Annotated in this window: 96 protein-coding genes and 26 pseudogenes (1 of these 122 only partly in view); 32 read left to right on the plus strand and 90 right to left on the minus strand. The window is 31.2% G+C overall.

Annotation, left to right across the window (positions count from 1 at the left end):
* The 5 genes from DYE57_RS09585 to DYE57_RS09610 all read right to left on the minus strand — a co-directional run.
* Positions 1 to 704: the 5' portion of a 5-oxoprolinase subunit C family protein gene (locus tag DYE57_RS09585; protein WP_115313830.1), read on the minus strand. It extends 301 nt beyond the left edge of the window; 704 of the gene's 1,005 nt are visible here — the first part of the coding sequence; the start codon lies at positions 702 to 704; its stop codon lies beyond the left edge, outside the window.
* Positions 692 to 1,399, minus strand: coding sequence for a 5-oxoprolinase subunit B family protein (locus tag DYE57_RS09590; RefSeq protein ID WP_115313831.1), 708 nt, complete (start codon positions 1,397 to 1,399; stop codon positions 692 to 694). The genes DYE57_RS09585 and DYE57_RS09590 overlap by 13 nt, the downstream gene beginning before the upstream one ends.
* A gap of 275 nt (positions 1,400 to 1,674) precedes the next feature.
* Positions 1,675 to 2,283, minus strand: coding sequence for an aminotransferase class IV (locus tag DYE57_RS09600; protein ID WP_115313833.1), 609 nt, complete (start codon positions 2,281 to 2,283; stop codon positions 1,675 to 1,677).
* 2 nt (positions 2,284 to 2,285) lie between these two features.
* Entirely contained in the window at positions 2,286 to 3,437 is a 1,152-nt protein-coding gene (locus DYE57_RS09605) for a chorismate-binding protein (protein WP_115313834.1), read from the minus strand.
* On the minus strand, positions 3,427 to 4,014 hold the full coding sequence (locus DYE57_RS09610) for an anthranilate synthase component II (RefSeq protein ID WP_115313835.1): 588 nt from the start codon (positions 4,012 to 4,014) through the stop codon (positions 3,427 to 3,429). The genes DYE57_RS09605 and DYE57_RS09610 overlap by 11 nt, the downstream gene beginning before the upstream one ends.
* 303 nt (positions 4,015 to 4,317) lie before the next feature.
* Between DYE57_RS09610 and queC the strand changes: the two genes are divergently transcribed.
* From queC to DYE57_RS09650, 8 genes and pseudogenes are all read left to right on the plus strand, one after another.
* Positions 4,318 to 4,989, plus strand: a complete 672-nt coding sequence (gene queC / locus DYE57_RS09615; protein ID WP_115313836.1) for a 7-cyano-7-deazaguanine synthase QueC — start codon at positions 4,318 to 4,320, stop codon at positions 4,987 to 4,989.
* Between the two features lie 4 nt (positions 4,990 to 4,993).
* Positions 4,994 to 5,410, plus strand: a complete 417-nt coding sequence (gene queD / locus DYE57_RS09620) for a 6-carboxytetrahydropterin synthase QueD (protein WP_115314139.1) — start codon at positions 4,994 to 4,996, stop codon at positions 5,408 to 5,410.
* A 3-nt stretch (positions 5,411 to 5,413) separates the two neighbouring features.
* Positions 5,414 to 6,127 (plus strand): 7-carboxy-7-deazaguanine synthase QueE, encoded by a 714-nt coding sequence (queE, locus tag DYE57_RS09625; protein WP_115313837.1) that lies wholly within the window; start codon positions 5,414 to 5,416, stop codon positions 6,125 to 6,127.
* Between the two features lie 99 nt (positions 6,128 to 6,226).
* Entirely contained in the window at positions 6,227 to 6,823 is a 597-nt protein-coding gene (locus DYE57_RS09630) for a hypothetical protein (protein WP_115313838.1), read from the plus strand.
* A 486-nt stretch (positions 6,824 to 7,309) separates the two neighbouring features.
* Positions 7,310 to 7,747, plus strand: coding sequence for a DM13 domain-containing protein (locus DYE57_RS09635; RefSeq protein ID WP_115313839.1), 438 nt, complete (start codon positions 7,310 to 7,312; stop codon positions 7,745 to 7,747).
* Positions 7,748 to 7,793: 46 nt separating this feature from the next.
* Positions 7,794 to 8,267, plus strand: a complete 474-nt coding sequence (locus tag DYE57_RS09640; RefSeq protein ID WP_115314140.1) for a DoxX family membrane protein — start codon at positions 7,794 to 7,796, stop codon at positions 8,265 to 8,267.
* Positions 8,242 to 8,932 (plus strand): annotated as a pseudogene (gene saeR / locus DYE57_RS09645) (response regulator transcription factor SaeR). The gene DYE57_RS09640 and the pseudogene saeR overlap by 26 nt, the downstream one beginning before the upstream one ends.
* A gap of 2 nt (positions 8,933 to 8,934) precedes the next feature.
* Positions 8,935 to 9,882: a sensor histidine kinase gene (locus tag DYE57_RS09650; RefSeq protein WP_185802538.1), complete on the plus strand. Its 948-nt coding sequence runs from the start codon at positions 8,935 to 8,937 to the stop codon at positions 9,880 to 9,882.
* Between the two features lie 315 nt (positions 9,883 to 10,197).
* On the opposite strand, the gene DYE57_RS09655 is transcribed toward DYE57_RS09650, so the two are convergent.
* The 10 genes and pseudogenes from DYE57_RS09655 to norA form a co-directional block, all read right to left on the minus strand.
* Positions 10,198 to 11,277 (minus strand): glycosyltransferase family 2 protein, encoded by a 1,080-nt coding sequence (locus tag DYE57_RS09655; RefSeq protein WP_115313841.1) that lies wholly within the window; start codon positions 11,275 to 11,277, stop codon positions 10,198 to 10,200.
* 215 nt (positions 11,278 to 11,492) lie between these two features.
* A pseudogene (locus DYE57_RS09660) lies at positions 11,493 to 12,334 on the minus strand (aldo/keto reductase).
* A gap of 272 nt (positions 12,335 to 12,606) precedes the next feature.
* The gene (locus tag DYE57_RS09665; protein WP_115313842.1) at positions 12,607 to 13,956 is read right to left on the minus strand and encodes a hemolysin family protein; all 1,350 of its coding nucleotides are present in this window, start codon (positions 13,954 to 13,956) and stop codon (positions 12,607 to 12,609) included.
* 239 nt (positions 13,957 to 14,195) lie between these two features.
* Positions 14,196 to 15,368 (minus strand): N-acetylglucosamine-6-phosphate deacetylase, encoded by a 1,173-nt coding sequence (gene nagA, locus DYE57_RS09670; protein WP_115313843.1) that lies wholly within the window; start codon positions 15,366 to 15,368, stop codon positions 14,196 to 14,198.
* 321 nt (positions 15,369 to 15,689) lie between these two features.
* Complete coding sequence (locus DYE57_RS09675; protein WP_115313844.1) at positions 15,690 to 17,639, minus strand: PTS fructose transporter subunit IIABC; 1,950 nt, start codon at positions 17,637 to 17,639, stop codon at positions 15,690 to 15,692.
* 5 nt (positions 17,640 to 17,644) lie between these two features.
* Positions 17,645 to 18,565 carry a 1-phosphofructokinase gene (pfkB, locus tag DYE57_RS09680; protein WP_115313845.1) on the minus strand — a complete coding sequence of 307 codons (921 nt, stop codon included), beginning with the start codon at positions 18,563 to 18,565 and terminating at the stop codon, positions 17,645 to 17,647.
* Positions 18,562 to 19,320, minus strand: coding sequence for a DeoR/GlpR family DNA-binding transcription regulator (locus DYE57_RS09685; protein WP_115313846.1), 759 nt, complete (start codon positions 19,318 to 19,320; stop codon positions 18,562 to 18,564). Before DYE57_RS09685 ends, pfkB begins: the two co-directional genes overlap by 4 nt.
* A gap of 214 nt (positions 19,321 to 19,534) precedes the next feature.
* Positions 19,535 to 20,013, minus strand: a pseudogene (ybaK, locus tag DYE57_RS09690) (Cys-tRNA(Pro) deacylase).
* Between the two features lie 134 nt (positions 20,014 to 20,147).
* Positions 20,148 to 20,628, minus strand: a pseudogene (locus DYE57_RS09695) (hypothetical protein).
* Positions 20,629 to 20,838: 210 nt separating this feature from the next.
* Positions 20,839 to 21,999: a multidrug efflux MFS transporter NorA gene (gene norA, locus DYE57_RS09700; RefSeq protein WP_115313847.1), complete on the minus strand. Its 1,161-nt coding sequence runs from the start codon at positions 21,997 to 21,999 to the stop codon at positions 20,839 to 20,841.
* Between the two features lie 425 nt (positions 22,000 to 22,424).
* Here norA and DYE57_RS09705 point away from each other — a divergent pair.
* Both DYE57_RS09705 and DYE57_RS09710 read left to right on the plus strand, forming a co-directional pair.
* Positions 22,425 to 23,042: pseudogene (locus DYE57_RS09705) on the plus strand (DUF1361 domain-containing protein).
* On the plus strand, positions 23,039 to 23,314 hold the full coding sequence (locus DYE57_RS09710) for a hypothetical protein (protein WP_115313848.1): 276 nt from the start codon (positions 23,039 to 23,041) through the stop codon (positions 23,312 to 23,314). The pseudogene DYE57_RS09705 and the gene DYE57_RS09710 overlap by 4 nt, the downstream one beginning before the upstream one ends.
* 48 nt (positions 23,315 to 23,362) lie before the next feature.
* Here the strand turns inward: DYE57_RS09710 and DYE57_RS09715 are convergent, their stop codons facing one another.
* From DYE57_RS09715 to DYE57_RS12620, 3 genes and pseudogenes are all read right to left on the minus strand, one after another.
* Positions 23,363 to 24,736, minus strand: coding sequence for a cryptochrome/photolyase family protein (locus tag DYE57_RS09715; RefSeq protein WP_115313849.1), 1,374 nt, complete (start codon positions 24,734 to 24,736; stop codon positions 23,363 to 23,365).
* Between the two features lie 189 nt (positions 24,737 to 24,925).
* Positions 24,926 to 25,970: pseudogene (locus tag DYE57_RS12910) on the minus strand (SLC13 family permease).
* 53 nt (positions 25,971 to 26,023) lie between these two features.
* Entirely contained in the window at positions 26,024 to 26,467 is a 444-nt protein-coding gene (locus DYE57_RS12620; RefSeq protein ID WP_256728392.1) for an anion permease, read from the minus strand.
* Between the two features lie 217 nt (positions 26,468 to 26,684).
* Here DYE57_RS12620 and mgrA point away from each other — a divergent pair, with 217 nt between their 5' ends.
* Positions 26,685 to 27,098 (plus strand): global transcriptional regulator MgrA, encoded by a 414-nt coding sequence (mgrA, locus tag DYE57_RS09725; RefSeq protein ID WP_115313850.1) that lies wholly within the window; start codon positions 26,685 to 26,687, stop codon positions 27,096 to 27,098.
* A 103-nt stretch (positions 27,099 to 27,201) separates the two neighbouring features.
* Here the strand turns inward: mgrA and DYE57_RS09730 are convergent.
* Both DYE57_RS09730 and DYE57_RS09735 read right to left on the minus strand, forming a co-directional pair.
* A pseudogene (locus DYE57_RS09730) lies at positions 27,202 to 28,777 on the minus strand (amino acid ABC transporter ATP-binding/permease protein).
* A pseudogene (locus tag DYE57_RS09735) lies at positions 28,777 to 30,409 on the minus strand (ABC transporter ATP-binding protein/permease). Before DYE57_RS09735 ends, DYE57_RS09730 begins: the two co-directional pseudogenes overlap by 1 nt.
* Positions 30,410 to 30,630: 221 nt before the next feature.
* Here DYE57_RS09735 and DYE57_RS09740 point away from each other — a divergent pair.
* From DYE57_RS09740 to DYE57_RS09755, 4 genes and pseudogenes are all read left to right on the plus strand, one after another.
* A complete protein-coding gene (locus tag DYE57_RS09740; RefSeq protein WP_115313851.1) occupies positions 30,631 to 31,503 on the plus strand; it encodes an undecaprenyl-diphosphate phosphatase in 873 nt (290 codons plus the stop codon).
* A gap of 310 nt (positions 31,504 to 31,813) precedes the next feature.
* Positions 31,814 to 32,268, plus strand: a pseudogene (locus tag DYE57_RS09745) (hypothetical protein); the annotation flags it as partial.
* A gap of 26 nt (positions 32,269 to 32,294) precedes the next feature.
* Positions 32,295 to 32,744: a YaiI/YqxD family protein gene (locus DYE57_RS09750; RefSeq protein WP_115314141.1), complete on the plus strand. Its 450-nt coding sequence runs from the start codon at positions 32,295 to 32,297 to the stop codon at positions 32,742 to 32,744.
* Positions 32,745 to 32,754: 10 nt separating this feature from the next.
* Positions 32,755 to 33,321 (plus strand): LOG family protein, encoded by a 567-nt coding sequence (locus DYE57_RS09755; protein WP_115313852.1) that lies wholly within the window; start codon positions 32,755 to 32,757, stop codon positions 33,319 to 33,321.
* A 157-nt stretch (positions 33,322 to 33,478) separates the two neighbouring features.
* Here DYE57_RS09755 and DYE57_RS12625 read toward each other — a convergent pair whose 3' ends face one another.
* The 6 genes from DYE57_RS12625 to DYE57_RS12445 all read right to left on the minus strand — a co-directional run bounded on the left by DYE57_RS12625 (position 33,479) and on the right by DYE57_RS12445 (position 36,319).
* Positions 33,479 to 33,601 (minus strand): hypothetical protein, encoded by a 123-nt coding sequence (locus DYE57_RS12625; RefSeq protein ID WP_256728391.1) that lies wholly within the window; start codon positions 33,599 to 33,601, stop codon positions 33,479 to 33,481.
* Between the two features lie 677 nt (positions 33,602 to 34,278).
* A complete protein-coding gene (locus tag DYE57_RS09760; RefSeq protein WP_115313853.1) occupies positions 34,279 to 34,842 on the minus strand; it encodes a GNAT family N-acetyltransferase in 564 nt (187 codons plus the stop codon).
* Positions 34,843 to 34,967: 125 nt separating this feature from the next.
* On the minus strand, positions 34,968 to 35,264 hold the full coding sequence (locus tag DYE57_RS09765; RefSeq protein ID WP_115313854.1) for a hypothetical protein: 297 nt from the start codon (positions 35,262 to 35,264) through the stop codon (positions 34,968 to 34,970).
* 200 nt (positions 35,265 to 35,464) lie between these two features.
* Positions 35,465 to 35,806 (minus strand): SA0632 family lipoprotein, encoded by a 342-nt coding sequence (locus DYE57_RS09770; RefSeq protein WP_115313855.1) that lies wholly within the window; start codon positions 35,804 to 35,806, stop codon positions 35,465 to 35,467.
* Positions 35,807 to 35,878: 72 nt separating this feature from the next.
* The gene (locus DYE57_RS12440; protein ID WP_256728393.1) at positions 35,879 to 36,118 is read right to left on the minus strand and encodes a GNAT family N-acetyltransferase; all 240 of its coding nucleotides are present in this window, start codon (positions 36,116 to 36,118) and stop codon (positions 35,879 to 35,881) included.
* Positions 36,119 to 36,130: 12 nt separating this feature from the next.
* On the minus strand, positions 36,131 to 36,319 hold the full coding sequence (locus DYE57_RS12445; RefSeq protein WP_232619652.1) for a hypothetical protein: 189 nt from the start codon (positions 36,317 to 36,319) through the stop codon (positions 36,131 to 36,133).
* Between the two features lie 141 nt (positions 36,320 to 36,460).
* Here DYE57_RS12445 and DYE57_RS09780 point away from each other — a divergent pair, with 141 nt between their 5' ends.
* A complete protein-coding gene (locus DYE57_RS09780) occupies positions 36,461 to 37,141 on the plus strand; it encodes a DUF1129 family protein (RefSeq protein WP_115313856.1) in 681 nt (226 codons plus the stop codon).
* Between the two features lie 60 nt (positions 37,142 to 37,201).
* Here the strand turns inward: DYE57_RS09780 and DYE57_RS09785 are convergent, their stop codons facing one another.
* The 6 genes from DYE57_RS09785 to DYE57_RS09810 form a co-directional block, all read right to left on the minus strand.
* Entirely contained in the window at positions 37,202 to 37,690 is a 489-nt protein-coding gene (locus DYE57_RS09785; RefSeq protein ID WP_115313857.1) for a DUF456 domain-containing protein, read from the minus strand.
* A 6-nt stretch (positions 37,691 to 37,696) separates the two neighbouring features.
* Positions 37,697 to 38,905: a sugar efflux transporter gene (locus DYE57_RS09790; RefSeq protein ID WP_115313858.1), complete on the minus strand. Its 1,209-nt coding sequence runs from the start codon at positions 38,903 to 38,905 to the stop codon at positions 37,697 to 37,699.
* Between the two features lie 88 nt (positions 38,906 to 38,993).
* Entirely contained in the window at positions 38,994 to 39,845 is an 852-nt protein-coding gene (locus DYE57_RS09795) for a LysR family transcriptional regulator (RefSeq protein ID WP_115313859.1), read from the minus strand.
* A 106-nt stretch (positions 39,846 to 39,951) separates the two neighbouring features.
* Positions 39,952 to 40,536: a ribonuclease FAU-1 family protein gene (locus tag DYE57_RS09800; protein ID WP_165417909.1), complete on the minus strand. Its 585-nt coding sequence runs from the start codon at positions 40,534 to 40,536 to the stop codon at positions 39,952 to 39,954.
* Between the two features lie 299 nt (positions 40,537 to 40,835).
* On the minus strand, positions 40,836 to 41,021 hold the full coding sequence (locus tag DYE57_RS09805) for a hypothetical protein (RefSeq protein WP_115313861.1): 186 nt from the start codon (positions 41,019 to 41,021) through the stop codon (positions 40,836 to 40,838).
* Between the two features lie 19 nt (positions 41,022 to 41,040).
* Positions 41,041 to 42,186, minus strand: coding sequence for a globin domain-containing protein (locus DYE57_RS09810; protein WP_115313862.1), 1,146 nt, complete (start codon positions 42,184 to 42,186; stop codon positions 41,041 to 41,043).
* A 170-nt stretch (positions 42,187 to 42,356) separates the two neighbouring features.
* Here DYE57_RS09810 and scdA point away from each other — a divergent pair.
* Positions 42,357 to 43,031: pseudogene (scdA, locus tag DYE57_RS09815) on the plus strand (iron-sulfur cluster repair di-iron protein ScdA).
* Positions 43,032 to 43,111: 80 nt separating this feature from the next.
* Here scdA and DYE57_RS09825 read toward each other — a convergent pair.
* The 5 genes and pseudogenes from DYE57_RS09825 to DYE57_RS09845 all read right to left on the minus strand — a co-directional run bounded on the left by DYE57_RS09825 (position 43,112) and on the right by DYE57_RS09845 (position 48,163).
* On the minus strand, positions 43,112 to 43,588 hold the full coding sequence (locus tag DYE57_RS09825) for a cupin domain-containing protein (RefSeq protein WP_115313865.1): 477 nt from the start codon (positions 43,586 to 43,588) through the stop codon (positions 43,112 to 43,114).
* A complete protein-coding gene (locus DYE57_RS09830; protein WP_115313866.1) occupies positions 43,588 to 44,304 on the minus strand; it encodes a YebC/PmpR family DNA-binding transcriptional regulator in 717 nt (238 codons plus the stop codon). Before DYE57_RS09830 ends, DYE57_RS09825 begins: the two co-directional genes overlap by 1 nt.
* A gap of 264 nt (positions 44,305 to 44,568) precedes the next feature.
* Positions 44,569 to 44,928, minus strand: a complete 360-nt coding sequence (locus tag DYE57_RS09835) for a transcriptional regulator, SarA/Rot family (protein WP_115313867.1) — start codon at positions 44,926 to 44,928, stop codon at positions 44,569 to 44,571.
* A gap of 115 nt (positions 44,929 to 45,043) precedes the next feature.
* Positions 45,044 to 47,218 carry a helix-turn-helix transcriptional regulator gene (locus DYE57_RS09840; protein ID WP_115313868.1) on the minus strand — a complete coding sequence of 725 codons (2,175 nt, stop codon included), beginning with the start codon at positions 47,216 to 47,218 and terminating at the stop codon, positions 45,044 to 45,046.
* A 277-nt stretch (positions 47,219 to 47,495) separates the two neighbouring features.
* Positions 47,496 to 48,163, minus strand: a pseudogene (locus DYE57_RS09845) (Bax inhibitor-1/YccA family protein).
* Positions 48,164 to 48,574: 411 nt separating this feature from the next.
* Between DYE57_RS09845 and DYE57_RS09850 the strand changes: the two are divergent.
* Positions 48,575 to 49,375 (plus strand): LysM peptidoglycan-binding domain-containing protein, encoded by an 801-nt coding sequence (locus DYE57_RS09850; RefSeq protein WP_115313869.1) that lies wholly within the window; start codon positions 48,575 to 48,577, stop codon positions 49,373 to 49,375.
* A 227-nt stretch (positions 49,376 to 49,602) separates the two neighbouring features.
* Here DYE57_RS09850 and DYE57_RS09855 read toward each other — a convergent pair whose 3' ends face one another.
* From DYE57_RS09855 to graX, 7 genes are all read right to left on the minus strand, one after another.
* The gene (locus DYE57_RS09855; protein WP_115313870.1) at positions 49,603 to 50,613 is read right to left on the minus strand and encodes an inorganic phosphate transporter; all 1,011 of its coding nucleotides are present in this window, start codon (positions 50,611 to 50,613) and stop codon (positions 49,603 to 49,605) included.
* Between the two features lie 14 nt (positions 50,614 to 50,627).
* The gene (locus DYE57_RS09860) at positions 50,628 to 51,245 is read right to left on the minus strand and encodes a DUF47 domain-containing protein (RefSeq protein WP_115313871.1); all 618 of its coding nucleotides are present in this window, start codon (positions 51,243 to 51,245) and stop codon (positions 50,628 to 50,630) included.
* A gap of 526 nt (positions 51,246 to 51,771) precedes the next feature.
* A complete protein-coding gene (locus DYE57_RS09865) occupies positions 51,772 to 53,661 on the minus strand; it encodes an FtsX-like permease family protein (RefSeq protein WP_115313872.1) in 1,890 nt (629 codons plus the stop codon).
* Complete coding sequence (gene vraF / locus DYE57_RS09870; RefSeq protein WP_115313873.1) at positions 53,651 to 54,412, minus strand: ABC transporter ATP-binding protein VraF; 762 nt, start codon at positions 54,410 to 54,412, stop codon at positions 53,651 to 53,653. Before vraF ends, DYE57_RS09865 begins: the two co-directional genes overlap by 11 nt.
* Before the next feature lie 155 nt (positions 54,413 to 54,567).
* Positions 54,568 to 55,608: a histidine kinase GraS/ApsS gene (graS, locus tag DYE57_RS09875; RefSeq protein WP_115313874.1), complete on the minus strand. Its 1,041-nt coding sequence runs from the start codon at positions 55,606 to 55,608 to the stop codon at positions 54,568 to 54,570.
* Positions 55,601 to 56,275, minus strand: a complete 675-nt coding sequence (graR, locus tag DYE57_RS09880; RefSeq protein ID WP_115313875.1) for a response regulator transcription factor GraR/ApsR — start codon at positions 56,273 to 56,275, stop codon at positions 55,601 to 55,603. Before graR ends, graS begins: the two co-directional genes overlap by 8 nt.
* Before the next feature lie 17 nt (positions 56,276 to 56,292).
* Positions 56,293 to 57,216 (minus strand): auxiliary protein GraX/ApsX, encoded by a 924-nt coding sequence (graX, locus tag DYE57_RS09885; RefSeq protein ID WP_115313876.1) that lies wholly within the window; start codon positions 57,214 to 57,216, stop codon positions 56,293 to 56,295.
* Between the two features lie 120 nt (positions 57,217 to 57,336).
* Between graX and DYE57_RS09890 the strand changes: the two genes are divergently transcribed.
* A complete protein-coding gene (locus tag DYE57_RS09890) occupies positions 57,337 to 57,843 on the plus strand; it encodes a GNAT family N-acetyltransferase (protein WP_115313877.1) in 507 nt (168 codons plus the stop codon).
* Between the two features lie 288 nt (positions 57,844 to 58,131).
* On the opposite strand, the gene DYE57_RS09895 is transcribed toward DYE57_RS09890, so the two are convergent.
* The 11 genes and pseudogenes from DYE57_RS09895 to DYE57_RS09945 form a co-directional block, all read right to left on the minus strand.
* Positions 58,132 to 59,145 carry an alpha/beta hydrolase gene (locus DYE57_RS09895; protein WP_115314142.1) on the minus strand — a complete coding sequence of 338 codons (1,014 nt, stop codon included), beginning with the start codon at positions 59,143 to 59,145 and terminating at the stop codon, positions 58,132 to 58,134.
* 171 nt (positions 59,146 to 59,316) lie between these two features.
* Complete coding sequence (locus tag DYE57_RS09900) at positions 59,317 to 60,384, minus strand: YkvI family membrane protein (RefSeq protein WP_115313878.1); 1,068 nt, start codon at positions 60,382 to 60,384, stop codon at positions 59,317 to 59,319.
* Positions 60,385 to 60,611: 227 nt separating this feature from the next.
* Positions 60,612 to 61,112: a hypothetical protein gene (locus tag DYE57_RS09905; RefSeq protein WP_115313879.1), complete on the minus strand. Its 501-nt coding sequence runs from the start codon at positions 61,110 to 61,112 to the stop codon at positions 60,612 to 60,614.
* A 351-nt stretch (positions 61,113 to 61,463) separates the two neighbouring features.
* Positions 61,464 to 62,261 carry an ABC transporter ATP-binding protein gene (locus DYE57_RS09910; RefSeq protein ID WP_115313880.1) on the minus strand — a complete coding sequence of 266 codons (798 nt, stop codon included), beginning with the start codon at positions 62,259 to 62,261 and terminating at the stop codon, positions 61,464 to 61,466.
* Between the two features lie 320 nt (positions 62,262 to 62,581).
* Positions 62,582 to 63,405, minus strand: a pseudogene (locus tag DYE57_RS09915) (YitT family protein).
* A 498-nt stretch (positions 63,406 to 63,903) separates the two neighbouring features.
* Positions 63,904 to 65,133 (minus strand): NupC/NupG family nucleoside CNT transporter, encoded by a 1,230-nt coding sequence (locus DYE57_RS09920; protein ID WP_115313881.1) that lies wholly within the window; start codon positions 65,131 to 65,133, stop codon positions 63,904 to 63,906.
* Positions 65,134 to 65,431: 298 nt separating this feature from the next.
* Complete coding sequence (locus DYE57_RS09925) at positions 65,432 to 67,159, minus strand: ABC transporter ATP-binding protein (protein WP_115313882.1); 1,728 nt, start codon at positions 67,157 to 67,159, stop codon at positions 65,432 to 65,434.
* A gap of 519 nt (positions 67,160 to 67,678) precedes the next feature.
* Positions 67,679 to 68,077 carry a glycerol-3-phosphate cytidylyltransferase gene (gene tagD, locus DYE57_RS09930; protein ID WP_115313883.1) on the minus strand — a complete coding sequence of 133 codons (399 nt, stop codon included), beginning with the start codon at positions 68,075 to 68,077 and terminating at the stop codon, positions 67,679 to 67,681.
* A gap of 121 nt (positions 68,078 to 68,198) precedes the next feature.
* Positions 68,199 to 69,263 carry a glycosyltransferase family 2 protein gene (locus DYE57_RS09935; protein WP_115313884.1) on the minus strand — a complete coding sequence of 355 codons (1,065 nt, stop codon included), beginning with the start codon at positions 69,261 to 69,263 and terminating at the stop codon, positions 68,199 to 68,201.
* Positions 69,260 to 70,351 (minus strand): teichoic acid glycerol-phosphate primase TarB, encoded by a 1,092-nt coding sequence (tarB, locus tag DYE57_RS09940; RefSeq protein ID WP_115313885.1) that lies wholly within the window; start codon positions 70,349 to 70,351, stop codon positions 69,260 to 69,262. Before tarB ends, DYE57_RS09935 begins: the two co-directional genes overlap by 4 nt.
* A 178-nt stretch (positions 70,352 to 70,529) precedes the next feature.
* Positions 70,530 to 71,342 (minus strand): ABC transporter permease, encoded by an 813-nt coding sequence (locus tag DYE57_RS09945; RefSeq protein WP_115313886.1) that lies wholly within the window; start codon positions 71,340 to 71,342, stop codon positions 70,530 to 70,532.
* 316 nt (positions 71,343 to 71,658) lie between these two features.
* On the opposite strand from DYE57_RS09945, the gene tagH reads away from it, so the two are divergent.
* On the plus strand, positions 71,659 to 72,453 hold the full coding sequence (tagH, locus tag DYE57_RS09950) for a teichoic acids export ABC transporter ATP-binding subunit TagH (RefSeq protein WP_115313887.1): 795 nt from the start codon (positions 71,659 to 71,661) through the stop codon (positions 72,451 to 72,453).
* 168 nt (positions 72,454 to 72,621) lie between these two features.
* On the opposite strand, the gene tarA is transcribed toward tagH, so the two are convergent.
* Positions 72,622 to 73,383: an N-acetylglucosaminyldiphosphoundecaprenol N-acetyl-beta-D-mannosaminyltransferase TarA gene (gene tarA, locus DYE57_RS09955; RefSeq protein WP_115313888.1), complete on the minus strand. Its 762-nt coding sequence runs from the start codon at positions 73,381 to 73,383 to the stop codon at positions 72,622 to 72,624.
* Between the two features lie 221 nt (positions 73,384 to 73,604).
* Between tarA and DYE57_RS09960 the strand changes: the two genes are divergently transcribed.
* Positions 73,605 to 74,351 carry a M50 family metallopeptidase gene (locus DYE57_RS09960; RefSeq protein ID WP_115313889.1) on the plus strand — a complete coding sequence of 249 codons (747 nt, stop codon included), beginning with the start codon at positions 73,605 to 73,607 and terminating at the stop codon, positions 74,349 to 74,351.
* Between the two features lie 55 nt (positions 74,352 to 74,406).
* Here DYE57_RS09960 and DYE57_RS09965 read toward each other — a convergent pair whose 3' ends face one another.
* Positions 74,407 to 75,051 (minus strand): metal-dependent transcriptional regulator, encoded by a 645-nt coding sequence (locus tag DYE57_RS09965; RefSeq protein WP_115313890.1) that lies wholly within the window; start codon positions 75,049 to 75,051, stop codon positions 74,407 to 74,409.
* Between the two features lie 121 nt (positions 75,052 to 75,172).
* Here DYE57_RS09965 and DYE57_RS09970 point away from each other — a divergent pair.
* The 3 pseudogenes from DYE57_RS09970 to mntC all read left to right on the plus strand — a co-directional run bounded on the left by DYE57_RS09970 (position 75,173) and on the right by mntC (position 77,696).
* A pseudogene (locus DYE57_RS09970) lies at positions 75,173 to 75,932 on the plus strand (metal ABC transporter ATP-binding protein).
* Positions 75,933 to 75,986: 54 nt separating this feature from the next.
* Positions 75,987 to 76,770: pseudogene (locus DYE57_RS09975) on the plus strand (metal ABC transporter permease).
* A pseudogene (gene mntC, locus DYE57_RS09980) lies at positions 76,767 to 77,696 on the plus strand (manganese ABC transporter substrate-binding lipoprotein MntC). Before DYE57_RS09975 ends, mntC begins: the two co-directional pseudogenes overlap by 4 nt.
* A 568-nt stretch (positions 77,697 to 78,264) precedes the next feature.
* On the opposite strand, the gene DYE57_RS09985 reads toward mntC, so the two are convergent.
* The 9 genes and pseudogenes from DYE57_RS09985 to DYE57_RS10025 all read right to left on the minus strand — a co-directional run bounded on the left by DYE57_RS09985 (position 78,265) and on the right by DYE57_RS10025 (position 87,183).
* Positions 78,265 to 80,304: a cation:proton antiporter gene (locus DYE57_RS09985; protein WP_115313891.1), complete on the minus strand. Its 2,040-nt coding sequence runs from the start codon at positions 80,302 to 80,304 to the stop codon at positions 78,265 to 78,267.
* Positions 80,305 to 80,759: 455 nt separating this feature from the next.
* On the minus strand, positions 80,760 to 81,221 hold the full coding sequence (mnhG2, locus tag DYE57_RS09990) for a Na+/H+ antiporter Mnh2 subunit G (protein ID WP_115313892.1): 462 nt from the start codon (positions 81,219 to 81,221) through the stop codon (positions 80,760 to 80,762).
* Positions 81,196 to 81,498, minus strand: coding sequence for a Na+/H+ antiporter Mnh2 subunit F (gene mnhF2 / locus DYE57_RS09995; RefSeq protein WP_115313893.1), 303 nt, complete (start codon positions 81,496 to 81,498; stop codon positions 81,196 to 81,198). The genes mnhG2 and mnhF2 overlap by 26 nt, the downstream gene beginning before the upstream one ends.
* Entirely contained in the window at positions 81,495 to 81,977 is a 483-nt protein-coding gene (gene mnhE2, locus DYE57_RS10000) for a Na+/H+ antiporter Mnh2 subunit E (RefSeq protein ID WP_115313894.1), read from the minus strand. Before mnhE2 ends, mnhF2 begins: the two co-directional genes overlap by 4 nt.
* Complete coding sequence (gene mnhD2 / locus DYE57_RS10005; RefSeq protein WP_115313895.1) at positions 81,977 to 83,476, minus strand: Na+/H+ antiporter Mnh2 subunit D; 1,500 nt, start codon at positions 83,474 to 83,476, stop codon at positions 81,977 to 81,979. Before mnhD2 ends, mnhE2 begins: the two co-directional genes overlap by 1 nt.
* Complete coding sequence (gene mnhC2 / locus DYE57_RS10010; protein ID WP_115313896.1) at positions 83,466 to 83,810, minus strand: Na+/H+ antiporter Mnh2 subunit C; 345 nt, start codon at positions 83,808 to 83,810, stop codon at positions 83,466 to 83,468. The genes mnhD2 and mnhC2 overlap by 11 nt, the downstream gene beginning before the upstream one ends.
* The gene (gene mnhB2 / locus DYE57_RS10015) at positions 83,807 to 84,232 is read right to left on the minus strand and encodes a Na+/H+ antiporter Mnh2 subunit B (RefSeq protein WP_115313897.1); all 426 of its coding nucleotides are present in this window, start codon (positions 84,230 to 84,232) and stop codon (positions 83,807 to 83,809) included. The genes mnhC2 and mnhB2 overlap by 4 nt, the downstream gene beginning before the upstream one ends.
* Positions 84,219 to 86,595: pseudogene (locus DYE57_RS10020) on the minus strand (DUF4040 family protein). The gene mnhB2 and the pseudogene DYE57_RS10020 overlap by 14 nt, the downstream one beginning before the upstream one ends.
* Positions 86,596 to 86,625: 30 nt before the next feature.
* Complete coding sequence (locus DYE57_RS10025; protein ID WP_115313898.1) at positions 86,626 to 87,183, minus strand: tyrosine-type recombinase/integrase; 558 nt, start codon at positions 87,181 to 87,183, stop codon at positions 86,626 to 86,628.
* A 138-nt stretch (positions 87,184 to 87,321) separates the two neighbouring features.
* On the opposite strand from DYE57_RS10025, the gene sroA reads away from it, so the two are divergent.
* From sroA to sarA, 6 genes and pseudogenes are all read left to right on the plus strand, one after another.
* Complete coding sequence (sroA, locus tag DYE57_RS10030) at positions 87,322 to 87,528, plus strand: sigS mRNA-stabilizing protein SroA (protein ID WP_115313899.1); 207 nt, start codon at positions 87,322 to 87,324, stop codon at positions 87,526 to 87,528.
* Positions 87,529 to 87,560: 32 nt separating this feature from the next.
* Positions 87,561 to 87,761: pseudogene (locus DYE57_RS10035) on the plus strand (DUF2922 domain-containing protein); the annotation flags it as partial.
* Positions 87,762 to 87,953: 192 nt separating this feature from the next.
* Positions 87,954 to 88,885 (plus strand): annotated as a pseudogene (locus DYE57_RS10040) (DMT family transporter).
* Between the two features lie 378 nt (positions 88,886 to 89,263).
* Positions 89,264 to 90,043, plus strand: coding sequence for an HlyD family secretion protein (locus DYE57_RS10045; RefSeq protein WP_232619651.1), 780 nt, complete (start codon positions 89,264 to 89,266; stop codon positions 90,041 to 90,043).
* On the plus strand, positions 90,031 to 90,186 hold the full coding sequence (locus tag DYE57_RS12450; protein WP_232619650.1) for a hypothetical protein: 156 nt from the start codon (positions 90,031 to 90,033) through the stop codon (positions 90,184 to 90,186). The genes DYE57_RS10045 and DYE57_RS12450 overlap by 13 nt, the downstream gene beginning before the upstream one ends.
* Before the next feature lie 411 nt (positions 90,187 to 90,597).
* Complete coding sequence (sarA, locus tag DYE57_RS10050; protein WP_115313900.1) at positions 90,598 to 90,972, plus strand: global transcriptional regulator SarA; 375 nt, start codon at positions 90,598 to 90,600, stop codon at positions 90,970 to 90,972.
* A gap of 214 nt (positions 90,973 to 91,186) precedes the next feature.
* Here the strand turns inward: sarA and DYE57_RS10055 are convergent.
* From DYE57_RS10055 to DYE57_RS10145, 20 genes and pseudogenes are all read right to left on the minus strand, one after another.
* Positions 91,187 to 91,974 (minus strand): annotated as a pseudogene (locus DYE57_RS10055) (alpha/beta fold hydrolase).
* A gap of 278 nt (positions 91,975 to 92,252) precedes the next feature.
* On the minus strand, positions 92,253 to 92,969 hold the full coding sequence (locus DYE57_RS10060) for a hypothetical protein (RefSeq protein WP_115313901.1): 717 nt from the start codon (positions 92,967 to 92,969) through the stop codon (positions 92,253 to 92,255).
* A 436-nt stretch (positions 92,970 to 93,405) separates the two neighbouring features.
* The gene (locus tag DYE57_RS10065) at positions 93,406 to 93,915 is read right to left on the minus strand and encodes an SA0570 family protein (RefSeq protein ID WP_115313902.1); all 510 of its coding nucleotides are present in this window, start codon (positions 93,913 to 93,915) and stop codon (positions 93,406 to 93,408) included.
* Positions 93,916 to 94,186: 271 nt separating this feature from the next.
* Entirely contained in the window at positions 94,187 to 94,993 is an 807-nt protein-coding gene (locus tag DYE57_RS10070; RefSeq protein WP_165417898.1) for an alpha/beta fold hydrolase, read from the minus strand.
* Positions 94,971 to 95,702: an HAD family hydrolase gene (locus tag DYE57_RS10075; protein WP_115313903.1), complete on the minus strand. Its 732-nt coding sequence runs from the start codon at positions 95,700 to 95,702 to the stop codon at positions 94,971 to 94,973. Before DYE57_RS10075 ends, DYE57_RS10070 begins: the two co-directional genes overlap by 23 nt.
* A gap of 59 nt (positions 95,703 to 95,761) precedes the next feature.
* Positions 95,762 to 96,711, minus strand: a pseudogene (locus tag DYE57_RS10080) (FecCD family ABC transporter permease).
* A 189-nt stretch (positions 96,712 to 96,900) separates the two neighbouring features.
* A complete protein-coding gene (locus DYE57_RS10085) occupies positions 96,901 to 97,800 on the minus strand; it encodes an ABC transporter substrate-binding protein (RefSeq protein ID WP_115313904.1) in 900 nt (299 codons plus the stop codon).
* 220 nt (positions 97,801 to 98,020) lie between these two features.
* A complete protein-coding gene (locus DYE57_RS12455; RefSeq protein WP_238394154.1) occupies positions 98,021 to 98,263 on the minus strand; it encodes a hypothetical protein in 243 nt (80 codons plus the stop codon).
* 27 nt (positions 98,264 to 98,290) lie between these two features.
* Entirely contained in the window at positions 98,291 to 98,560 is a 270-nt protein-coding gene (locus DYE57_RS12460) for a DUF805 domain-containing protein (protein ID WP_338014867.1), read from the minus strand.
* Between the two features lie 121 nt (positions 98,561 to 98,681).
* Positions 98,682 to 99,437 (minus strand): annotated as a pseudogene (locus DYE57_RS12750) (MerR family transcriptional regulator).
* 54 nt (positions 99,438 to 99,491) lie between these two features.
* Positions 99,492 to 100,127, minus strand: coding sequence for an endonuclease III domain-containing protein (locus DYE57_RS10100; protein WP_115313905.1), 636 nt, complete (start codon positions 100,125 to 100,127; stop codon positions 99,492 to 99,494).
* A 260-nt stretch (positions 100,128 to 100,387) separates the two neighbouring features.
* On the minus strand, positions 100,388 to 102,049 hold the full coding sequence (argS, locus tag DYE57_RS10105) for an arginine--tRNA ligase (RefSeq protein ID WP_115313906.1): 1,662 nt from the start codon (positions 102,047 to 102,049) through the stop codon (positions 100,388 to 100,390).
* Complete coding sequence (locus DYE57_RS10110; protein WP_165417897.1) at positions 102,046 to 102,462, minus strand: YwiB family protein; 417 nt, start codon at positions 102,460 to 102,462, stop codon at positions 102,046 to 102,048. Before DYE57_RS10110 ends, argS begins: the two co-directional genes overlap by 4 nt.
* Before the next feature lie 343 nt (positions 102,463 to 102,805).
* Positions 102,806 to 103,198, minus strand: coding sequence for a hypothetical protein (locus DYE57_RS10115; protein WP_115313908.1), 393 nt, complete (start codon positions 103,196 to 103,198; stop codon positions 102,806 to 102,808).
* Positions 103,199 to 103,302: 104 nt separating this feature from the next.
* On the minus strand, positions 103,303 to 104,319 hold the full coding sequence (gene adhP / locus DYE57_RS10120; protein WP_115313909.1) for an alcohol dehydrogenase AdhP: 1,017 nt from the start codon (positions 104,317 to 104,319) through the stop codon (positions 103,303 to 103,305).
* A gap of 356 nt (positions 104,320 to 104,675) precedes the next feature.
* Positions 104,676 to 105,183: pseudogene (locus tag DYE57_RS10125) on the minus strand (YwhD family protein).
* An 82-nt stretch (positions 105,184 to 105,265) separates the two neighbouring features.
* Complete coding sequence (locus DYE57_RS10130; RefSeq protein ID WP_115313910.1) at positions 105,266 to 106,564, minus strand: HD domain-containing protein; 1,299 nt, start codon at positions 106,562 to 106,564, stop codon at positions 105,266 to 105,268.
* Between the two features lie 98 nt (positions 106,565 to 106,662).
* Positions 106,663 to 107,139: a GNAT family N-acetyltransferase gene (locus tag DYE57_RS10135; RefSeq protein ID WP_115313911.1), complete on the minus strand. Its 477-nt coding sequence runs from the start codon at positions 107,137 to 107,139 to the stop codon at positions 106,663 to 106,665.
* Between the two features lie 234 nt (positions 107,140 to 107,373).
* Positions 107,374 to 107,769: pseudogene (locus DYE57_RS10140) on the minus strand (NAD(P)H-dependent oxidoreductase); the annotation flags it as partial.
* A 364-nt stretch (positions 107,770 to 108,133) separates the two neighbouring features.
* Positions 108,134 to 109,064: pseudogene (locus tag DYE57_RS10145) on the minus strand (aldo/keto reductase).
* A gap of 176 nt (positions 109,065 to 109,240) precedes the next feature.
* On the opposite strand from DYE57_RS10145, the pseudogene hypR reads away from it, so the two are divergent.
* Together hypR and DYE57_RS10160 are read left to right on the plus strand one after the other, a co-directional pair.
* Positions 109,241 to 109,663: pseudogene (gene hypR, locus DYE57_RS10150) on the plus strand (redox-sensitive transcriptional regulator HypR); the annotation flags it as partial.
* Positions 109,660 to 110,887, plus strand: a pseudogene (locus tag DYE57_RS10160) (FAD-dependent oxidoreductase); the annotation flags it as partial. The pseudogenes hypR and DYE57_RS10160, both read left to right, overlap by 4 nt.
* 106 nt (positions 110,888 to 110,993) lie before the next feature.
* Here DYE57_RS10160 and DYE57_RS10165 read toward each other — a convergent pair.
* The 4 genes from DYE57_RS10165 to mvk form a co-directional block, all read right to left on the minus strand.
* Positions 110,994 to 111,335 (minus strand): YuzB family protein, encoded by a 342-nt coding sequence (locus DYE57_RS10165; protein WP_115313916.1) that lies wholly within the window; start codon positions 111,333 to 111,335, stop codon positions 110,994 to 110,996.
* A 169-nt stretch (positions 111,336 to 111,504) separates the two neighbouring features.
* A complete protein-coding gene (locus DYE57_RS10170) occupies positions 111,505 to 112,581 on the minus strand; it encodes a phosphomevalonate kinase (RefSeq protein WP_115313917.1) in 1,077 nt (358 codons plus the stop codon).
* 12 nt (positions 112,582 to 112,593) lie between these two features.
* Positions 112,594 to 113,577 carry a diphosphomevalonate decarboxylase gene (gene mvaD, locus DYE57_RS10175; RefSeq protein ID WP_115313918.1) on the minus strand — a complete coding sequence of 328 codons (984 nt, stop codon included), beginning with the start codon at positions 113,575 to 113,577 and terminating at the stop codon, positions 112,594 to 112,596.
* A gap of 4 nt (positions 113,578 to 113,581) precedes the next feature.
* Positions 113,582 to 114,502 (minus strand): mevalonate kinase, encoded by a 921-nt coding sequence (mvk, locus tag DYE57_RS10180; RefSeq protein ID WP_115313919.1) that lies wholly within the window; start codon positions 114,500 to 114,502, stop codon positions 113,582 to 113,584.
* Between the last annotated feature and the right edge of the window lie 841 nt (positions 114,503 to 115,343).

Here is a 115,343-nt window from a genome sequence, read left to right on the forward strand (position 1 = left end):
TTAATTTTTTGGCCATCTAATATCATGCCAACTCGATTAGTTTTACTAGAAACCTTATAATCTGCCATTGTAAAACGTCGTATTGCATTCTTTTTAAAATCTTTTGTACCTTTATTTTTTATAACATGGAAGACATCTGAAATATAATTGAAGGATAACGCATAGCTGTTAATTCCCCAATCAGTTGTACGGCTTTCAGTTAAGTTATTAAACAATTTATAGTGTCTTTTAGAATAATCACGTTTAAAATCTATCTCATCACCTTTTTTAAGCTTCCTACCTTTAAAACCACCAATTTTCACATTGAAATCTGTCGAAGTAGAGTTTAACCATTCATCTAATTTAAAGCCTCCACCAACTGCAAGATAAACGCGTGAAGTGCGACTCGTTTCATTAAATTTTAACACTTCACCTTTATTAATAAGATAAAGTTTATTAGGATAAATCTTCATATTTTGAGTTTCAGCTTTGAAATTACCACCTGTTAAAGCAATTAATGCTGGCTCCGTAAAGCGTATTGACGCCATTTTATGAGTCATTTCAAGAGTGGCCTCATTCTTATCATTAGCAACAAGTCGATTTGCTATTTCATGGGCTAATTCGTCTAGTGCCCCTCCTGGAATAACACCATCATGCTCATAACCTTTTCTCCCAAAATCTTGAAAGCTACTAAAAAGACCACTATGTTCTATTATGATTGACATTTTTTAAAATCTCCTAGTTCAATTTCATTTTGCTCTTTAGCCGAAAACGTGACACTGTCCCCTAATTTTAATAAAGTAAAGTCATTTTGCTCTGGGAAGAATAATTGTAATGGCGTATAACCAATGATCAACCAATCGTTATAAGTGTCAGTAGTAACAATCCCACATTTTTTCCCTTCAATAATTACCGAACCACTTGGAATAAATTTTTTCTTTTTACTTGTATGATTAACATGTAATATTTTGTTCATTCCCGTAAGATAAGGGAACCCTGGAGAGTAGCCCATCATAGAAACAAAATAAGTTTCTTTAGTGTGTAGTTTAATAAAATCTTCGAGTTTAAGTTTTAGATGTGTTAATAAGTCTGTTAAGTCTGGACCAAATTTACCCCCATAAATAATAGGTACTTTAACAGGTCGTTGATGATTATAGTTATGCTTAATCTCTAAACGAATTGAATCGATAAGCACTTTCATGTATAAAAATGGTGATTGAATTCGATGATGTTTAATCATATCTCTAGCGTCATAACATATCATTAAATCAGATTCAGTTGGCATTATTTCAGTAATAAATGGATATTCTCTATCAATTAAACATGCTCTCAAAGCTAACAAATCTTTAGTAAGATTTTGAGATACATCTTTTTCTATAGCTACTACAATTGCTTGGTCGCCTTGACTATATATTTTCATATATTCACCCCATAAAATTTAATGATGATAAAACACATTCATGATCATAATCAGTGGTGGTATTAAAGCTTTAATGAACAAATACACTAAAATAAACGCACAAAGACTAGTTAGAGTTGTGGAAACTCTCGCAAAAAACATCTTATTGTGTTGCATCATTTTCTTAACAATAGCTTTATTTATCATAACAAGCAGTATCAATATAACTAACCATAATATTGTCATAGGCTACCTCATTAAAATTTTTATCATTACTATCCTTCTCAATTGTAATTTTATATATAAATTTTGACATCGGCAACCTCTCGCAAACTGTTGATTAAATACACACTAATTTGATTAGATTCCACTTTTTCTTTAAATGCATCGATATAAATATCTTTCTCTTCAAGTTTGTCTTGATCAATGAGTGATTGGCGCATACATCCCAGAAGAAAATCTTCATTATAACTCGGTGTATATAACTCTTCATCTTCTTGAATTACAACATTTCCAATATCAAACTCTAATATCTTGCCTTTGACATCATAAAATAATATTAAATCTGTAACATGGTTGTGTTCTAAATATGCACGTTCTGTAGTTTTGTTAGTAACATACTTGTTATCAATTTCACTATTTTGTTCAACAAGACGCGCTGTAAAAATAGTTTTATATGGTAGCGATTGAATGTCATAACTTATTCGACCATCTTTATTTAACGTTATTTTCAAACGATACTTCCCTTTGGAATAATTGACTAAAATAGTTTGAATACATTGATGCCAAAGCTGATGATTAAAAATGAATTCCAATCGTTCACTCGATTTTGAAATCCTTTTAAAATGATAATCTAATCGAGGAATATGCCCATTATCAAGTTTCATTGTTTCAAATAACTTCATTATTATAATCGCTCCAAAATTTTGGTTTTATCGTAAAATTCTTGAACTTCATTTTCGGGAATTGAGTCAATTGTAATACCAGCACCCACACCATAAATTGCCTCACCATTTATGTATTCAATCGTACGAATAGGTATATTAAAAATCATACGTTGATGAGGAAGCAATAAACCAATTGTTCCACAATAGATGGAGCGTGGTGTATCCTCTAGCTTCTCTATATACTGCATCGTACTTATTTTAGGTGCACCTGTAATCGATCCACATGGGAAAAGTGCACTCATAATATCTACAAGATTAATTTCGTTGCGTAATTGCCCGCTTACAGTACTTGTCATTTGGAAAACCGTCTCATATTGTTCAATTAAAAAAGGTTGATGTACTTGAATTGAACCGCTTTTAGAAATTCTAGTTATATCATTTCGTAATAAATCTACAATCATGACATTCTCAGCTTTATCTTTGGCAGAATGATTTAAAGCATACAATAGCCTTTTGTCCTCTTCTATTGATTGACCTCTCGGCATAGTTCCTTTCATTGGTTTACTCACAACGACATTTTTATCACCATTAAAGTCACCTTTTTGAAAAAAAAGTTCCGGTGAAATTGAGGCAACTTGAATATCAGGTGTATCTATTAATGCGGTATAATTACCATTGCTTGAACCAGTAAGCTTGTCATACAATTCTTTAATAGGGCAAATTATACTACTTTTTAATCGAGTAGTGTAATTGACTTGATATGTATAACCTTCCACGATAGCTTGTTGAATCAACTTAATTTTATTTATCATACTTTCATTACTTTCATTGAACTGAAAAGTATGTGTTTTTAAATATGGCTTTTCATATAAAAAACATTGATTATTATTTAATTTCTTTGCATTTTTAAATGAATAAGCTGCAGCAAAAATATGTGTTTCGTTAAAATGTTTAACACTCATGTTTTGATTAAAAAAAGGTGCTGCTTCATAAGTAAGATAGAGCGCTACATAACACCCTCTGTGCTGTTCCTTTTCAGCAAAGTTAATAACGTCGCCAACATCTTTTAAGCGATAAGCAATAATTTTATCAAGATGATGTTCCATCGTTAACTCATAATCAGTGAAGTCATTGTCGTTTTCATAGTAACGATATTTGAATTCAATATGCACATCTAACACCTGCCTCAGTTAAAAATAAATTCACTTGTGCATGACCATACTCGCTTAATATCGATTCAGGATGATATTGCACGCCATAAACCGTATAATCACAATGTTCTACAGCCATTATAATTTCTTCGTCGTTTTTAGCAGTTATCTTTAATTCAGAGGGAATACTAGAGTTAACCGCCATTAGAGAATGATAACACATCACGTTAAAACTTGATGGTAATCCTTTAAAAATTCCTTCATTATAATGATGAATTTTTGTGGTATGCCCATGAATAGGTTTATCATTGTGTGTGATTTGTCCTCCGTAGAATTCAACAATGAGTTGAAACCCTAAGCATACACCTAATATAGGTATGTAACTATGAAATTTCTCAAGAAGCGTTGATAAAATTGGATAATCACTAGGACGTCCTGGGCCAGGAGAGATAATTATTGCTCGTGGATTTAAGTATTCGATAAATTTAACCGATACATGATCGATAGATATTACTTTAATCTCTTCATGCGTTTGCACTTTGATATAATCTATTAAATTGTATGTAAAGGAATCATGGTTATCAATCATTATAATCATACTATGTACTCCAAATTTTAAATTGTTCTTATTTTCTTTATTTTGTCACGCTATTATCACAGAACGTGACTTGATTTTATATAGTATATCGTTTATTCTATGTTGCGTACAAAATTAATAAAAGAGGTTCCTAGCAGAAACCCTCTATAAAAAACTAGACATGCAATGGGTATAATAACGCAAGTATTCATATACTGTTCATCATATAATAAAACTATATGTGTCCATTCATCTTCTTGTCTATCTTTTTTATAGAGATAGACTTTTTTTATGCAAATTTTACAATAATGAGGAGTAATGACTATGTCTCAAAATGATTTAAACAAAGATAAAGCCATTGTTGTATTTAGCGGTGGTCAAGATAGCACAACCTGTTTATTTTATGCAAAAAAGCATTTTAAAGAAGTTGAACTTGTCACATTTAACTATGGTCAAAGGCATGAAGCTGAAATTGAGGTGGCAAAACGTATCTCTAAAAAACAAAATCTAAAACATCATATTTTAGATTTGTCTTTATTATCTCAGCTTACTCCTAATGCGTTAACTCAACATGATTTAAAAATTCAAGAAAATGAAGACGGTATCCCAAATACGTTTGTACCAGCTCGTAATTTATTATTTCTGTCCTTTGCTGGAGCATTAGCATACCAAATCAAAGCAAAACACATTATAACTGGTGTTTGTGAAACTGACTTCTCAGGATACCCGGATTGTAGAGATAGTTTCATAAAATCTATGAATGTTACTCTCAATCTCTCAATAGACAAAGACTTTGTAATCCACACCCCTTTAATGTGGCTCGACAAAGCACAAACGTGGGAACTTAGTGACAAATTAGGTGTTCTAAATTATATTCGTCATAATACTCTGACGTGCTACAACGGTATTATTGGTGATGGCTGTGGAACATGTCCAGCATGTGATTTACGAGCACGCGGTTTAAAACATTATCTAGAAAATAAAGGAGAAAAATAATATGATGCAACAAATTTATCCAAGTGTCACTCACCCTTATCAATTCGAACTTAATAAAGATTTTAATTTTTCAGCTGCCCACTATATTCCCTGTGAAGATGCAGGAATATGTATACGTACACATGGTCATACTTATTTTGTTAATTTAACAATTGCTGGTGATTCATTAGATCATAATGGTTTCTTAGTGAACTTTAGTGATTTAAAAAAATTAGTCCACGATCAATTCGATCATTATTTATTAAATGACTTAGCACTATTTAAAGACAAACGACCTTCTACAGAAGTCGTTGCACAAACGATATATCAAATTGTTCAAAATAACTTAAATAATAAAGCGAATCAACCTCAATGCGTTCAAGTTTACTTAAGAGAAACACCTACAAGTTACGTTGTGTTTCGACCAAAGGACAAGCAGTAATCAATGACTAAAATACCTGTGTTAGAAATTTTTGGTCCTACAATACAAGGTGAAGGTCGTGTAATAGGTAGAAAAACTATGTTTGTGCGGACTGCTGGTTGTGATTATCGTTGTAGTTGGTGTGATTCTGCTTTTACTTGGAACGGTAGCGCTAAAGAAGAAATAAGGCTATTAACAGCTAAAGAGATTTATAAAGAATTACGACAAGTTGGTGGAGATAACTTTGATCATGTAACCATATCAGGAGGGAACCCAGCATTAATCAAAGGGATTCAAAATTTAGTTAATTTATTTGAAGAAAAAGATATTTATACTGCTTTAGAAACTCAGGGTAGTAAATTCCAACCTTGGATGACTCAAATTAATGATTTAACAATAAGTCCAAAACCACCAAGTTCAAATATGATCCCTGATTTAGATATATTGGATTCTGTGATAGAAAAATGTGTTCACGAAACGCTGAATTTAAAGGTAGTTGTATTCAATGAAGAAGACTATAAATTTGCAAAGGTAATTCATCATCGCTATCCATCGATTCCATTCTACTTGCAAGTAGGCAACCCGTATTTAGATGACGACGTTGAACATCATACAGATAAATTACTCAGCAAATATGAAGAACTAGTTCATCGTGTAATTAAAAGTAGTGATATGAACCATGTCTATGTACTACCACAATTACATACATTATTGTGGAGTAATAAAAAAGGAGTTTAAAATAAATAATAAGTTAAGATTTCTTGAGTGTTTTGTAATGATTAAGTTTATGTTAATTGATATAATGTTTAGATGAAGTATTATGGATAGGAGTTCAACATGATTATATTTATATTAATTAATATAGCCGTGGTCATGCTTATCATCGGCCTTGATCTTTACCGGCATCATTTCAAGCAACTTAAGTTCAGCTCCATATTATTAGCTATATCGATTAACAGTGTGATTGATATCTTCGTTATTGACAAATTTAATTTTATTACTTTGTTCACTATTATTTTATTTACAGTGTGGGCAATTTTACAAATATATTTAGATATAAAATTATATCCTTTTATAATTACTGAACAAAAATTTATTGGAGCTATATTCGCGATACTTATCAGCATATCTCAATTTATTACTGATAGTTCAAGTACTCAATCTGTCTATATGTCAATCCCATACTTATCACCTGCAATTTTTATATTAGGAGCTATTTTAGTATTTATTGGCACGTTTAATATAGCTGAAGTAGAACGTCTGTCTTTATTACGTAAAATTAAAAGACCCATTACTACTGGATCTATCATCATCATATTATCATTAATATTAATGATGATTTTAACGCCATTTTGGTACGTTTTTGTCATTATATACTTCCTATTCATAGCATTTATTTTATGGCAAGGTATTTTTTTCGTGAAAAATAAATAAAATAGTTTGATATCATCATGGGTAGTCATTAACTTGTTTGATATCATTAAGTTTCAATTAGCGAGAAACATCAATCGCTATCATTAGCCCATCAATAAAGTTGATACAATTTCATAGATGGGCTTTTTTATGTTTCTCACTTCATCATAAATTTCTACTACCTTTACTATTAACTCTCTACTTTACTCCAATCATTATTAAAATGCTTACTTAACAATCTGATTCGTTGTTCAATTAATTTATATACTAAATAGTATCCAAACAGACAGCTTGATGAAAAATAATGATTTCTTCTTTTACCATAAATTTTCAATGACATTTTATTTATACGATTACATACTAATGACACACATTCATTTTTATAAATATAAATAAAAATGATTTTTATTTAATTCTTTTTAAATGTAGTTAAGAAATAGTTAATGGTTTATAGATGTTATTCCGATTAAACTTATCTTAAATAAAAATAGAAAAGAGAAAATCACTATGAACACTAAATATTTATTAGCAGTAGGAGCAATTGTTACATCACTTACTTTAGGCGCATGCGGAAATTCTAACTCTGACAATGAACATACTGAAAACAAAGACAAACAACAAGAAGAAAGTAACGTAAAAACAGATAAAACTAAAAAATTATCAGGTACTTTTGAGTCAAAAAATGGTGAAAAAGTTGAAGGAAAAGCAAAAATCGAAAATGGTAAATTAATGTTAGAAAATTATAAATCATCTAAAGGACCAGATTTATATGTTTACTTAACTAAAAATGGAGATATTAAATCTGGTAAAAAGATTTCAACTGTTGACTACAACAAATCTAAACAAACCTTCGATTTAAAAAAAGTTGATTTAGAAAAATATAATGAAGTAACAATTTACTGCGAAAAAGCGCACGTTACTTTTGGCGGAGCTAAGTTAAAATAATTTAAATGATGCTGACGTTTACATCAAGAGAATGAGAGTGTTAACAATGAAAAAAGTAAGTTTGTTCTTAATATTTATAATTCGTGTTATTTCTGGTATTGTCATTTTCAGACAAGGATTGGAGAAATTCACTGGCGATTTTACACTAAACGGTTTAGTCCCTGTAATTAGAGATAATACCGATTCACCTGGCTGGTATAAATGGTTTTTTGAACATATCGTTGCTCATACAACAGGAATCTTTAACATTATCGTTCCTTTGGGAGAAATGGCAATTGGTTTAGGTTTAATATTAGGCATATTCGCCTATGCTGCGAGTTTCTTTGGAGCCTTTGTTATGATAAATTACATTTTAGCAAATATGATTTTTACGTACCCTCTACAATTAGCATTCTTTATAATTTTATTAATAAGCCACTCTTTACTAGTACAAATTTCACTTAAAGAAATCATAGCTTATTTTAGAGATCGTAATAACCGAGGTGAAGATAAGCATGACCCACTTACTAATCGTGGATGATGAGCAAGATATTGTAGATATTTGCCAGACATATTTCGAGTATGGAGGATATCAAGTTACAACCACAACATGTGGTAAAGAAGCGCTAAATCTACTTTCATCAGATATTGATTTGATGATTTTAGATATCATGATGCCAGAAGTTAACGATTACGATATCGTTAAAAAGATGAAAGATATGCAACTTGATATCCCTTTTATATACTTAACGGCTAAAACTCAAGAACATGATACAATTTATGCACTTACTCTAGGGTGCAGATGACTATATAAAAAAACCATTCAGCCCCAGAGAACTCGTATTGCGCACTAACAACCTTCTCGCACGAATGAGTAAATATCATCATTCTAACAAAATCGAACAACTTGAATTTGAAGGACTAGTTTTAAAAAATTTAAGTAAAACACTGACTATCAATTACCAAGAGATTCCTATGCGTATTAAAGAGTTTGAACTACTTTGGTATCTTGCCTCTAGGGAAGGTGAAGTTATTTCTAAATCTGAACTTTTAGAAAAAGTATGGGGATATGATTATTACGAGGATGCCAATACCGTTAACGTCCACATACACAGAATTCGTGAAAAGTTAGAAAAACATGATTTCTCACCCTACACAATTACTACTGTATGGGGACTAGGCTATAAGTTTGAAAGGAACCGATAACTATTTTTTCAATACGAAGTCAAATAACAATCGGTGTCATTTCAAGCGTTATTTTAACTACTATTATACTTGTTATAGCATATAAACTCATGTGGTTTAACGGCCACATGACACTTACTTTAGCTATCAATACCTTGATAACTAGCTGTTTAACACTTTCGATTTGTAGTATTTTTATTAATCCTTTACTTAGGAAAATTAAGCAATTTAATATTAAAACTAAACAATTTGTTAACAATGAAAAGTTAATCGACGATAAAACATTCCAATCTCCAAAAGAAATTAAAGAGCTCAATGATTCATTTAATAAAATGTCATATGAAATTACTAAACAAATGAATATGATTGAAAGTGAACAACAAGAAAAAACAGAAATCCTACAAAACCTTGCACATGACTTAAAAACACCTCTCGCTGGGATTAGATCTTATACTGAAGGTTTAAGGGATGATATCATTAGTGACCCCCAAGAAGTGCACAAAGCGTGTGAAACATTGATTAAACAAGACAATCGCTCACTTGAAGTTAATTTCTGTGATTGTATTGATGCATTCTACCAATATAGACCTCCAATAGAACGTATTTTGATAAATTTATTAGTTAATGCTTTAAAATTTTCTAATTATGGTAGCCGTATTGATATTATTATTTCAGAAAATAAAGACAATGATTCAATTAATATTGCAATAAAGGACGAAGGAATAGGGATAATTCCAAAACTTCAATCTCATATCTTCGAGAGAACTTTTAGAGTTGAAGATTCTAGAAACACTAAGACAGGCGGTTCAGGATTGGGTTTATATATAGCGAATGAACTTGCTCAACAAATTGATGCTTCCATCACAGTTCAAAGTGATTTAGACATTGGTACCACTATGACACTCACTTTTAAAAATTTCACCTCCAATAGTACCAAGCTGGGTCATAAGTCAAAAAAAAGCCCAAAATGAATTCTTATTTTGAAATTCAATTTGGGCTTATTCTTATTTTATTCATACTTCATATGATGTGACTTCAACTCCATTTAGTACCCACACAAGCGCAATCTCAAATCAACATTACTTTCTCCAACTTTTGACTCAGTTTTACATTATACATTTAATTCCAGATTAAAAAACTGAACAAAAACTTTTGTAATTAAAAAGTCTATCTTAGAACAAAAGTTGTACTAAAATATATACCTAACAATCAAAAGCCGAGTACCTCAGAAACAGTCAGCTATCAGAGATAGTCATTTTTTAATGAACGCGTTCTTTATATTCCTCTTATTGTTGATTTAAAGAACGTAATTCAGCATGTATCTTTGCCTTCTGTAGAGCACTGAATTTATAAAATTCATTCTTATTTTTAAATCGTGGTACTTTTGGATCGTCATGAACTTCATTATGACGCATTTCATTTTCAGAAGGTTGTAGATTAGTAGCTTCAACAATATATTTAGGTCTGTGTTTTACTTCGTAATAAATACGTCCTATATACTCGCCAACTACCCCTATTGACATGAGTTGAATACCACCAAGTAATAGAATAGCAGCTATTGTAGTGAAATAACCAGGAATGTTTATTCCTGAAATCAAAATATTAATAAGTAAATAAATGAGATATAGAATACTTATTGAAAAAGTAAACATACCTAAATAAATCATCATACGTAATGGCTTATTATTAAATGATATAAGCCCATCAATACCATAGTTCAAAAGCTTTCCAAATGTCCACTTGGATTCACCTGCTTCTCGAGTAACATTTTCATAAGTGAACACTTTAGTATTATAGCCAATCCATTCAAAAAGTCCCTTTGAAAAGCGATTATATTCATCCAATGAAGTCATTGCTTGAACTGCACGTTGACTTAATAACCTAAAATCACCCACGCCGTCCTCAAATTGGATATCTTCTACAAACGTATTGATCAATTTATAATAAAAACGTGATAGATTCTTCCGAACAAAACTCTCGCCTTCTCGATTTCTCTTAGCAATCACTTGGTCATATCCCTCAATAAAACCTTCAACCATTTGAGGAATATACTCAGGAGGATGTTGTAAATCACCATCAATCATAATCACTGCATCGTGAGCGGTACTATTTTGATAACCAGCAATCATCGCAGCTTCTTTACCGAAGTTTCTACTAAATGAAAGATATTTGACGTGACAATCGTAAGCAGCAAGATTTTGTAAATGATCGATTGTTGTATCTTTACTGCCATCGTTGACAAACAGTAAATCGTATTCATAATTTTTGACTAAACTATCTTCTTGCATAGTCTCAGTCAATCTGTCATATGTCTTTAATACGACTTCGCCTTCGTTATAACAGGGAACGATGACTCTGATTTTCATTTAATTACATCCTTTTCTCCATAATTGTTTAATAATATTTTATCAATTTCTTAATAGAATATTCTATCCAAAGATATCCTATTTACATAATCTTAAAGTTAAGTTAATAATACTTAATACCCCATTTTATCAATTATTAAATATGCTCTCATGAAAAATAATGTAATAAATCAATTTTTAAAAATGTTTAATTATAGGGGAGACTTACTCATTTACTATTTTAAATCACCAATACTCACATCATCTGGGTTCTTTTCCTTGACGCGTATTTTTATTTAAATTACCAATCTCTGCCACATCAGTAAGTTCTAAATTAAAATCAAGAATATCTAAATTTTCTCTAATACGTTCTGGTGTCTTAGATTTGGGTATAATAATACGATTATGAGCTAAATGCCAACGCAATACGATTTGAGCTGGTGTCTTATCATAACGTTTTGCGATACCACTTATTGTTGGATTGTCTAATAGGCCTCTATTTCTCATTAATGGCATCCATGCCGTCACTTTAATATCGTGTTCATCACAAAATGACTGAACTTCATGTTGATTAAAGTAAGGATGTAGTTCAATTTGATTAACTTGAGGCATTACTTCAGTTGCATTCATTAATTTCTTTAAATGATGAACTTTGAAGTTACAAACGCCAATGGCTTTAACTTTTCCTTCTTTATATAATTGTTCTAATGCTTTATATGACTCAATATATAATTGATTCTTTTCACAAGGCCAATGAATTAAAAATAAATCGATATAATCTATTCCTAAATTTTCTAAAGACTGATTAAAATATTCAATTGTACTGTCATACCCTTGATAATCATTCCATAAATTGGATGTTATAAACAATTCATCTCTATCAATATCTGATTGATTTAAAGCTTTACCCAAAGCCTTCTCATTCCCATAAAAATATGCTGTATCAAAAGCACGATACCCAGCTTCTAGAGCAGTATTCACAACATTATCCATTTCTTCATCAGTAATTTTATAAACGCCCAATCCCTATTGAAGGCATTGGATAACCATTATTTAAAACTTGTGTATCATTTAACATATACCATATCTCTCCTTAATTTCATCTGAAGTTTTTATTGAATATTTTTTTATCCCTTTTTATTAAAACCTTTATTTGTATTATAAATAATGATAACTTAATTAAGCATAACGTTATCGATGGAATTCACTCAACTAATAGCTATCGAAATAAAAACAACAACTACAGCATTTTATTCACTGACCGTTAAAAGTTTACATCTAAAAAAATTGAGATTCCTATTATATCTAAATAGAAATCTCAATTTATGAGTAACATATGATCACTTGATATCATTCACTGTCGTCGTCTTCAATACTTTCATCTATAGATGGTCTTGAATTATTGAATTCATAATCTAGGTTAACCCAAATAATTTGGTGATTATCAATTTCTGTAACAGTCCAGCGATCATATCCAGTGTCAACATAATCATCTTTTTGTAAATTTGTATTGAGTGATTGTAACCATCCGCCGATTGTATCAATATCTTCAGAGTCATCAAATTCAATTCCAAATTTTTCATTTAAATCATCAAGTAATACACGACCGTTAATTTGATAAGTACGGTCATCAAGCTTCACAATATCATTCACTTCATCATCATCAAATTCGTCTCTAATTTCACCAACAATCTCCTCTAAAATGTCTTCCATTGTTAAAATGCCAGCAGTACCACCATATTCATCAATAATCAAACTAATATGCACATGTTCTCTTTGCATGCGTACAAGTGCATCACTAATTCTTGTAGTTTCTGAAATCATCGGTAACTCATGGATATAATTTGCAATTTTAATTGGCTTACCAGACGCATATTCTGTCAGAAATTCTTTAACATTGATAAAACCTTTAACATGGTCCTTATCACCATCTTCTGTAATTGGGTATCTCGTAAATTGATGTTCTTTTATTGTTTCAAGTAACTCATCCACATTAAAAGGTTCATTAAGCGTAACCATCTGTGTACGTGGCACCATAATGTCTTTAGCATGACGTTCATCAAATGAAAAAATATTCTGCATATATGCAAGTTCTGTTTGGTTGATTTCTCCGCCGTTATAACTATTATTTATAATAATTTTAATTTCTTCTTCTGACATAGCATCTGTTTGCGCATCTGGGTCAAAACCGAACATTCTAACAATGACACGAGAAGATCCATTCATTAACCAAATTAAAGGTTTCATAATATTTCCGAAGTAAAATAACGGTCTTGAATATAATAAAACAAGTTGTTCAGTATGTTGAATCGCGAAAGACTTAGGCGCTAGTTCACCTAATACAACATGTAAATAAGTCACGACAATAAATGATACAACAAATGAAATGGTTGTAGTTAGTGCACCAGGTAGATTCAATAAATCGAATAATGGATGCATGAGTTTTTCAAATGTTGGTTCTCCTAGCCAACCTAAACCTAAAGATGTAACTGTAATACCTAGTTGACATGCAGATAAGTAATAATCTAAGTTGTCTATCATTTTCTTAACGATTTTTGCACTTCTATTGCCTTCTTCAACTAATTGTTCAATTCGCGTTGATCTCACTTTAACAAGTGCAAATTCTGATCCAACGAATACCGTTGTTAATGCAATCAAAAGAAAAAATGTGATTAAACTAATTATGGTCGAAGTTTCCAATTAATTCCCTATTTCTAGGGATTCACCTCCATATGATATGTGTCACGCATGGGTAACACGTATTTAAATCATCGTACATTAATAAGTGATAACTACATGTTAAGACCTTCCCATCATGACGCCCCCTAAAAAATGTGATTTGTTCCATTTTATCATAAAAGGTTTCTTATATGTTAAACATAAAACCAATACTACATTATAATTAAAATTTTGTAATGATTCAACTTTATCAGTTATCATTAAAAATGATGTATTTCTCCTTTTTTAATGGTAGTTGTTACTCGACATTCATCATCTAACATAGCAATATCTGCATCTTTTCCAATTTTAATACTACCTTTAACATCATCAATACCAATCGCTATCGCTTGATTTAAACTTGTGACTCTCCATAAATGGTCTAAACTATCACCAGTAAATTCCATTAAATTATGTAGTCCCTCATTCATTTTCAGAATACTTCCAGCCAGTGCTCCATTAGTTAAGCGCGCTTCTTTTCCTTTAACAATAACATCTTGACCACCTAAGTCATAGCGCCCATCTGGCATACCTTTAGCTCTCATGGCATCAGTAATCAAATAACAATGTTGGTTTCCTTTCAATCTATAAGCAATAGCTACTGACGCTGGATGTGAATGAACACCATCTACAATCATCTCAGTGTTCAATCCATTATTAATCCACGCAGCACCAAACACCCCTGGTTCACGATGTTGGAATCCAGTTGCGGCATTATATAAATGAGTAATGTGCTTTGCACCATTACTTATCGCTTCATTGGCTTGTTCAAATGTTGCGACAGTGTGACCAATTGAAAAAATGATGTCGTCTTTCATAGCCATTAATGTTTCCTTTGACCCTTCAACTTCTGGCGCGAATGTCATTATTTTAATTAACCCATTTGCTATCTTTTGAAATTTATTAATTTTATCTACTGATGGTCTTTGAACATATTTTGGATGTTGTGCACCTACTTTATGTTCTGAAATAAATGGCCCTTCTAGATGTACACCAACAATTTCAGCTGCACGTGTCTCATCTTGTTGTTGTTGATAGGTAGCAATCGTCTTAAGCGCACGTTCTATATTATCAGTGGATTGCGTCATTGTCGTTGCTAAGAAAGACGTTGCCCCTTCAGATAACAATGATTCAGCTAAATGCTGTAATCCCTCGCTAGACGCATCCATTGCATCTTCACCATAACCTCCATGAATATGAATATCTATAAAGCCAGGTAAAACGTGTTGACCACAGGCATCAACAAGTTTAATCTCTCGCTTTGTTACTGTATGATTTTGAAGAGCACGCTCACCTACGTCTACGATTTTGTCATCTTTGATATGAACGAACCCATTTTCAATAGTTCCATCTTCTGTATAAACTTTTCCATTCGAAATTACATATTCTGACATCGTTGAAACCTTCTTTTCTGTTTATTATCACATGACTCATTGGCTATTTTATTATATATTTCTTAACGTTTCATATCATTTATTTCTATCTATACCCACTGATTTTAGTTTGAAAATTAAATATTAAAAATAAATTGATTATGGTGCAATCTAAATAAAATCATCTCACAAATAATATTAAAGACTGATCATTACACATAAGACAGTTAAAATACTTTTAAAATTATAAGTGAAGTAAAAAATACCCATTAACAACTTCATTTGATAATGAAAGTGTTAATGAGTCAAAATTGAAATGAAAATTATCTCAATAAATATTACTTATTCGTCCATTGCCTCAGATGCTTTAATTTCATTTTCAGTGACTTTAGGTTTTAAGAAGCCATATAAAAATGCTGAAATTAAAGTGCCAACGACTAAGGCAATTAATGTTTGTAAGACGTGAGCTCCATCTGTCCCAAGTATAACGAAAATACCACCATGAGGTGCTTTAATATCTGACCCTAAACCTAAAGCAATCGCACCAGCAACACCTGAACCAACCATCATTGAAGGAATAACACGTAATGGATCGGCTGCTGCAAATGGAATCGCGCCTTCAGTAATAAATGATAAGCCCATTACATAGTTAGGAACAATAGAACCTCTTTGTTCTTTAGTAAATTTTCTTCTAAATATTAACATCGTTGTAGCAATCGCTAATGGTGGAATCATACCACCTATCATAGCTGCTGTAATTGGTGCTGCATTACCTTCAGTTAAAGCAGCTGTAGCAAATACATATGCTGCTTTGTTGAATGGTCCACCCATATCGATAGCCATCATCGCACCAATTACAAAACCAAGTAACATAATGTTCGAACCAGATAAACTATTTAAACCATTTAACAATAAGTAATTTAACCAAGCTGCTGGCGGATTAAAGACGTATATCATTAGCAATCCAGTAATTACCACTGATAACAATGGATAGATTAATGTCGGTTTTAAACCTTCAAGTGCTTGTGGTAATTTACGTGTAATGTATTTAATTCCTTGAGTTAAATAACCTGCTAAGAAACCAGCAATAATACCTCCAATGAATCCTGAGTCACCAGAAACGGCTAACATACCACCAACTAAGCCAGCTGCGAAACCTGGTTTATCTGCAATACTACGGGCAATGAAACCAGCTAAAATCGGAATGATTAAAGCAAAGGCACTATTTTTACCAATATTCCATAATTGTTCAGCAAATGCATTGTATTGAGAACTTTCTGGTTTAAATGAGTTAAGTCCGAATAAGAACACAATTGCCATTATAATACCACCAGAAATAACAAGTGGTAACATATTAGATACACCATTCATTAAGTGTTTGTAGAAAGCTTTACCTGGACTTAACTTTTCCTCACTATCATCATGTTGTTTAGAGCCACCTTGTGCTACGAATGGTTTGCGACTAGTATCTAAAGCTGTGTTAATTAATTCTTCTGGTTGTTTAATACCATCAGCAACAGGTACCTCAACTACATTTTTTCCATTAAAACGATCAGTTTCTACATGAACATCTGCAGCAACAATAATTCCAGTTGCGCGTTCTATATCTTGTTCAGTTAAATGGTTTTTAACCCCACTAGAACCATTTGTTTCAACTTTAATTTTTACATTCATTTTTTCAGCTTGTTTTTTTAATGCATCACGTGCCATGTAAGTATGCGCTATACCAGTTGGACAAGCTGTAACAGCTAAGACATAAGACTCATTACTATCTTGTGCCTGATTTGCTCCAGCAGCTTCATTTTTTTTAGCTTCCGCTTCTTCCTCTTTAGTCGCTTCATCATCCGCTTCATTGATAATTTGTAATACTTGTTCCGGTGATTCAGCATGAATTAATTTTTCACGTACATTTTCATCCATTAGAATACCAGAAAGTTTTGCTAATGCGTCTAAGTGCGTTTGAGCGCCACCTTCAGGTGCAGCAATCATAAAGAATAAGTGTGCAGGTTGCATATCTAAACTTTGATAATCGACACCTTCTTTAGATTTACCAAATGCGATAGCAGGAGCTTTTACTGCAGCAACTTTTGCATGTGGAATAGCAATTCCTTCCCCAATGCCAGTTGTACTTTGTGACTCACGATTATGAATAGCCTCTTTGAAAGATGTAACATCATTTAATTTACCTGCTTTATCTAGTTGATTGACTAATTTATCAATCACACCATTTTTATCTTTAGATGACAAATCCATTGCGATTGTATCTTTAGTTAATAATTCTGTAATTCTCATTCATTTCACTCCCCTTCAAGTACTTTAATCGTAACTTGAGATTTAATTTTTTCTATAGCATCTCTAGTTGCTAAATCTTCTTCGAAAGCAGTCGCTGTTCCAGAGGCTACGGCTTGCTTAAATGCATTTTGAACCGATAAGCCAGATGCTAAGCCTGCCACCATACCTGCAACTGTACTATCACCAGAGCCCACTGTATTAACTACTTTTCCATGTGGGTTAACAACTTTTATACTTTGTTGTTGATCAACATAAATCGCTCCGTCTCCACCTAATGAGATGATGACTGATTGTGCACCCTTTTTAAGAATTTCTTTACCGTATTTAACAACATCCTCATCACTATTGACTGAAGTATTAAACATTACTTCAAGTTCATCTTTATTAGGTTTAATGAAAAGTGGTTGATAAGGTAGGACTGTTTCAACTAAATTCTTCTCTGCATCAACAACAAGTTGTGCTCCAGTTTCTTTAGTGATTTCAGCAATTTGAGCATAGGCATCGTTTGAAATACTATTTGGAACGCTTCCTGCTACTATTACGATGTCTTCACTCGTTGTGTGTTGTATTTGAGTTAATAACGTTTGAAACTGTTCCTTACTAATCTTAGGACCGGGAGCATTGATTTCAGTTTCTTGCCCAGATTTCAATTTCACATTGATACGCGTATCTTCATCAACCTGAACAAAATTAGAATTAATATGACTCTCTTCTAAAATTTTAGTAATGAATTCACCTGGGAAACCGCCTACAAAACCTAACGCAGTTGAATTAACATCTAAAGTTTTTAACACTCTAGATACATTAATCCCTTTTCCACCTGCAAATTTATATGTTTCTGTCGCTCTATTCAATCCTGTTAATTTAAATCCGTTTGTAAACATAATGTAATCGATTGAAGGATTAAATGTTACTGTATAAATCATGACTTTCCTCCTAAAAAATAAAATTGTGTTTTGTATGCATCAGTGACTTTATTCTTTAGTGCCTTTTGAGATGTAATTAATATAGTGCTATCTAATAATGGCACTCTTGCAAAATAAACCTGATTAAATTTAGACTGATCGACTAGTATGTACTTTTCATTAGATAATTTCATAGCTGTTTCTTTAATCAAAGCTTCTTGTTCATCCGGTGTTGTTAAACCATATTTCAAATCAATACCATTCATCCCAATAAATGCACGATCAAAACAGTAACGTCTTAAAGTTTCTAATGCATTTGCGCCTACTGTAGCCATTGTTGTAGCTTTCACTTGACCACCAATCATTAGCATTTTGATTCCATGTTTTAAAAGTTCCTCAACATGCGTCATACCATTTGTTACTACTATAATATCTTTAGCATCGATATATTGAATCATCTCAAATGTTGAAGAACCAGCGTCTAAAAATATACATTCCTTATCTTGTATTTCTTGAGCTGCTTGTTTTGCAATTTCTTGTTTTTCACGTAAGTTCTTAGTTAGTTTTTCCGATAAACCAGGTTCAACCACACGATTTTGGTTCAAGGTTGCACCACCGTGAACACGTTGTAATTTACCAATCTTTTGTAACTTAGATAAGTCTCTTCTAATCGTCGAAGCACTACACCCTGTTCGATCAATTAACTCTTGGAGTGTTAAAAAATCTTTTTGTGCTAATTCCTGTAATATTAAAGTTTGTCGTTTTTCCGATATCATTTTAATCACCCCATCTCAATCACCATTATAATGAGCGCACTTACATTTTTAAATCATAAACTATCAAAAACAATCAAAACAATTCATTTTTGTGACAAAAATAAAAACACCTCATTTTTAAGTTGTTTGATAAAATGCTCTTCAAAACGTCACCCATTAGGTTACTGAGCAAATGAATTAACTTTCAATAATTATAACCTTACCATACAATAAATTAATCTTGTGTGATAGCTTCAATTTGAGCTTGGGTCATCCTAATTAAATCTTCAACTTTAATAATAATTTGCATGCCTCGTTGTCCACCGCTTACATAGACTTTATCTAAATGTAGAGCAGATCTATAGTTGTTTGAAATTGATGTTTCATTCCAATTGGCGAACAACCACCTCTAATGTAGCCCGTAACCTGTTTTAGTTGATCTAATGGCATTAAATTAAGTTTTTTCTCATTAACAACATGCGCTGCTTGTTTCATATCTAAAGTAGCGTTGACTGAGATTACAAATACATAGTGATCATGATTAGCATTTTCTAACAAGAGTGTTTTAAACACTTCTTCAACCTTTGCACCAACTCGTCGAGCAATTTCTTCACCATGTTGATGTTGATCTGTTACCTCATATGTGTTCATATGATAATCAACTTTTGCTCTATCTAAAATACGCATTGCATTGGTCTTTTTAGTTTTAGACATTTACTCACCTTCTAAATTTTATCAATCGTTAGTTTATCTTAAACATGTTTAGTTTCAAAATCATTTGAAATAAATTTGAAAATGAGTATAAAACAACAAAATCACTCTTCCAGTAAAGTTTGAAAGAGTGCTTTCTATTGATTATTTCCAGCATGCGCATTGACAGTGCCATCTTCATTTACAGTAATTTTAGTTTTCTGATGACTGTTAGAATTTGAAAATGAATATACTGACGTAGATGGTTGACGGTACATGTATTCCATCTTGTAATTATTATTTAGATGATTTTTGGCATAATTAAAAGCAATAACGTTACATTCTTGTGTCGTAAAACTGTCATGTGTTTGTTCATGACTTGTCTTATGATTAAATTGATAATCAATTCCTGTCGCATCAGGTTCTTTTTTATCTTTTTCTGACGCTTTAGGCAATGTGATTTGAATCTAAACCCAATGTATTCTCTATATACGAAACTTTATTCACTTTTGTAAATGTACAAATCGTTTTATGTACTTTAGCTAAAGCATTTTGATTCGTTGCTAAAAATAATAATATCATTAAACAAATTGATAAAGTGATTGCCACAATACTCAACAATAGTTTTTTCAATTTCATCTCCTTACCCACATTTCTCTTAATATTTCCATCTATCTTAACATAATAATTTTTATAAAAAGATATGTAGGTTGCAATTTAAATAGATTGTAATATTTGTAACAGTAACATTAAAGAAGTTGTTATTTTTGTTACATAAGAAATGTATATTACATCACTGTAAACGCTAGTATCCCACGTTTTCTTAAAACTTAAAAAAGTCGTTCATCATTAAGTATTCTTACGTTTAGCTCTTAGCCACTTTTCAATAAATATAATAACTATTCCACTTAAAGAAACGCTAATTGCCATATACAAAGGAATCTCTATATTCACATCAAACAACGATCCTGCAACTAATGGGCCAATAAAATTTCCCATACTAGTAAATGTAGAATTTAAACCGCCAGCAAATCCTTGGCGATTGCCTGCTATATTTGAAAAGTAATTAGTCAAGGCCGGTCGTATCATATCAAAACCAATAAATACTATAAAGCTGATAAACATAATCGTCCAATAACCATTAGCAAGAACAAGCATCGTAAGTACCACTGCTGAATAAATTAAAGACCATGCAATAAAATTAAGTTCTGATAGGAATTTCATAACCTTATCAAAGAAAAAGATTTGGAATAATGCACCAAATATACCACCACCTGTTATAGCAATTGAGATATCCTTCGGAGAATAGTGTGCTTTATCTGAAGTATATAAAGAGAATAATGTCTCAAATGCAGATAGACCAAATGCTAAAACAAGCGTCAGAATCACTGGAGTAATAAATACCTTCCAATTGATTTTCTTTAATAGTTCAGGCTGATATTGATGAAAATCATCTGTCGTTCCCTTTTTAGGATTGTGAATGAATAGTAATGACATTACAAATGCAATGGCACCAAGAAAGCCCGCAAAATAAAAAGGTAATCTATGAGAAATCTCTGCTAAAAAACCACCAAACCCTGGTCCTAATATAAAACCTGAATTAATAATCGCAGACATATAGCCAAAGTTTTTAACTTTATCAAAACTAGAAGAAATATCCGCAATCATGCCAGTTACCCCAGGCATAACCATACCAGCACTGAATCCGCCAAGGATGCGAGAGATGATTAATATCGTAAAATTCTGTCCTCCAGCAAACATAAATTCAGATACTGAAAAAAGTATCAGACCAATGCAAATAATAAGTTTTTTATCTAATTTATCAGCCAATGTTCCACCAAATGGTGATGTCACCATTTGTGCTAATGCAAACGCAGCAACAAGAACCCCTAAATCACTTCCCTTTAACCCCAAATCTTTTAAATATACCGGAAGCACAGGTATGACTAAACCAATGCCTAAAAATATTAGAAATATATTAAAATAAAGCGTAAACAATTGTTTTTTCATATGATAACCTCCTCTCCTATCTATAATATAATCCTTCTTCGATTAAATTTTTGTATATATCATTCATTTCATTGTTATTTTAATCTATTATCTTTCAGTCATATTATTTAAATATTTAAAAGTTTCTACATTGTATACTATTTTAGTACCATATTACAATTAAGTATACATTAAATTATAAGCAATTTATTTACTTTATTTGTATAATTGAGTTGTAGTGAGTTAAATCAGTAAATATATCATCATGTACAAACATCAAACTTTTTAAATACAAAATTATAAGTATATAAACTTTATTTGACAATTGCTTGTCTATGTCACTGATTATTTATCTTCTAACAAACCTTAAATCATTTGATAAGCCCTGTATCTAAAGTTATGATTAAAACTCGACTATCAAAAATTTAAGAAAGTAGTGTATTACATTGCAGCCTCGTTATTTTGCAAGAGTATACTTTATCATTTTATTTATTATTTCAATTGCAGAAACTAGAGTGTTTAATTTTATGACACTTAATTTATTTTTAGCATACATACCATTCGAACTCTGTTTACTGTTAAAGTTATTTAAACCTAAAAAATTGTGCGAATGGCTACTATTTATTATTTTTGGAGTAGTATTTTTACTTTTAGTCCCAAACACGTTCTATATGATTACAGATTTAATCCATTTGAACCAATTTCAATTTAACTTTTTAGCAGAATTAAATTTAACCGAATGGGTGTATTTCACTTATTTAATGCTAGGCATTTTCTTAGCGATGTATCTAATGATTCTTATATTTATAGAATTAGCACACTTTACATCTCATCTCTAGTTGAACAGAGCGTTAATCATTTTACTTATGTTTTTAAACGGTGTAGGTATTTATATAGGAAGATTTTTAAGACTCCATACTGTCTATTTCATTAATGAACCTCTAAAAATTGTGACAGAAGTGCTTTCAACATTTAATTTTAAAACTTTATTATTTGTAATATTAATGATAATGATGCAGGGAACTATCGTCCTCTTTGTCAAAGGGGTAAGATTACAAAAATGATATTTAATATTTTATTATCAGTTATTATCGTTGTAATTCAATTGATAATAGGACATTTTTGTCATGATATTGGTTTTAAAATTTCAAAAAGTATACTATTAATGCTCTTACCACTTGGTATCGGTTTGTTTCTTATGCAAGTATTTTACTATGAACGACGATTTCTAGAATGGAATGTTCCTATTAATATCAAATTAAGACTTAAATACATGTATATACTCACATTATTAGAATATGTAGCTGTGCATAATGCCTGTAATATATTAAGATAGCTAAAAAAGGGATTTAGAATGGATAAAACCCATTCAAATCCCGTTCTTTTAATCTAACGCCTTAAACGCTGACATGACATATTCTCTACTTTTACCATGATCAACCATCTGTTTAGGATAATCTTTACCTAATTCAATACCTTGAGATTGAAGTTGATTTTGATGTTTATGTGTATCATGCAAATATTTAGCATCAATATCATTAAGTTGAGGCACAAAAGTCTTAATATATAACGCCTTTTTATCAAACCGTTCACTTTGACGTATAGGGTTGAACATTCTGAAATACGGTGCCGCATCAGTTCCAGTTGAGGCAGACCATTGCCCCCCATCCACATTAGAAGCTGCATCATAATCTATTAACTTTTGTCTAAAATAATCTTCACCCCACGTCCAATCAATGAATAAATCTTTTGTCAAAAATTGAGACACAACCATTCTCATTCGATTATGCATATAACCTGTACGATTAATTTCTCCCATTGCAGCATCAATAATTGGAAATCCTGTTTTACCTTCTTTCCACAATTTGAAATCACCTTTGTTATAAGACCACTCTAAATTTTGATACTTTTCTTTAAAAACAACATGAGCAGTTTCAGGATAATGTGTCATGAGTACATAATAAAACTCTCTAAAAATTAACTCACGAATAAAAGCTTCATAGTTTTGTTCATCTTTATCATAATTATCTAACAAGTCATTAAATATTTGTTTAATATCGATAAGTCCATAAGCTAAATAAATACTTAATTGACTTGTTAAAACTTCTGGTAAATATTCTCTATTCATTTTGTAATTTTCAATATCTTGATCTAAAAATTTAGACCAGCATTGTTGTGCGTCTAGTTCACTGATACCAAATTTTTCATAATCCCCTTTGATGATTTGTTGTGACTTAACTGCTATCTTCGCAATATCTCTCAAATCATAGCTATGTTCCTTTCTTTTCATTAAATAAGGGCGCCACTTTTTATAAAAACTCGTAAATACTTTATACGGCTCTCCTTGATGATTACGCGTTTTATTAAGTTTAAAGTAATGGTTCGCCCTTAGCGAAACAACCTTGATACTTGCTTTTTCAAATAAATGGTTTTGATGAAGAATATCATAGGTTTCATGATGATAGCTCATAATGTCCCCAGCTATAACGACTTGATGTATGTCTTTATCCTTACAAAAACCAATTAGCTCCTCATATGGCATAATAAATGGCTCAATCTCTTGTTTATTGAGTTCATTCACAAACTTTTGTAATGAACCTTTATAATAATTCGCCTTCATTTCTGACTCTGTTTCAAACTGTTCTTTAGGAATGATTAAATAACATTTATCAATTTTTTCTTTATTTTGAGATACATACTCTAATAAAGGATTACTCTTAAGCCTGAATACTCTATTTAAAATAATACCTATTGCCATTAGCGTTACCACCTTTAATTAAAAGTTTTTACTCCTATACCCTAAAAATTAAATCAACCAACTTAATGAAATTAAAAAAGTTAAGATATCATATTTTGTCGTTAAAATATATTAAAAAATCTCAGAAAGATAAAGTATTAAACCTTTCTGAGACAAATTACATTATAAAACCGTTTGGTTATTGAGTTTTTAGACTAAACCAAGCCATTTCCAATACGTTAAGCTAAATATAAGTACTAAAATATATCCAACAATCGTCAATGGAATTCCAGTTTTCAAGAAATCTTTAACTGTAAATGTATCTGTACCATAAGCAAGCATATTTTGAGGAGCACTTACTGGTAACAAGAAACCAAAACTAATAACAAATTGTTGTATTAATACAAAACCAATTGCATGATCTCCTAGATTTAATGTTGAAGCTAAAGAAATAAATACTGGAATAAGCGCTGAAGCTAAGCTCGTCGCACTAGCAAATCCTAAATGAATTAAAATATTAAATATTGTTATTAGAGCAATAGTTGCAATAATTGGTAAATATTTAAGCCCCATTAGTCCAAATGTCTGATCACTTAGCCACTGTGTTGCTCCTGTTTTAAGCCAAACATTACCAAGAGAAATACCTACTCCATACGATAATTGTGCCCCAAGGTATTTTCTTTTCAACACCCTTCCAAGTAATCACACCAATTTTAAACATCAACATAATACCTAATGCTATTAATGTAATAGACGTAGAATCAGCAGGATGAAGAACCTTTTCAGTAGACCAGAAGAATAATAGTAAAATCGAAATAACAATTAAACGCCATTCTTTAGTACTGACTGGTCCTAGCTTGTTAAGTTCTTCTTTAGTTAATTCCTTTCCACCTTTAATTGACTCTCGTTCAGGTGGCATTACCTTAATCATAATAAAATATAATGCGATTGACATAATAGCTGACCATGGTGCTGCATATAAAAACCATTCTCCCCAAGATACATCACAACCTAAATTTTGGTTGATAAAGTTAATCGCAACAATATTTTGAGCAGCTGCTGTTTTAATAACGATATTCCATATTGAAACAGCTTGGACTGCTGTAATAATAAGTAATGACGCGAGTCTGCTGTCTTTACCCACATTAAATGCTGCAATCATACCAAGTAAAATTGACACGACTGCACCTGCTCGAGCTGTAGCAGAAGGAACAAAAAAGGCTAAAACAATTGAAACTAATATCGCTCCAATCACAATATTTCTCGTTTTATTTCCTACATATAGAAAGAACTAGTAACGCTAGACGCTTATATAAATTTGTCTCTTGCATTGCTGTTGCTAAGAATAATGCAGCAGCTACTTAAAGCGACAACAGATGTTGAAAATCCACTAAAAGCATTATTAGTTCCTAGAATATCGCTTCCTTTTAATATCATATCTCCGCTTTTTGGGTTGCCTAACTTCTCCGTTAAGTTTTGCACAGGACTTAAGACAAGTAGCAATATGATTAATCCTAATATAAGAGTTGCAGACACGGGATATGAGACAGCTTCAGTCACCCACATGATAACTGCAAATGCTAAAATAACTAAGGTTGCTTTCGCCATAATAGGTAAACCTGCTGGAGTAGGTAATAATAAGATTGTTATCAAAATTACAAAACTAATGATAATCCATATAGGCTTATAGCCTTTTTTCTCTTTATTCTGTCGTTGTCCAATGTTCTGAGTCAGTTGATCCCCTTTAGTCATCACAATCGTCTCCTTAGTTTCCAAGATTACATTTTCATTATATCAAGAAAGCGCTTTTATATATTATTTTCAAAAGATCGTCACAAAATTATCACAAATTATACGTGATCCCATTTTACATTTAACTCTTTGAAAAAGCCTACTAAGTTCTCAGTAAATACGAAAATCAATAGTAGACCTTTTATTTGAATTATTTGAATTATTTAAATGTTAAAGCATCTTTGATAGTTTGTACAATGCTCAAAGACAAGTTAATCGCTACTACTCAAACAAAGTCTTTAAAAAGTACAATCTAACTTACCCACAATTTCTTGTTTTAACGATTTTATGGGATGAGTCACCTGTTAACGTCAAAAAAGTCGTTACAGAATTAGCACTTGATACAGGAACTGTATCACCATTACTTAAAAGAATGGAACAAGTCGATTTAATCAAACGCGAACGTTCTGAAGTGGATCAACGTGAAGTGTTTATTCACTTAACAGATAAAAGTGAAATGATTAGACCTGAACTAAGCAACGCATCGGAGAAAGTTGCAACAGCCTCTTCTTTATCTAAAGAAGAAGTAAAAGAACTGAATCGCTTGTTAGGTAAAGTCATCGATGCATTTATTGAAACAAAAGAAAAATAATGTGTTGCTGTCATGGAATTAAAGTTAAAGCCTAAGTTTTAAATACAATTAGCAATGAAACATTCAACAAACGCGCGCCAGATAATGGTGCGCGTTTGTTTATTTATACGGCTTCTTTAATTTCCCCATCCATCATGATGATAATTTTGTCAAAGCGTGGGAGAATATCAAGATCATGAGTTGCAATAACGAGTGTATTCGCAGAGTCTTCAAGTAAATCCATAACTTTTTCTGTATTACTAATATCCATATATTAGCAGAAGTTCTTAACAGTAATATTGCTAAACTTAACCGTTGTATTTCGCCGCCTGACAAGTTGTGACCGTCAAATGAGACAACTCTATCTAAATCTAGATAATCCACTTTAAGAACTCTAATTAAATCTTCATCATTTTTATCTGAAAATAAGTTATGGCGTACTGTACCATAAAACATATCTTGACTTTATAACATCACATTAATCCTATGATATTTTTTAGTATTATCAATGTCATATACTTGCTCACCATTTAAAGTAACTACACCTTTTCTAACTTGGAAAAGACCAAATAAAACTTGAAGTAGCGTGCTTTTACCGGAGCCTGATGGACCAATAATTGCTACTTTTTCACCTTCCTCAATTGTTATATTAATACCGTGGTCGGAGTTTGTTGATTCCAATAACTAAATGTGACATCTTTCATTTCAAATAAAGATAATTCCGAATGATTATTATTTGAAATCCCTGACATTTCAGTAGTTACTGGAGCAATCACTTCATTAATTTCATCAAGAGCTTGATCCGTATCAGCTTTATAAAAAGCTACATTACTCATGGGCACTGCTTGTTCAAATAATGTAAGAACCATCAGAACAATACTTGTAAGATAAACTTCATTTAATTGACCTGTATAAACTTGTTGTGCACCAAGTAGCAAACTCATGAATATAGAAACCATTGCTATTATATTAAGGACATAATCGTATAATGATAAAAACTTTTGTTCCTTTAGTTGCATATAATCATATTTCTTAAGTCGATTGATGACATCATTTTTAAATTGCTCAGTTTGTTTAAAACGATTTAACTCTTCATAACTTTCATTATAATCATAGAAACGTGTTAAAAATTCTCTTTGCTCATGAGAAACATATTGTTTAATTAATCTTACTCTTTTAGCACTTATCCACGGTACAAACCATAACGTTAACATCATGCTTACAGCAATGAGCAGTGCATGTAATGGTGAAAAGAATAGCATTGTGACCAATGACACTAGTGAAGTAAATCCTATTACAATTGGCGGATTGTACACTCTTAAATATATATTTTGCAAAACTTCTACTCGACTAATCATGCGTGTAATAAGGTCACTTGAATTAAATTTACGATATATATCAGGAATAACTGGAAAATAACTTTCGTAAAAATTGGACTCTTACATTTCTCAACATCGTAAAAGTTGTTCTATGAGAAAGTAATCTTTCAACATAACGCGCGATTGCTCTTAGAAAACCAAACATTTTGACAGTTACAACAAGTACCATTAATGCATATAAAGGTGCGCCAAGTGCACTTTGCGTAACCATATAGAGCCACTTAGAAAAAACATTGCTAAAGCAACTAGTCCACCTAATACACCTACAACTATAGCTAAAATTAAGTCTTTATCTATACGAAAATGAATTTGTGATTTCATTAATTATCATTCACCTCACTTTGTGCCACTGAGATTAAAGCATCATTTTCAACAATTTGACCACATTTAAGATATATACGATGTTCAGCTTGTTTAATCGTCGAATCACGATGAACAATGCTGAACACGGTGTTCTGCTTAAAATGTGTGTTAAGAACATTTTGTATGATACGTTCAGTTTCAACATCTAACCCAGTTGCTGGTTCGTCGAAAATGACTACATCAGGTCGCATCACTAATAAACGACTTAACTCAACACGTCTCATATGACCGCCTGATAACATTTCGCCACCTTCACCTATTTGTGTATCAATGCCATTTTGTAGTGAGAGTACCTTATCTATTAAGTTCACTTCATCTAAAACGTGTATAATATCTTTTTCAGAAATATCCTTATTGTACATGGCAATATTGTTTCTAATAGAATCTATAAAAATATATGGATGTTGACTTAAAAATCCTATACTTAAACCATTTACATTAAATGTAATATTCCCTCGTGTAGGAGTGATAGAATGATTGATAAGTTTGGCCAAAGTTGATTTACCAGCACCACTTTGACCAACGATGGCAATTTTTTCACCAGAATATGCAGAGAAAGAAATATTCTTCAATGCCTGCTGTTTACTGTTTGGGTAGCTAAATGATACGCGATTAAATGAAATTTGTTCTGCTTGTTTTGTTACTATTTTGGGGACTGGGTAGTCAAGTTGATTTTCAGATTCTAAAAAGTCAAACACAACATCACTCGCACCTTCACTTTGTTTACCAGTATGAAATGCTTGACCTAAATCTTTGATAGCATTGTAAAATTCTGGTACCAAAATGATAGCAATAGCAGCTGTTAAAAAATTGATGCTATGAAATACGATTAAACTTAGTGCTGCTTCTAGTGCGACCAAACCTACTCCTAACATACTAATAAATTCGAGCATAAGACCCGCTAGAAATGCACTTTTTAGAATACGCATCGTTAGATCTCTAAATCGTGTACTATCCTCATGTAAATGTTGTTCCGTTGATTTAGTTTGATTAAGTAACTTTAGAGAAATTAAACCTTTCGCAGTATTTAGAAATCGTTGGCTAAATTGATTAAGATATGTCATTTGATCTTTGGATTCATCTCTTGTTTTCAGTCCAAAAATAATATAAAACATCGGAATAAAAGGTGCCGTTACAATCACTATCAACGCAGTAGGTAGATGCACAAAGCACATCGCAATCATGATTGCCATAGAAATCATTACCGATTTAAAAACTTGGGGCAAATAACTATGAAAGAATGGCCCGATTCCGTCTACACTCTCGGTAATAATATTCATTTCCTCACCAGTTGCCCAAGTACTGTTCTTCATTATCACTTTTCTTCTTAAATCATGTTTTACTTTATAAGACATCTTATTTCCCATAAGTTGATTGAACATATTGAATGTTGAACAAGCGATTAGTACCATAATAATGATTAATAGTATAGGAAACGAGTGATTGTTGGTGATGATATAACATATGGCTTAAAAATTGAGAGATAGAAATATTTTGTGCGACGACTGTTAGAGATAAAAAAACGCTCATGATTAACATGAGTGCGGGATACAATTTATATTTAAAAACAATATTTGTTAGTCTTTTCACAATAACTTCACCTACTTTCATTATAAAACGTTTGTGAAATTTTTAAGTACTTCCGCTCAATAAGACTTTCAACATATTGATTTAAATACTAAAACAATCATTTTTATAAGACTTTAGTCTAATTTTACAGTTAACTTCCCCTATTATAATTTTTATGTGCTATGATTATATGGTATTTTGGGTAAGTAATATATTATTAGTAATGAGAAAGTGGGTAAATTATGGTTTTACTTGAATTAATAAAGGGCATTATTTTAGGTATCGTGGAAGGACTCACTGAATTTGCTCCTGTATCTTCGACAGGACACATGATACTTGTTGATGATATGTGGTTAAAGTCGAGTAAATTTTTAGGCGAACAGTCGGCTTTTACATTCAAAATTGTTATACAACTAGGTTCAGTATTCGCAGCAGCATGGGTATTCCGTGATCGTTTCTTAGAAATTTTACATATTGGGCATCATAAACCAGAAACTTCAGCCACAGGTCAACTTCGTTCACAACCTAAACGTTTAAACTTAATGCATGTTTTAGTGGGTATGATTCCAGCTGGTATTTTAGGATTTTTATTTGATGATTTAATTGAGAAATATTTATTTAGTGTTCCTACTGTCATGATTGGTTTATTCTTAGGCTCAATTTATATGATTTTAGCTGATAAATATTCTGAAAAGGTTCAACAACCACAAACAGTAGACCAAATTAATTATTTCCAAGCATTTGTGATTGGTATTTCTCAAGCAATTGCAATGTGGCCTGGTTTCAGTAGATCTGGTTCTACAATTTCTACAGGTGTATTGATGAAATTAAATCATAAAGCGGCTTCTAATTTCACATTTATTATGTCTGTACCGATTATGTTAGCAGCAAGTGGGTTATCTTTATTAAAGCATTATAAATATATTCATATAGCTGACATTCCCTTCTACGTATTAGGATTTTTAGCTGCATTTATCGTTGGTTTAATCGCAATTAAGACATTCTTACATTTAATTAATAAAGTAAAGTTAGTTCCTTTTGCCATTTATCGAATCCTTTTAGTTGTCTTTATCGCAATTCTTTACTTTGGTTTCGGCATCGGCAAAGGAATTTAATAAAGAACCACTGGGATTTTCAATCCCTAGTGGTTCTTATGCAATGGACGCGAATTCATTGAAATCCTTTTGAAAATACAAAGTATTTTCTTAATACTTCTTATATAATGATGACTCAACTATTGTCATTTTTTGATTAAAATCAAATTTTTAATCTCTTATATACTTACACTAGCTAAATCTATAACTGGCTGGTGTTTTTTAATTTATACACTCAATATGAATTCATAACGATCGACTAGTAACAATCGTTTATTTTCATGTATCAAAGGGTATCGAAAAGAATAGTAAAATAATGGAGGCAACGTGTATGGACAAAAAGAAACTCATTAAAACTCTAATTAATGTATTACCCATCGTCATTGTACCGTTAGTGACTGAACGTAAACGTATTAAAGAACATCCAGATGTACAAAAAGTGACTGATACAACATCTAAAGCTACGTCAAAAACTACATCTGTTATTTCTAATAAAGTTTCAGATGTAAAAGAATATGTCGGCTATAAAAAGCAAGAATTTGATAATAAACGTGAATTCAAAAAATTTCTAAAGAAAATGATCCTGCCTATATTGAGAAAAAAGGTAAAAAGTTAGCTAAACAAAATCGTAAAGAAGTTAATAAAATGAACAAAAAACTTCAAAAGAATATCGAAAAGCGCCATAAAGAAGAAGCAAAACAACGCGAAGAAGCAGAAAAAGCTAGAAAAAAAGAATTCAAAAAATACCAAGATTACGTGGTTGACAGTGTAGTGAAACAAAATAAAAACAAAGATCTCTCTTGTTCATAGACATGTCAACTTACGTAATTATAGATGGCGATGCTTGTCCTGTTGCTAATTCAGTCATTGAATTGACGAAAGGGATAGGCATTTTTGTTAAAGTGATACGAAGTTTCAGTCACTTTTCACACCAAATTCAACATGGACATGTTAAAACCTTATATGTTGATGATGGTCCCGATGCTGTGGATTACAAAATAGTTCAGCTTGCTAGCAAAAATGATATCGTCATCACACAAGATTACGGACTTGCCAGTCTACTGATAGACAAAGTGCATACTGTCATGCATTATAAAGATAGTATCTATCGTTCGGATAATATCCAAAATTTACTAGATCAAAGACATCTAAATGCTCAAATTAGAAAACAAGGTAGACTCCATAAAGGTCCCCCTCCCTTCACAAAAGAAGATAGACTTAGATTTGAACATGCTTTTAGAAAAATAATTTATCAACTTTAGGAGGCTCAATATGAAAAGAATTGCAGTTTATTGTGGCGCAAGCAAAGGTAAAGACCCTTCTTATGTTAGAGAAGCATATGAATTAGGAAAATATATGGCTGAACAAGGTTATGAACTTGTATTCGGAGCAGGATCAGTCGGCATTATGGGAGCTATTCAAGATGGTGTACTTGACCATGGCGGTAAAGCAATTGGTGTAATGCCTAAGATGTTAGATGAAAGAGAAATAACAAGTCAAAAAGTAAGCGAATTAATTTTAGTAGATTCTATGCACGAACGTAAAAATAAAATGACTGAGTTAGCAGATGCTTTTGTAATGGCTCCAGGTGGTGCCGGTTCATTAGAAGAGTTTTTTGAAATGTACAGTTGGGCACAAATTGGTATACATCAAAAACCTATTGGTATATTTAATTTAAATGGATTCTTCGAACCACTTCAAAACTTAATCAACCATATGATAATGGAAGGATTTATTGATGAAAAATATCAAAAATTAGCTCCTCTATATGATACTAAAGAAGCACTTATTGAAAGCCTCAATCATTACCAACCACTTGGTATACGTACATATGATTAAATAGATATTGAATAAATTAAAAAAATAGAAGAACCCACAAATAATTTCATCTAAAGAAAACATTTGTGGGTTTTATTGTCAGTATAATTATTAAATTAGTTCATCCTTTCATTTAACTTATAACCAAGTCCTGTGTTAATTGGTTTTTGATGTTTAATTACCCTATATATTTTTTATTAACATTAATCTTATCATTCTTTGAAATATACTTATTATAATTCCATCCACTACTAAGTACGATAGTATCTAAATCAGTTACTTTTTTATCTGTTTTCATCAAACTTACATTCCTCAATAGAGATAACTTTACTATCTGATTTCAAACGACTGTATCCATCAAGTTTTACTGGAAAACATTGTATTTATAAAACTTTGCAAATTTTATACTAGGGGTATGCTTTCATTCCACTATTGATAATTATTTGTATATCCCAAACATACTCGGCAACTTTATTTCTGTCTTTAGTATTTTTATAATAAGCAATAAAATTGGATTCAGTCTGTTTCTTTATTTACGGGTTTCCCCAATCATGGCATCGAATTGTTAATTGAATTCACCCCCTTTTAGTTTCATCTTTCTCCATAAATGAATATCCCCCTAAAATAATAGCTAAACACAATATTAAGCCTATAAAATTTTCTGCATACAGCTCTTCTATAATATGTAAATACTTTATATTTTAAATAATATTAGAATGCAGGCAACAAAAAACATCTAGTTCTAACAATTTTTTAATGAAGAACTAGATGTAACTCCCTAAACATAAATCTATAGAATTTATACATAATTTATTTAAACGGTTAAATTTTAAGCTTAATAACTAAAATTAATCGCACTTACGAAGGTAATACATCGTAATCAATGTTTTTCCATAAAATTCTAAATCAATTCTTTTAATAGCTGATAGTTGAACTGATAAGCTAAAAATTTCTGTATCACTCATGATTGCGTAAGAACTACTCACCTTCACTTTGTGAAGGAAGTAGTTCTATATAATATCTAACATGTCGTTTGAGGGGATGGTATTTACTTAGGTTTGGGAATTCGAAGTTATCTAAGAAAGTCATTCCAATTTTTTCCATGACTTTCCTAGAAGGTAAATTGTTCTCAGAAGTAAAACTATAAATTTCTGTAATTCCTTTTTCTTTAGCATATTTTATTACAGCTTTTGCGCCTTCTGTTGCTATGCCATTTCCCCATACTTCAGGTATTAATCTCCAACCTATTTCATAGAATGGCAATTCTTTAAAAGGATATTTACTACCTTTAGGTATGTAATTCACACCAATAAAACCTAGCCATTCTCCCGTTTCCTTAAGTTCTACAGCAAATAAACCAACACCTTTTTCTTTTAAAATATCATCCATCCTTTGCATATCTATCTCTGACCGACGATAACTCAGTAAACTAGGAAAATATCTGCGTACTTGGGGGTTAGCGTTCATTTTTTGAAAAGGTAATAAATCTTTATCTTCCCAATCTCTCAATCTCAAACGTTCAGTTTCAATATAAACTACCATGTTAAACACTCCATTTTACCGAAAATGCTTATTTTGTCTATATTTTAATATAAAATTAACGCGTTATGAAGTTTTTAACTCAACTCAAACCGCGCTAAATAATCAATACTTATAAAAATAATAGCCTAATCTTTAGAAATATAACTAATTAATTCAACATGTACTGGAATTTCTTTAAGACAATCACGTTGGTCTTTTGGTGCTGTAAATGTTGCATCAATAAAATCATTTTGGTTATTTAAGTGATATGTTGCAACAAAAGTATCTGTACCTGACTCAAAATTTGGTAAATGTGCAATCACACGTTTTATTTCACTCGTTGAATTTACAATTGTACGACCAGTAATATTTTCTAACTCACGACCTAGTTCAGGAAGGGTTAACTTTTTACCTTCTAAAATATCAAAATCTTGTTCATGCATCGTTCATCTCTCCTCTTAAAGATGTGAGATATTCACCATCTTACTTTATTTTAAATTCACACTTATCATTTATTAATACTATTTAATCCTAATTTATCAATAACCATACCCTTATCAAAGTCCCATCAAACGTTCGAGTTTATGATATGTATTAATGAGATTGATTATTAGTACTAATACTTTGATTTGCTGAATTACTCTTAGCATTTTTGTTTGATGGTTGATGATTGTTCTGAATTATGTGTTGATGCCTTGTTTAATTGATTGTCTTTACTAGAATTGGAATCACTCTTTTGATTGTCTTTGGAAGATTTACTTGATGAATCTTCAGATGGTAATTCATTCACATCCTTTTGAAGACTATCTTGTTTATCTTTAAGTTTATCTTTCTGATCTTGTAAATCTTTCTTTTGTTTTTTTAAATCTTTATTCTCTTTCTCTAATTGATCAATGCTTTTTTCTAAAGAAACTTTTTCGTTACTTTTACCACATGCTGTTAACATTAAAGTTGAGGCTAAGAGTAAAGCTAACCATTTTTTCATGATAGACTCCTTTGTATGTACTTATAAATACAATTTATTTTAACATGCTTTTTTAATTTAATCATTTTTTACCTATAAATTTTTAGTCATTTTAAGATGCGCCGTTTGATAACCTAACTTTTGATTGAGCGCTATCATATTATCATTATTATTTCTCACAGTAACCTCTATTGCTATTGCTCCAACATCTTTAGCCCATATTTCAAGATAACGTTTTAACTGAGTTTCAATCCCCTGCTTTCTATACTTTGGCACAACATATAACACTTCTATTTGTACAACTTTCATTTGTGATTCATAATGTCCCCAAATAAATCCTTTGAATCAACTATTACCTTCACATACCACTATCTTATCATTTGTATATTTTAATCTTACGATAATCATTTCATATCTTAAAGTAATGGATGTTGCGATTACTTGATAATTCAACCCATCTTCAGCAATCAAATTCTCATGTACTGATGTGATTTCATTAATCCACTTGTTATCTTTAAGAGAAACACATCTCAATATTAAGTCACCTCTGTTGCTAATGAAATTTGTTGCAGTTCTATGATATGATTAGTCATATTAACATGTCACTTATATCACTTTATAACTTTGCAGTTTCACTCTTATTTTTTATAGAGAATGAAGGAGCACGGAATTATCATGAAATCGACAGCGCAATTAACAAAAGAGAATAATGCAAAATCGCTACGTCTTAATAATACTGATCGCGAAATATTCGAAAATTACATGACTTACGTGCGTGCCGACTTAAGTGTTAATCCACATGATTCAGAACTTATGCTTAATCACACTTTAAAACATTTAATTCGCGCTGAAGATACTGGAATGCTGGCAATGGAATTCTTTGATCATGATCCTAAAGCGCATGCCAAAAAGGAAATTAAAGCACTCCCAAATGAAACATTTAAAAATATTTTTAAATATATCACTCATAATTTTATCTTTTTAATAGGTATCTTCTGTTTCTTAAAAGGATTAATTGGTTTTTTTATAGGTGGAGATAGTAACTTTTTATATTTCTATACATTTCCAATTACTGTTGTTATTGGACTTTTTATTATTTTCTTATTCATATGGATGAGTTTTAAGACCATACAACTTCAATGCTTTAATAACTCCTATTGGATATGGTGGTTAACATATGGAATAATAGCTTTACTCTTAGTCGTCGCGCTCTTCTACGTATTTTTTATACCGCAATCATTTTTAGCTTTTGGCCCTTATATTAATGTAAGTAACTGGACTTTCATCATTATTGCTATGATTATCACACCCATTGCTTTTTATGTTAATCATTATTTCTATAATAGAGATAGCTAATACACGGATTTAAAAAAGACTTACTCTTAGAACACTTCAACCAAGGGTAAGTCTTTTAATTTAATTTATTAAAAATATATCCACAACAAACCATACTACCATTATAAACATAATTATTCCTTGAGCTACGCTACTTGCTAAAAAGGCTATCACCGAGCCAAAACTTACTTTAAAAGCATGCACAATGTCAAATCCTTGAATTAATTCAACAATAAATACAGCAACAAATGGAACGATAATGATGCCAAATGGCGGAAAGACAAAGCACCCCACTATAACTCCGATAAGTGCGATATACTCCCCAATTTTAGTACCACCAAAACGACTAACAAAATACTTATTCATCACAAAATCTGCGATTAGAATAAAAATTGTGAAAATAGTCACCGCAACATAAAACACCCATGATAAACGACCATCATGAAACCCAATTTTATAAATTAAAAAACCTACCCATAACATTAATAATGATGGAATGATAGGTTTAATTAAACCAACAAAGGCTAAGATAAATGCTAAGATGATAAGCACCCACAATACTACTGTCATTTTTATCTACTCCACATCTTCTTTAGTAATTTTTTGGTCTTTCGTGAAAAATATCAATATCATGCCTAATAAAATTGAGCTTGCTGAAACAAAGAATACATTTTCCAAACCAACCCAGTGACTCATTGCACCACCTAATAAATTCCCACACAATTGCCCTATCACCATAGCATTAGCAAAAAGTGTAGAAGCATAACCTGGTAAATCAGGCAAAATATCTTGAAAATAACTAATACCTAGTCCCAATAGTATAGCCAAAAAGATGGCTAAACAAACTTGTCCTACTAGCATCATATAAAAGCTTTTAAAAATGCCTATACTAAAGTAAAACGCTCCGCCAAATATCGAACCTGTAATAAGTAGCGCTCGAGTAGATAATTTAGCAGATAAAATACCTAATATGACCATAAATGGTACTTCCAACCCTGCGCATAAACTAGCTAAGTATCCTACATAGCTATCTTTTTCATGTAAGTAATCAGTTACAAATAATGGCATATTCATTGTGTACATCCATTGACCAATGTGCAATAGAATAAATGCGATAAATGGTATAAATAGTGATTGATCTTTAAACATATTGGGTGCTGACTTTTCAACATGTTGTTGATCAGATATTTGATTTTCAATTGGTAAATTTTTATAAAAGAATACTTGCAAAATTAATGTAAACAAAATAATTGCTACTGTTCCACCAAATAAACCCGAATACCCTTTTAATTCAATTAATTGTGAACCTATGAAAGGTCCAAATAAAAATCCTAGTGAAAACATAGAACGCAACACAGTATTTGCAAACTTTGCTCGATCTTTGGAACTAGAAATGTTAATCGATTCTCTTGCTGAAGCATATAATTGAGGCATCGCAGGCGCAAATAAACCTTGGAATAAGGCATACAAAATGATAAATAACCATATCTGATGAATATAAAAGTATATTGAAAAACTAATTGCACCCATCAATAATGCAGTGATAATTAATACTTTCCTATTGATATTATGAGTATCGGAAAATCTAGCTATGATTGAATTAACTGTAAACTGACTTATTGCAGCCAGCGCTAGTAAGACACCGTATTGTGTTGTGGTCATACCTAAATCTTTTGTAGCAAATAAAACTAAGAAAGGTACTGTAACAGCTATGCCCATACCAAGTAATAACATATTTACAACAAATAATTTGTAGTTCTTTATTTGTAATAACGCTGTAAACATCGTGTCAACCTCTATTCTATCTTAAAAATTGCTTTGTATTATTCTATCAAAAAACGTATCAAATGGCGTTTCTCATTGCATCAAATTATCATATAAAATTCAACATTAAATTAACAAAAGAATCAACTTGAGGAAGTTGTAGCATACTCGCGTCGTAACTCATATATGTCGACCGGATAAGTGATTCTTTATCAATCTTTACTTTCTCAAATTCAAACATATTTTTATCAATATTTTTCATCATAATTTCTGGTAATATCGTGACACCTACACCACTCAATAACATTTCTTTACATGTAGCAACTTGATCGACAGTGATTGTTGCATGATAATCTAGTCCTAAATTGTCGTTATACCATTGCTTTATTTGATTGATATAAATAGGATCAGCTTGAAATTCAATAAATGGTAATTTTGTCACTTCTTCTTTACGATCTTTTGGATAAATGAAATAATGCTCATCGTTGAATAGATGTATGTTAGTTAAGTTCATTACTTTATTACCACGTGTAATCATTACATGATAATCTCGATGATTTGCTTTAATTTGTTCAGTGGAACCTACCTGTACTTGTATTTCTACATTAGGAAATTGAGTGTTATAAAGACTCAACACTTCAGGTAACAATGTTTGTCCAATAAGAGATGAACACCCTATTGAAATTGTGCCGTTAACCTCACCAATATGCGCTTGCATTTTATCAAAAAATAACCGTTCTCGCTTTAACATATCTCTCGCATGCTCAATAATCATTGCACCTTCTGTTGTGGTAATCAGTTGCTTCTTAGTACGTATAAATATTTCAACTCCAAAAGAACTTTCTATTGCTTTTAATCGTTGAGTTACAGCTGGTTGCGATATATATAATATTTCTGCTGCTTTTCGCAAAGTTTTTGTTTCATCTAATGTTATGAGTAAACGGTAATCATCTATTTTCATAGCGTCCCCCTATTATATCTGATCTACAATCTTTGCTATGATTTTTAGCTTTAATAATCTTTTATTCTAACTAAATTTTTACTTTAAATTATATTTAATGTCGGCGCTATTTGTGTTTAGGTTTTGATTTAAAAGGCCGTTTGTACTTCATCTTTTGAGCTTTACGATTAATCTTATTGTAACAGTGCATCACTTTTTCTTGGAGTTCGGAAAAGTTTTCTTCAATTTCAATCATTAGTTGATGGGCTATAATGTAAGCTTCGTGGTATTGCTTTTTAGAAATTTGTTTATTTTGCAATGCGTACATTAAATCATCTTCATCAACCAGTTCGTACTCTCCATTAGGTAGTACGAGGACATCCAAACATAAATCTATTGTTCGTGCGTTTCCCTTTTGAGTAATATTCTTTATATTAATATCGAAATAATATTCTAGCGGATTCCCCATATTATCAAACATAACAGTTATACTATATCGCTTTTTTTCTGGTAGTATTTGTAACCATTTATAATTGTCATCTGCGACTATTATGTTTTGTCCAACTACCGTCACCTCTAAAGGCTCACGAACCTTTTTCATCGTGACCAAGCCTATAATACCTTTAAATCTATTATTATTAACTTTAACCTCTGTATATTCTCTCTCTATCAGGCGACGCCAGTGACGTTTGTCTATATATTTTACTTTCACAGTCACCAACTCCTTGCTTTTATTATATTAAACTGGTTTATTAATGTCATCTTATGTCTTAGATAAATGACGCTTACATAAATGTGCTCATTAAATCATTAAAACTATTTTACTATAGATTGATGTATTTTACTTAAAATAGATAGAAATACTATGTTTTGATATATGCATACTGAAATTTTATAAAAAATAGATGTAAGTACAAAAAATCAAGTAACGAGTGACAAAGTCATTAACTCTGTCACTCGTTACTTGTTAGAATATAAATTTTATTAATGATGAGACAATTATTTAAAACTCTATTGGGCTTGATGTCGTTTTTTCTTAATAGTTAAGTACTTTAAACCTAAAGCAAATAAACCGTAGCCTAAAATACCTTGCATCAATGATTTGCACAAGGCTTTATCAGTTGTTAGACGACCAGAAATAAACGTACTTACTATATAAAGAAAAAATACTTTGACATATCTTGTATTTATTTTCATTGTATGACCTTCTTTAAAATTAAACTTGAACACTTAAACGTGGAATAAATGTTTCGAAATGAACATGATTCATATCGTAATTTAATTCTTTAAGAGAATTTATAATTGAATGTAAGAAACTTGTACCACCACAAATATAAATTTCTGGTTGTTCACTTAAATATTGTTCTAATTCTTTAGTTTCTAAATAGCCTTCTTTATCATTTACATGTAAATGTAAATGAGCTTGTTCATGGTTTGCTGTAATATCATTTAGTTTTTGAGCAAATGGACGTTCATCTTCAGTTACAACCGCTTGAATCATTTGGGTTGGAATATTTAATAAAGACGCTTTTTTATACATTGAAACTAATGGTGTCATACCTACACCTGAACCAATAAACAATTGAGGTCTTTCTGTATTTTCTATTGAAAAACCACCAACAGGAGCAGATAAATTAATCATGTCACCTTCTGATATTTCATCATGTAAAATTGTTGAAACTTCACCCTCATGTTCAGTAGTCACATCTCGTTTCACACCAAATACTAAGTGATTATCGTCTCCATCTACAATTGAATAATGACGTTTAGCTCTGTATGGTAACTTTTCACTAGAAACATCTACGGTGATGTATTGACCTGGTTCGAATTGACTTAGATCATAATCATTAGATTCAACAGTGAAAGATTTGATATCACTTGTTTCTTGTGTGATATTTGTGATTTTAAATGGTTTAAAACCTTTCCATAACATTTGGTCGTAAATATCTTGCTCTAATTTGATAAATACATCTGCTATATCACCATATGCTTTTGCCCATGTTTGAATAACTGGGTCATCACTTTCTAAACCTGTCACATCTTGAATTGCGGCTAGTAAATTTTCTCCTACGATTGGATAATGTTCCGGATACACTTGTAAAGCACAGTGTTTATGTGCTACAGGCATAATTGCTGGTTTAATTGCACCTAGATTATTGATATTCATTGCTGCAGCTAAAACCGCTTGTGCTAATGCTGTAGATTGCATACCTTTCTTTTGGTTTGTTTGGTTAAACATATTTAATAACTCTGGGTGAGCTTTAAACATCTTCGGATAGAAAATTAAAGTAATTTCAGTTCCTTTATCTTGTAATAATGGTACAGTTTGTTTGATTATATCTTGCTCTTGTTCAGTTAGCATGATTCATTCCTCCCTCTTTTTTAATTATGGTAGGAATCATACTTAATTTCAAAGGATGAATTTATGAATTGTAAACTTTTTTAAAATTATTGAATATTTTATGAAGTTTATCTTTATGATTGATTCAATATTTTAATTTTCAATTATACTGAAATTTAAGGAGGGTTATTATGATTAAAAAAGAAGATATTGTTGCCGATGTTGTAATAGATTATCCTAAAAGTGCAGATATATTTAGACATGCTGAAATAGATTTTTGTTGTGGTGGTCAAGAAAGTATTGCTTCTGCTGTCAATCATAAACTAAATACTGACTTAAATTCTTTATTAAATAAGTTGAATAATATAGATATTGCAGAAAGCAATAGTACAATTAACCCTAAATTTTTAAATGTTGAATCACTTATTCAGTATATACAATCAGCTTATCACGAAACACTTAGAGAAGAATTTAAAAATCTTACGCCTTACGTGACTAAATTAGCAAAAGTACATGGTACTCGTCATCCATATTTATTAAAAGTACAAGACGTATATCATCAATTTCGAGAAACTATGTTAGAACATATATGTAAAGAAGATGAAAAAGACTTTCCCAAATTAATTCAGTATAGCCAATGACAAGATGTACAAGACATAAACATCATTTCAGAAGATTTAATTACTGACCACAATGAGGCGGGACAATTATTACGTCTTATGAATCAAATCACATCTGATTACCAACCACCTGAAGAAGCGTGTGGAACTTGGAAACTTGTTTATCAAAAACTACAAAACGTAGAACGTCAAACACATCAACACGTACATCTTGAAAATCACGTGTTATTTAAAAAAGTGAGTTAATTCAATAAGTCTTACGCACTAATTTAAATAAAGGAGCCGATGTTTTAAAACATCGGCTCCTATTTAATAAGTACATTCGTTTAATCGGCTTGGGATATAGCTAATCTTTTTATTACCCTTTTAAATTGAGGATATTGATGATTCAAGTATTCTTGTGTCAAAAGTTCAAAATGCTCATATTCAAATCCTGGTTGACACATACATCCTACAAGACTATATCTTTCTGTTCCATCTGAAGAGGAAGCAAAAATAGTCCCTTTAGGTACACAATATTGTAAGAAATCATCGCGCTTTATATCTCTACCTAATTTAACAGTATGATATTTGCCTTTAGTTGTTATCATATGAATCGTTAACGTCTGGCCAGCATGATAATACCATACTTCATCTGCATCGATTCTTTGAAAGTGTGATATATCATGATGTGTTAATAGAAAATAAATACTACTAAATGCAGCTCTTCCTTGGCTATCGTCTCGAATCGTTTCTTTAAAGTATCCGCTTTCAGGATGTGCAACTAATTCCAGTTGTTGAATCCATTCGTTAGCTGTCATCATTATTTTAAATCAACATTATGGAATACATTTTGAACATCTTCTAAATCCTCAAGTGCATCAACTAATTTTTCAAAAGTCGCTTGATCATCTTCAGATAATTCAATATCAGTTTGAGGTAACATTTCAAATTCAGCTACTTTAAATTCTTCAACACCTGCTTCGCGTAGTGCATCTTGAACTTGTGCAAATTGATCTGGTTCAGCATATACAATTGTTAAACCATCATCGTCAACAACATCTCTAACATCAATATCTTGTTCCATTAGCGTTTCTAAAACGTCATCTACCGATTTACCTTCAACACCAAATGTTGCTGTATGGTCAAACAAATACGCGACTGAACCTGATACGCCCATGTTTCCACCATTTTTACCAAAAGCCGCACGCACATCTGATGCCGTACGATTTACATTATTAGTTAAAGCGTCGACAATTAACATTGACCCGCTTGGACCAAATCCTTCATATCTTAAATGATCATAATTCTCTTCGCCAGCACCTTTAGCTTTACCAATGGCTCTATCGATAATATGATTAGGTACCGAATATGTTTTAGCACGTTCTAACACTAATCTTAATGCTTGATTTGAATCTGGATTGGGTTCACCTGATTTTGCTGCTACATATATCTCTTTACCAAATTTGGCATATATTCTACTTGTATTTTTATCTTTTTGGGCTTTTTTCTCTTTAATGTTGTTCCATTTACGTCCCATATTGTCATCTCACTTTCGTCATCTATGTTCTATATTATATATTTAGCTAGAACGTTTGTAAAATCTCATCAGCTGTGGCAAACCATTGCTATATCAATCTTTTAAACACCTTAATGTTTCTATAAATTTCAACTGACTTTTTAATTATTACATAAAAAAACTGTCATCAAAGACACTTTTCTGACGACAGCAAACTTTTTAGACATATTGTTTTAATTTTATTAAGTGTCGATAAAACTTTAAAAAATATCGACACTCCCTTAATTAATGACTTAAGAATTTTTCAACATCTTCAAATAAAGCATTAAACTTTGTAACGTTATCTTCATTCATATATAGGAAAATTTTCCTTTCATCTTTGGTTGACCTTACTTTGCTGAGTTTATCTTTATCAATTAATCTACGAATCGATACTAAAAGTTTAGTTCTACTTAAGTCTAATTCACTAATAGCCGTTTTTAAAAACGATTGCATTAGTACCTGTTCTTCAAAGCAATACTTTTTGGCTAAATATAGTACAGCAAGATCATTTAATGTCAACTTATATTCTTTATCTATATATCCTGATAACGCTTTGTAATGTTTGTAAAATTCTAGTAGCTTATTTAATTTTTGTTCATTCAAGACATGCACCTCCAAATATAAGTAGACAATGTATAATATCATTATCTTAAATATACAAAGGCTTGTCTTTGATATTTGTTTTTAATCGTTTGTCAAAATTACGAACAAACACAATTTAAGTTGTGCTACGCATTTTAAATACGTTATCTTGCTTATAGATTTTAATAAGATAAACAGCATTATATTTTAAGCTCACTTTCAATGGACTCTTTCTAAAATCATGCCCTATAATCTTTACATAAGGCCTAAAATTATCTTCAACTTTCATTAGAAACGGTGTTGACCATTTATATTTACTACGTAATTCTGGGGAAATAATGTGATTGATATTACCACTTTCATCATCTATCTTCGCAATAACGCAGATATACTCATCCGTTAAACTTTTATTATCAAAATTAATATAGACATCTACATCATTAAAATCATCAACACTAGACTCACTTTCAATTACACGCCAATCAAATAGATATAATAAATAACGATCAGTATCTTCAGTGATATTATAAAATCGTTGTTCAACTTTAGTTTGATTCATCATCCAACTTAAATCATTAAACACAAGACCAAATGTTATTTTAAAACCATTTTTATCGAATAAATGTACAGCATTAAATAAATCAGGATGTGAAAATAAATTTAATCCAAAACCTGCAAAATTATCTTTTAGCTTAGCTACAGAACGATATAACAAAGGTGCACTATTACTTAAATCTATTTCTTCGTTATTCAGTAGCTGATGATTGACTAAATTTAAAAACATTAACTGCTCATTGTTAAAATCAAACTGGTTTAAGTGATCTAAAACATTTTCAAGTTGCAAAATATTTTTTAAAAGTAACCCTTCATTATTATCAAGTAAATAAGGAGAAGCTAAACGTGCATTATCTATATAAAGATAGTCGAACTTTAATCTCTTAATTTGTAATTCTAGTGTTTTAAATTGAACTGGGTTATCTAACATACAGGTTATATCTAGTCCTATTTTATAATTGATTTGTAAGTTTTGCATTTTTAGTAAATTACGATAGATTTCCCTAATTCCTTTTTCATTTAAATTAAAAATAAATTGAACATTATAGTGGGTCACTAAGTTTTTATTAGCCTTTTTTAATTGTTCGAGTGCATGTGAAAAACTTTGATTTAACTTATTAATTCTCTCAATGTTTTCAACATTAAATGCAACATGTAAATGATTTTCAATAATTACCTTACTAATCTCAATCTTTTCATCCTGAGTTAATTTGTGACTATAATGTGCTAAATGTGGCATGATGCAAAAGATAACATTTGAATCTTTGATACCTATTTTTCGAAATAACCCTTCTAAAAATAATAGTTTTATTTCTTTTATTGAATTAATTTGAATTACTGAATGAAACGTAGAAGCTCCTTTAGAATGATATTCTCCTATAATAATTTCATCATATGTATTTAATATGTTATGAGGCATCACTGAGCATATTAATTTTTTTAAATACTCTTTGAGTTGGTGAGATATCTCGTCATCTGAACAACCATTGCACTTATTATATTTTTTCATTGTACGGTACTCATTAGGTGTTACACTCAAATAATTTTTAAATTGTTTCGAGTACGTTGAAGCATTGCTAAAACCTAAGGTAGCACTTATTTCACTAATTGTTTTATTTGAGGTAAGTAGCATTTCTATAGACTTACTTATCTTTAATGTATCCACATATTTCTTAAAACCCATTCCTAACAAAAGATGAAATTGTGAAGATAAATTAGATTTAGATATGTATAACTTATTAGAGATGTCCTTTAACGTTAATCTTTCACTTATGTGATTATATATATAATCTAGCTCATCCTTTAAATCCCCATAAAAAGCATACATGTATTGATCTTCAGCTATTTTTTTATCAATACTAGCCTCTTTTTCAAGCAAATGAACTATTTCATTTATGATTTCAAGTTCTTTATCCACATTGTCATCAAGATAGTTAAGTGCAAATTGTGCTATTAAATCTTTGATTTCATTTACAGATTTAATTAAGTCAGCAGTATAGTGGTAATCGAAGAAAGAGTACCCTAATTCTGTAAACCAATCACTCGAAATATAGATTTCTAGAGTAATCCCGTTATCATTGATTCCAAACACATCCATATTATTAACAATGTATAATTCATCCGTTAACGTTCTGTGTTTTCTGAATTGCTGAAAATGCATACTTCCCTCTATAGGACAAAACAATATTAATCCATCCTGACATCGAGTAGTAGCGTATTCATCTTTAGCAAGTATATGCAAACAGGAATTTGTCATATCTTTACCTCTTTCCCTAATTTAAATAACCTTTAAAACTTACTGTCGTTCACTTATAACAATCAACAATTTAACACAATATGAAAAATGCATCAAAAGAACAAATAAATATATAATCATTTATTTTTTATGTATCTATTCCATCTAATTATAACGTATATAAAAAAGATGTGTTGTGAAAACAGTCCTAAGATAAAAACGTTTAAGACTTAAAACGTTCTCATTGCAGAGGAACACGACCACATCTTGAATACCATATTATTATATGTTTAACTACTTAATTTTTAAAGCGATTAGCTAAACTAAGCGTATCTTGTATTATATTTAATAAATTGATAAACAAATTAAATCCCATTTCTCTAGCTGAGAATTGACCTCTTTTCATCCTATTAAAATCGTATAACGTATAAAGTAAAAATAATAAAAAACTGATGACTGTAATAATTGTATGAAACACTGGATTATGAATAAAAGTACCAATTAAACTTGCAATAATAAGTGCAATTAATGTTACAAATAGATATTTGCCCATACTAGATGCATCATTAATCAAGAAGTACCCTATGATTCCAAAAGCAATAAAAGCACCTATAGCAAGTAAAATATTTTTATAAAAAACTTCCGCACCTAAATTCTGTAAGTACGTCGTAAACAATGCATAAGAAAGTAAGCCAATCACAATAGTATAAATATAAGAAATGATTAATCCATATTTACGTGCGTGCTTGCGTGCTTAATAAATAAAGTAGCTAATAATAAGACTAACAGCCCAATTGATAAAGGTTTCCTCAATGACATGGGGACAAATTGACCAAAGTAGCACCCAATGCCAAAGATAATCCAATAATACATAAAGAATAGCCACACTTTTCCATATGCATGAGATTGATGTTTAGCCTCTGATTGACTGTTCGTATCATTTACATGTTGTGGTGTATGCGACATAAGAGTAACTCCTTTTCAAAATAAAAAATATTAACAAATAAAAGTTTACAATATTATTTGAAATTTCAAAAGTATTTAGTTATTAAATTCTAAATATACAGAAGTTTTCGAAAATTTTATGAACTTAACCGTGATATTGTTACAATTTATATAATTTTCTTAAATCATCATTAATTAATCACCCCTTTGAAATGCTGTAGTATCAAGTTTTAAGCGTAATAGATTTCGTTAACACTAAATGTTAACAATATTACAAGATAATAACAAAGCACACAAACACAATTATTTTTGTTAGTATGGGGTACGTAGTAGTAATGTAAAAAAGTTAGGATTATTGTAGGAAACTTGTGGGGACAATTGTCTACATAATAAAACATAGTAATTTATTTATACAAATAAGGAGGAGTTACTTTGAAAAAGTTAGCCTTTGCAATAACAGCCGCTTCAGGTGCAGCAGCAGTTCTATCTCATCATGATGCTGAAGCTTCTACACAACATAAAGTTCAGTCAGGAGAATCTTTATGGAGTATTGCTCAAAAGTACAATACTTCAGTAGATAGCATTAAGCAAAACAATAATTTAAATAATAATATGGTGTTCCCAGGACAAGTTATTAATGTAGGTAGAAGTGGTTCACAAAGTTCTAGTTCAAACACTTCTTCTGGTTCAGCTTCCTCACACACTGTTCAAGCTGGAGAATCTTTAAATATCATTGCGAATAAATATGGTGTATCAGTTGACGCTTTAATGAAAGCCAACAATTTAAATGGTTATTTAATTATGCCTAACCAACAACTTACTATTCCTAATGGTGGATCTGGTTCAGGTTCAGGTGATGTTGCTACTCAAACCGGTAGCAATTATAATTCACCTACATTCAACCATCAAAATTTATATACTTCTGGTCAATGTACATGGTATGTTTTTGACAGACGTTCACAAGCTGGTAAACCAATTAGTACTTACTGGTCAGATGCTAAATATTGGGCATCTAATGCATCAAATGATGGATACCAAGTAAACAATTCCCCTGCTGTTGGTTCAATCATGCAAAGCACACCTGGTCCTTATGGACATGTTGCTTATGTTGAACGTGTCAATGCCGATGGTAGTATTTTAATTTCTGAAATGAATTATACAAACGGACCTTATAACACAGATTATCGTACAATTCCAGCTTCAGAAATATCTTTATATGCATATATTCATTAATTAATATACAAAAATAGTACCGACAAGGAACTCTATCCTTCCTTGTCGGTATTTTTTATTCGTACTTTTCTCTTTAGTATACGTGTTTAAAAGTTTAAAAATCATCAATATGTTCTAAACATAAAAGAAGCCACTCCATGGTTGATGATTTCAAACTTTATTGAGTGGCATTTTATTTAGTTATATAACATAATCTATTATAGCTTATTGTGATATATGTTATATCTTTATTTTAAGAATAGATGAAGAATAAAATAAATAATACCTGCTAATACCGCAGAAATTGGTAATGTAATAACCCATGTAATAACCATTCGCTGTGCCGTGCTCCATTTAACACCTTTTGCACGGTTTGAAGCCCCTACACCTAGAATAGATGAAGACACAACATGCGTAGTTGATAATGGGAAATGTAACGATGACGCTACGAAAATTGTAAGTGCTGAAGAAAGGTCAGCAGCAGCACCATTGGCAGGACGAATCTTCATGATATTACCACCAACTGTTTTGATGATTTTCCAACCACCTACAGCCGTACCTAACCCCATAGCTGTTGCACAAGCGATTTTTACCCACATGTGTGGCTCAACACTTGAACCATCTTGTAAGTTACCTACAATTAAGGCTAAAGTGATAATCCCCATTGATTTCTGAGCATCATTTGTACCATGTGAAAATGATTGTAATGCTGCAGTAAAAACTTGGAAAAATCTAAAATTACGATTCGCGCGTGTTAAATTAGAATTTTTAAACACAATCTTAACGATAGAGTACATAATGAAACCAACACAGAATGCGATAATAGGCGAAATAATTAACACTATAATTATTTTTGTAAAACCTTGATAATGTAAAACAGCAAAAGATCCTTGAGATGCTATAGCTGCACCAGCAATAGACCCAATTAACGCATGTGATGATGAACTTGGAATACCATATAACCAAGTGACTAAATTCCAAATAATTGCTGCAAGAATAGCAGCTAGAACTACCACTAAACCGTGTTGTAACTTGAATGGATCAACGATATCTTTCGTAATGGTTCCAGCAACACCTGTAAATGTTAAAGCACCAACAAAGTTCATAATTGCCGCTAACAAAATAGCTCTTCTTGGTGTTAAGGCTCTTGTAGAAACCGCAGTTGCAACAGCATTGGCAGTGTCATGGAAACCATTGATAAAGTCAAATACTAATGAAAATATAACTATAGCTATCGTGACGATTAAAATATATGACATAAATGAGGACTCCTTTAGCTATTTTTCATGATTATAGTTTCAAAATTATTAGCAACTGTTTGACACTTATCTGCTATTTCTTCCATGCTTTGATAAATATCTTTAATTTTAATTAATGTGATTGAATCCGTTTCACTATTGAAGATATGTTTCATTGACTGTCTTAAGATACCGTCACAGTTTGTTTCAAATTCTTTGATATTAATAGAATGTATACGCATATGAGATAACTTTTTGTCTACTAATAAACCTACAGCTAATTTCATTTCCGCGACTGCCTTTTGTATATTTTCAACAAATTCTGCCATATATTCATCTGTATATTCAATAGAATACATTTCAAACATAGCAGACGTTTCTTCCATTGCATCTAAAACATCGTCTATTGCATTACATAAAGATAAGATATCTTCACGTTCGATTGGTGTAATAAACGTTTGATTTAAGTCAGTGATAACTTGATGCATTAATTCATCACCATGTGACTCATATGTTTTAATACTATCAGAATAAGCTTTTAAATCTAGGTGCGTGTTAAAATCCATTTTGCCGAATTCAATTGCTGCACGATCTAAGTTGAATACCATTTCTTCTAATTGAACCATGAACTTATCCTTTTTCTTACTAAACATTCAAAAATCCTCCATTTTGAGCGATTGTCACCAATCACATCTATAAATTTTTATTTCATAAGACAAGTAGTTGAGCAACTTATTTACAATTATCGAATAAAGTTATAGACCATTCTGTTATTGTAAAAAATATGTAAATTTATTATAAAGCATAAGTTGGTTGATGTTCTCAAATATAACGTTTTGTCCCTACTCGAAAATATCACAAAATTTACATAACTACAATTATATTTACAAATTCTTAACAAACAAGAAACTTAATTTTTACATAACTGTTTTGACCTTCATTCCCTAACCAATCACATATCGATAAATCATCAATTAATGAACTACAATTTAAAAATAACTATGGACTAAGCACTTTTATAAATCATTGTAAGTTTACATTACGAGTTAATGCCTAATAATTATTATCCATATAAAAAAGGTACTTAAATGATGATTAAGTCATTCCATTTAAGTACCTTATCTTACAATTTCATTCAATCAGTGCCTACAATACGTCTATTTCTTTAAATTATAATAATTATATTGAATGTCTAATTGTCCGTTTTGAATGATTATATCCTATAATTGCAAATACAGCATAAATAGCAGAATACACAGTCATAACTATAAATATTGGTATTTGGTTTGTGACCCCCATTAAATTCATATAAGCAAGTGATGCAAAATAACCATGTAATAAAGCAATAATCAATGGCAAGCCAAAGTTAAAAATGACTTTAAGTTTTAATCCTTTCGACATATCTTGATGTGTAAAGCCAAGTTTACGAAGAATAGTGTAATTCTCTAATTCATCTTCGGTTTCATCAATCTGTTTGATATAAATGATACAACCAGCTGCGATTAAAAACGTAATCCCTAAAAATGAAGTTACAAATAATAAAATGCCTGTCAAACTTGATATTTCACTTGCTGCTTCGCTTCGTGTTTCTATATTTTTATTTATACTTTGTACTATATTTTCTAATTCTGGTAGATCCTGTTTGTTTTTAATATCAAAGCCATACTGTGAAATAATATTTTTACTTTTTGAATGATTACGAAGAGTTTGGTAATCGACATCATTTAATACTAATGTTGCCCCACCTAAATCTACATCAGACATAAAATAAACTTTATTAATACTTCTTCTTAATCTAACTTTCAATCGATAATTTTTAGTACTAATATATGTAGATCCTTTTTTATCTACTTTAACAATATCTTTAATAACTCCTCTTGGTACAATAACATCCGTTTGTCCTCTATTGAGATCGACATTCGGGATATATTTATCACTTGTCACAGCAATATGATTAGGTCTAGAAGCTCCCTCAGTAAATAGATGATCTTTATATAATTTGACATAAACAACTTCTTTATAATTGTAGTAATGCTCAATATTGTTATTATTCAATTTAAAAGCTAATTGATTCGCTTGCTTTTGAATTTTTAAGGTCACATCATGTGGTGAGCTAAGTAATACTTCATTTGTCAATGTGCTACGGCTTAATGCAGCAAAGCACAGTACTGACACTGTTATAGCCGAAACAACAGTCATTACGGTCAATGAAAAAGCATTTTTCTTTATACGATAAATAATCGGCGATGTAAACATAACGTCTGTTACACTAACTATCCCATTTCTTAACCGTTGTGCTGTTTTAAATATTAATGATACTGTACTTCTAAAGAAGAAATACGAACCTAATACAGTGAGAAATAAAATAACAAAAGGTTGGAGTACTGTTTCAACGTTATCAACTAATTTAGTGGACATTGTATAACCGCTAACAATCATAACAATACCCAATAACCCTAAAATCACTTCGCTAATTGTAATTCGAGTTTGATTCACTTCTTTTCTAGTTATGTCTGAAGCTAATTCTGTAATCGAACGTTTACGAATAAAAATATAACTTTGAATGACTACAAGTAAGTAAGACACAATGATTAATAATAACGTTTCTATAACAGCATGGAAACTGAAAATAATCGATACACTAATATTAATACCAAGTAACCGTAATACAATCATTAATAGTATTTTCGAGCCAAAAATACCTAAAATGATGCCGATAATAGCAGTCATCATAAACGTCATTAATTGTTCGAGCATAATCATTTTCATAATATCTTTTCTAGTCAAGCCAATGATTTGCAATAATGACAGCTCTTTACCGCGTCTTTTCATAAATAAACAATTTGCATAAAGAAGAAAAACGATAATGATAATAAAAAGAAAATAACTCCCCACTTGAAAACCTTCTTTAATAATAGGAAAGGATTGGTTAGCATGAAGATGATGCGCATACTTTAAAGTTACGAAACTAAAATAAAGAATCACACTGATTATAAGTGATAGAAGATAAATAGCATAATGCGTAATATTTTGTTTAAAATTTTTAAAAATTATTTCATTAAAACTCATAATTTACGCCACCAAGTACACTTTGTGTTCTTATAATTTCTTTATAGAATGTTTGTTTATCATCATCACCTTGATATATCTCGGTAAAAATTTGTCCATCTTTTAACATAATCACCCGATTTGAAAAGCTAGCAGCAACTGGATCATGTGTGACCATCACAATCGTTGTATGAAAATTCTCGTTCATATAATTTAATCTTTTTAATAAATCCTGAGTGCTTTTTGAGTCTAACGCTCCTGTAGGTTCATCTGCAAAAATAATCGAGGGAAGATTGATAAAAGCTCGAGCTGCAGACGTTCGTTGACGTTGACCACCTGAGAGTTCAGATGGATATTTATCACTAATATCACTAATATTTAATGCATCTACAATCCGATTATAACGATGGTACATTTCTTTTTTATCAATTTTTTGAACTGATAGTGGCAACATAATATTTTCTTTAACGGTTAATGTGTGTAAAATATTATATTCTTGAAAGATAAATCCAATATCTTTTTTTCTTATTTCAGAAAGTTGTTTATTTGATAACTTCTCAAGATGTTTACCATTTAATTTAATAGATCCTTTAGTCATATAGTCGATTGAACTTAATACATCTAATAAAGTCGTTTTTCCTGACCCAGAAGGTCCCATTATTGAAATAAATTCCCCTTCTTCTACATTTAAATTAATTTCTTTCAATACTTCTTGTGAAGCTTGCTTATTACCATATATTTTTGACAATTGTTTTACTTCTAATATCGCCAAATAATCACTCCTGTCTTACTTCGCTCGAAATACTTATATGAACCAACACAAGTCAAAATCTAAATATGACTTCGTAAATATTATCGTTTTTATACTCTCTTATTATAACGATTTTAAGTTACAAATGTGATAATAGTAAGTAACAAAACGCATGTTTAAAATGACAATCTTGTCACTTTAGACATGCGTGCTACAATTTCATTTTGCTGTGGAAAAATCAAATAAAATGTAGTCCCTCGTCCCACGACTGATTCAACTTTAACTTCAATGCCCAGTTGTTCTTTAACACTCTTTACGAGATATAGACCCATACCTGAAGAAGCAGTATCATTACGATTAATTGTAGATGTAAATCCTCTATCAAATATACGTGGTAAATCTCTCTTACTAATCCCCCTACCATAATCTTTAATTTTTAACACTACATGTTGTTCAGACATATAGCCTGATAAATCTATAGTTGTATTGTCACTATATTTCAGCGAATTAGAAAGAATTTGTCTAATCATCATACGACACCATTTAATATCAGTATAAACCTTTCCTACAGCATCAAAGTTTAAATCAAATCCGATACCTTTTGCTTGGCTAATATGGCGCGTCAATTGAATTTCATCAATAACCATACGTTTAAGTTCTACGTAATCAAAGTACATATCTCGATTTTGCGATTCTATACGCGTTAAATATAATTGCTTATCTAACATTTCATTAATACGAGACCACTCAAATAATAATGCACGTTTACGTTGATTATTTTCTTCTTGATCAATGAGTAATTTCATTGCTGTCACAGGTGTTTTAATATCATGAACAAATTCTGTAATCGTTTGTTCATGATTTTTAATCCGCAACTGTTGGTCAACGACCTTATCTTTCTGAATGGTAATGTGACGATAAAGATAGTCGACCATTTGTTGTTGAAATGGTGTTTCTGCTAAGTCTTTATGTTTAATTTCTTCAATTTCTTTATTTTTATAAAAATGTTTTGATAAACGCACTTCTTTTACAAATGTAAATAATAAAAAGAGTACACTTAACCCAAGATTTAAGACAACAATGTAGGACACGCTTTCAACTGAAATATCATAATCAATATAGGCGATACCTATCATAATTAAGTTAAGAAATATTATCCATAATATCCAATTGATACGTGTTCTTACAAACAACCAAAACCATTGAAAATTATTCATGTGCCATATATCCTTTACCTACTTTAGTTTCAATCGCACCATCCATATCTATTTCAGCAAGTTTTTTTCTTAAACGGTTTACATTAACTGTTAACGTGTTATCACTTACAAATGCCTCATCATCCCACAGTGCTGTGATTAATGTATCACGCGTAACAATCTGATTGCGTTTGTTAATGAGCATTTCCAAAATAATCATTTCTGTTTTAGATAAAAAGATGGTTTTATCTTCTTTTTGAATACTATCTTTTGATAAATCAACAACTGTATCTTTCCAACTTAACGTCCGTTTCTCCTCAACCCCAAATTCATATACACGTCTATAGATAGCTTGAAGTTTAGCAATTAACACATTTGTATAAAATGGTTTTTGCATGTAATCATCTGCACCAAGTTCCATACTCATAACTTGATCCATCGGATTATCTCTAGATGACAAAAATAGAATCGGTACATTCGACTCTTGTCTCATCTTTCTACACCAATAAAAACCATCGTATTTAGGTAGTTGCATATCTAATATAACAATTTCAGGGTTGAATTTTTCGAAAGTATCCATAACGTTGCCAAAATCTTCCACACCGGTAACGTTAAAATCCCATTGCTCTAGTTCTTTTTTTAATTCTTGAAATAACGTACTATCATCTTCGATCAATAATATTTGCATAACCAATCACCTAATGTTTATTTTGTATATTTAAATTTCTCACCCGATTGAACACGCCCTTGAAAGTGTTTGATTCTACAATCAATTTCAAAACCTCGCATAAAGAGGCCTTGAATAGATGCTTGTAAGAAGTAATAAACCGGCCAAAATAATCTAGGAATATAGTCATATAAATGTACCATAACTAATGGGCTCCCCTTAAGAAGTCTAAATTCTAATTTTCCTTGCTTTTTTAGATTTGACTTAACTAATTTACCTCCTACAAGATGTAATGTGATAATATCTTCGGTAGTTTGTATTTTGTTAAATATAGCTAATGGTCTATGACTATTTTTACGATAAATAATGTAATTATTATTTTCCTCTTTAGTATGTAAAAATGTACCTTTAGTTTCGTCTAGCCATTGACTATAATATCCAACGAGTTGATTTAAAGTCCATTTTTTTGGAAAAATCATCTTCATAGCTGTACGTACATCATCATACTTAGATGTTTGTAACTCCACATTAATATGAGGTCGTTTCACCTCAAACTCAGTGCAATCAACTGTTATCCCGTAAGCTCCAAGTCGTTCAATTGCTTCTATATCATGACGACTACCAGGTATGTAGACGATCTTTTTAATCTTATTAATTGTAGCAGCTCTTCCAAAGTTATCAGCAGCGATAAGATTCAAATCGTGAGCTGTCGCTTGAGTTAATTTAGCAGAGTTTTTAGTAGGATCTAAATAATATACAGCAATATCTTTTCCTGCCATAGCATTAACGACATCTTTATAGTTATAAATATCACTCTTTAACCATGTGATTTCATATGTTGAACCTTTATCTGGTTTAGGATATTTAGATAGAGCATATAATTCAGCATCATTTTCTATTACTCTACTTAAATATTTACCAATATAACCAGTACCCCCTGCAAGTAAAACTTTAGGCTTCATAGGTATCAACTCCTTAATATTTCATTTATTTAGTAATTATTACTGTTTCAAGCACAACGGGAAAAAGTGTATTATAATAATAAAGTAGATAATTGACTCAACTAAAAATGGAGTGTTTTCATGGCACACGTAATTCGTGAGATAAGTATTAAAGACGTTGAAAACTTTATAGATTTATTAAGTAAAATTTATGATGAATCAGAATTTACATTTTATAATCCTGGAGAGTACTCACCAACCGTCTCTTCTGCGAGCCAACATCTAGAAAAGTATATTACATCACCTTCACAAGCAATTTATGTTGCAGAAAGCGATGAGCAACTTGTAGGCTACGTATTCGTCAATACGGAAACGTATGAACGAACGCAACACGAAGCTGTCATCTATCTTGGTGTAAAAAGATATTACCAAAAACAAGGCATTGGACAAGCGCTAATCAATGCTATAGAAGCCTGGTCTTTGAATCATAATATCCGACGTATTGAAGCTACTGTTGTAACGGAAAATGCTGATGCCGTTGAATTATTTAAAGGTGTCGGTTTTCAAATTGAAGGAGAACTCAAAGACAAGCTTTTTATTAACGGCCAATATTATAATGAATTTGTAATGGCTAAAATTTTAAATTAATCAATCATTCAATGTAAATTTTACCACATATTTAAAATATTAAATAACAACAACCTATCCAACCGTTGATAACTTAATAATTCAATCAACAAATACAAAACAGCCAACTCAATGAGAAACTGAATTGGCTGTTTTGATGTATATAAGTTAAAAAATGTATTTTTTAATATGTGGTCACTCCTAAAAGACTTTTTTTATATTTAACCACTTATATCATTTAATCCTCATATCTAGTAAATCATTAAATGGAGTTTATTCAAATGGATACAATGAGACACTATTGTTAGTTTATTGGGTTGAATTCTTATCTGTCGTTTCTCCACTTTTCACACCTGAAGAAGATGTATTCCTACTTAAGAATAACAATACTTTTTTGATATTTTCTTTTGACTCTGGTTTATCCAAATGGAACTGATATTGATGATGCAAATGATGAGAACCATCATAAAACAATGTATCTACTGGAATATTTTTCGCTTTTAGCCTTTTATAAAAGGCTTCATTTTGACTATAAAATGGATCAGCATCACCTACAGATAAATATGTAGGTGGATACGATGACGTCACTTGATGAATCGTAGACATTTGAGATATATTTTTAAAGTTTTTTTCCCAGTTGTTCGCACCGGTATAACTTTTCATAAATAATTGTATTCCAGGAAATTCCGTAGCTCTAACAGTTTTCATATCATAGAAGCCACCAAAAAAGATTGCCGCTTTAATTTGCGATGGTTTTAATTGTTGTTCAAAATGCATGTTACTGCGTAATTGATGATTGGTTTGCACAGCAACATACTGACTTGTTAGTTGCGCTCCAGCTGAGTCTCCTCCAATGACAACTTGATTAAAATCAATTGGCAATTCATATTTATTCTTTTTAATAAACTTGACTGCTTGATTAAGTTGTTCTAAAGGTGTTGGATATTTATACTGTGGTGCTAATGCATAATTCACATTAACTATAATATAACCCTGTTCTGCAATCTTTGATAATAAAGGATTCTTGTATTGCTTATTGCCAGCAATAAATCCTCCACCAAGCATCCAAAAGATAACAGATAATTTGGTATTATTACTCATATCTGAAGGCGTAATGATGTCTAATTTACTATTTGGAATCCCTTCTCCATATGATATATTTTGAAATAATTTTACATTTTTATTATTCACTTGTACATGTTCTTTTCCTTGCTGTTTCTCATGTTCTCTATCATAATGATTTTTCAAGTGCAAAATAAACATTAGTGAAATAATGAGTAAAATGATTAAAGTCATCACTAACCATTTATATTTTTCTTTCATCATTGATAACCCTCTCAAATCATTATTTTCGGTTTTTAGCTATTTTTAACTAATTTAGATAAATTATTTATTTTTAAAAAATAAAAGCAACCCATCTTTTTAAATATAGACGAATTGCTTTTAAGATTATATCAATCGTATTAAATTGTAAAGCGTATATAAATTTACATCTTAAGCGATGTGTTCTTTATCATCTTTTTTACGTTTATAGTACTTAATAAGTACTGCAACTACAATGAATAATCCTACAACACCCATGAATTTATATAAAACATTAATTAAATCAGCAAAACCTACGAAACTTAAAATATATGCCATTACCATAATAATAATAATAAAAATGTGGTACTTTTTACTGTAAGGTTCTGTGAAACGTGCTGCAAATGAATAGCATAATCCTAAGATTGTGTTATACATAACAGCTAACATTATGACTGTCAAAATCCAGCCTATCCATGGATGAATACCATTAGCTAAATCTAGCGTTGGAATAGCTACATTTTTAATTTTGGGATACTCAGTTTGAAGTGAGAAGTTAATTAATACAAGTAAAATAGTGTAGACTACACCACCAAACATTGCACCGGCACCTGATACTCTCCGTTTAGATGCATCTCCGCCGATAGCAACTATTGTACTAAATCCAACAGCAAATGCTAATCCACCATATACTAATCCCCAGAAAACACCTTTCCAAGCGCTACTTTCAGGAACCGTACGATTGACTTCTCCTAACGAAATACTACCTGTAAATAAATAGTAAACTGCAATTAAAACAACCATTATAATTAAAAATGGTGTGACAAGCCCTAAGGCTCTGACAATCTTATTAAAATCTAATAGTAATGTTAAGTAAATGACAACTGTCATAATTAAAGCACCTAACCAAGTTGGAATTCCAAAACTTTGTTGGAAGGTCGAACCTGATCCAGCAATCATAGTGACAGCTATACCAAATAAGAAAAAGACAAGAATATAGTCGAATACCTTACTGAATTTTTCACCAAAAACATATTGCAATGTCGATTCATGATTAGTAGCTTCAAAAGCTGTACCTATTTTAGCAACTTGTCTACCAATAAAGCCAAGTATAAATCCTGAAATAAGTACACCAATATAAGACCATAATCCATATGGTGTGAAAAATTGCAAGATTTCTTGTCCGGTTGAAAATCCTGCGCCGACAACAATGCCGACATAGGCGAAACCAATTTTTATAGCTTCTCTATTCAGCCCCATGTAAAAAATTACCTCCTTAGATTTGCACATTGAGAATTATAACGTACTGATAATTAATTGCAACCCTAAGAAAATTTATAAAATATAATATTATGCATTTTTAATCATTTTTTAAAAACGCATTCAAACGGAGTTTAACGCCTTGTTTTGTATAACAAATAGTATTAATGTATAAAAAATAGTCGCAAAAGTGTCATCACTTATGCGACTCATTTTATGAATATACTTTAACGTGCATTTCTATGATTATTGAGTTCATTTATATCTACAACTACATTATCCATACGTTTTGCAGTGTCTTTAAGTACATTTCTTGCTACGTTATTACTTGGATCAAGTTTTAAAATACGTTTAGCTACATCAAATGCTTTCTTATCTGAAATAACTGGTTCAGGAATAGCATGCAGTAATAACATTTGCAATAAACTTTTAACTTCATTTCCGTCAGTGAGTTTTATGGAAGAATCAGCGTGATAATACGCAGAATCTAAAGCACCTTCGTATTCACTCAATGGATAAACAAGTAATAGAAATGCTAAATCATGTAATTCAGACGATTCCTCTACTTTAATCATATCTAAAATACATGTATAAAACATCATACTTTCAACTTCATGAGCGCTAGAAATATATGCTTCTTCAAATTCCATAAAATCTGTTTCGGACATTAATTGTCTAATTTGCTCAAATTCGCCATTCAATACATGTTTTTTTATAAGATGTTGCATGGCAATGTCCTCCTATTGTTCAGATTTTATTTAGCAATTATAGCTATAATATCATAACTAACATTAAATTTCATTTAAAAGGATGCTTTTAACAATATTAATTGTAAAAAATATAACGAATTCTTTAATCATTTAATATCTTCTTAATTAAGTAGTTAACTTCATTATATAATACGTGTCTATACATTTACCATCTATGACAACGATTGAGTTCAATACTATAAGCCTATTTAAACATGACTATTAAAATTCGTCTATCTTATATTTATTTATAAAAAATTGCTCAATAAAGCCATTAAAACTTCTTGAGCAATTTAGAATATTGTTTATTCATAACTAAAAATGCTTATTTTAAGAATATGTCTTGCAGAACAAATCATACGCGACAAGCATTGGTTTACCTGTACGTGGATCCTCATCAATTATGCCATCGATATTAAACACCTTTTCTAATATATCTGTAGTTAACACTTCATTAGTTGTTCCAGTAGCAGTAATATCGCCATCTTTCATTGCAATAAGATAATCTGAAAATCTGATGGCTTGATTAATATCATGTAAAACCATCACAATTGTACAACCTTCTTCTTCATTTAACTTTTGAACAAGATTTAATATTTCTAATTGATGACTAATATCTAAATATGTTGTAGGTTCATCTAAGAAAATAATATCTGTACGTTGTGCTAATGCCATAGCAATCCAAACACGTTGTCTTTGACCCCCACTTAAATCATTAATAGAACGGTGACGAAAAGCACTCGTACCAGTAACTGATAATGCCCATTCTATTTCTTTTTTATCTTCAGCAGTCAAACGCCCAAACCGCTTTCGATGTGGAAATCGACCATAAGATACAAGCTCTCCAACCGTAAGTCCATCAGGAACTTCTGGTGATTGAGGTAAAATTGCAATTTTTTTAGCAATTTCTTTTGTAGATTGAGCATGAATACTTTGACCGTCTAAATTAATTGTGCCACTTTTAATTGATAGTAAGCGAGATAAAGCTTTCAGTAAAGTTGATTTACCACAACCATTTGGACCAATAATAGAAGTAACTTTTCCATCAGGCACTGCAAAATCTAAACGATTAATAATTGTAGAATCTCCATAACCAATTTTCACTTGTTCACAATTTAAACGACTCATAATAATTCCCCTACTTTCATTCTCTAAAATCCTACGCTATATATTGTAAAAACATTATTTATCTTAACTAATTACACTTTTATCAATCACCTAGATGTAATTGATAATCATTATCATAGATTATATTATAACATCTCTGCTATTTTATGACTAATGATTCTTTTCATTTTATAATAAAATGACACTATTTTAAAAAGCCCTATCTCACAAAAAAGTGGATAGAGCTAGTATTTATACGTACCAAGAATTTTAAGAATGATTATATATACATTTATAAAAACTTAAATTTAATAAAATTCCGCTTATAAAATAACGTTTTACTACTCATCAAGTAAAAATCCATTACCATATACATCACGGACATCATGTATCACAAGAAAAGCATTTTCATCAATACTTTTAATGAGACGTTTAGCACGAGAAACTTGAGTTTTAGAAATAACTACATGTAAAACATCTTTTTCTTCGCGTGTGCAATAACCGTGACCATTTAATATTGTTAGCCCTCGACCTACCTGTTCATCAATTGCTTTTACAACTTTATCTGGATTATTAGAGATGATTGTCATAGCCTTTTTAGTATTTAATCCTTCGATAACAAATTCCATGACCTTTGTACCAATATATAAAGAAATCACAGTTACTAAGGCTTTAGCCAATGAGATTTGAGTTAATGATATAAGAACAACAATTAAATCAAAAAACAATAGGGCATAAGGTGTACTTATATCTAAATACTTATTAACAATACGAGCTAAAATAACAGTTCCTGCTGCTGTTCCTCCAGCCAAAACAATGATTCCGATACCTAATCCAACACATGATCCACCAAACACTGCATTTACAATGATATTACCTGTTTCAACATGCCAAGTCTCAGTTAAGTCTAAGAAGATTGATATAACTATTGAGTTAAATACATACTACGTTTGCTTAAGTATTTATAGCCAACTATAATTAAAATCGCATTTACAACAAAATTTGTAATCGCTGGTGAAACATGAAAAGCATAATATAAAACGATAGCTATACCAGTTACTCCACCTTCACCTAGATTCCCCAAGATAATAAAAGCGTTAACGCCCGCTGAGAATATGAATGAACCTATAACCACTAATACTATATCTCTAATAGTTTTATTCATTCAATCACCCCTTTTATTTTTTTTCATTATTAAAATGGTAGCACAAGCCAATAACTACTCACAATATAACATTGACAAAAACTTTTAATTTTAAAAAATTAAAAACATTATTTTTTATTCTTATCCGACACTTAACAAATTGAATTCCTCTCATACAATTTAAATCGACGAACAAATTTAAATATTCCGAATTTTTAATTTGCTTATTCACAAAGTTCTGATATAATAATTTTAACTTCTTTTAAAAGAAGTTATCTCCTTTGTGTTGTTTATAGTAACAAAACACATTTTTCTCGAAGTACTGTGACAGTACCTAGTCCTTACCGTTACAAGTACATTAATATTCATTTCCCATAAAAGCCAAGTATAAGAAGTGTTTACTCACTTTCTATACTTGGTTTTTATCATTTTACTCATTTTGTAAGCATATTTATAAAGGTATTGCACATCATATTGTTAGACATTTTAATCCAACTCGTGACGTACAATTTACACTTTTTACCAAGCAAACAGCCCGACAAATGCCGCAGTTAATAAAGATACTAATATCCCCGCAAGCAACATCATTGGAACGTATTTAGATACAAAATCAGAAGTTTTCTTATCAACAATACCTTTTAACGTACCTATAATCATCCCAACTGTAGAGAAATTTGCAAATGACACTAAAAATGTTGATATCACAGCCCTGTGGTGTGGTGTAAATGAGTTAACCTGTTTAGAAATCTCACCCATAACCACAAACTCATTTGTAACAATCTTTTTAGCCATTTGTTGTGCCACATCCCAAACCTCATTGAAAGGTAATCCAAATAGTAATGCAAATGGATACATAAATACACCTAGAATTTGATCTAAACCAAAGCTTCCTTTAATACCAAAGCCATGTGCTATTAAGCTAGTAATCAAATGTATGAGTCTATCAATTAAATCAGCTAAAGCTACAAAACTGATTACAAATGCAATGATAATTAGTACAAGTTTTCCTGCAGCTAACACTGAATCTCCAAGAAACGAGAAAAAAGGTTGACGTTCGGCTTGATGATCTTTAATGCTATAAACTACATCTTCTTTTTCTTCAACTGTAACGGGATTCAGAATACAAGCAACAATAATTGCATTAATAATATTGAGAGGAATTGCTGTAAGCACAAGTTCACCCGGTATCATTTGAACATAAGCACCAACAATTGCACCAGAAACAGAACTCATTGACATCATTGCGATTGTTAATACACGCATCTCATTCATACGCTTAAGTTGTTCATTAGATACTGCTAAAGCTTCAGTGTTGCCTAAAAACATCATTTCAACACCAAAGAATGATTCAAATTTTGGCTGTCGTGTCACTTTAGCTAACACCCAACCAATTCCTCCTATAACTTTAGGGAGAACATTAAAATACATTAAGATATCAAATAATGGCACAACTAATAAAATTGGAAACAATGCACTCACTGCCATGTCCATTTGTTTACTAGAAGTAAAACTATTAAAGGCAAATCCTGTACCTCTATGTGCAGACTCGATAATCCAAGCAATACCATTCGCTGCACCTTTTACACCTGCTCTTCCCCATGGAAAATAAATAAAGAACCAAGCTAAAAATAAGTTTAAAATAACTAAAATTAATATAGATTTCCATTGAATATTCTGACGACTTCTAGAAAAAATAACTGCAATCCCTAAGAAAACTAATAATCCAATGATGTTTATCAATAAAAACATATGGCACCTACCTAATAATTATTTTCACAAATAACCATGTAAACAAACTCAAAGTACCGTAAACCAATCTCCCCCTTAATTATGTATATATTGTTAAAGATGAATATTAATTTTCACAAAAAAATGAAAACGTTTATTTTCCGTACTATCTAAGTTTATATTCACAAAAAGTTCTTTTAAATCTTACAAAATTCATTATATCATGTGCAAAATTAGGTTAAAATGACATTTTTACAAAAGTTTAACAGTTAAAAACTAAAGCACGTTCCAAGCAAACATGTGGAACGTGCTTAATTATTTAGTCCGATAACTTTTGAGATGTGACAAAATGTTTATATTTATAATGTGATGCCATTAACTCGTGATGAGTCCCTTTACCAGTCACGCGTCCTTTATCAATAAATACAATTTGTCCCGCTTTTTTTATAGTAGACAGTCGGTGTGCAATAACAACTGTAGTTCTACCTTCCATCAACGTTTCAAGCGCTTCTTGTATCTTTAATTCACTTTCACTATCTAAATTTGCAGTAGCTTCATCTAATAATAGGATGTCTGGATTTTTGACGAAACTTCTAGCGATATCAATACGTTGGCGTTGACCACCTGATAATTTAAGTCCTCGTTCGCCAACCATTGTGTCATAACCTTCATCAAATTGCATAATAAAATCATGACAGTTTGCCAGTTTCGCATATTCGATTAATTCTTCATCTTTAACTTCTCTATTAATACCATATAAGATATTATCTCTAATCGTACCACTCATCATAGAGTTAGATTGCATGACATAACCTATTTTAGTACGCCATTTAGAAAGAGGAATATCGAAAATACTTTGATTGCCATATTTAATATCTCCACTTTCAATATCATACATACGTTCAATCAAATTAAAAATTGTACTTTTGCCTGAACCAGATGGCCCAACGAATGCACTTACCTCTCCTTGAGGAATACTAAATGTTACATCATCGAGAATTTTCTTAACATCATATTTAAAATTGACATTTTCAAATTTCAATTCGCCATCAATGACACAAACACCTTTAGATTCTGATAATGCTTCAGTTGGTTCAATAGGTTCTTGCATGATTTCATAAATACGACTACTTGCACCTACAGCTTTTTTATAGTCAGTAACTAACGTAGATAGGTTTATCAAAGGCATAGATAATTGAATAACATAGAAAATCATTGCAATTAACGTACCTGGAGTAATTGCACCCGTTCCAATCTCCAATGCACCAAAACCTAAAATAATAGCGATTGTTAAAAGCATGACTACTCCAGATATAGGTTGAACAATTGCCGAAATTTTAGCTTGTTTTAAGCCTAATTGATAAATCTTTTTTAAATTAATATGAGCATTATCTAACTCTAATCTCTCAGTATTTGAGACTTTAACAAGTCGCATTTCTGTAAGTACTCGACCCAGCAAACCACTAAAATTGGCAATTTCAGATTGCGTATGCGTTGAAATTCTTTGCATCACTCTCCCTAGTGGAATCATAATAAAAATAAATACTGGAATCGTAATAAAAGTAAGTAATGTCAATTTCCAATCCATAATAAATAACATCACTAATGAACCGATTAAAGTTAATACAGAAGGTAATAAATTGGGTAATTTTTGAGAAATAAATTCATTAATCACCTTTGTGTCATCAGTTAAACGACTCATTAATTGACCACTTTCGTTTTTATCAAAGAACGGCATCTTTAATTGGATGATGTGTTCCCATAATAACGAACGAATCGCGTAAATAATTTTCTCACCAATTTTACTTAACAAGTAAAGGCCTACACCACTTAGTAAAGCATTAACTAGAAAAATAGCACCAAATATCGCTATCATTCCCCAGTTAATGCTACTTACAGAAAACTTATCTACCAGACGTCCTGTAAAGAATGGCACTAATAATCCACTTAAACTTCCTAACGAAGTAATAATGACCGCTGCAATGATTAACCCATATGGCCAAGAAAGCCTCTTAAATAAGAAAAATAAAGGGTTTTGTTGTTTCATAGTTATACCTCGTCTTTAAATTCATATTTTGCATTTTTCCCAATCATAATACAAATCCATTTCAATCCCAATCAATAAAGTTCTTTACAATTTATTATATCAAACAAATCATTACACTATATCATTTGTAAAAATATTATACATATCTAATAAAGCAATTTTAAGTTGATTTACTTGTTTATTTTACCCATTATAACTATGATCTTCGTAGTTGATATTATAACATCTTTTGAGTAGTGTGACTAAGTTGAATTCATATTATTTTAAATTGATTTACCGCAATTCATTTTTTGACATAAAAAAATAGACATATCGCTATTGCAACTATGCCTCAAAAAGTAATATTTAAACATTAAGTTAGATTTCATTGACGAACAAGAAAATTAATTTGTGGAGAAAATACTGTTAAAAAACCTGTAACTAAATCGAATTAAACAATCCAGTTACAGGCTGTTATTCTAAGCCAGTTACAGGCTGTTATTCTAAGTTTCATATCTCAGGCTCTTATCAAATCGCTACTTATTTAGTATCTTTACCATACAATTCTTGTTTAATTTTTGTTGTTGAGATACCTTCTGTACGATTTAGATAAATTACTTCACATTGATCCTTAAGAAAATCGAATTCGCCTTCCCAATCATGTCCCATTACAAACACATCGACATCAAAGCGTTCAACATCTTTTTCCTTTTGCCCCCAACCTTCTTCTGGGATAACTAAATCAACATAGCGAATGGATTCTAACATCATTTTACGTTGTTCGTAATCATAATAAGACTTTTTATTTTTTATTTGGTTGAATTCATCTGTAGAAAGCGCCACGATAAGATAATCTCCCATCTCACGTGCTCTTCTAAGTAATTCAATATGACCATAATGCAATAAATCATATGTTCCATAAGTAATTACTCTTTTCATGAAACGCTATTCTCCTTAACTTAAAATTTAATAAAAATTTACATTCTTAATGTATCATAAATATCTAGCCCTTACCATTAATTCATGAATGCGTGTTAAAGTAAAAATTCAAATTATACAATTACTTATTTAATATACGCTTTAATGATTGCTTCCCAGAAAATGATGCTCGCTGAGGCATCACTAAAATTTTAAATCGGATAAATCCTGGTCTGCCAATCCCCACTTCACCTAACGCTTTTCTCCATTGATTATATAAATCTTTTGTCCAATGTGTCGCACTTTGTTCAACCGCTTTGACAATTCTAAACATAGCTTCACCAGAATAATGTGTATATTGCATCGCTCTAATGTAGTCAATCACACTATCCATTAACGATTGTGTGACACGACTATTTTTTATTAAGTGTGCTTGGATTAGATAGCTCACTATTAAGTTATCCATTCGATAACTGTAGTAAGTCTTTTCATCAATTAATAACAACTGCTCCATAACACGTTGGCGAACTTTTAGTGCATCACTCATATATGGTAAAAACGTGTCTGCGCGTTGAGCTGTAATAGACCCTTCTCTTTCATTGTATCCATAAACCATTTGGGGAATAAGCTTGATATCACGAGCTTTTGAAAATGCTTTTACGATAAACGTATGTTCTTCGCAAAAAACAACATCTTCATCAAAGCGACAGCCAGCATACTTGGCACTAAATAATTTGGCACCAGGTCCTATAGATTGTAGAATTTCAGGCTTACAATCAAGCGTAACTAACTCATTAGTAACAATAGATTTATGAGTTGGAATAACCTTCCATTCACCATTAATATCCCTAGCAATTTGACCTATTACAATATCTGTTTCAACATTTTGTTGAAAAGCTTCAACCATTAAATCAATTCTACTAGGTAAAAATTCATCATCCGCATCTAAAAACAAAAATGCTTCCACATCGTCAGACATCGCTTCTAATCCAACATTCCTACTACGCGCAGCTCCTTGATTATCTTGATGTATCACTTTGATATTTTTATGTTCTTTTTGAAGTTCTGTCAGCACATTTTTCGTATGATCTGTTGATCCATCATTTACACAAATAATTTCATAGTCTGACTTTGTGTCTACAGAAAGTACTGCGCGTTTGATTATTTGTTCAGCATTATATACTGGAATAATTACTGCTAACTTCATTGTTTCACCAACTTATTAATAAAATTGACTAACTGATTCAAACTTTCCTTAGTGTTATAGTGATGCCATGTACCAAATAAAACATGGAACTCAATGTCATTTTTAAGTGCTTCGATTAAACTTTCTTCGTTCTTAAATTTGTAATGATTAGGTATATCATAGTAGAAACGATTCAATCCTCTGACTTCTTCATATTGACGCTCATCATAATTATAGATGAGTGTAGGTTTATTAAGTAAACTCGCTTCAATAGGTAATGAGCTATAGTCACTAATAATAATGTCTGCCATAATCATTAGTGATGAAATATCAATATTCTGTGTATCACTTTGATGACCAATTGAAGGATGCAAATGACTGATTAACGTAAAGTCAGGAAGACATTGTTCAAACCTCTCTTTATTTAGCATGCGATTTGCTATTTCAGATTCTCTATAAGTAGGAACATATATCGCCAGTTTATCACGGATATGATATTGTTTTTTTAATCGACGCTGTTCTTCTTTAAGATTGATATTCAAATATTGAACCAGTCTAGGAAGACCAAACTTTAACATTTGATTTGGTTGTGCTTCAAATGATTGCTCAAAACACTGCGCCATTTCTTCGCCACCGATTAAATAATAATCTGTAGCACTATATACTTTTCTGTATTGCGAAACCATCGATTGATTATTTAAGTCTACTTGATGATCAGTGAGACCAAAATTCTTGAGTGCTCCAGCTGCATGCCACGTTTGAATGACACTTTGTCCTTTTTTCTTTTTAAAGCCACCCATCATTAAGTAATACGTATCTAAAATAACGACCTTGGCTGTACACAACGCTTTCATATGTTTCACAATATGTTTGTTTCCTGCTGGAATGAAAGACACACGATTTAAACTGTCAACAAGATATTGCTCTTGTGGTTTTCCAATGACTGTTACATTAAACCTTTCTTTATCAAGTGCTTTGATAATCGGTAACACGTCTTGTTTGAATGTCATCATCACAACGATATGCTGACGTTTAACCTTCAGGGGTTTCAGTATTATATTTAATAATGCAATGCTTAACATGTACATTTTTTTAATCAAAATTCTCATATATTCACCGTCTTTTATTACTCAATCGTATTACTTGATTATAAACGATTCCAACTCTCTTAGAAAACGAAAGCCAATAATTTTTTATCGTAAATAAGTCTGAGCATCTAAATTTTTTAAAAATATAAATAAAACCAACACCTTAATCCAAAATAGACCAAGGTGTTGGTATACAAGGTTATAAGAAATCAGCAAAGTGATCTCTATAACGTTTGTGTAATATTGAACCTAAAGTGAAGAATATAACAATAATACAGACGTTATATAGCATTAATTTCCAATGATCAATAAAATACCATTGGTGGAACAAAATAGCGGCACGATAAGATTCCGCAATAAAATATACAGGGTTGAACATCATAATCTTGTGAATGATACCGCTCACACCATGATCTTTTGGTACCCATAAAATCGGAGACATATAAAATAGGATTCGCATAATTGCCTGCATCATCATTTGAGTATCTCTAATAAGAATACCTAATGTAGATGTTAATAGCGCTACTGAGGACGTCAGTAAAAACGCAAAAGGAACATAAACAAATAGCTGCACGATATGAATAGAAGGAATAATGCCGTTACACATACATGCAACAATAATAATCACTAGTAACCCTAAATGCCCATAGAATTTACTAGTAACAATATATGTTGGAATAATCGAAAGCGGGAAATTCATTTTGGCCACATGATTAAATTTTTGTGAAATTGACTTAGTCCCTTCTAAAACACCTTGATTAATGAAAAACCACATACTAATACCTACGAGTAACCAAAACACAAATGGGATACCGTGTATAGGCTGATTGCTTCTAATCCCTAAACCAAAGACAAGCCAATATACCATAATTTGCAATGCAGGGTTTAAAACTTCCCATGCAATACCAAGATAGTTATTATGATTTGAAATTTTGATTTGAAATTGTGCTAGTCTTTGAATTAAATAGAAACTTTTAATATGTTCTTTGAATACTGTTCCAACTGCGAACATGAACCTAACCACTCTTTCTCCTGTAATAGATTATAATCTATTATGAACCTTTAATAATTTATCTATATTGTTTAATTTTGTCGAAATTAATAAAAAATTGTTTATCACAAACTCATTATATTATACAATCAACTCAGTTAAAAATTGTAACGATAATTCTGTGACGTTTATAACCTTGAAAATATAAGCGTCTCACTTATTTTGCACTTTACTTTTTAACAAAATCTTCTATCCACTTTACACTAGGTTAATAAATTTAACAACTGATGTGTTGTATATTATAATCTATATAAATGTATATAAGGAAGGTACAATGATGAGCGTTTCGGTAAATATTGAAAATTTAACTAAAGAATACCGTATTTATAGAAATAATAAAGATCGAATCAAAGATGCATTAATTCCTAAAAATAAAAACAAAACTTTCTACGCTCTTGATAATGTGTCTCTAACTGCACATGAAGGTGACGTTATCGGATTAGTTGGAATCAATGGCTCAGGTAAGTCTACACTAAGCAACATGATAGGTGGATCTATATCACCGACATCCGGAGAAATTGAAAGACATGGCGATGTAAGTGTAATCGCTATTAACGCTGGATTGAATGGACAATTAACAGGTGTGGAAAACATTGAATTTAAGATGCTATGCATGGGATTCAAACGTAAAGAAATTAAAAAGTTGATGCCACAAATTATTGAATTTAGCGAATTAGGAGAATTTATTTATCAGCCAGTAAAGAAATATTCAAGTGGTATGCGAGCTAAATTAGGTTTTTCTATTAATGTGACTGTCAATCCAGATATTTTAGTTATTGATGAGGCATTATCTGTAGGTGACCAAACTTTTACTCAAAAATGTCTAGATAAAATTTATGAATTTAAAGAAGCTAAAAAGACGATTTTCTTTGTGAGTCATAATATTAGACAAGTAAAAGAATTTTGTACAAAAATTGCTTGGATTGAAGGTGGGAAACTCAAAGAATTTGGTGATCTAGAAGTCGTCTTACCTAAGTATGAAGAATTCTTAAAGGGCTTTAAAAAGAAATCTAAAACTGAACAAAAAGTCTTTAGAAACAAATTAGACGAATCACGTTTTGTAATTAAATAATCTGGCATATTACCGAACTGTCGACATTGTCGACAGTTTTTTACTTACTTTAAAGATAATAGTAAAATTAATCACCGATTATATGATAATAAATTTCAATAGACTAAAGTTTCTCTCTTTACAATAGAAAGCGAGAGATGTCTGCCTGAACTACCTCTCGCTCTTGTCTTATTTTAAAGTTTTATTTTTTCTTTTTTGCTTAGCTACTTTTATCATAAATTTAGGAATACTAGCCATTCTACCAATGCGCTTCCAATCAATGAGCACTCGATATAACCACTCGATATTTAACTTTTGAAATAATTTGGGCGCTCGTTTCTTAGAACCACTGAGTACCTCAAATGAACCTCCGACACCCATCATCAACGTTTGTTGAAACTTATCACTATGTTTTGCAATCCATTGTTCTTGTTTAGGAAATCCCATACCTACAAAGATATAATCAGGATTAAAAGTTGTCATGCGTTTAATAACCGTTTCATCCTTTAAATTAATGTATCCATGATGATGAGCAAAAGTAATATTTGGGTATTTTAATTGCAACTTGCGTTCAGCCACTTCTATGATTTCATTTTTAGATCCAAGCAAGTAAACACGTTGTTGTTTATCATGGGCGATTTTTAAACTTGCTTCTAACAATTCTATTCCTGGCACACGTCTTCTTAATGGTTTTTGTAGACGTTTAGACGCCTTTACGATACCAGTACCATCAGCTACTACATAATCTGCCTTATTTATTAATTTTCTATATGAACGATGTTCAGTAGCATAGTCTACTATTTCTGGATTAGCAGTAACTATAAATAAATTTTTATCCGTTTTTGTTGAGAAGAATAACTTTATATTCTCTACCAGTTCTAGGATCGTTGTATTGTTAAAATTGACTCCCAAAATATTGACTTTGCTGTTATTAAATTGCTTATTATTCATCTTTTAAGCCCCACTTCGTTACGCATGTTAATTTATATTTATAAACATTATAAAATTTAATGTCACCCTTAAAAATGTAAGATTTATTCTACCACATTAAAATTTAAACAAAAATTGATTTTACAATAATTTACATCTAAAGTCTAAAAGAAATCCTCATGACTTTCGTATATAATTGTTTTTAAGCAAAATATTACGTCTAAGTTAATCGAGGTTAAACAATGACATATTTAGAAAACTTTTTTACTACCGACATCAATTTGAATGTTTTTCTTATTTTTTTGATTGGTCTTATTTATATTATTATTCATCAAAATAGACATAAAGGAATCAATTCACTTTTAGATGTTTATTTAAATTATATTCCCGTTCTCACTCATGAATTCGGACATGTCCTATTCAATCGTATCACCGGAGGGCGAGCAAAAGATCTTGTGATTGTTACGAATCCCACTGAAAGACAAAGCACGCTACAACAAGGCTACGCTATCACTCAATCTAGGGGATACTTAGGACAATTCATTACTACAATTGGTGGCTATCTCATGCCACCAATTATGTTTTTAATTGGTTTAGTGGCAGCTCACTATCAACATCCAAGTGTTTTCTTAACAGCTTATTTAGCAATCTTTGTTTACTTTCTAGTGATCACATCTCGCAAATTATCACCAATCATCGTCATCATTTTAATCACTGGATTTCTTTATTTTTTAATTCAACATAATCATCAACTTATGGTTTATAACATCGTAGCTTTCAGTTATCATTTCGTTTTAGGTGTTCTTCTAGGTGAAATCTTACAGTCATCATGGACGATATTTAACCTTACATTTCAACGACCTAAACCTACTTGGGATGGTAGTGCACTTACTGATATCACTAAAATACCTACATTTGTATTTAGTATATTATGGATTTCTTTTAATTTCTATACGTTATACTTGCTCATCAAATATACGATATTATAAAAACTTAAGCGCTTAATGAAACTGTTAATACAATCATTAAACGCTTAAGCTTTTATTATTTTTCTGCAAATATATTCATTGCATTTTCATAACTTAAAATAGTGACAATATCATTTCTCTTGAGAATAATCACTTTATTTGTATCATCTTTAGATACAACTTCTACTTCATTGCCGATATAAATATCTTTACTTGATAAATAAATAAGCAATTCTGTCTTGTCTCGAACGCGTCGTACAATCACATGATCACCAGGCTCAAAATCAAGTATAGACGTCGTAAAAAGTTCTTTGTAATGATGATCTCTAGGAATCACGCCACCATGTGGACATGTCCTAGGATAATTTAGAATTTTATCTAAACGTTCAACAAATAAATCGGAAATACGATGTTCGAGTATTTCTGCCTCTTGATGAACCTCTTCCCAATTATATTGTAAAATTTCTATTAAAAATAACTCCAACAAGCGGTGTCGTTTAATGATATCTAATGTTTGATTTAAACCTTCTTCAGTCAAACGTGCACCTTTATAGTGTTTTGTTTCTACATAACCTTCTTTTTCTAAGCGACCAATCATTTCACTGACGGAGGGTGGCTTAATATTCAAAAATTGAGATAGTTGCTTGTTTGATACAAAGGATACATCGCCATCATTGGTCAGAATTGCTTTCAAGTAATCCTCTTTTTCTTCTGTTAACATCATTTCACCTCACACGCATTCACCTTATTGTATCATGAATTTACTTGACATGTTAAAACTTCAACGTTTATCATAAAATAAATTAGGTTAACCTAAACTTTTTGTTAGGAGGTTTTAATTATTGCTCAAAGTTAATCACTTAAATTTGTTTTTAGGGAGAAAGCATGTTCTTAAAGACATTACTTTCTCATTACCTATAAGTGGTGAAATTATTGGTATTGTGGGACCTAACCGAGCAGGAAAGTCATCACTACTAAAGGCATTTATCGGGGAATTTAAAGCAACAGGAGAACAGACTTTATATGATCGGCCTATACATACATACTCAACTCAGATATATTACCTACATTCCACAAAAGGCACATATCGATTTAGATTTTCCTAATTAAAGTAGGTCAAGTGATATTATCTGGTTGCTACCAGGATATTAGATGGTTCAAAAGACCTGAAATGGTTAAAAAGGCAAAACTCAATCAATTACTTAAAGACCTAGAACTTAATGATTTACGTCATAGGCAAATTGCTGAATTGAGTGGTGGACAATTGCAACGTGTACTAGTCGCTAGAGCACTTATGAGTAACAGTGATATTTATTGCTTTATTGCTTTGATGAACCATTTGTTGGGATTGATATCTATAGTGAAAAACTCATTATGAATAAAATTAAACATTTAAAACATTTGGGAAAATTAATTTTAATCGTACATCACGATTTATCAAAAGCTGATCAATATTTTGATCGTATACTATTGCTCAATCAATCTTTACAATTTCTTTGGCCAACAAAAGAAGCATTAACATCTAAACGTCTAAATGCAACATTCATGAATTACACAGATGATTCATTGTTAAATTCATCATCTCAAGGGAGTGCAAGTTAAATGTTAGAATTTTTTAATCATTTATTGAGTTACCAATTTTTAAATCGAGCTTGAATCACTTCAATCTTAGTAGGTGTGGTTTGCGGCACAATGGGAAGTATCATCGTGTTACGTGGACTATCTTTAATGGGAGATGCTATGAGCCACGCTGTTCTACCGGGAGTCGCTTTATCATTCCTCTTCAACATTCCAATGTTTATCGGAGCTCTAATCACAGGTATGCTTGCCAGCTTATTCATTGGTTTTATTACTTCTAATAGTAAAACTAAACCTGATGCTGCTATAGGCATTAGTTTTACTGCATTCTTAGCATCAGGGGTCATTATTATTAGTCTAATTATATAGTACAACTGATTTATACCATATTTTATTTGGTAATTTATTGGCAATTACTCATCAGTCTTTTTGGACAACTATCATAATTAGTTCACTGGTCATTCTACTTATTATTATTTTCTATAGACCATTAATGATATCAACTTTTGATTCAACATTTAGTCGTATGAGTGGTCTCAATACAACACTCATTCATTATTTCGTTATGTTATTACTATCACTTGTCACTGTGGCTAGTATTTAAACGGTCGGCATCATTCTTGTAGTAGCATTACTTATCACTCCTGCTTCAACTGCTTTCTTAATCAGTAAACAACTCTATACCATGATGATTATAGCAGGCATTATCAGTGTGATAAGTTCTATCGTTGGTCTGTATTTCAGTTATATTTACAATATTCCAAGTGGCGCAACTATCGTCATTTGTACGTTCATTATTTATGTTATGACGCTAGCAATCACTAGAATTAAAAACAAACAAAAAAGGAGCGCTTTAACGTGAAAAAATTTTTCGCTTTGGCATTGGCATTTTTAATCATTCTCGCAGCATGTGGAAATCAAAATCATCAAGGACATCATTCTCATGAGGGAAAATTAAAAGTTGTGACAACAAACTCTATTCTTTATGACATGGTTAAACATGTTGACGAAGATAAGGTTGACGTCCATAGTATTGTTCCGATCGGTCAAGACCCACACGAATATGAAGTAAAGCCTAAAGACATTAAAGCTTTAACAGATGCTGATGTCATTTTTTACAATGGGTTAAATCTTGAAACGGGTAACGGTTAGTTTGAAAAAGCTCTTGATCAAGCTGATAAATCTACAAAAGATAAGAATGTTATCGCTACTTCTAAAGATGTGAAGCCAATCTACTTAAATGGTGAAGAAGATAATAAAAATAAACAAGACCCTCATGCATGGTTAAGTTTAGATAACGGAATTAAATATGTAAAAACCATTCAAGATGCATTAAAATAACTTGATAAGAATCATCAGTCTATATACGATAAACATGGTAAATCTTATTTAGCTGAGCTTGAAAAACTTAATAAAGAAAGTAAAAACAAATTTGATGATATTCCTAAAAACCAACGAGCCATGATGACAAGTGAAGGTGCATTTAAATATTTTGCACAACAATTCGACGTTAAACCAGGGTATATTTGGGAGATTAATACAGAAAAACAAGGAACGTCAGGTCAAATGAAACAAGCAATAAAATTTGTCAAAGATAATCATTTAAAACATCTATTAGTCGAAACAAGTGTTGATAAAAAGGCAATGCAAAGTTTATCAGAAGAAACAAATAAAGATATTTATGGCGAAGTCTTTACGGATTCAATTGGTAAAGAAGGAACTAAAGGAGAGTATTACTACAAAATGATGAAATCAAATATTGATACGATTCACGGTAGTATGAAATAACACTTGGAACGGGTCCTTACTTTGAACCAGAGATTTTATATAAAAAATCTCTGGTCGGCCATAATATAACTAGTAGTCCCATATCGTGTGTTTTTATATTACCCTCCTATAATATAATCTACATCTTTTACACACGATATGGTGGTATTAGTTAGCTGTGCATTATCATAATTAAACTTAAGCCCCACCCTCTCCGTAAATGGTGTTTTAATTAATGAATATGCACACATTCATTACTATATTTCCGAGCGATAAATCATAGTAATGGACTATCAGCGGATACTACTTTCACAGGTTACATAACTTCCGTAAGTAGTATTTCAAGTTCTATTCAATTTTTGAGTAGAACTCCACAAATAATGACTCAGTTATCTCCATGGTCTCCATTATCCTCCCCATGGAGACGTTAGTTGCACTAATCATGTTGATATTAGTGCAACTTTTTTTATATAAAAACTGCCGACAAAGTAATACTTTATCGACAGTCTCAATATCTTAATATAAACGTCTATGTTATATTAAATTTTTTGTAACCTATTATTAAATAAGTCAGAAATGAATATTTTACTTATGTCATGCTATCCACAATAACCATTTCATCGTAGTTAATGGATTCTCTTAATTTCAGCGCAGTACCTTCTGTGATTTCATCATTTTCAATGAGTTCACGTAAAATACGTCGCTGTTCTCTTAAAGCATTCAACTTAATTTTAGTGAGTGTATCTTCATGTCTTGAATTAAAGAAGTTATTGGGTGTCAGGTTATCAATTCTCATAAGATAACCGTCACAAATCATACCAACTTCTAATTTATTATCAGTAGTAGCTTCTTTAGCTAAACGACTCACAACGTTATAATGTACAAGTTTGTTAATTTTACCTAGTTCTAACAAGTTGTCAGTGACACTAAGAGATGAAGCTGAATTAATTTTCGTTTTAACACGGCGTTTTAATAACATTCCTCTTAAACCGACAATGATTCTTCGTAATAGTGATGCTTGTTTATAAACTTCCGTACGTTCAGCATAACGCATATAATTCTCAAGTACACTATCTGTGATTTCACCTTCATCGACCAACTTTTCTAACGTTTTCGTTTCAACATTGAAAGCAATCTTTTGAAGTCTTTCTAGCTCTTTAGAATTTTCGTCTTCCTTTTCCACAGTTTTTAAAAATGTAAGCTTATCATGGTAATCTTTTATAACATTTCCATAACGATAACTTGTTTCAAATGTGGATTTTTGATTCAAGTAATCAATAACATGTTCTAAAATGTAAATTCTTGCCTCTTTGAAAGACATATTTCCTGTTTTAACTTTAGGACTATCCGGTGTAACCATAGGAAGAATGACTTGTGCAATAACCAAGCTTAAAATGACCATTCCTGAAGCAATAAATAGCAAATCATTACGATATGCAAAAGCATGTTGATTCGCTAAGACATATGGCAACGTTAAAGCGATAGCTAACGAAATGGTACCGTGAACACCACATAAAGTCATGATTAAAGCATATAAGCTACGCTTAGGTTTCTTTTCGGTAACCTTTTCTTCATCATCCTTAGAAATCATTTTTTGGAATGGACTGACAGATAAATAAAAATAAGGATAAAGTACGTAAACCCACACAAATCTAAATAGGTAGACTGCAAGTGCTACAAGCAGAGTGATAACAATTAAAAATAATAAATTGTGTGGTTCTGTTTTAATAATCTTGACAATAACTTCTGGTACTAAAAAACCTAAAATTGAGAATACAAAACCATTTAATACATATCCTAAAATACTCCATGTATGGTTATAACTCATTTGAAGTTGCGTACGTGTTTGAGCAATACGCTCTCTCTCGAATCCGTGAACAAGACCTGCTACAACTGCTGCAATGATTCCTGAGGCATGGAAAAGCTCTGCAATCAAGTATGTTACAAACGGTGTCAACAGCTGAATAAACGTAAACATGTTAATATTTTCTATGCCACGTCTCATCAGCGTCAAACGGAATCTAACAAGTGCCATACCTATAAGAAGTCCAACAATCGCTCCCCCGATAGAAGCAATCAAAAATTGTTGAATTGCATCAAAGATAGAAAATGTTCCAGTAACAAGTACACCCACTGCGATTTTAAATGAAATGATACCCGCGGCGTCATTAAGTAATGACTCACCTTCAAGAATGGTCATTGATCCTTTAGGTAAAACTTTCCCCTTTGTAATTGCTTGTACTGCTACTGCATCAGTAGGACAAAGGATAGCTGCAACTGCAAAGGCAGCACCTATTGGTAGTTCAGACCAAATCCAATGAATAAATAATCCCACACCAATAACAGTAGTAATGACTAAGCCTAGCGCCATCATCATAACGGGTTTAATATACTTTCTTAAATGTACTCTTGAGACATTGACGCCTTCGACAAATAATAATGGGGCTATCAGTGTAACCATAAATAATTCGGAATCAAAGTTAAACTCAACTGGGATTGGAGTGAGGTATAAAATCATCCCAAGAACAATTTGGATAAATGCAAAAGGTACTTTAGATATGAAAGTATGTACAAAGGAGCTTACGATAACTACTGTGACAAATATAAGTAGAGTTTCAAATATCTCCACACTTTCACCTCTTTATTAATTTTTAATTGTAAATTAAGTAATAAAAATTATTTAAAAATCGTTGCATATTTGAAATTGCAACATTGAGGGAGTAGTTAAGAAAATATCAAATATTTAGACTATTTTCCTTAACGATAATCAATGATGAATGATGAGGTTATTTATTTTGATTTAAAAACTCAATTATGTGTTCATTTCAGTGAAATCAAACATGAACATTTTACTCTTAAATATGATTGTCAACGCCTCTTGAGGTAAGAAAATGTTTATGTGTAATCTCATTGAATAAATACTTTACTACTTAAATTTACAATTTTTCTTGTTTACAATTTTATCACTTATCGTAATGTTTCTTAAATAAATCGCACTCAAATCTTCAATAATCCGACTTTAGTCGTAAAAAACCATTAACGTTATGATAACTTTATTAAAACGTTAATGGTTATTGTAATAAATTAATCTTCTAATTTATTGTTTTCATGTTCTTTATAGTATAATTTTTCTCTGGCTTGTTCGCGTAACTTAGCTCTAGATTTTAATTCTTCTGGAGAATTAAATTCTTTTTGGCTTAATAGAATTGTAGATTGTCTTGGAACATCATCTTTCCTATACATGTATGCACCATTACGATAAGCCGCACGTGCAACTAAGTGCATACCTACTGGTGAAGTAAGATTAATAAACACCAATGATAAAAGTAATCTCACACTAAAGAATCCAGTGTTAACAGTAAAGTACACTAAAACTCCAATCATTGTGAGTAATACTGATAAAGTGGAACTTTTTGTTGAAGCATGACTTCGCAAAAAGACATCTTGGAATTTCACAATACCTATCGCACTAATCAATGCAATGACACTTCCTAAGAAAATAAGAATTGCTGACATTAAACTAACGATTTCTTTTGTTATTTGCATTGAAAACATGGCCTCCCCCGATAAATCTAGATATAGATACGGAACTAACGAAAGAAATAATCGCAATTAACATGATTGAATCCAAGAATGATACAGTATTAAATACGACACTCATCATCCCAACCATCGACATGACAACAGCACTTGTGGCATCAAATGACACGACTCTATCCGCAGTCGTGGGACCTTTAATTAATCTGAATAGGCACACGAGAAGTGCAATACCAAAAAGTATTAATGCACTAATTATAAAGAATTGGGTTACTGCAACAATCATCGTGTCACCTCCAATATTAAATCTTCATATTGTTTAATATTCTTCAGTAAGTTTTGCTTATCTTTATCTGAAACATCAATACTGTGAATAAAGAATTTATTCGTATCTTTAGATATCCTTATAACTGTAGACCCTGGTGTAATAATAATTAAAATAGTTAAAAACGTAATAGCCCAGTTACTCTTCAAGGAGGTCTCATATGTTAGCAAACCAGGATTCATATCCTTTGTTCTAAACAAAATGTAGTTAATCGTACTGATACTCGATGTGATAAGTTGATATAAATAAACTGCTAAGAATTTAATTGCTACCCAGATTTTTTTCAAATAAAATTCTTCACCAAAAAACCAATGTAAAATATAAATTACAATTAATCCAATTAAAAATCCTGCAAAGAAAGTTGTAAATTTAAATTCGTCTTCATCTTGGAAGAGAACCCATAAAAACGCAATAACAATATTTAAAACAACTTGCTTCATTAATGATCAACCTCCTTTAAGTGAGGGCTCACATTTTCTTGAAAAACATGTTCTTTCATATTAAGTTCTGTAGCATTATCTGTCACTTTTAGCACAACTGGTGCAGCAATTCCCATCGCAAAAACTACAACAACTAAAATGCCTAGAAGCCCTTTCCGGTGACTAGGTAACTTATTGAATTTGACTTGTTCACCATCTGCATCACCGAAATACATAATGAACATCACTCTAAATAAACTGTACATTGCAATTAAACTTGTTACTATCATCAAGGCAAGACCTATATAATTACCATTTCTAATGGCACCTTGGAAGATAAGCACCTTACCTGGGAAACCACTAAATGGAGGTATCCCACCTATCGCAAAAATCATGACAATAAACGCAACACCAAAGAATGGCTCTTTCTTAGCAAGACCACTTAAATATTGATAATTGCGATAACCTGACATATATACAAGACTACCTACAATAAAGAACAGTAGTGTCTTAACGATAATGTCATTTGATAAATAGAATATGGCACCATCCACTCCCGAAAATGTATTGGAGCCTAAACCAAAAATAATAAATCCTATAGATAATATCACTTGATAAGCTACAATTTTTTTAATGTCTTTGTAAGCGATAACCCCAAATGCACCAATAATCATTGTGAGGCATGCCATAAACACGAGTAATGTATGAGTCACATTCGTATGTTGATCAAATAATAGCGTAAAAAATCGAATCATTGCATACGCACCGACTTTAGTCATTAACGCTGCAAAAAGTGCTGCAAGTTCAGTATTTAACACTGCATACGCTTTCGGTAACCACATAAAGATTACCAATGCTGCTTTAGAACTAAAGGCTACCAAGAATACTAAAGAAATAAGAGTAATAGTTTGATTATTTTCCATATGATTCAAACGCATAGCTAAATGTGAAAAGTTTAATGTGCCTACCGTTTTATACAACATCCCAATACCTAATAAGAACAACCATGATCCTATAATATTCAGAACCACGTATATAATCGCAGCACGTAATTGTTCAACTGATTGGCCCAAAGTCACAAGCACAAATGATGCAAGTAGTATTATTTCAAACATGACATAGAGATTAAATAAATCTGATGTTAAAAAGGATCCAATCACACCAACTGTAAGTAATAAAATAAATGTTGGTAAATGGAAACGATTGACACGTTTCTCTCCTCTACCAAAGCCATACGCCATAATAAGGGTAACTACAAAAGACGAAACAGTTACCATAAGTAGACTAAGTGAATCACCTAAAAATTGAATTCCATAAGGTGCCTTCCATCCACCAAAATTTAATGTTATCGGTTTATGATTCATCACATATATGAGTAATGCTAGTGAAATTAGTGTCGTCATTATCATCGTTGTAATAGATAAAATTTTGAAAATTTGATTTTTGTTTTTTGTAAAAACAAGGATTAAAGCGCATATGAATGGAAGAAGCATAGGTAATATTAATAAATTACTCGTCATCTTCTTCACCTCTCAATGCACCTATTTCATCTTCTTTTGTTACTCGATAGGTTCTATAAATCAACACAAGCAAGAATGCAGTCATACCAAACCCTATAACAATGGCTGTGAGTACAATTGCTTGTAACAAAGGGTCAACAAAATGATTAGTATGACCTTGAATTAATGGTTCAGACATATGAGGACCATATTTTCCCATACTCATAATAAATAAATTACCAGCATGAGTATAAATAGAAATACCAATAACAATGCGAATTAAGTTAACTGATAAAATCATATACGTTCCTATAAATACCAAGAATCCTATTACAAGCATCAAGATTAAATTCATGATTTACCACCACTTATAGATAGCATTACTGTTACAATCACTCCTACAACTGTGAGTAATATACCTAGTTCAAATAATGTAACAGTTGTTACATGCACATGTCCCAATAGAGGGAATGATACATTTGCTTCTGTTTGATATAAAAATGGCTTTCCAAAAAACATAGGAACGACAGCCGTAGCAATAGAAATAAAAGATCCTATAATCATTAATTTTTTAAAATCAATCGGTAAACTCATCAATACTTCATTCACATCAAAAGCAAGGAACATTAAGATAAATGCTGAACTGAAAATTAAACCGCCTATAAATCCACCACCAGGGTTATTATGCCCGGCGAAGAAAACATAAAATCCAAATGTTAAAAGAATGAACACAACAATTTTTGTAACGGATTTCAGTACTACGTCATTCTCTTTCATCTTGTCCCCTCCTATCTTTATAATTAAGTAACGTATAAATACCTAATCCTGCAATAATTAACACTAAACCTTCAAATAGTGTATCTAGCGCTCTAAAGTCACCTAAAATCGCATTAACTATATTTTTCCCACCTGTTAATCGATAAGCATCCTCATAAAACTTCGCAATAGATGGCATGTCGTCTGCTTGTTGCGCTATAAAAATAAGAGATACTACTGTGGAAGCCATAATCAATGACACAATAATTTTGAACGCTTCTTTTTTTAAATTTACTTTAGCTCTTGGAATATTTGGTAATCTCGAAAAACTAACAATAAATAAAATTGTTGTAATTGTTTCAACAACTAGCTGAGTTAGAGCTAAGTCTGGAGCTTTCATTGCAATAAAATACAATGTTACAGCAAAGCCGATAATACCATTAAGTACAACCATTGTTAAACGTTGGCGAATAAATATAAGTGAAATACCAATAATTAACGTTACAATAGATAAGATAACTTCTAGAGCACCAAAAGGTGACACATGTAATTCATGTACGTACGGAAAACCAGCTAATACATAACCATAAACAACAATACCAACAAAAATGAGTAATGTAATCATAATATATGTATTCAGTTTGTTACTCATTAAACTACGAATACTTCGCCCTGAATATGAGTCAAACTCTCTATATACTCGTCGATAAGCTTTAGTAATGGAGGCTGTCTTAATAAGTTGATGTGTTAAATCTTTCCAATTAACAGTTAATGCCAGTATAAGTCCACCAATTATAACAACGATACTTAAAATTAATGGGAGATTGACACCATGCCACTGTGAAATATGAGGCGCAATAGCATCAATTTTCATTCCAATTCCTGATACCGATCTTAAAGCTGGTAAAATGATATTGTTTCCAAAAACATTTGGAATAACGAATATTACTGGAATAAGTATCATTAAAATAATTGCTGGTAAACTAAATAACCACGGCTCATGAATTTGTTTTCTTTTAAACTTTTCTATATTATATTCTCCCCAAAATGCTTCTTTAATCATGTAAAGCGCATAAGTAAAGGTAAATATACTTGCAATCACACCTATAGTAACGATAACAATCGTTAACGTTAAACTAAATTGGTCAAGTTCAACTGCTTTGACAAGTGAATCTAAAAACATTTCTTTACTAAGAAAACCATTTAAAAACGGAACACCGGCCATTGATAATGCACTTAATAGCATAACAATATACATTTTTGGAAAGACTTTATGCATACCACTTAATAGACGTATGTCTCGTGTACTTGATTCGTAGTCAATAATACCCACTCCCATAAATAAGGCACATTTAAAAATGGCATGATTCATTAAATGAAATAATCCAGCAAATAATACTAAAGCATAAAACTCTGACGCACCATCAGACGTATGTTGAGCATATCCTCCACCAACACCAACCATAGACATAATCATGCCAAGTTGACTAATAGTAGAATAAGCTAATATCCCTTTTAAATCATATTGTCTAAGTGCAGTTAATGAACCAAAAAGCATTGTAGCAAGACCAACAAAAGTGACGATATAAATATAAATGTCACTTAATCCTAATAACGGCGTGAATCTAAAGAGTAAGAAGATTCCTGCTTTGACCATCGTAGCTGAGTGAAGATATGCGCTCACAGGCGTTGGTGCTACCATCGCTTTTGGCAACCAGATATGAAATGGAAATTGTGCAGATTTAGTAAATGCACCAAGTAGTAGCATGATGATCATAGGAATGAATAGCGGGTGCTGTTCAATAGTATGACGTTGCTCAAGAATGTCAGAAATCGTGTTAGTCCCAGTAATGATGTATAGCATAATAAAACCAGTTAATAATGCTAAACCACCAAACACAGTTATCATAAATGATTGAATAGCGCCTAATTGACTTTCTCCATTGTTATACCAATATGAAATAAGTAAAAAAGATGTACATTAGGATTGTATTATTTGAAATGACAATTCCAATCATACTAAACATAAATAGCAGTAAATAAACGAAGAATCTAGGTAAATTATCTGTGCTAGCTAATAGATATTGTGTGGCATAGAAAAAGACACCCACACCTATAAGCGAAATAATCAATGAGAGCATTAAGCTAAGTCCGTCTAATTTCAAATCTAAATTAATATCAATGGATGACATCCACGGTAAATGTACTGTTGTAAATTTATGGTGAATAACATTGGATATTTGAAAAATAAAATAAATGGATGAAAGAATGGGTGCAAGTAAAGCAAGATAGCCAGCAGCCTTATTTAATTTTCGATGACTCATTGATAGTAATGTTAAGCACATGATGACTATCATAACACCTAGAAGATACACCAAGCTCATTAAACCCCTCCTTTTATAATAAATCATCACTTATAAATCTAATGCAATGATAGTATGATGTTTTAATTGATTCGTAAGTCCAATAAACTTCTTTGTTTCTTGAATCGTTTGATGTCCAAGGTATTTTTGAATGATTGAAATAGATATACCCGATTGAAAAGCATGATAAGCAAATGTTTTTCTTAAAGTAGTAAGTCCAACATGCTGAAGGTCCAAACGTTCTGCAGCATGATGAACTATTCTATAAGCTTGTTGTCTGGAAAGACATTGATGTGTCCTCGTTGACCGAAAGATAAGATCTTCATCCTCTAATCGAAGCTCTTCTATATAGCCTTTCATCTCTTGTTGTAAATCATCAGGTATTTTAACTTTTATTGTTGATTCATATTCTACAATCCACGACGTTCTTATATTCCCCTTTTTCTGACTTTTTAATTGTTTTACAGTCATATTTAACAAATCTGTCAGTCTAATTCCAGTATGTATAGCAAATTTAAAAAATAAATAGTCTCTAACAGAGCGTTCTTTTAACACTTGGTACAGTCGATAAATATCTATTTTACTTTTAATGGGTTCTACGTGATTCATACGTCCTCCTAATTTACGTTTCTTATTTAATGATAAATGATGTTTAAGTTACATCAAAAAATTTGCTTTAAAAATTTAATGATTAGTATCCCTTTTTTTATTCTCAAACGATATATAAAGTGAAAGGAGGTTATTACTATGAATGAAGTAAATCAAGTGACTGTCATCTTTACTCAAGTTGAGCACAACTCTGAAGGTAAAGCAGTTGAACACAAGCGTCGTTTTACAAATTTAAATCCAGTCCTGACTCATGATCAAATTAGAACTTTTCGTTCAATTATCGAACGTATCACTGGTGAAAACTATGACAAAGTAGAAGTTGTTAAAACAGAATCATTAATTTAAGGAGGGCCAGTAAGATGCCTAAAACGTTATAACTGATATTTAAATCTAATTTAGACAAACCTGTTAAGTTACAACTACCTCAATTCAATGCAATTATAGCCGAGCAGTTAGTTAAAGAAAGTATAAATCAAATATTAGAATTAGATATTTTGAAATCACATGTGGGTAAGCCAATAAAAGCATATGCCGCTCAAGTGATTGATAGGAACACAACCGTTATTTTTGAAGATAAAAAACAATACATTAAATTTAATTTAAAGATAATAAATAAAGCATCATTAATGACTTATAGATAAAGGGTCATTGATGATGCTTTTTGTAGTTAAAGAAGACAGATACATTCATTTTAAATTAACAAGACTTGCTTAATAGGCCATTTGGCATGGTATCATAATATTATTAATTTAAGAAAGTTGGTACTATTAATGATATTTCTTTATTTATTAGGGATTTTTGTAGGCATGTTGCTCCCTATTCAAACATCAATCAATTCCAGATTGAGCCAATATACACGTTCATCATTTTATGCTTCAACAATATCATTTGCTGTGGGTACCGCTTGTTTATCCATTCTTTACCTTATCATTAACCCACGTGTCTTTACGCCAACATTTTTTTCAGAGCAAACATTCAATTACACTTGGTTTTTTGGTGGGTTACTTGGCGTCATATTTTTAACAGGAAACCTACTATTATTACCAAGATTAGGCGCTGCATTAACAGTTGTTATTACTGTTACAGGTCAAATAATTATGAGAGTAATCATTGATACATTCGGCTTATTAGGTGCACAACAACAGTCCTTTACTTTCTTGAAAGCCATCGGTATTCTCCTTTTAGTCATTGGTATTATACTTATGAATTATGTACGCAGAAATCCGATTGAAAAAGGAAAAAATTCGAAAATTTTAATATGGCTCATCATCGGATTTATTTTTGGCTCAGCTCCACCTATACAAACGACTATCAATAGTGCACTTGCTAAGCAAACTCAATCATCCATTTTTGCTTCGCTCGTTTCATTTACAATAGGGACAATCGCTTTATTCATTATTACTCTAATATTTAATCGTAGCTTTAGACTTTTACACGCACCCATCCAACATTAGGAACAATTAAATCCTTTTACTTTATTGGTGGTATACTCGGAATGGCATTTGTAACTTCAAATATTATTTTAATGCCATTCTTAGGCGCTGCATTAACCACTATCGTTACAATGTTAGGTCAAATGCTTATGGGAATCATCATTGTTCATTTCGGATTACTAGGTTCCCCTAAAAATAAAATAACCATCCGTAAAATCGGTGGTTTAATATGTATTGCGATTGGTATTATTCTATTACGTTTATTTTAAGATACACAACTTTTAATCGAGTAAGACAAAATTCATATTGAATTCGCTGTCCCACACCTTAATGTAACCCCAACTTGCTTTGTCTGTTGAATTTCCAGATGAAATTCTCTTTGTTGGGGGGCCAGACTATAGTTGAAAAAGCTTGATATCAATGCATTTTCAATTCAGGTATCGTCTGTCAATACGTAAAAATTACCTGAGACATTGATTGATGTCTCAGGATTTTTGTTTTTTACAGTAAAAATCAACGAATTTTTAAATAAATGAAACCTATAGAAGTTTCAAAAAGATAAATTACTCTCCGTCAAAACTATATCTATTTATTAATAAATAATTATTGTATAATATTTTTACTACAACATTATGAGGTGAACATTTATGAATAAAAAGCGTCTTATCACTTATATACTAATTGTGGTTTTTATATTAACTACATCAACTTTTAGTTATCTGACCTATCTAAAAATTAAGTCTGATAATGATGATGTAACGACATTGAAAACAATTCGTACTAAACCTAAAATTCTTTTATCAGCAACAGGTATTCAAGCACCTATTAATAGCTATACATTTTATTACAATCCCTCTTTTGGACAACTTAACCGAATATTAGTAAAAAACAATGATAAAGTCTCTATTAAAAAACCCATTATAGAATATTATAATTTTGAAAAAGAAAACAGAATCACTAACACAAAAAACGCACTTAATTATCTTTCTTTCAATAAAAGTTCTACATCGCACTCTCAACTCAATTCATATTTATTACGCTCAAACCTTCAATTTCAAATGATTCAAGATCAATCTTCTATAAAATCTACGCTAGTTTCTCCTATAAATGGACGTATTTCAATTCTTAATGCCTATCCTTCTAAAGCTAACGATAAAATAGTGCAAATTGATAGCGATGAACGTGTTATTCATGCTAATATATCAGAATCTGATGTGAGTTTATTAAAAATTAATCAAAATATATCAGTAACTTCTAGTGACCATACTCAATTTATTAGAAAAATTAAAGAAATTACAACTATTCCAAATAAAATTAAAAATGGAATTTCATATTATTGGGAACCCACTTTAAAATCACTCTATTATCTAATGATATCGAGATACCTGAAACAGCAGTCATTCAACATCAATATGTGTTTGTTATAAAAAATGGGAAAATTAGAAAAAGAGAAATTTCTTATAAAAAAAGTTCAAAAGGTGGGTATATTATTGTTAATAAAGGTTTATCTATTGATGAACAGGTGGTCAAAGCACCTTCTTCTAAAATGATTAAATTATACATCAATTAGAAATATCTAAAATTTTCAAAAGTATTGTTTTTCAGCATTTTTTATTAAATTAAGGAAAATTAGAAATATTTCTGATATTTTTGAATAAGTCAAATGCTAATTTGCTAATTCAATGTTAAAGTTTAAAGAATAATTAGTTTTATAAACACTTATTTGTTTACTTCTTATTTTTATTTAGTTATAATTAACTAAATAATATAGCATTAAATATATTCTTTAAAATTTATTTAATACTAAACTATGACAGACACTTTCGTATCTTTTCAACAAAATAGATACAAAATAAATAAATTCGGGTAGAGTATCCATGTAAGTCTTATCTCTTCAACATAAAAGATTGTACAATTACACCTTAGACTTATGTTATTTAGCGTCTTAAATGGATACGATATAAATAGGGAGGTTTCAATAATGGCTATTTCAAAAATTAATGATTGCTTCGAATTATTAGCTATGGTCACTTATGCTGACAGATTAAAAAGTATTATTAAAAAGGAATTCTCAATTAGCTTTGAAGAATTTGCAGTATTAACTTATATTAGTGAAAATAAAGAGGATGAATATTATCTTAAAGATATTATTAACCACTTAAACTATAAACAACCACAAGTTGTTAAAGCTGTTAAAAATCTTTCTCAAGAAGATTACTTTAACAAAAAACGTAACGAACACGATGAAAGAACTGTTTTAATTTTAGTAAATGCTAAACAACGTAAGAAAATAGACGAATTACTTAAACGCGTTAACAAACGCATTAAAGAAGCTAACGACGAAAACGAAGTATAAAAAATAAGAAGTAAGATAGTAGCTCTGATTCATTAAGAATCAGAGCTACTATCTTACTCTTTTTTAATTAATGAATATATTTGATTCTATAAAATTTAAGATATTATTGCTATATTAAATGCCCTTGAATGATTTTTTGTGTACCTTTTTAAGTCCAATTTTTTAAGAACCTCAATACAAAATCCGACCATTCAAGGGCTTATTTAAGTTGTAACTAGCTTTCTTCTTGTTCTATAAAATCTAAGTATACGTTTAAAAATTTTTCTGCTTCTTCAATATGTGGTGTATGTCCAGATCCACTAAAGACTTCTTTTCTAATATTGTCAAAGTAACTATCAATTCTATAATTCAATTTATCAATATAAGTGTATCGTACCCCCCATTAATAACTAATGTCGGAACAGTAACTTTATCATGTACCTCTTTGATATCTATGTTATTGAGTAACGCACGTATTGCAATAGCACTATCTTCTGGCGTTGGTCTGCTATAAAGTTTTTGACATTGGTACCATTTCATTGCTTTTTCTTGATCTTTAAACAATTTAGGAAATAAAATAATCATGGCTTCTGATTTATTAAATCCTGCCACTTCTTCTTGATGATCCACCATTAACTTCGTAAATCCATGTGTAATATCCTCTCTTTTAGCAGAAATAATAGTTAAAGTAATAACCCTATACTGATAGTGCTCAGTAAACTCATTAGCAATAATTCCCCCTAAATCATGTCCTAATATATGCGCAGAACTAATATTTAATGCATCCATTAAATTATTTAAATCATCAACATGATCTTTTAAATCATAAGATTCTGCTCGTGAGGATTTGCCATGCCCTCTTACATCATAAGTGATTACTCTATATGTTTGTTTGAGTTCATTTTTTAAATCCTTAAACCCTATCAAGTTACCATCTAATCCATGAATTAAAATAATGGGGATGCCTTCTCCTTCATCACAATAATTGAGTTCAATTTGATTACAAGTTTGAATTTTATTCATCCTGGCACCTCCCTTTAGTAATTCTTATACCCATATCAATTCACTGTCACGCCTTTGATTTGCTAACAGAGGAATTAATTTATTTTTCAATTAATACAATTATTTAAGTTATAACTGTATCTTTTTGTAATTCTACAGAAAGACGAACTTTAAAGTCAATTTATTATCCAATATCAGTATAACAAAGTAAAAACTCAGTAAGAAAATCATTTCATTCATACTGAGTTAAGTCAATATTGGTATATACAAAAAGGAAGTATTGTATCATTTTTTAGAGATTAAGATTTAGTACGGGCAGATAGTTTAATTGTATAAAAAATGATGAGTACTACAAGAATAATCCATATAGCTAATGAGAAAAATTGAGCAATTTGAGGTTTTGGAATCATAGCATCAATGGTTTTCTGACAGAATAATAAGCCTACACCTACGAATTCTAGACGTTTAAAGAAAGTACCTATCAGAACTAAAATGATACCACCAAAAAAGACAACTTGATGACCATATACAGAAATTGGAATAATTGCCCAATTAAAATGAAATCCTTGCATGATAATCAAAATTAAAGAAATTATAGCGACGGCTATTCCAACCCACATCTCAAACTTATTACTATATAAATAATTTTTTCTAGCTATACGGATATACAAAATAATAGTTAATGGAAAGATAACTAAACAATAAAATAAACTTATTCCAGTAATAGCTTGAAACGGAACATACTGTTTATCATACAAATATGATATGAGAATGAAGTTGATAATGAAAAAGATAACTGGATTAAGTTGCAAGGCAAATAAATTACGTTGAATTGTCAATATCAACTGTGCTGGCGATTTACCTCTGTATTCAATATAATCTCGATCTTTTTCTTCAGATTTTTTTATATCTGAACGAAATTTTTCTTTAATATCGTCTACTAGATTTGGCGACATGCCTTTATGACTAAAATAATCATTAATATTCTCGAGCAATACTTTATCATTTGTACGCATGATTAACTCCTTTTTCATACAAATACTTGATGTGAAGGTTTATATAAACTATTAATTCAATAACTGATTTTCAGTTTAAAATTTTACCATACAATACATAATTTTTCTCTAACCTCTCTTTAAAGCATTTGTCATCTTTGTTGTTTAAATTGAAAAAACACAAGTGGAGTGGGACAGAATTCGTATTAAATTCGTTGTCCCAGCCCCGAACCCAATTTGCTTTGTCTGTTGAATTTCTGAATGAAATTTTCTTTGATGAGACCGCGGACTATAGTTGAAAAAAACTTGATATAAATGCATTTTCAATTCAGTCATCGCTTCTTAATACGTAAAAAACCCGAGACATTGATTGATGTCTCAGGCTCATCTTTATGCTCCACAACTTCATTACTTATTGACTTGATTCTAAAAATATCTTTCTATTTACTGTATATGATTATTTAGCTAAATCTATACGATATAATTTCATGTTTTTATCGTTAGGTGAATTAGAACTGAATTGGTAGCTCGTATGACCACTTTGAATGTATCCAAAGTTACCTGTCACACTATTATAGTGTACACGGCTAATAGCTTTATTTCCAAGTTGACGTTTCACAGATTTGTAAGAAGGGCCATTCGCTACGTTATATGTCATAGAGACTCGAATCACATGACCTCTATCTTTTTTACCATTCGCTGTTATAAGTAGTACACCTTTATTTGTTCTAAATTCATAATATTTTTCAGTTCCATTAAGATTATAAGAATAAATCGGATTATGATATTTATTTAAAACACTTTTCATAGATTCGCCTATTTTAACATTTTCTAATGATTGATCATCATGATTTAATCGTTGTACTGTTTTCATTGTATTACCAGTCACTGCTTCAACATTATGACTAACGCCTACTCCTGTTATAACTAATCCTAAAACAAGTAATGATGACATTAGCTTTTTCATAAGCACTCTCTCCTTTATTTCTTTATCCACTTTGTGCTTAACTAAATTATACTATAAATATTACTAAAATGACAATAATATTACAAAATCATTACAAGTAACACTTTTTATAAATCAAAAATATTACCTATTATCTAAAAGAAATTATAATGAACATTTTTATATTCTTAAAACTACCGCAAGCCACATAAAAATGGTTATAAATCGCTGTCCCATTCCCCAACTTAAAGTATTTGTTGCCTTTCTTGTGTAAATACTTCATTTTAAACTTTTATGTTCTTTTGTGTGGAGAATAATATTTAATAAATTTTGTTATTTCTTTGACGAAGTTGTCTTGTTCTTCTACGAATGGGTATAGGCTTGATTGGTCGTAAACCTCAAATTCACAATGTGCGATTAAATCAGCGACTTCTTTCGCTTCTAATGTTGTTGTCCGTTCGCCATGTTCACCTGCAATGATTGAGGTAGGTACTTTTACATGTTTAAAAACATCTGAAATTCCTTGAGATTTAAAGACATCTTTAACAGCTTGAATTTCTTCTTTAGTAGAAATGGCGTTAGTATCTTTCACATGTTTTAAAAACTTATTCATCTTACGTGCCTTGTAATATTTACGCTTATCTAAAAATTTCTCTTGTTTATCGTCTTCCCAGTTACGTATTTTATGTGCATACTTTCTAAATAGCCGTTCTTCAGGTAACTCACCTTCTATAGATGTGGGGTTAACTAAAGTAATTGAAGATACATAACCTGGATATCTTATAGACATATCTGCTGCAATCATCGCTCCCATTTCATGGCCAATCATCGCCGCTTGATCAATGTAAATAGAATCTAGTAAAAACTTTATATCATCTACAAAATGATGAAATTCAATATCTCTCGGTTTATCTGAATAACCATGACCTCTCAAATCAAGAAGAACGACTTGAAATGATTTAGACAATAATTGCGCAATATCATTAAATAATGAATAATTATCAAATGCAGTGTGAATGAATACAACAGGATATCCTTCTCCCATGGTACTGTAATGAAGTGCTGTTCCATCTTTATTAGTAATTAAATCCATAGCCATTTCGTTCTTCTTCTCCTTCTGTTTCAAACTTTTCAGGTAAAATTTTTAATAATTCCTCAATCGTTGAAATAGTATAATCGACTTCATTTTCAAGAGGTTCTAATTCTGCATCGTCTTGTTTATACCATACACTTACCATACCCATTGCACGTGCAGGAGCAACATCATTGAGTGCATCATCGCCTACATACATCACCTCAGAAGGTTCAACACCTAACTGTTCAATCATGTCTTCAAATATTTGGGGATGTGGTTTACGATAACCTACTGTTTCAGATGTAGTTAAATAATTAATGACATGTATAATTCCTAGTGAATGTAATCTAAATTGCTTTATTTTTGATTTACCATTAGCGATAACACCTATTAAATAATGGTGACTCGATAACTTTTCTAAAGTATATAATGTATCGTAATATGGAAAAACATAACGATAAAAGTGCATCTCAAAATCATTAAATAAATCTTTCCACGTTAGCCGATCAATATGAAACTGTTCAATGATTTGTTTGTATAAATCTGGTTTATCATTATCTTCATCATCATCTAATTCGATAAATTTATTTTTGTAATCAGCTAATTGTACATGAATAAAGTAGTCGCGAAAGCGTTCGTATTGTTCTTCAATAAATTTCTCACGCGACTTTACTCTATCTAATAATGTTCCTTCTAAATCGAAGACTATAGCCTTAATATGAGTTAAATCCATTTCAAGTTACCTCTTACCTTTTTAATAGTTCTTATTTTAGCAAATGAATACAATTATCGTCACACCTTAGATTGTGTAATAAGAATATAAAATAAAACGGGAACACCTAATAACGCTATAATAATACTGGCTGGTATCTGTATAGGCTGAAGAATTGTGCCACCTATAAAATCAGCCATCAGCATAATTACGCCACCTATTAAAATATTAAGTAACATAAGTATTCCTAAATGATAGTGGCAATAAAATCTCCTTATTAATTGCGGAATAATCATTCCTATAAATCCAATAATCCCTACATAAGCTACTACAACAGCTGTCATTATAGATGCAATAATAAGTACGATATAAGTTACACTTTGCACATTTAATCCTAGTGATTGACTTTTTAACTCACCAACTTGCAATAATTTTATACCTTTTTGCATCGAAAATAAAATCATGACACCGATACATGATATAACTGCAATTATCATTACATCGTGATATTCTGCCGATGCAAAACCTCCAAATAGGTAATTTGCGATTGAATTCATTTTCCTAGGACTGATTAAAACAAGTAAATAAAGTAAGGAATTTAATAATGCACCAATCATCAAACCTAATAGAATAAGCATTCTTATTGGATAGCCTCTTGTAAGAATAGCCGGCCAACAAACTAAGAACAAGCATTAAAGTTACTAAACTAAATACAATCGAAAATAATGGCAACCATAAGAAACTTAGTCCGAAAAATAAGGCTAAACCTGATCCTAGTGATGCACCACTTGCTAAACCTAACGTAAAACTATCAGCTAGAGGGTTATTTAAAATTGTTTGATACATTTGTCCTGCTAGCGTTAGTACTCCACCTGTAATCAGAGCCTCAAGTACTCTAGGGAAGCGTACATTTAATAATATAGTTTGATTGAATGAGTCCCTTTAGACTACCTAAATCCCAATATAAACTTATAGTTACAACTAAAAATAATATAATTAACCATAAAATGATACTTTGAATTTTTTTCATAATACTCTCTTTTCAAATCTTTATTTACGATGATATTACCAAACTCTAATTGTAATGAGTGCCAACATTGGTTAGATCTACCTAAAAATCCCCTTAAACAATCAACCACAGTCATTATTTAAGGGAATTAAGTCTAACTCTAATGCGATTTCTAAAATTAGCTTGTTGTAGTTATTTACATCTCTCTTATTACTTTTTATAAATAGCATCTCGTAAATCTTTTAATCCCTCATCAATGCGAGGACCTGGACGTGAGATTTCATCGCTATTGACAGTTTCGATTCGTGTATTCTTAACCGCATTAATTTTATCAAAACCACCACGTTGCTTAATCATTTTAATATATTCAGCCTTTGATTTTCCTTCTGTTGAAATAAGTATATCCGGATTATGTTTTATAACACTTTCCTTGCTTACGGCCTTCCAACCGTCTACGTTAGAAAAACTATTTTGAGCATCTAATTTTTCTAGCATATCATTGAAGAAAGTATGCTTACCTGCTGTATATATATCTGGTTTTAAAGATACTTCCATAAACACCTTCTGTTTTTTATGATGCTTAGGTACAGAATGAATGACTTTATCTACATTTTGTTTTGTTTCATCAATAAGATTCTGTGCTTGTTTCTCACGATGTGTCAATTTTCCTATTGATTTAAATGTGTCATACGTCGCGTTAATAGATTGTGCATCTTTTACATATACCACTTTGATACCATCTTTTTTAAGTGATTTTAAGTCTTTACCTCCAGAATTTTTTTGCGACTCATGTGCTAAAATCAAATCAGGTTTTGCTTTCAACAGTTTCTCTTTATTTAAATTCATGGCATCAAATTGTTTTTTATCTTTCTTTACATCTTTAGGATAGTCATCTACAGTTGACACACCAATAATATCTTTACCTAATCCTAAACAATATAAAATTTCAGTATTACTCGGCATGAGTGAAATAATTCTATGATACTTGGAATCATCACTATCATTTTTTTTCGAATCAGCTTTTTTATTAGAAGCATGCTCAGAACTTTGACTACATGCAACTAATACTAATACAAGCGCACAGACAATTATCCATAATTTAGTTTTCATTTGTCGCACAATCCCTTCTCAAACATTTTCTTTAATCAAAGCTTCATATTCATCATATCAAAATACAACAATATTTCATTAATTTTTTCATATTTTTAAATAATTATTTTAACTTGAATAATGTATTAATTAAATTATACTAAGTAAACTATTAAATATAAAATTAGTCCCTCCATTAAAAACGGAGTGACTGATTACAAAATTATTTTCATCCAATATCTTATTCATAAATAGGTTTGGGATTAGGTCCATATTTATTGGACCCTTTTTCACTGTCAGCACCACAATAAGCTAAAGCTATAAATAAAGCTATCAAAAAGACGATAACGTAAGCTATTAGTACACCACCATAAATGTTTACAAATAAACTATTATGTGCTAAATGCATTTGGTTAATAAAATAGCCGGTTACATCATCTAAAAAGGGGAGTAAAACTAATACTAAATAGAATACCGGAAACATCTTCGTCATACCTATATCATAGAAACATCACACCGATAAGGTAAAAGTCCCAATGCTAAGAATTAGTATGACTAAGTCATATATTATTGTTGATATCAATTCACCGTGCGCATTGAAATTTTCAAAAATGTTTGCAACAGCTGATAGTAAAATTTCTATAACTGAATTAATTAAAAACGGCCACCAAAAGTCGCGACGTCTAGAACGTCCATTTAATTTGAAAAAATTCAGCCAAAATAATTTATAAGAGTGAAACAAATGCTTTCCTTCTAAATATAATTCTTTGTTATTACGCAATCATTATATACTTATATTATTTAAAATACAAAATTACATACAACAATAAAAACAATATAATTAAGTGCAATTTTTTTGTTTTAGAAAAACGCACTCCCTTTATTGGAAGTGCGCACTAAGTTTATGCATTGACATATTCTTCAATCGCATTTGCAATATATACATTTAACCCATCCTTGCGATGTTTATTAATATTCAATACAAAACACTCATCTTGAGTATAAGTTTGAGCAATGTATTGTAAAAACTGATAATCGCAATTAGGAACCTGAGATTGTAGAATATCTTCTAATTGTTTAATCTTAATACTTGCTTCACATGTTGCTACATCACCTTTATACAATTCATTCATTTGATCAAAAATGTAATTAACTGTTTGTTAACTTGTTCAAAATGATGTTCCTTTTCTAACTCAGTCCTACATTCTTGCTCTTTTTTATTATGAATGATAATACTTACTATCTCCATACTTAAGTGCGGCTTCTTGATCATATTGTTGATTTAAATCAAAGTTTTGCATAGTTGTCACCTCAATATCCTCGTTTTCTTCCTGTTTAAAATGATGTTCTAGTAATTCAATGATATGATTCAAGCGATTTCTCTTATTTACCACATGTTGAAAATTGTCTTGTAATACTTTATTTCTAAAATGACCATCTGCATCAAAATATGCTTCAATTTTCTTCAATGGCAAATCCAACTCTCTTAAAAAGAGGATATATTGTAATTTAGCTATGTCCTTTACACTATAATAACGATAGCCATTCTCCCCAATTTGATATGGTAAAAGTAATCCCTTTTCATGATAATAGTGAAGCGTGCGTAAACTTACTCCTGTAATATCACAAAGGTCTTTAGGACTAAAGCTTTCTTTCATCATTTCACCTCCTGAAATGATGTATGAGGTATAACGTAACGTTAAGGTCAATACTTAATTTTCAAAATATGCATCTAAAAATGTATGGCGATGTTCATCCTTACCATTGAAATAATTTTTACCAAAGGTATCTAATAAAGCATGAAATTCATTAGCATCTTGATTAGAAAATGACTCTGGTAATTCAATTTCTCTTTTAAATTGATCATAGGTTTCAGTATGTTGATAGCCTAACTTAGCAAAAATACGACGTGCATAACTATCAGGAATAAATTCTATACCTCTAAAAATATAAACAAGTAAAACATCTGCCGTTTCACTACCGATACCTCGAATTTTAAGTAATTCTTTTCTTAAATTTTTACCATAATGTTGTACAATTGCTTCGCAATCAAAATGATGATTGTTCAACCATGACATTAAAGTATGGATTGCTTTACCTTTATTTTTATAGAAACCACTTGAGCGAATCGTTTGTTGCAATTCATCTAAAGGCATATTTAAGATTTTTTGTACATCATAATTCGTCTGCGCTTTCAAATTCATCAATGCCATATGTGCATTCTTCCAATTCGTATTTTGAACAAGAATCACACCAAGCATCATTTCAATAGCGTTCTCTGCCGGCCACCAATGTTGTGGTCCCATATATTTAAAAAGTATTTGATATAACTCCTCTGTCGAAAGCATACAATCCCTCCAAATCTTTACATAATATTGGGAACAGGACAGAATTCGTATTGAATTCGTTGTCCCACCCCGGCAACTAACCCCGACTTGCATTGTTTGTTGAATTTCAGAGTGAAATTCTCTATGTTGGGGCCCCAGGCTAGAATTGAAAAAGCTTGATATAAGTGAATTTTCATTTTAGTCATCGACTGCTAATACGTAAAACTGCCTGAGACAATGATTGATGTCTCAGGCACATTAAAAATTATATTTTGAATAGATTACATAGACTCAGGCGCAGTAACACCTACTAAGGTTAATGCATTGTGCAACGTAATACGTACCGCTTCTATCATAGCAACATGAGCTTTTGTTTTTTCAGCATCGTCTGTAAGCACCTTTTCTGCATTATAGAATTTATGGAAAGCTGATGCTAAATCTTGAATATAATTAGTTAAACGATGCGGCGCACGATGTTCAGCTGCACTCTCAATTGTCGTTTCAAATTCAGCAACTTTCTTCAACAATTCGATTGCTTTCTCGTTAGTAATTGTACTGAAATCTGCATCCGTCGTGATTTCTACTCCTTGTTCTTTAGCTTGTTTTAATATAGAGCAAATACGCGCATGTGCGTATTGAGCATAGTATATTGGGTTGTCTTGAGATTGTTCTTTTGCAAGTTCAAGGTCAAAATCGAAATGAGAATCTGGACTACGCATTGTTAAGAAATAACGAGCAGCATCAATACCTACTTCATCCATAATTTCACGTAACGTAATTGCATTACCTGTACGTTTACTCATTTTAACTTCTTCACCATTTTGCATTAAACGAACCATTTGCATGATTTGAATTTCAAGTCGATCACTATTTACACCAAATGTTTCAAGACTGGCTTTGAGACGGTTGATATAACCATGATGATCCGCACCCATCAAATCAATCAAAATATCATTTCCACGATTAATTTTGTTGTAATGATACGCAGTATCAGGAGTGAAATAAGTGTAGTTACCATCCTTCTTAATTAACACACGGTCTTTATCATCTTTGAAATCACTCGTACGTAACCAAGTAGCTCCATCCGCTTCATATGTGTAACCCAATTCTTTCATTTTAGCTAACGTAGTTTTGATTGCGCCATTTTCATATAAAGAAGTCTCGCTAAACCAATTATCAAAATGAACATTGAAATCGGCTAAATCTTTTTTTAATTTATCCATTTCGTAATCAACACCTAATTGTCTAAAAGTTTTTAGGCGTTCTTCATCAGAGTAATCTTTAATTTCTGGGTGTTTGTCAGATAAATCTTTACCAATTTCAATAATGTCTTTACCATTATAGCCATCTTCAGGCATTTCATGGCTAACATCACCTAAAGCTTCAAAGAAACGTGTTTCTATTGAGCGAGCTAAATTAGTAATTTGGTTTCCAGCATCATTGATATAATACTCACGTGTCACATTATAACCAGCAGCAATTAAAATATTTGCTAAAGAATCGCCGACAGCAGCATTTCTAGCATGACCTATATGTAAATCTCCTGTTGGGTTTGCAGACACGTATTCTAATAAAATATTTGTGTTCTTAGACTCGTCTGCATATCCAAATCGATTACCTTTTTTAATAGCTTCAGGGATAATATCTGTTAAATACTGATTATTTAAATAAAAATTAATAAAGCCAGGTCCAGCGATATCAACTTGTTTAACATGGGGTTTACTTGTATCTAAATGATCTACAATTGCTTGTGCTATTTCACGAGGATTACGTTTAGCAATTTTAGTTAAAACCATTGCAATATTTGAAGAATAATCTCCGTTTTTTGTATCTTTCGGAATTTCAATTTTAATTTCGGGAGTATCCTCAGCAAGATTAGCTTTGTTAATACTAGCTTTAATTTCTTCTATTAATGTCTGTTTAACTTGATCGATAATATTCATTCGCTTATCTCCTTGTAGTTTATTTCATATTGATAAGAACCCATTTTTTCTTCATTTTGATATAACTCATAATGAATTTTAAGTTTCCCACCATCTTGAGTAACAAAATGTATAATGCTCAGTGTTTTGACGGTTAATGAAATACGTCCAGCAGGTATTTCATATAAAGCTGTTGTTTCTTTACCTTCAACAAAATGTAAATTCATATTGATGTGGCCTTTACGAATTAACTTTACACCACTATCTTCAATTTTAATTGTAATACTGACTTTAGCATCTTCAATGTATTCCTCGTAACGAATAAAATCAGCACGTCGTTGTTGCCAAGAACCTTCTATAGTAAATTCAAATTTTTGTTTTTCTCCATTTTGTTTCAAAACTTGCCGTGTTTGAATCTTAATGTTCTTATCCAATTTACTACTCACCTAAATCTTTAAAATAATACAAATCATTATAGCATAAAAGTCCTACTGCTTGTAGTGTTCAAAGCCTAATGACTATAGATGAAAAAATACATGCATATCATATAGATACACATGCATTAATGTAATACGTAATGATTTCTAATGTCTTGCTTCAATATCAACTTGATATTTTTTAAAATATACAATGCCGAAAACAATTGTTGCAATGATGAATAAGATATGTTTCACCTTTTTACCTCATGTTTCTTAAAATATTTGTTACTTTTATCATCATATTATATCATTAAATAATTAAATTTTGCAAAACATTTTTGCGTATTGCATATTAATCTCAAATAAACTGACCATCCTTAAAGATTACTCTAGTCTTTTCGCCATGAATAAATTGTTTGAAATTTTCATTTTGGAAATCACTCATTAAAGCTTTTGAAGTTCCGTATTTAAATGCTATATCTTCAGTCTCAATAATCATTTTTCTATATAGCAATCCCTCTTTTAATGTGATTTTTTCGATTTCGCTATAATCTACTTCCGAAGCTCTGATATATTCAAAGGTGTTAAAGTCTATATTTAAAACTGCTAAAAAGTCTTTTCCAAAATAATACATATCTAAAGGTGCTTTTTTATTTTGTCCTACAAGTAGACATCTTTTTTCAAATGATTGGTCCGGAAAGTTTAATTCTAAAAAGTCTAAAATGTCATCTTCTTTTAATTTAAATTGCATTGTCTAATCATCCCTTATTTTAATATATTTTTATGTATATAGTATTTTCATTTTTTTATTTATTAAAAATAAAGGATAGAACTAAGATGTTTATTTATTTAATATTAACAATTCATATCAATAACCATTCGCCCTGTTATTGTACCTTTTTCCATTTCATCGAAAATATCATTAATCTCAGACAATTGGCGTAATTGAACTTTTGGGACTACTTTATTTTCTGCAGCGAATTGGAATGCTTCTCTTAAATCTTGTCGTGTTCCTACCAATGATCCAACTACTTCAATGCCATCAAGAACTAAACGCGGAATATCCAAATCCATTTTTTCAACTGGTAGTCCCACTGCTACAACGCGAGCACCAGCTTTAACTACATCTACCGCTTGATTAAAAGGTGTCTTAGCTACCGCTGTAATTACCGTAGCATCCAAACCTTTATTGTTCGTTAAACGATTCACTTCTTCAACTGGATCTACATCACTAGAATTAATAATTGCATCAGCACCAAGTTCTTTAGCAAATGCTAATTTATCATCATTAATATCAAATGCTACAACTTTTGTGCCCATTACATTTTTAGCATATTGTAAAGCTAAATTACCTAATCCTCCTATACCAAATACGCCTAGCCATTGTCCAGGTTGAATACCACTGACCTTTACTGCTTTATATGTTGTTACACCTGCACAAGTTATAGATGAAGCTGCAGCAGGATCAAGATTTTCTGGCACCTTTACTGCATAGTTAGCATCGACGATAACTTCTTCCGCCATTGCTCCATCGACTGTATAACCAGCATTTAAAACATCTCGACATAATGTTTCTCGTCCTGTTATACAATATTCACAATTTCCACATGCAGCATACATCCAAGCAATGGATACACGATCACCTACTTTTAGTGAGTCTACGTTATCGGCAACTTTAATGACCCGTCCAATTCCTTCATGACCTAATGTAACACCCGTTACATCTCCGAAATCTGCATTTTTAACATGTAAATCAGTGTGACAAACACCACAATACTCAGTTTTTACTAATGCTTCTCCAGGTTTCAATGCTCGCAATGTTTTGTTTTCAACACTAACGCGATGATCTTTAGTTACTATAGCTGCTTTCATTTAAAAACCCTCCCTAGGATTCAAAGTGTAATTCCTTTAGTAGTAACTACATTTTACACCTTTTGGAATCGTATTCCAAAATTCCCTTTCATTTTAACTAAGAATTTTGTAAATTAAACATATCGACACATTTATGTCACTTTTTCTTTTCATTTAAATATATTGTTAACTATATGTATGACCACATTTATTAAATTATCAAATTAACTACGCTGCAATTTATTTGATAACATTTAGTAAAACTATCGATATTATAGGTATTATTACTATTAATTATGTCACAGTTTTCTTAATTGGAGGGGATAAAATGGCTACTTTGAAGGGAGCACATCAATTTATGTTTCAGACTCTTAACTCTATTCAAATGCTTGATATAATGTTTCGCTAGAGTTATTCCACATCTCTAAATTATGATTTTGAAGAAAATCTTTTAGAATCTTCTTATTGTCATCACCAATTTGATTAATGATAAATTGGTGTTTCATTGACTTATCCATCATATTAACATGTTCTGGCATGCTCTTATACCCACGTTTAATACTTTTGTTTAATTAATAAATAACAAACTGTAACACCCGCATAATATGGGCCTTGTTCACTGCGTTCAGTCGTAACCCAACATAACCAATATTCCTTAGCTTCGTCTCCAGCAACTTGTTCTTTATCGTTAATCCACTTCACACCTTTTTCAACTTCAGATCGTGCATGCATTCCACCGATATCGATAAACGCTTTTTGATTTTTAACATCTATAAAAACTGGCGCAATATTATCTAAACTAATTGAACCAATATTTGTTCCTTTATGTCCATCTAATGGGTCATTTTTGATGATATTAAAGTTAAAACCCTTCTTTTCTGCCAACTTGATTACCTCACTATAGCAAACTTAATATCTTGAATCTATTATTTTCAATATTGAAAAATCATTAATACCCCTTAAACCTCTAATTTAACTCGTTTAATAAATTAATAATTGAGCCTTTTATATCATAATCTTTAATATTTAAAATCATTTCTTTAGGATAATACAATTTATGATCTTCACGATTAATACCGGTAATACTATTAATAACCATCGATTGATTACTAATTTCAGTCATTTTACCATTGCGTCTAAGTAGGTGGATAGGTTTACGATTGGAACCCGGACGGTCATAGTCATAAGGTAAATCTGAAAAAGCTTCACTGACAAAGTAATAATCAGGATTTATCCCACCAGCTTCAAACAACTCTTGTAATTCAGAAATAGTAATAATTGAACCATCAAAAGGTATGTATTTAAATAAATCACGATTGATAAAACGTCTAGATAAATCACTTAATATTGAATCTTCTTCATTAATCCATTTCTTTAAGTAATATAAGACAACAGCTTCTTCTAATTCAACATATTGCTCTATGGTCATTGTTCCTTCAAAGAATGGCACAAAGTCTTTAGGATACATTCTAAATTCATAGCCTTCATTGTAGAGTTGCTTGGCACGTTTAAGACAATTATTTAATAATACTTCCCCTCCACGACTTACAGGATGAAAGTAGATTTGCCAATACATCTGATAACGACTCATAATAAAGTTTTCAACAGCATGCATTCCACTATCTTTAATTAACACTTCATTCTTAGATGGGAGCATTAATCTTAAAATACGCTCCATATCAAATGAACCATATGTAACTCCTGTAAAATAAGCATCTCGTTGTAAGTAATCCATTCGATCCGCATCAATTTGAGAGGAAATCATAGAAATAACGAGCTTATTATCATGTGTTTTGTTTATAACATCGGCAACTTGTTGGGGAAAACTATATGACACACGGCTAAGCACTTTATTAACTTCAGTATTCCCAGTAATGATTGCCTGTGTAAATGCTTCATGGTCTGTATTAAATATCTTTTCAAAACTATGAGAGAAGGGACCATGACCTAAATCATGTAACAACGCAGCACATAATGCAAGAGGACGATCAGTATTATCCCATGTTTCCTTTCCTATAAAAGATTCATCAATTATTCGGCGAACAATTTCATAAACCCCTAAAGAATGACCAAAACGGCTATGTTCAGCAGTATGAAAAGACAAATACAGAGTTCCAAGTTGTTTAATACGTCTTAAACGCTGAAACTCTCTCGTTTTAATCAAATCCCAAATCAATTGATCCTGCACATGAATGAACCTATGAATTGGATCTTTAAACACCTTCTCTTCCATTAATTTACTCGTTGCATATGATGATAACGCCATACTTTCCCTCCTGTCCTTTCTAGTCTTTAGAATTATTTACTTTTAGTACTCTTTTTCACTAAAAGATATTGTCATCGCACATTAGTTTGTAATCTTTATTAAAATATCTTTTTCATTAAAGCTAAATCCATTGTTTCACCATACATTTCAGGTTGATATGAACGTAAAATTGTAAAACCATGATCTTTATAATAATCAATACCATGTCTATTTTTATTATCAACTTCTAAGTATACCGTATCGTAACGCTCTTTAAATCTTTTCAAACCTTCTTCGAGCAAACTTGTACCATAACCTTTATGTTGAGATTCAGGTCTTACATAATGTGCAGAAAGATACAGTTCCTCACCATAGATAAAGTTTGCAAAACCTACAATTTCTCCCACTTCTTCTACGACTAAAAATAATTGTTCAGTTAATCTCTTTCTAAGATGTGTTTCATTATAAGAGGCAGCTAACAATTCATTAACCATTGAACCTGCATAAATATTCAAATATGTGTTGTACCAAGCTTTAGTCGCAACATCTCTTATAGCTACGACATCATTTTGGGTTGCTTGTCTGACACTGTACATGTTACTTCTCCCCTAACCATTAACTAGCTTTTATTATAGGCATTATATCACATTTATATCGGATTAATTCAATTCAAACATTTAAAAACCTACTTAAAAAATTATTTTAAAAATATTAATAACCAAGTCCTAATAAATATTAATATTTAGAAAATTATCTTATTTTCAAAATTCTATTTCTCTAAAAATGAAAAATGACGGAAGAAAAATTGTTCAAAAACAAAATCTCTTCTATCACTTCTTAATATCTTTATTTTTTAATTCTTCATTCCATTGGTTTGCACGTGCTAAAGAAAATGTATCTTGCTTAATATCACCAAGCTTTTCCGCAGTACCTATAATATAACCCGTTAATTCTCTCCCTAAAAACTCTAAACTGTATTTCATTTGAGTAATACAAGGTTTTGCTTTGACTTTAGGGCAGTCTCCACCGACTAATATTAACCTAAAGTCTTTTTGTGCCATCTTAGATTTAAAATCACGATAGTTTTGATCTTGCAATGTTTCAGACCAATGATCAATAAATGCTTTTAAAGAATCGGAAATAATATACCAATACACTGGTGAAGCAAAAATAATCGTGTTACTTTTTAACACAAGATCTATCAATTGTTGATAATCATCTTGATACGTTATGAGATAAATAGACATGTGTATTTATATTATCTTTCTTACTCATTATTATATTAAATAGTAATAATTTTATAAAGTTAACGAAAAAATGTCTTTATTAACTATTTTTAACTACCATTTAAGTTGTATCACTCAAATAAAAAATCCCGAGACATCAATCATTGTCTCAGGTATGTTTTACGTATTGCTGTCGATGACTGAATTAAAAATACGCTCACATCAAGCTTTTTCAACTACAGCCCAAGACCCCAACATAGAGAATTTCATTCAGAAATTCTACAGACATTACAGGTTGGGGTTCGAGGCTGGCACAACGAATTCAATACGAGTTCTGTTCCATTTCCTTAGTCGAATTAGCTATTTAATTTTCAATTGGAAATAAATGGTCAATTTTATCAATTTCGTCTTGTGTAAGTTCTACATTCACAGCGTCAATATTCTCTACAACTTGTTCTACACGTTTGGCACCTGGGATGACAACATCTAATGCAGGACGCGTTAAATAGAATGCCAATACTATGTTGGCTATTGTTGTATCATGTGCTTCAGCAATCTCAGTTAATTCATTTACTCGACGCACATTATCTTTGAAAACTTTAGGTTGGAAATCACGACGTGTGGCGCGATGGTCATCAAATGTTTGATTTTCATCATATTTACCAGATAAGATGCCTGAAGCAAGTAGAAAGTATGGTACAAATGTAATATGATTTTCAGCTGCGTATGCCATAATCTCTTCATTTTCACGATGTAATAAATTGTACTCTAATTGAATGACGTCAACATACCCATCTTTATTCGCTTCTTTCAATTGATCTAATGAGAAGTTAGACACACCAATTGCTTTAATTTTACCTTCATCTTTTAGTGCTGCAACTGTTTTATCTTTAGGTGTCTTATCATCAGGAAAATGAATATAATATAAATCGATATAATCTACTTGTAGACGTTTTAAACTATTCTCAAATTGTTGTTTTAAATATTCAGGATAGTTATTTTGAACGATATCACCATTATCTTTTATAACATGTGAACCTTTTGTCGCAATTTGTACTTGTTGGCGCGGATACTCTTTAACAACTTGACCTACTAATTCTTCAGAACGTTCAGGACCATAAATATATGCTGTGTCTAATAATGTGATACCGTGATCAATGGCTTGACGTACTACGTCTTTTCCTTGTTCTTCATCTAAGTGTGGATATAAATTATGTCCACCTACTGCATTCGTGCCTAACGCTATCGGAAAGACTCTTACGTCTTGATTTACCTAATTGTACTTGTTTTACCATTCAAGTCATCTCCTTCAGTTATTTTCATTTTCCAAAATTGAATAGTCAATTGATGTTTACCCGAACCATAACAAATTCACTCACAATTAACATCTATCAAGAGCTGTTAAATTGACGTTAGAAAAAATGTACGCTTTAATGTAACTAAATAAGTTACATTAAGGTGAGTAGAGACGAATTTAGAATTTAATATTGCAGTACACGTGCTATGCTTTCTAACCAAACACTATAAAGAACAGTTTAATAGTCATGAATTAGCAACTCTAACGTGTTTGAATCTAGTCCAACTAAGACGTGTCGTTTCATATTTAACTGACCAACACTACATCACAGTTCAACGTGGTAAGGTTGGAGGATATCATGCAAATGAACGTACAGCTCAAGTAAATTTAGCTGAGTTATATCCGCACTTTGTTCTAGATAAAAATAATAACCAAAAAATATTTACAGGAGATTCTACAAGTAACTGTCAAATATCTAAACAAATCGCTCATACAATGTCACATTATTACACTCTAGAACATCAACTTATCTTGAATTATTATCAAAACAAAACAATAAGTGATGTTTTGTACGATATTTTGCGGGAGGTTGCATGAAAAGTTATGATCTTATAATCATTGGATTTGGGAAAGCAGGTAAAACATTAGCAGCACATGCAGCCTCGCACGGTCAACAGGTCGCAGTCATCGAACAGTCACCTAGAATGTATGATGGTACATGCTTTAAATGCAAAGAATTATAAAGGTCTAGACTCAAATAACAATATTGATGTTTTAGACTATAAAGCTAGATTCATTTCAAATGAAATACTTGAATTACTTGATAGTGCTGGAGTAATTAAAGAAACAATTACAGCAGACAAAATAGTTATTAATACAGGAGCACATGCCGTCATTCCAGATATCGAAGGTATTGATACTACTCAGAAGATTTATGATTCAACATGGCTATTAAATATTGACTATCACCCTCAAGAATTAATCATTATCGGAGGTGGCTATATCGCTCTAGAATTCGCATCTATGTTTGCGAATTTTGGAACTCACGTTACGATACTTGAGCGTGGTGATATAATTATGCCTCGCGAAGATCATGAAGTGGTAAACCTTGTTATTAAAGATTTACAAGATAAAGGTGTAACCATAAACACAAACATTCATACAATAGCATTTTCAAATGTTGAAAATCAAGCCATTGTTCACACAAATCAAGGAAATTATTCAGCTGACGCAGTGCTTTTAGCAACAGGTCGTAAGCCACATACTAGTGATTTAGGCCTTGAAAATACAGACATAAAATTAGGTCAGCAAGGTGAAGTGATTGTGAATAAACATTTGCAAACTGCAGTAAAATATATTTATGCTGCAGGTGACGTTAAAGGCGGATTGCAATTTACATACATTTCACTCGATGACTACAGAATTATCAAATCACATATGTTTGGTATTGTATTTAGAACAACAGAAAATCGCGGAGTCATACCTTATTCTGTCTTTATAGATCCACCTTTATCAAAGGTTGGTTTAACTGCGAGTGAAGCTGAATCCAAAGGATATAATTTCCTGGAAAATAAAATCTATGTTAATATAATTCCTCGACATAAAATTAATAACGATCCTAGAGGCCTATTCAAAGCTGTTATTAATAAAGATACAAATGGAATTTTAGGTGCAACGTTATATGACAAAGAATCTGAGGAACTTATTAATTTAATTAAGCTTGCCATAGATCAACATATCCCTTTCACAGCATTACGAGACAACATTTACACACACCCCACAATGACAGAATCCTTTAACGACTTATTTTTAGAACCACTTTGTTCTTTGATCATTAGTGGTTCTTATGCAGTAGACCTGGCTACTGTATTCCTCTACCACTTTAGTAAAAAAGGAACTGCGCATCGTCAGTTCCTCTTAATCACAATTATTTAGCTGTTTTACGTTTTTCTAGTTTTTCTTTAAGCTTACGGTCTTGTTCTTCTTTACGGCGTTTACGCTCTTCGTTTCGTTTTCTTAAGCGTTCCTCTTCTTCAGGATCACGAGGTTTATTTAATTGTCTTGTAACCTTTTCCATAAGCTCTTCTTCAGTTAACGCAGCAAGTGGGCGATTGTTAACAAATGCAAATGTTTTACGACGTCCTGGTCCACAATAAGATTGACAACCAATTTCAATTTCAGCTTCCGGATCTAATTTCTCCAACTTTTTCTTTAGAGATTTCAAATTAACTGCCTGACACTCATCGCAAATCAAAAATTTGTTTTTCATCTTGCTACCCACCTTTCTATATAAACTCATTTGTTGTATTAGACATTTAAATATAACTCTAACTATTTTACTCTTTTTATCATAAAATTCAAGATTATTTTGATAGGAAGTCATAAAATTACAATACCACAAAATAAAAACAACCTTTCATAAAAGGCTGTTCCTTATTCTACTGACCATGATAAATTTTGAATTCTAACGGCTTGATGCCAGTAACTCGCCATTCATCATAAATAACTTTCTTATCGATAACATTATTGATAATTGTAATACCACAGTCGCCTCCACCAGCACCTGATGTTTTAGAGGCACCACCGTGTTTTTCCCCAATATCACATAATTTTTTAAGCATATCTGTTTCAATATCAACAGCTGCTTCACTATCCATAGATTGAATAATTGTTCGATTCTGACGTACCATTTTTTGAACGCCTTTAATATTATTTGTCTTGAAAGCTTGAATTAAGTTTTCCACACACATATGAGATTGGTCTAAAAAGTCACCATAAAAACTTGGATCCGATTTTAAACGTTTCACTTCACTAACTAAATGAGGTGATGATGCTGGTGAACCTGTCCATCCAATAAGTACTTCCATATTTTCAGGTGCTTGTAATGGTTCGATATGTAGTCCAGGCCAGTTTTTCTCCAAAACTTTATTAACAGATGTTTCTTCCATCTGCTGTTTAACCCAATCATGATCGAATGTACTATAAGCAAGCCAACCACTATAAACACTTACAGCAATATCACCACATGAACTTAAACTTTGTAATTTCATATTAGCTATCACTGCCAGCTTATAAATATATAAGTTTGATAATTGCATACAATAAAATTCATTTAACGCTTTAACAACTGATACTAATACAGCTGCACTTGATCCTAAGCCATACTTTTGCCCAGAATTATCAGCTAAATTGCTATCAATCGTTAAATGAAAATGTTTCAATTTAATACTACAACTACGTGCATATTGCTCAAATACTTCAATAGCTGTTACAACATATTTTAATTGTTTTGCTGCTTGTACATCTGAAATTTCAATTTTATCTTCATTACGATCAAATTTAACAGGTTCATAGTGCAAAGTTTTTGAATGAATGCTACCTTCAACTTCACTCGACACTTCAATAGTCGCTGTTACAAAACGATTAACTGCAATAAGTATAGATTTATACCCTGGTTCGGTTACAGCATATTCGCCTGCAATATAAAGTTTTCCGGGTGCTTTTACCTGAATCATTCTATCTCTTCCTTACTTAATTATTTCAACGCCAGTACTTATGATATCACTTGCAATAATTTGAGATTTATCAAATTCTTTTAAAAATCGTTCCATCACAGCTTCTTTATTTTTCTTCTCGACAAGGACTTTTACATTAGGTCCAGCATCCACCGTAAAAAAACAAGGTAAATGTGCTTCACGACATCGATGCACTATAGCCATAGCATCGTAGCTTTCTTGTACTAAATATGTGAATGGAGGTTGTGCACCTAAATTAGTAGCGTGCATTCTCAAACCATTTGCTTCGATGACTTCTCCTAAACGTTGAAAATCTTTATGTTTAACGGCCTCTTTTGCCTCTTTTAAATCTTCATCAACATGGTCTAACCAATATTGATAAAATCGCGAGGTTTCTCGTGTAAGTGACATACCAGAACGACTAGATACTTTTTTAGATTGATTATTGATGACGACAAATATCATTGATAAATCTTTTTCCCAATCATCAGCATTAATATCATGGGCAAATGAAGTCAAATCATCATAACCTTTTTCCCACTCAGCAAAGCCTCCATAAATACTTCTAGATGCAGAGCCTGAACCTCGACGAGCTAACCTAGATAAATCTTTATCTGATAAACCTAATGACAAAGCTTCATTACATGCAGCAGCTAAAGCAGCATATGCACTTGCTGAAGACGCAAGTCCTGCTGCTGTTGGGACAAAGTTTTCGCTTTCAATCATTGCATATAAATGAGTACCAGCTTTCTCTCTCACAATATCCATATATCGTCGAATCTTGGTTGTTTCTTTATCATTCACTTGATGGCCATTTAAAATCAGTTGATCTTCAGTAAAATTTGGATCAAAAGTTACTTTAGTTTCGGTGAAGAAACGGTCTAATGTAACAGATAGACTATTATTCATTGGAATAATATATGTTTCATCGGCCTTGCCCCAATATTTAATCAACGCTATATTCGTATGTGCACGCGCTTTGCCACTTTTCACCAATGGTTTAACCTCCTAAATGTTCAATCCAAGTATGTGCTGCACCTGCTTTTTCAACAGCGGCAACAATATTCTTAGCAGTTTGTAAGTCTTCCGCAAGAAGAAGCATGCTGCCACCTCTTCCTCCACCAGTTAATTTACCGGCAATGGCTCCATGTTCTTTACCTATTACCAGTAGTTTTTTAATTTTGTCATGACTGACAGTAAGATGTTTTAAATCTTCTTGACATGCATTAAAAATATCAGCTAAGTGTTGAAAGTCATGATTTTCAATCGAATGGCTTGCATTATGAACTAATGTGCCAATATGCTCTACATAATCCATATATTTAGGGTCTTCACATAAAGCGTGTACGTCTTCAACCGCTTGTTTAGTAGACCCTTTGACGCCAGTATCTATAACTACCATATAGCCACCCAATTGTAATGACTTTAATGTTTCAACATGGCCTTGTTTAAACCAAACCGGCTTATTAGAAACAATCGTTTGAGTATCAATACCGCTTGGTTTACCATGTGCAATTTGTTCAGCCCAGTTTGCTTCTTTGATAAGCGTGTCATCATCTAAAGGTTGACCCATAAAATCATAACTTGCTCTAACAAATGCCACTGCAACAGCTGCACTTGAACCTAAACCTCTTGAGGGTGGTAAGTTCGTTTGAATTTTTACAGAAAGAGGTTCTTTAACACCACTTTTTTCAATGAAACGATTAATAATAGACTTCAGATGTTCAGGTGCATCGTATAACATTCCATCATAAACATCACTTGTAATTGAAGAGTAATTACCTTCTTCCATACTTTCAATTAAGATTTTAATTTTACCGGCATTGAATGGTATCGCGATAGCTGGTTGACCAAATGTTACTGCGTGCTCACCAATCAGAATAATCTTTCCAGTAGACTCCCCGTATCCTTGTCTAGTCATGTTCTTTCACCTTTATATACCTTATTTATACATTATTTTTACTGAGTGCACTGACACTGTTAGAATGTTTCATTAATTTTTTCAAAATGATACTACTACGCTTTGTACTTGTTCATCATTTGTACGTGCCACTTAAATGTCAATTTTATCGAATAAATCCTTCATATCTCCAATGATTAAGCGTGTATTTTTATATATTAAAGAAAATTTTTAACTACAAAAGAATATAATAACCCTTTTTCATTTTTTAACAACACTCTAATATTATAAAACTCTTCTACAGAGTTATCAAAATTATGAATTATATTTACCATTAACTTCGATTTCGTAAACATTTCTTAAATTTTTACAAAAGTTTTTTAAAATTTTCCACCTCAACTATAATACTACAAATATGTAATAGAATATATATTGTTTTTGGATAAAGTAGGTTTAACACTCATAGGTATTATATAATTTTCTTAAATTTATAAAGAAAAACACACTGAAACATAAATCCCAAAATAATAGCACTAAGATGATTTAATTATTTAATCGTCTTAGTGCTTTCTATATATGTAATACTCTCGCCAAAATACGGCGCCTTTATATGTGATTTTATATTAAAATAGTTAAAAAATAAGGCACTTTCGTATAATCTAGTAAATACAACTAAACCAAATTTAAAAGTCGGTACAAACAAAATTGACGCTTTATTATGCGGTCTAGAATTCGTAAAATACCCTTATCCTTTATCAAACTTAATAACAGCCATATCATCAGCTTTAAATAACAAATGTCCTGTTATGTCGTCAGTATTACCTAGCATTGTTTTAAACGTCAATTACTCTCTAATACCAGA

This window comes from Staphylococcus saccharolyticus, assembly GCF_900458815.1.
GTDB lineage: Bacteria > Bacillota > Bacilli > Staphylococcales > Staphylococcaceae > Staphylococcus > Staphylococcus saccharolyticus.

Coding starts and splice junctions, on each gene's coding strand:
- DYE57_RS09965 (WP_115313890.1), bottom strand. CDS start 75,051: ATGTTAACAGAAGAAAAAGAGGATTACTTGAAAGCAATTCTGACCAAT.
- DYE57_RS09770 (WP_115313855.1), bottom strand. CDS start 35,806: ATGAAAAAATGGTTAGCTTTACTCTTAGCCTCAACTTTAATGTTAACA.
- DYE57_RS09925 (WP_115313882.1), bottom strand. CDS start 67,159: ATGAAACAACAAAACCCTTTATTTTTCTTATTTAAGAGGCTTTCTTGG.
- DYE57_RS09715 (WP_115313849.1), bottom strand. CDS start 24,736: ATGGCAATAGGTATTATTTTAAATAGAGTATTCAGGCTTAAGAGTAAT.
- DYE57_RS09920 (WP_115313881.1), bottom strand. CDS start 65,133: ATGTTTTTATTGATAAACATCATTGGATTATTAGTTTTCTTAGGGATT.
- nagA (WP_115313843.1), bottom strand. CDS start 15,368: ATGTCAGAATATGTAATTTCGAATGGAAAAGTTTATACAGAAGATGGA.
- DYE57_RS10115 (WP_115313908.1), bottom strand. CDS start 103,198: ATGCAATTTAAATTAAAAGAAGATGACATTTTAGACTTTTTAGAATTA.
- DYE57_RS10100 (WP_115313905.1), bottom strand. CDS start 100,127: ATGCTTTCGACAGAGGAGTTATATCAAATACTTTTTAAATATATGGGA.
- DYE57_RS09780 (WP_115313856.1), top strand. CDS start 36,461: ATGAAATCGACAGCGCAATTAACAAAAGAGAATAATGCAAAATCGCTA.
- DYE57_RS09840 (WP_115313868.1), bottom strand. CDS start 47,218: ATGACAAATTCCTGTTTGCATATACTTGCTAAAGATGAATACGCTACT.
- DYE57_RS09805 (WP_115313861.1), bottom strand. CDS start 41,021: ATGAAAATAAATACAAGATATGTCAAAGTATTTTTTCTTTATATAGTA.
- mnhC2 (WP_115313896.1), bottom strand. CDS start 83,810: ATGAATTTAATCTTGATGCTTGTAATAGGATTCTTGGTATTTATAGGA.
- queE (WP_115313837.1), top strand. CDS start 5,414: ATGACTAAAATACCTGTGTTAGAAATTTTTGGTCCTACAATACAAGGT.
- DYE57_RS10130 (WP_115313910.1), bottom strand. CDS start 106,564: ATGGCGTTATCATCATATGCAACGAGTAAATTAATGGAAGAGAAGGTG.
- DYE57_RS09790 (WP_115313858.1), bottom strand. CDS start 38,905: ATGTTTACAGCGTTATTACAAATAAAGAACTACAAATTATTTGTTGTA.
- mnhF2 (WP_115313893.1), bottom strand. CDS start 81,498: ATGATTGTTGCAGTAACCCAATTCTTTATAATTAGTGCATTAATACTT.
- DYE57_RS09610 (WP_115313835.1), bottom strand. CDS start 4,014: ATGATTATAATGATTGATAACCATGATTCCTTTACATACAATTTAATA.
- DYE57_RS09865 (WP_115313872.1), bottom strand. CDS start 53,661: ATGAGTTTTAATGAAATAATTTTTAAAAATTTTAAACAAAATATTACG.
- DYE57_RS09890 (WP_115313877.1), top strand. CDS start 57,337: ATGGCACACGTAATTCGTGAGATAAGTATTAAAGACGTTGAAAACTTT.
- graX (WP_115313876.1), bottom strand. CDS start 57,216: ATGAAGCCTAAAGTTTTACTTGCAGGGGGTACTGGTTATATTGGTAAA.
- DYE57_RS10025 (WP_115313898.1), bottom strand. CDS start 87,183: ATGAATCACGTAGAACCCATTAAAAGTAAAATAGATATTTATCGACTG.
- DYE57_RS10135 (WP_115313911.1), bottom strand. CDS start 107,139: ATGTACAGTGTCAGACAAGCAACCCAAAATGATGTCGTAGCTATAAGA.
- DYE57_RS09710 (WP_115313848.1), top strand. CDS start 23,039: ATGATATTTAATATTTTATTATCAGTTATTATCGTTGTAATTCAATTG.
- DYE57_RS12620 (WP_256728392.1), bottom strand. CDS start 26,467: ATGACTAAAGGGGATCAACTGACTCAGAACATTGGACAACGACAGAAT.
- DYE57_RS09895 (WP_115314142.1), bottom strand. CDS start 59,145: ATGAAAGAAAAATATAAATGGTTAGTGATGACTTTAATCATTTTACTC.
- DYE57_RS09760 (WP_115313853.1), bottom strand. CDS start 34,842: ATGGTAGTTTATATTGAAACTGAACGTTTGAGATTGAGAGATTGGGAA.
- DYE57_RS10045 (WP_232619651.1), top strand. CDS start 89,264: ATGAATAAAAAGCGTCTTATCACTTATATACTAATTGTGGTTTTTATA.
- DYE57_RS09825 (WP_115313865.1), bottom strand. CDS start 43,588: ATGATGACAGCTAACGAATGGATTCAACAACTGGAATTAGTTGCACAT.
- DYE57_RS09810 (WP_115313862.1), bottom strand. CDS start 42,186: ATGCTAACTGAACAAGAGCAAGATATAATCAAACAAACTGTACCATTA.
- DYE57_RS09830 (WP_115313866.1), bottom strand. CDS start 44,304: ATGGGACGTAAATGGAACAACATTAAAGAGAAAAAAGCCCAAAAAGAT.
- DYE57_RS09910 (WP_115313880.1), bottom strand. CDS start 62,261: ATGAGTCGTTTAAATTGTGAACAAGTGAAAATTGGTTATGGAGATTCT.
- DYE57_RS12455 (WP_238394154.1), bottom strand. CDS start 98,263: ATGTTTCCGGTATTCTATTTAGTATTAGTTTTACTCCCCTTTTTAGAT.
- tarA (WP_115313888.1), bottom strand. CDS start 73,383: ATGAATAATAAGCAATTTAATAACAGCAAAGTCAATATTTTGGGAGTC.
- mvk (WP_115313919.1), bottom strand. CDS start 114,502: ATGACTAGACAAGGATACGGGGAGTCTACTGGAAAGATTATTCTGATT.
- DYE57_RS09795 (WP_115313859.1), bottom strand. CDS start 39,845: ATGAAAATAGATGATTACCGTTTACTCATAACATTAGATGAAACAAAA.
- DYE57_RS09630 (WP_115313838.1), top strand. CDS start 6,227: ATGATTATATTTATATTAATTAATATAGCCGTGGTCATGCTTATCATC.
- mnhE2 (WP_115313894.1), bottom strand. CDS start 81,977: ATGAAGCAAGTTGTTTTAAATATTGTTATTGCGTTTTTATGGGTTCTC.
- DYE57_RS10070 (WP_165417898.1), bottom strand. CDS start 94,993: ATGGCTATGGATTTAATTACTAATAAAGATGGAACAGCACTTCATTAC.
- mnhD2 (WP_115313895.1), bottom strand. CDS start 83,476: ATGACGAGTAATTTATTAATATTACCTATGCTTCTTCCATTCATATGC.
- pfkB (WP_115313845.1), bottom strand. CDS start 18,565: ATGATTTATACAGTAACATTTAATCCTTCAATCGATTACATTATGTTT.
- DYE57_RS10085 (WP_115313904.1), bottom strand. CDS start 97,800: ATGAAAACTAAATTATGGATAATTGTCTGTGCGCTTGTATTAGTATTA.
- tagD (WP_115313883.1), bottom strand. CDS start 68,077: ATGAAAAGAGTAATTACTTATGGAACATATGATTTATTGCATTATGGT.
- DYE57_RS09740 (WP_115313851.1), top strand. CDS start 30,631: ATGGTTTTACTTGAATTAATAAAGGGCATTATTTTAGGTATCGTGGAA.
- sarA (WP_115313900.1), top strand. CDS start 90,598: ATGGCTATTTCAAAAATTAATGATTGCTTCGAATTATTAGCTATGGTC.
- DYE57_RS09855 (WP_115313870.1), bottom strand. CDS start 50,613: ATGTCATATATTTTAATCGTCACGATAGCTATAGTTATATTTTCATTA.
- norA (WP_115313847.1), bottom strand. CDS start 21,999: ATGAAAAAACAATTGTTTACGCTTTATTTTAATATATTTCTAATATTT.
- DYE57_RS09635 (WP_115313839.1), top strand. CDS start 7,310: ATGAACACTAAATATTTATTAGCAGTAGGAGCAATTGTTACATCACTT.
- DYE57_RS09960 (WP_115313889.1), top strand. CDS start 73,605: ATGACATATTTAGAAAACTTTTTTACTACCGACATCAATTTGAATGTT.
- sroA (WP_115313899.1), top strand. CDS start 87,322: ATGAATGAAGTAAATCAAGTGACTGTCATCTTTACTCAAGTTGAGCAC.
- DYE57_RS09860 (WP_115313871.1), bottom strand. CDS start 51,245: ATGTTTAGTAAGAAAAAGGATAAGTTCATGGTTCAATTAGAAGAAATG.
- tarB (WP_115313885.1), bottom strand. CDS start 70,351: ATGAGAATTTTGATTAAAAAAATGTACATGTTAAGCATTGCATTATTA.
- DYE57_RS09655 (WP_115313841.1), bottom strand. CDS start 11,277: ATGAAAATCAGAGTCATCGTTCCCTGTTATAACGAAGGCGAAGTCGTA.
- DYE57_RS09640 (WP_115314140.1), top strand. CDS start 7,794: ATGAAAAAAGTAAGTTTGTTCTTAATATTTATAATTCGTGTTATTTCT.
- DYE57_RS09675 (WP_115313844.1), bottom strand. CDS start 17,639: ATGAGAATTACAGAATTATTAACTAAAGATACAATCGCAATGGATTTG.
- DYE57_RS10170 (WP_115313917.1), bottom strand. CDS start 112,581: ATGATTCAGGTAAAAGCACCCGGAAAACTTTATATTGCAGGCGAATAT.
- DYE57_RS09935 (WP_115313884.1), bottom strand. CDS start 69,263: ATGAAGTTAGCAGTAATTATTCCAGTATATAATGCTGAACAAATAATC.
- DYE57_RS09590 (WP_115313831.1), bottom strand. CDS start 1,399: ATGAAAATATATAGTCAAGGCGACCAAGCAATTGTAGTAGCTATAGAA.
- mnhB2 (WP_115313897.1), bottom strand. CDS start 84,232: ATGAAAGAGAATGACGTAGTACTGAAATCCGTTACAAAAATTGTTGTG.
- graR (WP_115313875.1), bottom strand. CDS start 56,275: ATGCAAATATTATTGATCGAAGATGATAGTACGTTATTTCAAGAATTA.
- DYE57_RS09600 (WP_115313833.1), bottom strand. CDS start 2,283: ATGAAGTTATTTGAAACAATGAAACTTGATAATGGGCATATTCCTCGA.
- DYE57_RS10065 (WP_115313902.1), bottom strand. CDS start 93,915: ATGAAAAAGCTAATGTCATCATTACTTGTTTTAGGATTAGTTATAACA.
- DYE57_RS09765 (WP_115313854.1), bottom strand. CDS start 35,264: ATGCATGAACAAGATTTTGATATTTTAGAAGGTAAAAAGTTAACCCTT.
- DYE57_RS10060 (WP_115313901.1), bottom strand. CDS start 92,969: ATGCGTACAAATGATAAAGTATTGCTCGAGAATATTAATGATTATTTT.
- DYE57_RS10165 (WP_115313916.1), bottom strand. CDS start 111,335: ATGAAAAACAAATTTTTGATTTGCGATGAGTGTCAGGCAGTTAATTTG.
- DYE57_RS09945 (WP_115313886.1), bottom strand. CDS start 71,342: ATGTTCGCAGTTGGAACAGTATTCAAAGAACATATTAAAAGTTTCTAT.
- DYE57_RS09755 (WP_115313852.1), top strand. CDS start 32,755: ATGAAAAGAATTGCAGTTTATTGTGGCGCAAGCAAAGGTAAAGACCCT.
- tagH (WP_115313887.1), top strand. CDS start 71,659: ATGAGCGTTTCGGTAAATATTGAAAATTTAACTAAAGAATACCGTATT.
- queD (WP_115314139.1), top strand. CDS start 4,994: ATGCAACAAATTTATCCAAGTGTCACTCACCCTTATCAATTCGAACTT.
- DYE57_RS10075 (WP_115313903.1), bottom strand. CDS start 95,702: ATGGATTTAACTCATATTAAGGCTATAGTCTTCGATTTAGAAGGAACA.
- DYE57_RS09785 (WP_115313857.1), bottom strand. CDS start 37,690: ATGACAGTAGTATTGTGGGTGCTTATCATCTTAGCATTTATCTTAGCC.
- DYE57_RS09900 (WP_115313878.1), bottom strand. CDS start 60,384: ATGGGGCTGAATAGAGAAGCTATAAAAATTGGTTTCGCCTATGTCGGC.
- DYE57_RS09905 (WP_115313879.1), bottom strand. CDS start 61,112: ATGCAACATCTTATAAAAAAACATGTATTGAATGGCGAATTTGAGCAA.
- DYE57_RS09685 (WP_115313846.1), bottom strand. CDS start 19,320: ATGATATCGGAAAAACGACAAACTTTAATATTACAGGAATTAGCACAA.
- DYE57_RS09750 (WP_115314141.1), top strand. CDS start 32,295: ATGTCAACTTACGTAATTATAGATGGCGATGCTTGTCCTGTTGCTAAT.
- mnhG2 (WP_115313892.1), bottom strand. CDS start 81,221: ATGCAAATAACAAAAGAAATCGTTAGTTTAATGTCAGCAATTCTTATT.
- graS (WP_115313874.1), bottom strand. CDS start 55,608: ATGAATAATTTTCAATGGTTTTGGTTGTTTGTAAGAACACGTATCAAT.
- queC (WP_115313836.1), top strand. CDS start 4,318: ATGTCTCAAAATGATTTAAACAAAGATAAAGCCATTGTTGTATTTAGC.
- argS (WP_115313906.1), bottom strand. CDS start 102,049: ATGAATATTATCGATCAAGTTAAACAGACATTAATAGAAGAAATTAAA.
- adhP (WP_115313909.1), bottom strand. CDS start 104,319: ATGAAAGCAGCTATAGTAACTAAAGATCATCGCGTTAGTGTTGAAAAC.